Source organism: Fictibacillus enclensis (assembly GCF_001457035.1).
Taxonomy (GTDB): Bacteria; Bacillota; Bacilli; order Bacillales; family Fictibacillaceae; genus Fictibacillus_C; species Fictibacillus_C enclensis.
Map to the genome: position 1 here is coordinate 1 of NZ_KQ758618.1, position 115,343 is coordinate 115,343.

General features: G+C 44.1%; 98 protein-coding genes, 1 rRNA gene, 2 pseudogenes and 1 riboswitch (1 of these 102 running past the window's edge). Of the genes and pseudogenes, 79 read left to right on the plus strand and 22 right to left on the minus strand.

What is annotated here, in order from left to right; translation table 11 throughout:
- Positions 1-126: 126 nt before the first annotated feature.
- From rrf to AS030_RS10510, 5 genes and pseudogenes are all read left to right on the plus strand, one after another.
- Positions 127-242: ribosomal RNA gene (gene rrf, locus AS030_RS10490) — 5S ribosomal RNA — on the plus strand.
- A 57-nt stretch (positions 243-299) separates the two neighbouring features.
- A pseudogene (locus AS030_RS23015) lies at positions 300-554 on the plus strand (alcohol dehydrogenase catalytic domain-containing protein); the annotation flags it as partial.
- A gap of 305 nt (positions 555-859) precedes the next feature.
- Positions 860-1,216 carry a LysR substrate-binding domain-containing protein gene (locus AS030_RS10500; RefSeq protein WP_276203861.1) on the plus strand — a complete coding sequence of 119 codons (357 nt, stop codon included), beginning with the start codon at positions 860-862 and terminating at the stop codon, positions 1,214-1,216.
- Between the two features lie 75 nt (positions 1,217-1,291).
- The gene (locus tag AS030_RS10505; protein ID WP_061971726.1) at positions 1,292-2,950 is read left to right on the plus strand and encodes a ribulokinase; all 1,659 of its coding nucleotides are present in this window, start codon (positions 1,292-1,294) and stop codon (positions 2,948-2,950) included.
- Positions 2,951-3,073: 123 nt separating this feature from the next.
- Positions 3,074-3,844 carry an SDR family NAD(P)-dependent oxidoreductase gene (locus AS030_RS10510; RefSeq protein ID WP_061971728.1) on the plus strand — a complete coding sequence of 257 codons (771 nt, stop codon included), beginning with the start codon at positions 3,074-3,076 and terminating at the stop codon, positions 3,842-3,844.
- 46 nt (positions 3,845-3,890) lie between these two features.
- On the opposite strand, the gene AS030_RS10515 is transcribed toward AS030_RS10510, so the two are convergent.
- Entirely contained in the window at positions 3,891-4,664 is a 774-nt protein-coding gene (locus AS030_RS10515) for a DeoR/GlpR family DNA-binding transcription regulator (RefSeq protein WP_061972874.1), read from the minus strand.
- Positions 4,665-5,056: 392 nt separating this feature from the next.
- Here AS030_RS10515 and AS030_RS10520 point away from each other — a divergent pair, with 392 nt between their 5' ends.
- The 7 genes from AS030_RS10520 to AS030_RS10550 all read left to right on the plus strand — a co-directional run bounded on the left by AS030_RS10520 (position 5,057) and on the right by AS030_RS10550 (position 12,399).
- The gene (locus tag AS030_RS10520) at positions 5,057-6,115 is read left to right on the plus strand and encodes an MDR/zinc-dependent alcohol dehydrogenase-like family protein (protein ID WP_061971730.1); all 1,059 of its coding nucleotides are present in this window, start codon (positions 5,057-5,059) and stop codon (positions 6,113-6,115) included.
- A gap of 63 nt (positions 6,116-6,178) precedes the next feature.
- Positions 6,179-7,453, plus strand: a complete 1,275-nt coding sequence (locus AS030_RS10525) for an MFS transporter (RefSeq protein ID WP_240482314.1) — start codon at positions 6,179-6,181, stop codon at positions 7,451-7,453.
- Positions 7,454-7,492: 39 nt separating this feature from the next.
- A complete protein-coding gene (gene rpiB / locus AS030_RS10530) occupies positions 7,493-7,975 on the plus strand; it encodes a ribose 5-phosphate isomerase B (RefSeq protein WP_061971733.1) in 483 nt (160 codons plus the stop codon).
- Entirely contained in the window at positions 7,956-8,960 is a 1,005-nt protein-coding gene (locus AS030_RS10535; protein WP_061971735.1) for a dihydroxyacetone kinase subunit DhaK, read from the plus strand. The genes rpiB and AS030_RS10535 overlap by 20 nt, the downstream gene beginning before the upstream one ends.
- Positions 8,961-8,972: 12 nt before the next feature.
- The gene (gene dhaL, locus AS030_RS10540; RefSeq protein ID WP_061971737.1) at positions 8,973-9,623 is read left to right on the plus strand and encodes a dihydroxyacetone kinase subunit DhaL; all 651 of its coding nucleotides are present in this window, start codon (positions 8,973-8,975) and stop codon (positions 9,621-9,623) included.
- Positions 9,624-9,713: 90 nt separating this feature from the next.
- Positions 9,714-10,679, plus strand: a complete 966-nt coding sequence (glpX, locus tag AS030_RS10545) for a class II fructose-bisphosphatase (RefSeq protein ID WP_061971739.1) — start codon at positions 9,714-9,716, stop codon at positions 10,677-10,679.
- 295 nt (positions 10,680-10,974) lie between these two features.
- Positions 10,975-12,399, plus strand: a complete 1,425-nt coding sequence (locus AS030_RS10550; RefSeq protein ID WP_061971741.1) for an amino acid permease — start codon at positions 10,975-10,977, stop codon at positions 12,397-12,399.
- 41 nt (positions 12,400-12,440) lie between these two features.
- Here the strand turns inward: AS030_RS10550 and AS030_RS10555 are convergent, their stop codons facing one another.
- Positions 12,441-14,207, minus strand: coding sequence for an ABC transporter substrate-binding protein (locus tag AS030_RS10555; protein ID WP_061971743.1), 1,767 nt, complete (start codon positions 14,205-14,207; stop codon positions 12,441-12,443).
- A gap of 114 nt (positions 14,208-14,321) precedes the next feature.
- On the opposite strand from AS030_RS10555, the gene AS030_RS10560 reads away from it, so the two are divergent.
- The 3 genes from AS030_RS10560 (at position 14,322) to AS030_RS10570 (ending at position 16,417) form a co-directional block, all read left to right on the plus strand.
- Entirely contained in the window at positions 14,322-15,590 is a 1,269-nt protein-coding gene (locus tag AS030_RS10560; protein ID WP_061971745.1) for an MDR family MFS transporter, read from the plus strand.
- 76 nt (positions 15,591-15,666) lie between these two features.
- On the plus strand, positions 15,667-16,083 hold the full coding sequence (locus tag AS030_RS10565; protein WP_061971747.1) for a MarR family winged helix-turn-helix transcriptional regulator: 417 nt from the start codon (positions 15,667-15,669) through the stop codon (positions 16,081-16,083).
- Positions 16,067-16,417 carry a DUF3147 family protein gene (locus AS030_RS10570; protein WP_061971749.1) on the plus strand — a complete coding sequence of 117 codons (351 nt, stop codon included), beginning with the start codon at positions 16,067-16,069 and terminating at the stop codon, positions 16,415-16,417. Before AS030_RS10565 ends, AS030_RS10570 begins: the two co-directional genes overlap by 17 nt.
- A 1-nt stretch (position 16,418) precedes the next feature.
- Here the strand turns inward: AS030_RS10570 and AS030_RS10575 are convergent, their stop codons facing one another.
- A complete protein-coding gene (locus AS030_RS10575) occupies positions 16,419-17,021 on the minus strand; it encodes a flavin reductase family protein (protein WP_061971751.1) in 603 nt (200 codons plus the stop codon).
- A gap of 93 nt (positions 17,022-17,114) precedes the next feature.
- Between AS030_RS10575 and AS030_RS10580 the strand changes: the two genes are divergently transcribed.
- The 4 genes from AS030_RS10580 (at position 17,115) to AS030_RS10595 (ending at position 20,495) form a co-directional block, all read left to right on the plus strand.
- Positions 17,115-17,813 carry an ArsR/SmtB family transcription factor gene (locus AS030_RS10580; protein ID WP_276203854.1) on the plus strand — a complete coding sequence of 233 codons (699 nt, stop codon included), beginning with the start codon at positions 17,115-17,117 and terminating at the stop codon, positions 17,811-17,813.
- A 1-nt stretch (position 17,814) separates the two neighbouring features.
- Positions 17,815-18,198 carry an MmcQ/YjbR family DNA-binding protein gene (locus AS030_RS10585; RefSeq protein ID WP_061971753.1) on the plus strand — a complete coding sequence of 128 codons (384 nt, stop codon included), beginning with the start codon at positions 17,815-17,817 and terminating at the stop codon, positions 18,196-18,198.
- Between the two features lie 22 nt (positions 18,199-18,220).
- Entirely contained in the window at positions 18,221-19,591 is a 1,371-nt protein-coding gene (locus AS030_RS10590; RefSeq protein ID WP_061971755.1) for a dipeptidase, read from the plus strand.
- Between the two features lie 550 nt (positions 19,592-20,141).
- Positions 20,142-20,495, plus strand: coding sequence for an avidin-fold protein (locus AS030_RS10595; protein ID WP_061971757.1), 354 nt, complete (start codon positions 20,142-20,144; stop codon positions 20,493-20,495).
- Positions 20,496-21,037: 542 nt separating this feature from the next.
- Here AS030_RS10595 and AS030_RS10600 read toward each other — a convergent pair.
- Positions 21,038-21,238, minus strand: coding sequence for a hypothetical protein (locus tag AS030_RS10600; protein WP_061971759.1), 201 nt, complete (start codon positions 21,236-21,238; stop codon positions 21,038-21,040).
- Positions 21,239-21,513: 275 nt separating this feature from the next.
- On the opposite strand from AS030_RS10600, the gene AS030_RS23580 reads away from it, so the two are divergent.
- From AS030_RS23580 to AS030_RS10610, 3 genes are all read left to right on the plus strand, one after another.
- Entirely contained in the window at positions 21,514-21,672 is a 159-nt protein-coding gene (locus tag AS030_RS23580) for a hypothetical protein (RefSeq protein WP_156412567.1), read from the plus strand.
- Positions 21,663-21,842, plus strand: a complete 180-nt coding sequence (locus tag AS030_RS10605) for a peptidoglycan-binding domain-containing protein (RefSeq protein ID WP_061971761.1) — start codon at positions 21,663-21,665, stop codon at positions 21,840-21,842. The genes AS030_RS23580 and AS030_RS10605 overlap by 10 nt, the downstream gene beginning before the upstream one ends.
- 130 nt (positions 21,843-21,972) lie before the next feature.
- Positions 21,973-23,175 carry an FtsW/RodA/SpoVE family cell cycle protein gene (locus tag AS030_RS10610; RefSeq protein ID WP_074440542.1) on the plus strand — a complete coding sequence of 401 codons (1,203 nt, stop codon included), beginning with the start codon at positions 21,973-21,975 and terminating at the stop codon, positions 23,173-23,175.
- A gap of 42 nt (positions 23,176-23,217) precedes the next feature.
- On the opposite strand, the gene AS030_RS10615 is transcribed toward AS030_RS10610, so the two are convergent.
- Positions 23,218-23,742, minus strand: coding sequence for a DUF2179 domain-containing protein (locus tag AS030_RS10615; RefSeq protein WP_061971763.1), 525 nt, complete (start codon positions 23,740-23,742; stop codon positions 23,218-23,220).
- Between the two features lie 248 nt (positions 23,743-23,990).
- Between AS030_RS10615 and AS030_RS10620 the strand changes: the two genes are divergently transcribed.
- The 3 genes from AS030_RS10620 (at position 23,991) to AS030_RS24280 (ending at position 25,704) form a co-directional block, all read left to right on the plus strand.
- Positions 23,991-24,479 (plus strand): VanZ family protein, encoded by a 489-nt coding sequence (locus AS030_RS10620; RefSeq protein ID WP_061971765.1) that lies wholly within the window; start codon positions 23,991-23,993, stop codon positions 24,477-24,479.
- A 66-nt stretch (positions 24,480-24,545) separates the two neighbouring features.
- The gene (locus AS030_RS10625; RefSeq protein WP_061971767.1) at positions 24,546-25,343 is read left to right on the plus strand and encodes an SGNH/GDSL hydrolase family protein; all 798 of its coding nucleotides are present in this window, start codon (positions 24,546-24,548) and stop codon (positions 25,341-25,343) included.
- A gap of 229 nt (positions 25,344-25,572) precedes the next feature.
- On the plus strand, positions 25,573-25,704 hold the full coding sequence (locus AS030_RS24280; protein ID WP_240482315.1) for a DUF3789 domain-containing protein: 132 nt from the start codon (positions 25,573-25,575) through the stop codon (positions 25,702-25,704).
- Positions 25,705-25,732: 28 nt separating this feature from the next.
- Here AS030_RS24280 and AS030_RS10630 read toward each other — a convergent pair whose 3' ends face one another.
- Positions 25,733-26,164 carry a hypothetical protein gene (locus AS030_RS10630; protein WP_061971769.1) on the minus strand — a complete coding sequence of 144 codons (432 nt, stop codon included), beginning with the start codon at positions 26,162-26,164 and terminating at the stop codon, positions 25,733-25,735.
- A 66-nt stretch (positions 26,165-26,230) separates the two neighbouring features.
- Entirely contained in the window at positions 26,231-26,944 is a 714-nt protein-coding gene (locus AS030_RS10635; protein WP_240482316.1) for a L,D-transpeptidase family protein, read from the minus strand.
- A 281-nt stretch (positions 26,945-27,225) separates the two neighbouring features.
- Between AS030_RS10635 and AS030_RS10640 the strand changes: the two genes are divergently transcribed.
- A complete protein-coding gene (locus AS030_RS10640) occupies positions 27,226-28,845 on the plus strand; it encodes a M14 family metallopeptidase (protein ID WP_061971771.1) in 1,620 nt (539 codons plus the stop codon).
- A 127-nt stretch (positions 28,846-28,972) separates the two neighbouring features.
- On the opposite strand, the gene AS030_RS10645 is transcribed toward AS030_RS10640, so the two are convergent.
- Entirely contained in the window at positions 28,973-32,857 is a 3,885-nt protein-coding gene (locus AS030_RS10645; RefSeq protein ID WP_061971773.1) for a bifunctional 2',3'-cyclic-nucleotide 2'-phosphodiesterase/3'-nucleotidase, read from the minus strand.
- A 208-nt stretch (positions 32,858-33,065) separates the two neighbouring features.
- Here AS030_RS10645 and AS030_RS10650 point away from each other — a divergent pair, with 208 nt between their 5' ends.
- Positions 33,066-33,410, plus strand: coding sequence for a YkgJ family cysteine cluster protein (locus tag AS030_RS10650; protein WP_061971775.1), 345 nt, complete (start codon positions 33,066-33,068; stop codon positions 33,408-33,410).
- A gap of 150 nt (positions 33,411-33,560) precedes the next feature.
- On the opposite strand, the gene AS030_RS10655 is transcribed toward AS030_RS10650, so the two are convergent.
- Positions 33,561-34,526 (minus strand): D-2-hydroxyacid dehydrogenase, encoded by a 966-nt coding sequence (locus AS030_RS10655; protein WP_061971777.1) that lies wholly within the window; start codon positions 34,524-34,526, stop codon positions 33,561-33,563.
- Between the two features lie 117 nt (positions 34,527-34,643).
- Here AS030_RS10655 and AS030_RS10660 point away from each other — a divergent pair, with 117 nt between their 5' ends.
- From AS030_RS10660 to AS030_RS10670, 3 genes are all read left to right on the plus strand, one after another.
- Positions 34,644-35,624: a quinone oxidoreductase family protein gene (locus AS030_RS10660; RefSeq protein ID WP_061971779.1), complete on the plus strand. Its 981-nt coding sequence runs from the start codon at positions 34,644-34,646 to the stop codon at positions 35,622-35,624.
- Positions 35,625-35,786: 162 nt separating this feature from the next.
- A complete protein-coding gene (locus AS030_RS10665; protein ID WP_082635789.1) occupies positions 35,787-37,118 on the plus strand; it encodes a TIGR00366 family protein in 1,332 nt (443 codons plus the stop codon).
- A gap of 23 nt (positions 37,119-37,141) precedes the next feature.
- The gene (locus AS030_RS10670; RefSeq protein ID WP_061971784.1) at positions 37,142-37,915 is read left to right on the plus strand and encodes a putative protein N(5)-glutamine methyltransferase; all 774 of its coding nucleotides are present in this window, start codon (positions 37,142-37,144) and stop codon (positions 37,913-37,915) included.
- A 52-nt stretch (positions 37,916-37,967) separates the two neighbouring features.
- Here the strand turns inward: AS030_RS10670 and AS030_RS10675 are convergent, their stop codons facing one another.
- A complete protein-coding gene (locus tag AS030_RS10675) occupies positions 37,968-38,738 on the minus strand; it encodes a thermonuclease family protein (protein WP_240482317.1) in 771 nt (256 codons plus the stop codon).
- A gap of 116 nt (positions 38,739-38,854) precedes the next feature.
- On the minus strand, positions 38,855-39,664 hold the full coding sequence (locus AS030_RS10680) for an alpha/beta hydrolase family protein (protein WP_061971786.1): 810 nt from the start codon (positions 39,662-39,664) through the stop codon (positions 38,855-38,857).
- Between the two features lie 126 nt (positions 39,665-39,790).
- Positions 39,791-39,897: riboswitch (SAM riboswitch) on the minus strand.
- Positions 39,898-40,239: 342 nt separating this feature from the next.
- Here AS030_RS10680 and AS030_RS24675 point away from each other — a divergent pair.
- The 6 genes and pseudogenes from AS030_RS24675 to ltaS form a co-directional block, all read left to right on the plus strand.
- A pseudogene (locus AS030_RS24675) lies at positions 40,240-40,464 on the plus strand (bile acid:sodium symporter family protein); the annotation flags it as partial.
- Positions 40,465-40,525: 61 nt separating this feature from the next.
- Entirely contained in the window at positions 40,526-41,083 is a 558-nt protein-coding gene (locus AS030_RS24680) for a bile acid:sodium symporter family protein (RefSeq protein WP_338082320.1), read from the plus strand.
- A 346-nt stretch (positions 41,084-41,429) separates the two neighbouring features.
- Positions 41,430-41,711, plus strand: a complete 282-nt coding sequence (locus AS030_RS24555; protein ID WP_241840611.1) for a CDP-glycerol glycerophosphotransferase family protein — start codon at positions 41,430-41,432, stop codon at positions 41,709-41,711.
- A gap of 243 nt (positions 41,712-41,954) precedes the next feature.
- Positions 41,955-42,626: a response regulator transcription factor gene (locus tag AS030_RS10695; RefSeq protein ID WP_061971790.1), complete on the plus strand. Its 672-nt coding sequence runs from the start codon at positions 41,955-41,957 to the stop codon at positions 42,624-42,626.
- Positions 42,616-43,977 carry a sensor histidine kinase gene (locus AS030_RS10700; RefSeq protein ID WP_061971792.1) on the plus strand — a complete coding sequence of 454 codons (1,362 nt, stop codon included), beginning with the start codon at positions 42,616-42,618 and terminating at the stop codon, positions 43,975-43,977. The genes AS030_RS10695 and AS030_RS10700 overlap by 11 nt, the downstream gene beginning before the upstream one ends.
- Positions 43,978-44,177: 200 nt before the next feature.
- Positions 44,178-46,190: a lipoteichoic acid synthase gene (ltaS, locus tag AS030_RS10705; protein ID WP_061971794.1), complete on the plus strand. Its 2,013-nt coding sequence runs from the start codon at positions 44,178-44,180 to the stop codon at positions 46,188-46,190.
- A 40-nt stretch (positions 46,191-46,230) separates the two neighbouring features.
- On the opposite strand, the gene AS030_RS10710 is transcribed toward ltaS, so the two are convergent.
- Positions 46,231-47,262, minus strand: a complete 1,032-nt coding sequence (locus tag AS030_RS10710; protein ID WP_061971796.1) for an acyltransferase family protein — start codon at positions 47,260-47,262, stop codon at positions 46,231-46,233.
- A 161-nt stretch (positions 47,263-47,423) separates the two neighbouring features.
- Entirely contained in the window at positions 47,424-47,879 is a 456-nt protein-coding gene (locus AS030_RS10715; RefSeq protein ID WP_082635792.1) for an effector binding domain-containing protein, read from the minus strand.
- Between the two features lie 244 nt (positions 47,880-48,123).
- Between AS030_RS10715 and AS030_RS10720 the strand changes: the two genes are divergently transcribed.
- Entirely contained in the window at positions 48,124-48,966 is an 843-nt protein-coding gene (locus tag AS030_RS10720) for an alpha/beta fold hydrolase (RefSeq protein WP_061971800.1), read from the plus strand.
- Positions 48,967-48,973: 7 nt separating this feature from the next.
- On the plus strand, positions 48,974-49,636 hold the full coding sequence (locus AS030_RS10725) for a DUF975 family protein (RefSeq protein ID WP_061971803.1): 663 nt from the start codon (positions 48,974-48,976) through the stop codon (positions 49,634-49,636).
- A 58-nt stretch (positions 49,637-49,694) separates the two neighbouring features.
- On the opposite strand, the gene AS030_RS10730 is transcribed toward AS030_RS10725, so the two are convergent.
- Positions 49,695-49,991, minus strand: a complete 297-nt coding sequence (locus tag AS030_RS10730; protein ID WP_061971805.1) for a hypothetical protein — start codon at positions 49,989-49,991, stop codon at positions 49,695-49,697.
- Between the two features lie 186 nt (positions 49,992-50,177).
- Between AS030_RS10730 and AS030_RS10735 the strand changes: the two genes are divergently transcribed.
- The 4 genes from AS030_RS10735 (at position 50,178) to wecB (ending at position 58,658) form a co-directional block, all read left to right on the plus strand.
- Positions 50,178-51,803, plus strand: a complete 1,626-nt coding sequence (locus AS030_RS10735) for a S8 family peptidase (protein ID WP_061971807.1) — start codon at positions 50,178-50,180, stop codon at positions 51,801-51,803.
- A gap of 210 nt (positions 51,804-52,013) precedes the next feature.
- Entirely contained in the window at positions 52,014-55,526 is a 3,513-nt protein-coding gene (locus tag AS030_RS10740) for a S8 family serine peptidase (RefSeq protein ID WP_061971809.1), read from the plus strand.
- Between the two features lie 295 nt (positions 55,527-55,821).
- Positions 55,822-57,270, plus strand: coding sequence for a C40 family peptidase (locus tag AS030_RS10745; protein ID WP_061971811.1), 1,449 nt, complete (start codon positions 55,822-55,824; stop codon positions 57,268-57,270).
- 242 nt (positions 57,271-57,512) lie between these two features.
- Positions 57,513-58,658, plus strand: a complete 1,146-nt coding sequence (gene wecB, locus AS030_RS10750) for a non-hydrolyzing UDP-N-acetylglucosamine 2-epimerase (protein WP_061971814.1) — start codon at positions 57,513-57,515, stop codon at positions 58,656-58,658.
- 47 nt (positions 58,659-58,705) lie between these two features.
- Here wecB and AS030_RS10755 read toward each other — a convergent pair whose 3' ends face one another.
- Positions 58,706-59,788 carry an acyltransferase family protein gene (locus AS030_RS10755; protein WP_061971816.1) on the minus strand — a complete coding sequence of 361 codons (1,083 nt, stop codon included), beginning with the start codon at positions 59,786-59,788 and terminating at the stop codon, positions 58,706-58,708.
- A gap of 406 nt (positions 59,789-60,194) precedes the next feature.
- On the opposite strand from AS030_RS10755, the gene AS030_RS10760 reads away from it, so the two are divergent.
- The 5 genes from AS030_RS10760 to AS030_RS10780 all read left to right on the plus strand — a co-directional run bounded on the left by AS030_RS10760 (position 60,195) and on the right by AS030_RS10780 (position 66,700).
- The gene (locus AS030_RS10760) at positions 60,195-60,908 is read left to right on the plus strand and encodes an IspD/TarI family cytidylyltransferase (RefSeq protein ID WP_061971818.1); all 714 of its coding nucleotides are present in this window, start codon (positions 60,195-60,197) and stop codon (positions 60,906-60,908) included.
- Positions 60,905-61,930: a ribitol-5-phosphate dehydrogenase gene (locus AS030_RS10765; protein WP_061971820.1), complete on the plus strand. Its 1,026-nt coding sequence runs from the start codon at positions 60,905-60,907 to the stop codon at positions 61,928-61,930. The genes AS030_RS10760 and AS030_RS10765 overlap by 4 nt, the downstream gene beginning before the upstream one ends.
- A 47-nt stretch (positions 61,931-61,977) precedes the next feature.
- Positions 61,978-63,141 (plus strand): CDP-glycerol glycerophosphotransferase family protein, encoded by a 1,164-nt coding sequence (locus tag AS030_RS10770; RefSeq protein ID WP_061971822.1) that lies wholly within the window; start codon positions 61,978-61,980, stop codon positions 63,139-63,141.
- Positions 63,142-63,196: 55 nt separating this feature from the next.
- The gene (locus AS030_RS10775; RefSeq protein ID WP_240482319.1) at positions 63,197-65,083 is read left to right on the plus strand and encodes a CDP-glycerol glycerophosphotransferase family protein; all 1,887 of its coding nucleotides are present in this window, start codon (positions 63,197-63,199) and stop codon (positions 65,081-65,083) included.
- Between the two features lie 114 nt (positions 65,084-65,197).
- A complete protein-coding gene (locus AS030_RS10780; RefSeq protein ID WP_141687069.1) occupies positions 65,198-66,700 on the plus strand; it encodes a glycosyltransferase in 1,503 nt (500 codons plus the stop codon).
- Positions 66,701-66,766: 66 nt separating this feature from the next.
- Here AS030_RS10780 and AS030_RS10785 read toward each other — a convergent pair whose 3' ends face one another.
- Complete coding sequence (locus AS030_RS10785) at positions 66,767-67,810, minus strand: glycosyltransferase family 4 protein (RefSeq protein WP_061971825.1); 1,044 nt, start codon at positions 67,808-67,810, stop codon at positions 66,767-66,769.
- 172 nt (positions 67,811-67,982) lie between these two features.
- A complete protein-coding gene (locus AS030_RS10790) occupies positions 67,983-68,741 on the minus strand; it encodes a WecB/TagA/CpsF family glycosyltransferase (protein WP_061971827.1) in 759 nt (252 codons plus the stop codon).
- Between the two features lie 400 nt (positions 68,742-69,141).
- Here AS030_RS10790 and tagD point away from each other — a divergent pair, with 400 nt between their 5' ends.
- From tagD to AS030_RS10820, 6 genes are all read left to right on the plus strand, one after another.
- On the plus strand, positions 69,142-69,540 hold the full coding sequence (tagD, locus tag AS030_RS10795) for a glycerol-3-phosphate cytidylyltransferase (RefSeq protein ID WP_061971829.1): 399 nt from the start codon (positions 69,142-69,144) through the stop codon (positions 69,538-69,540).
- A complete protein-coding gene (locus AS030_RS10800) occupies positions 69,533-70,732 on the plus strand; it encodes a CDP-glycerol glycerophosphotransferase family protein (RefSeq protein WP_061971831.1) in 1,200 nt (399 codons plus the stop codon). Before tagD ends, AS030_RS10800 begins: the two co-directional genes overlap by 8 nt.
- A 145-nt stretch (positions 70,733-70,877) precedes the next feature.
- Positions 70,878-73,028: a CDP-glycerol glycerophosphotransferase family protein gene (locus AS030_RS10805; RefSeq protein ID WP_240482321.1), complete on the plus strand. Its 2,151-nt coding sequence runs from the start codon at positions 70,878-70,880 to the stop codon at positions 73,026-73,028.
- A 30-nt stretch (positions 73,029-73,058) separates the two neighbouring features.
- Positions 73,059-73,883, plus strand: coding sequence for an ABC transporter permease (locus tag AS030_RS10810; protein ID WP_061971835.1), 825 nt, complete (start codon positions 73,059-73,061; stop codon positions 73,881-73,883).
- Between the two features lie 19 nt (positions 73,884-73,902).
- Positions 73,903-74,736: a teichoic acids export ABC transporter ATP-binding subunit TagH gene (gene tagH, locus AS030_RS10815; protein ID WP_061971837.1), complete on the plus strand. Its 834-nt coding sequence runs from the start codon at positions 73,903-73,905 to the stop codon at positions 74,734-74,736.
- Between the two features lie 128 nt (positions 74,737-74,864).
- Positions 74,865-78,215: a CDP-glycerol glycerophosphotransferase family protein gene (locus AS030_RS10820; RefSeq protein ID WP_061971839.1), complete on the plus strand. Its 3,351-nt coding sequence runs from the start codon at positions 74,865-74,867 to the stop codon at positions 78,213-78,215.
- Between the two features lie 47 nt (positions 78,216-78,262).
- Here AS030_RS10820 and AS030_RS10825 read toward each other — a convergent pair whose 3' ends face one another.
- Positions 78,263-79,615 (minus strand): polysaccharide pyruvyl transferase family protein, encoded by a 1,353-nt coding sequence (locus tag AS030_RS10825; protein ID WP_061972888.1) that lies wholly within the window; start codon positions 79,613-79,615, stop codon positions 78,263-78,265.
- Between the two features lie 239 nt (positions 79,616-79,854).
- Positions 79,855-80,880: an LCP family protein gene (locus tag AS030_RS10830; protein ID WP_061971841.1), complete on the minus strand. Its 1,026-nt coding sequence runs from the start codon at positions 80,878-80,880 to the stop codon at positions 79,855-79,857.
- A 424-nt stretch (positions 80,881-81,304) separates the two neighbouring features.
- On the opposite strand from AS030_RS10830, the gene AS030_RS10835 reads away from it, so the two are divergent.
- The 13 genes from AS030_RS10835 to AS030_RS10895 all read left to right on the plus strand — a co-directional run bounded on the left by AS030_RS10835 (position 81,305) and on the right by AS030_RS10895 (position 100,042).
- Positions 81,305-82,582 carry a glycosyltransferase gene (locus AS030_RS10835; RefSeq protein WP_061971843.1) on the plus strand — a complete coding sequence of 426 codons (1,278 nt, stop codon included), beginning with the start codon at positions 81,305-81,307 and terminating at the stop codon, positions 82,580-82,582.
- Between the two features lies 1 nt (position 82,583).
- Positions 82,584-83,912, plus strand: coding sequence for a flippase (locus AS030_RS10840; protein WP_162264549.1), 1,329 nt, complete (start codon positions 82,584-82,586; stop codon positions 83,910-83,912).
- Between the two features lie 15 nt (positions 83,913-83,927).
- On the plus strand, positions 83,928-84,851 hold the full coding sequence (locus tag AS030_RS10845) for an NAD-dependent epimerase/dehydratase family protein (protein WP_061971847.1): 924 nt from the start codon (positions 83,928-83,930) through the stop codon (positions 84,849-84,851).
- A gap of 289 nt (positions 84,852-85,140) precedes the next feature.
- Positions 85,141-86,175 (plus strand): Gfo/Idh/MocA family protein, encoded by a 1,035-nt coding sequence (locus tag AS030_RS10850; RefSeq protein WP_061971849.1) that lies wholly within the window; start codon positions 85,141-85,143, stop codon positions 86,173-86,175.
- On the plus strand, positions 86,175-87,515 hold the full coding sequence (locus AS030_RS10855) for a nucleotide sugar dehydrogenase (protein WP_061971851.1): 1,341 nt from the start codon (positions 86,175-86,177) through the stop codon (positions 87,513-87,515). The genes AS030_RS10850 and AS030_RS10855 overlap by 1 nt, the downstream gene beginning before the upstream one ends.
- Before the next feature lie 144 nt (positions 87,516-87,659).
- Positions 87,660-88,883 carry a glycosyltransferase family 4 protein gene (locus AS030_RS10860; RefSeq protein WP_061971853.1) on the plus strand — a complete coding sequence of 408 codons (1,224 nt, stop codon included), beginning with the start codon at positions 87,660-87,662 and terminating at the stop codon, positions 88,881-88,883.
- Positions 88,816-90,072, plus strand: coding sequence for a glycosyltransferase family 4 protein (locus tag AS030_RS10865; protein WP_061971856.1), 1,257 nt, complete (start codon positions 88,816-88,818; stop codon positions 90,070-90,072). Before AS030_RS10860 ends, AS030_RS10865 begins: the two co-directional genes overlap by 68 nt.
- Positions 90,073-90,102: 30 nt before the next feature.
- Positions 90,103-91,251 carry a DegT/DnrJ/EryC1/StrS family aminotransferase gene (locus tag AS030_RS10870; RefSeq protein WP_061971858.1) on the plus strand — a complete coding sequence of 383 codons (1,149 nt, stop codon included), beginning with the start codon at positions 90,103-90,105 and terminating at the stop codon, positions 91,249-91,251.
- A gap of 22 nt (positions 91,252-91,273) precedes the next feature.
- A complete protein-coding gene (locus tag AS030_RS10875) occupies positions 91,274-91,993 on the plus strand; it encodes an acyltransferase (protein WP_061971860.1) in 720 nt (239 codons plus the stop codon).
- A gap of 73 nt (positions 91,994-92,066) precedes the next feature.
- Positions 92,067-93,554, plus strand: coding sequence for an O-antigen ligase family protein (locus tag AS030_RS10880; RefSeq protein ID WP_061971862.1), 1,488 nt, complete (start codon positions 92,067-92,069; stop codon positions 93,552-93,554).
- 12 nt (positions 93,555-93,566) lie between these two features.
- Entirely contained in the window at positions 93,567-94,235 is a 669-nt protein-coding gene (locus AS030_RS10885; protein WP_061971864.1) for a hypothetical protein, read from the plus strand.
- Positions 94,236-94,460: 225 nt separating this feature from the next.
- A complete protein-coding gene (locus tag AS030_RS10890; RefSeq protein ID WP_061971866.1) occupies positions 94,461-95,543 on the plus strand; it encodes a glycosyltransferase family 4 protein in 1,083 nt (360 codons plus the stop codon).
- A 305-nt stretch (positions 95,544-95,848) separates the two neighbouring features.
- Positions 95,849-100,042: a GH92 family glycosyl hydrolase gene (locus tag AS030_RS10895; protein ID WP_074440543.1), complete on the plus strand. Its 4,194-nt coding sequence runs from the start codon at positions 95,849-95,851 to the stop codon at positions 100,040-100,042.
- 40 nt (positions 100,043-100,082) lie between these two features.
- Here the strand turns inward: AS030_RS10895 and AS030_RS10900 are convergent, their stop codons facing one another.
- Complete coding sequence (locus tag AS030_RS10900; RefSeq protein ID WP_061971868.1) at positions 100,083-101,156, minus strand: LCP family protein; 1,074 nt, start codon at positions 101,154-101,156, stop codon at positions 100,083-100,085.
- A gap of 104 nt (positions 101,157-101,260) precedes the next feature.
- Positions 101,261-101,896 (minus strand): YigZ family protein, encoded by a 636-nt coding sequence (locus AS030_RS10905; protein WP_061971869.1) that lies wholly within the window; start codon positions 101,894-101,896, stop codon positions 101,261-101,263.
- A 335-nt stretch (positions 101,897-102,231) separates the two neighbouring features.
- Between AS030_RS10905 and AS030_RS10910 the strand changes: the two genes are divergently transcribed.
- Both AS030_RS10910 and AS030_RS10915 read left to right on the plus strand, forming a co-directional pair.
- Complete coding sequence (locus AS030_RS10910) at positions 102,232-103,392, plus strand: sensor histidine kinase (RefSeq protein WP_061971871.1); 1,161 nt, start codon at positions 102,232-102,234, stop codon at positions 103,390-103,392.
- On the plus strand, positions 103,389-104,129 hold the full coding sequence (locus AS030_RS10915) for a response regulator (RefSeq protein ID WP_061971875.1): 741 nt from the start codon (positions 103,389-103,391) through the stop codon (positions 104,127-104,129). Before AS030_RS10910 ends, AS030_RS10915 begins: the two co-directional genes overlap by 4 nt.
- Positions 104,130-104,299: 170 nt before the next feature.
- Here AS030_RS10915 and AS030_RS10920 read toward each other — a convergent pair whose 3' ends face one another.
- Positions 104,300-106,093, minus strand: coding sequence for an ATP-binding protein (locus AS030_RS10920; protein ID WP_061971877.1), 1,794 nt, complete (start codon positions 106,091-106,093; stop codon positions 104,300-104,302).
- 192 nt (positions 106,094-106,285) lie between these two features.
- On the opposite strand from AS030_RS10920, the gene AS030_RS10925 reads away from it, so the two are divergent.
- The 11 genes from AS030_RS10925 to fliW form a co-directional block, all read left to right on the plus strand.
- On the plus strand, positions 106,286-107,257 hold the full coding sequence (locus tag AS030_RS10925; protein WP_061971879.1) for an ROK family protein: 972 nt from the start codon (positions 106,286-106,288) through the stop codon (positions 107,255-107,257).
- 125 nt (positions 107,258-107,382) lie between these two features.
- The gene (locus AS030_RS10930) at positions 107,383-108,231 is read left to right on the plus strand and encodes a DegV family protein (protein WP_061971881.1); all 849 of its coding nucleotides are present in this window, start codon (positions 107,383-107,385) and stop codon (positions 108,229-108,231) included.
- Between the two features lie 54 nt (positions 108,232-108,285).
- Complete coding sequence (locus tag AS030_RS10935; RefSeq protein WP_061971883.1) at positions 108,286-109,785, plus strand: ATP-dependent helicase ComFA; 1,500 nt, start codon at positions 108,286-108,288, stop codon at positions 109,783-109,785.
- On the plus strand, positions 109,782-110,495 hold the full coding sequence (locus AS030_RS10940; protein ID WP_061971885.1) for a ComF family protein: 714 nt from the start codon (positions 109,782-109,784) through the stop codon (positions 110,493-110,495). The genes AS030_RS10935 and AS030_RS10940 overlap by 4 nt, the downstream gene beginning before the upstream one ends.
- Positions 110,496-110,648: 153 nt before the next feature.
- The gene (locus AS030_RS10945) at positions 110,649-111,035 is read left to right on the plus strand and encodes a TIGR03826 family flagellar region protein (RefSeq protein WP_061971887.1); all 387 of its coding nucleotides are present in this window, start codon (positions 110,649-110,651) and stop codon (positions 111,033-111,035) included.
- A gap of 103 nt (positions 111,036-111,138) precedes the next feature.
- Entirely contained in the window at positions 111,139-111,402 is a 264-nt protein-coding gene (gene flgM / locus AS030_RS10950) for a flagellar biosynthesis anti-sigma factor FlgM (protein ID WP_061971889.1), read from the plus strand.
- A gap of 9 nt (positions 111,403-111,411) precedes the next feature.
- The gene (gene flgN, locus AS030_RS10955; RefSeq protein WP_061971891.1) at positions 111,412-111,867 is read left to right on the plus strand and encodes a flagellar export chaperone FlgN; all 456 of its coding nucleotides are present in this window, start codon (positions 111,412-111,414) and stop codon (positions 111,865-111,867) included.
- Between the two features lie 15 nt (positions 111,868-111,882).
- A complete protein-coding gene (gene flgK, locus AS030_RS10960; RefSeq protein WP_061971893.1) occupies positions 111,883-113,340 on the plus strand; it encodes a flagellar hook-associated protein FlgK in 1,458 nt (485 codons plus the stop codon).
- An 11-nt stretch (positions 113,341-113,351) separates the two neighbouring features.
- Positions 113,352-114,266, plus strand: a complete 915-nt coding sequence (gene flgL / locus AS030_RS10965) for a flagellar hook-associated protein FlgL (RefSeq protein ID WP_061971895.1) — start codon at positions 113,352-113,354, stop codon at positions 114,264-114,266.
- Positions 114,267-114,315: 49 nt separating this feature from the next.
- Complete coding sequence (locus AS030_RS10970) at positions 114,316-114,891, plus strand: DUF6470 family protein (RefSeq protein WP_061971897.1); 576 nt, start codon at positions 114,316-114,318, stop codon at positions 114,889-114,891.
- Between the two features lie 13 nt (positions 114,892-114,904).
- Positions 114,905-115,343 carry the 5' portion of a flagellar assembly protein FliW gene (fliW, locus tag AS030_RS10975; protein ID WP_061971898.1) on the plus strand. The gene runs 5 nt beyond the window's last position, so 439 of the gene's 444 nt are visible here — the first part of the coding sequence; the start codon lies at positions 114,905-114,907; the stop codon falls past the right edge of the window.

Below are 115,343 nucleotides of genomic sequence, written 5' to 3' on the forward strand. Positions count from 1 at the left end.
TTTGTCAGCGACAAGAGATTCGAGGAAGCAAAACGACGACTCTCCGGAGTGTACTTTACCGTACATGAGGAAGAGGAGGAGTGAAGCTGACGAAGAAAATCGCCGTTGATCACAAATCGATAGATGTCTGGTGGCAATAGCGAAGAGGTCACACCCGTTCCCATACCGAACACGGAAGTTAAGCTCTTTTGCGCCGATGGTAGTTGGGGGCTTCCCCCTGTTAGAGTAGGACGTTGCCGGGCAAATGAAAGCACTGCTGAGAAATTAGCGGTGCTTTTTTGTTTTGTGAGATCGACAAAGTTCGTTGCGGTGATGGTGTTACAAAAGTAAAAGTAGATGATCCGGTAGTAGTGGAGCCGATACTTAGATGTGGAGAATGTGACGCCTGTAAGCTAGGGAAATATAACCTTTGTGATTTATTAGTTTTCATGGTTTGTCCGGGGGCGGCGGAGGTTTCTCAGAGTATACAATGGTTGATGAGAACATGGTCCATAAAATGCCCGAGGGGTCTTTCCTATGAACAGGGAGCACTGGTTGAGCCTGCAGCAGTTGCGGAGACCATTCCTCGTTATTTGCAACTTAATCAGTTACACCAATTAAGGGAGCTAGTTGAAGGCAATGTTCAGGAAAGAGCGGTAATCGAAGTATTATTTTCCACCGGAATCCGTATGGGGGAATTTGCTGCGATGAAAAAAGAAATTCATATTCCAAATGGGAAACGTAAAAAAGGGCGAATCGTATTGTTTACACGAGAATGTGAAGAACATTTGAAGGCATATTTACACTGGGCAAAAGTCCTGGGAACGCTGCTTTAAAATAAGTTTCAATTCACCAATTTTCACGGCAAGCTGAACATGATCTGGCGGGGAAGGAATCTGTTTCTTTTTCTGACCTTGATGAAGAAATATGGATTGTAAGGGAACAAGGATCTGGAACCCGTGAGGTGACGGAGCAAATGTTTGCAGACCATAAGCTCATTCCGGAAACCATAATGGAGTTTGGAAGCACACAGATCATTAAGGAATCCGTTGAGGCAGGACTCGGAATATCTTTTCTCTCGACATCGGCAATCCGCAAGGAGCTGGAATTAGTAAGGCTGAAGGTCTTTGATATTCCAGGTTTTCCCATACGACGCCCCTTCACGCTGGTCACGCAGGATACCGCGTTTCGGACAAAGGCTATGGTGGTATTTTTTAAAGCGATAAAAGCAAATTGAGGTTGTTTCTTTGCGTTGATCAAAAATATAGTAGTATTCTACAAAAGAGAAAATGGATCAGAGGGGGAAGCTGTTATGGGTAAAAAATACGTGATTGGCGTTGACTATGGAACCGAGTCAGGCCGTGTATTACTTGTTGAAGTCAGTTCGGGAAAAGAAGTAGCCACAAATGTGACCGCTTACAAACATGGTGTGATGGACGAAACCTTGCCAGGAGGAACACCACTTGATGCGGACTGGGCGCTGCAGCATCCCGGAGATTATCTGGATGTGCTCTCCGAGTCCGTGCCTGCCGTTCTTGAAAAGGCAGATGTGTCTTCAGATGATGTCATTGGTTTAGGAATTGATTTTACCGCATCTACCATTCTGCCACTCGACCGTAAAAGAGAGGCGCTTTGTTTTCAGGAAAAATGGGAGAATGAGCCGCACAGCTATGTAAAGCTGTGGAAGCACCATGCGGCACAGCCGGAAGCGGATGATTTTACGGAAGTGGCTGAAGAAAGAGGAGAAACCTTTCTCAAACGGTATGGCGGGAAGATATCATCGGAGTGGATGTTTCCGAAGATATTGCAGATTCTGCGGGAGGCACCTAAAGTGTTTGAGGAAGCGGATCTGTTTATGGAAGCGTGCGACTGGCTGACAAGCAGACTGACCGGGAGTTTGCACCGAAGCAGCAACACCACCGGATACAAAGCATTCTGGAACAAAAAAGAAGGCTATCCTTCATCTGAATTTTTCACTGCGGTGGACTCCCGTCTTGAAGATATTTTGGAAACGAAGATGCGCGGAGACGTGCTTTCCATTGGTGAAAAAGCAGGCGAACTGACCGGAGAAATGGCTCAAGTGTTGGGACTGAAACCAGGTATAGCTATAGCGGTAGGGATTATTGATGCTCATGCAGGTGTCCCTGCAGCGGGCGCTGTCCGGCCGGGACAGATGGTTATGGCAATGGGCACCTCCACCTGCCACATGTTGATCACAGACAAAGATCAACCGATCACAGGAGTCTGCGGAAGTGTGGAGGATGGCATCATTCCCGGATACATCAGCTTTGAGACAGGACAAGTTGCCGTCGGTGATTCATTTGCGTGGTATGTGGATCAGGCTGTTCCCGGTTATGTAAAAAAAGAGGCGGAGAAAGCGGGACTGAATGTGCATCAGCTGCTTGAAAGAAAAGCGGCTGCATATCAACCGGGACAGACCGGGCTGATCGCGCTGGATTGGTGGAACGGAAACCGCTCGGTATTGGTCGACTCCCAGTTATCAGGAGCAATCATCGGGTTAACCCTGGCCACCAAACCCGAAGAAATCTACAGGGCGTTGATCGAGTCCACCGCCTTTGGCACCAAAAAGATTATTGAAAGCTTTGTTCATGGCGGAGTGGCGGTGGATGAAATCTTTGCGGTAGGGGGCCTGCCTGAACGAAACCGCCTTTTGATGCAAATTTATGCAGATGTGACCAACCGCGAAATCAAGGTCGCTGACTCCAGCCAGACGACAGCACTTGGTGCTGCCATGTACGGGGCCGTAGCGGCCGGAAGCAAGGCAGGGGGCTATGATTCCATTTTTGATGCGGCCCAACATATGGCTCGCGTGAAGGAAGAGACATACAAGCCGATTCCTGAACATGTGAAGATTTACGAGGAATTATACAGTTACTATCTGGAGGTTCATAATTTTTTCGGACAGGAAAAAAAGTCGCTGATGCATGGGTTAAAGAAATTGAAGAAGTAAGTGTAGGCATCCTGTTTTATCGCAGGATGTTTTTGTTTTAAACGAAATAAAACAAAAATAAAATTGACAAAGTGAAAACAAATGATAGAATTCTACATAACTTTTATTTTGAGGAGGATATGTATGGACTATCAGCAGCTTTTTAGCTTGAAGGGGAAGACAACTCTTGTCACTGGGGGAGGACGAGGACTTGGAAAAGCAATGGCCGATGCCCTGGCCCAGGCGGGTTCGAACGTTGTCATCGCGGATATGGATCGTGACACGGCGAAGCAGAGTGCTGAAGAGCTTACCGCTCATGGGGTGAAAACACTTGGACTTCAATTGGACGTCACGCAGGAGGAAGAAGTAAAAGGCTGTATTGATGAAATTGTAAGCGGTTTCGGTAAGATTGATATTCTCGTCAATAACGCCGGCATTTGTCAGAAGATCACGGTTGAAGAGCAGAGTCTGGAAGATTGGAAGAAAACGATGGATGTAAACGTGAATGGGGTTTTCCTTTTATCCAAATATGTGGGAAAAGTGATGAAGGATCAGGGTGGCGGCTCTGTCATTAATATGGCTTCCATGTCAAGCTTCATTGCCAACACCGAAGCGCAATGTGCGTACAATGCATCAAAAGCGGCTGTAGCCATGATGACCAAGTGTCTGGCATCTGAATGGGCACCTTATAACATCAGGGTTAATGCCATTGCCCCTGGATATATGAAAACGGAAATGACAAAACCCATTTTTGCTCCTGGCGGTGAACTGGCACACGTCCTGGACTTGGTGCCGATGAAACGGCTCGGTGAACCTCATGAACTCGGCGGATTGGCCATCTATCTGGCATCCGATGCTTCCACATTTGCCACCGGTTCTACCTTTCTTGTGGATGGCGGATATACCATCTGGTAAAAAACGAAAAAAGCAGCTCACTAATCATTAGTGCGGCTGCTTTTCTTTATTCCGTTTCAATCGTAATCAGTTCCACTCCATGTTCCGCCAAAACGGGTTTTTGGCTGTTTGCCTCAATGCTGTCCGTAATGATGATGTCGATATCGTCGAGAGAGGCAAAGGACGCAATCGAGTTTTTGAAAAATTTGGAGTGGTCGAGCAGAGCTACAACTTTTTTGCTTGCCTTCACCATGGCTTTTTTCAGTTCAACTTCGTATACGCTAAAATCGGTCAACCCGGACTCGAGTGAAAAGCCGTTGGCCGACGTAAACAGAAGGTCGATGTTGATCTGGTTCAAAATGTTTACGCCAAGGGTTCCTTCTAAAGAGTGAGAGCCTCGTTTTACAATGCCGCCGAGTAAAATTACAGTGATGTCCGGGTGCTCGTTCAGTTCAAGAGCGGTATTGATGCCACTGGTTACAACGATCAGGCGGATGGGCTTATCTTTCAGGATTCGGGCCAGCTCAAGAGCGGTAGAACTTGCATCAAGCATGATACATTGTCCGTTTTCCAGCATGGCTGCTGCTTCCTTGGCGATGGCGGATTTTTCGATTTTGTTTTTCTTTTCACGGATGGAGAAGCTTGTTTCATTATCGGAAGAATCGGCGAGCACCGCACCTCCATGTGTGCGCTTGAGCAATCCCTCTTCTTCCATTTTTGTTAAATCGGTACGCAGGGTCGCTTCCGATACTTGAATTTCCTTAGCGAGTTCTTTAATGGATACTCGCTGGCTTTCATTCAATCTATTAAGAATGACTCTCCGGCGTTCAGGTACAAACATTTTTCCCACTAAGATCACCTACAAATCAATTAGTAAAATTCATTTTTGTAATCGTTTTACTTTTATTATTCTATTACACCATCTTTCATAAACATTGTAAATCAATAATAAAACAAAACAAAGTGAAAATAAATTATAAAATAATCAAAAATTAATTGACTATTTAAACAAATGGTGATTATAATAGACCCAATACACCGCAATATCGAAAACAAACGATAGAAAAAGAAAAAATACAATAACAAAAAAGAGGAGGAAAGGGATTTATTCTAAGAGAAATGAAAGCGTTATCTATAAAGGGGCTTTTAAAAATCTATTTAAGGGAGAGATTGTCATGAATATGAAAACCGTAGCGGATCAAGAAGCAAAGAATACAAGTATTCCTAAAAACCATGAAGGCTGTAGTCGCTTATTCACCGGGAGATTACCGCTTTGAAACGGTTCCGGTTCCCGAGGTTGGGGAAGGTGAAATCCTGGTAAAAGTCGAAGCTTGCGGGATTTGCGCAGGAGACTTGAAAGCATTTGACGGGGCACCAAGCTTCTGGGGTGATGAAAAGCAGCCGGCTTATATTAAAGCGCCTATGATTCCGGGTCATGAATTTATCGGCCATGTGGTGGAGCTTGGCGAAGGAGTTACCGAATTTGAAGTAGGGGAACGCGTCATTTCAGAACAAATCGTTCCTTGCTGGGGTTGCCGCTTCTGTAACCGAGGACAATACTGGATGTGCGAGAAGCATGATTTATACGGCTTTCAGAATAATGTAAACGGTGCCATGGCGGAATACATGAAATTCACGAAGGAAGCGATTAACTACAAGGTGCCTGATGAACTTCCGATCGAAAAAGCCATTCTGATTGAACCGTATGCATGTTCCTTCCACGCTGTACAGCGTGCACAGATTCAGCTCGGTGATGTCGTCGTGCTGGCGGGTGCCGGTACACTCGGGCTTGGTATGATTGGCGCAATCAAGAAGTCAGGACCAGGAAAATTGATTGTTCTGGATCTTTTTGAAGAGAGGCTGGAGCTGGCTAAAAAGTTTGGAGCGGACATGGTACTCAATCCGGCTAAGGATGATGTGAATGCAATTGTAAAAGAACTGACCGACGGCTATGGCTGTGACATTTATATTGAGGCCACAGGAGCACAAAAATCGGTAGAACAAGGGTTAACGATGATCCGCAAGCTCGGCCGTTTTGTGGAGTTCAGCGTATTCAAGGAGCCTGTGACGGTAGACTGGAGCATCATCAGCGACCGGAAAGAGCTTGATGTGCTTGGATCCCACCTAGGACCATACTGCTATGAACATGTCATTACAGGCATTTCCAATGGAGATTTACCAACAGAAGGTGTTGTCACCCACACGCTTCCTTTGGAGGATTTTGAGGAAGGATTCCAGTTGGTGAAAAACGGAGCAAAATCTCTGAAAGTTGTGCTTAACCCAAATCTGTAACCATCGGGCGGCTGTAGAAGAGGCAGCCGCTTCTTTATAAAAATGAGCAGGGGAGGAAACAAAATGGACGGGCTATTAGGTAAATTGGGCATGGACCGGAAAATGGCTTTAGGTTATTTCGGCGTATTGATTTTTATGATGGGAGACGGCCTTGAACTGGGATGGCTATCTTCTTACTTTACAGATCATGGGTTATCCGTGCAGCAGTCCGCGCTGGTCTTTAGTGTATATGGCTTTGCGGTAGCGGTAGCGGCCTGGCTTTCCGGGGTTCTTGCGGAAGTGCTCGGTCCGAGAAAAGCGATGATGCTTGGGCTTTCCCTGTTTGTAGCCGGAACACTGGTTTTCCTTACGTTCGGAATCACCAGTATGAACCTGGCCATCATTCTACCAACCTATGCATTACGGGGGCTCGGCTATCCGCTTTTCGCCTATTCGTTCCTCGTATGGGTAACGTACTATGCGCCATCCGATAAGCTTGGAACAGCGGTGGGCTGGTTCTGGTTCGCATTCAGCGGCGGATTGAACGTCCTTGGAGCCTACTATTCTAGCTTTGCGCTTCCGGTTTTGGGAGAAATGAAAACCCTTTGGAGTGCACTCATCTTCGTTCTGCTTGGTGCGACTGTTGCGATTTTCCTGAACAAGGACAAAAACCACAGCAAGAAATTTGAAAATAAAAGTGAAGCCATCAAGTATCTTTTAAAAGGCGTAACCATTGCTTTTGAAAATCCGAAAATCGGTATGGGCGGAATCGTTCGAACCATCAACACATCAGCAGCTTATGGATTTGTGGTCTTTATGCCTGCATTCATGATGGACTTGGGCTTTACGCGTTCCGAATGGCTGCAGATCTATGGTTCACTGTGGACGAGCAACATCATTTTTAACCTGATATTCGGTATTGTAGGTGACAAGCTGGGCTGGAGAAACACGGTCATGTGGTTTGGCGGTGTGGGATGCGCCGTTTTCACAGCAGCATTCTATTATGTTCCGCTGGCGGCTGGTCCGAACTATTTTGTAGCTACCGCCGTTGCCGCATGCTATGGCGCTTGTCTTGCCGGCTTCGTTCCATTATCCGCACTCATTCCGTCACTTGCTCCGGAAAACCGCGGCGCAGCGATGTCCATCCTTAATCTTGGTGCAGGATTGAGTACCTTTGTAGGACCTGCAATTGTTGGGGCCTTTATCGGATTGGTGGATACAGTGGGTGTGATCTGGATTTACACAGGCCTTTATTTGATCAGTGCCGTGCTGATGAAATTTGTCACCCTTTCCAAGAAAGAAGCAGAAGAAGCGGAAAGAGTCTCCCAGGAGGAATTTCAAAACGTACAAAAAGCGTAGTATTGATACATCAAAAATAGAGAGAAAGGGAGTTGCATAATGAGGATAGGATTGGGTTCTGACCATAATGCCTTTGATATGAAAGAAAGCGTAAAAAGCTATATAAAAGAATTGGGGCACGAAGTCATTGATTATGGCTGCCATTCATGCTCTGAGGTGGATTATCCGGAAGTGGCTTTTGAAGTCGGCCAGGACATTATGAAGAACAAGCTGGACCGTGGAATTTTATGCTGTGGCACCGGGATTGGTGTAGCCATCGCTGCAGGAAAAGTACCCGGCATCCGGGCAGCCCTTTGCCATGATACGTATTCAGCAGAACGGGCACAGTTAAGCAACAACGCCCAGATTTTAACGATGGGAGCAAAAGTCATCGGTGTCGAAGTCGCCAAACAGGTGGTGAAAATGTATCTTGGATCTCACTTCTCCGGGGGCAATTCTGGAAGAAAGGTACAGCAGATCACAGACAAGGAGCAAGAGTTTTTAAAAGGGGAGAATGCACCGCATGAAAAAACTTATAAATAATCCAAACCGAGTCGTTGAAGAAATGATTGAAGGCTATGCTAAAGCTCACCCGCATCATGTCCGGGTACTGGAGGAAAACGGACGCTCGATTGTAACCGCCAAGGAAACAAAAGAAGGAAAGGTCGGTGTTTTAATCGGGGGTGGATCCGGACACGAACCAGCTTTTATGGGCTATGTCGGTACCGGGATGGCAGACGGTGTTGCGGTTGGAAATATTTTCGCTTCACCACCGCCGGATCCGATTCTTGAAGCAACAAAGGCGATTGATAAAGGAGCGGGCGTCATCTACGTATATGGAAATTACGCAGGAGACCTCATGAACTTTGGCATGGCGGCTGAACTGGCTGAGCTTGAAGCGGACATCCAGGTCGGAAAAGTCATTGTAACGGATGACGTTGCTTCAGCTCCGAAAGAAGAAAAGGAAAAGCGCCGCGGCATTGCCGGAGAATTTTTTGTCACAAAGGTGGCAGGAGCCGCCTCTGAAAAGGGATACAGTCTGGAAGAAGTGGTTCGGGCAGCCAATAAGGCAAATGATCATACCCGTACGATGGGAGTCGGACTTTCACCCTGTTCACTTCCGCAAACGGGAAAACCGAGCTTTGAATTGGAAGAAAACGAGATGGAAATCGGCCTGGGGCATCATGGCGAACCAGGAGTGGAAAAGGGAGATCTCCAGCCTGCAGACCAGGTGGCGGATCGCCTCGTTCAGGATATTCTGGCTGATATGCCAATCGGCGAAGGAGAAAAAGTCGCTGTTCTTGTAAACGGCTTAGGATCGACCACCAAAATGGAACTTTATATTGTTTACCGAAGAGTTGAACTAATCTTAAACGAAAAGGGCATCACCATACATCGTTCTTTTGTGGGTGATTACAGTACTTCACTTGAAATGGGTGGATGTTCCGTTACCTTGATTAAGCTTGATGATGAACTAACAGAATTTGTAGATGCAGCGGCGGATTGTCCGATGTATGTTCAACGATAAGGAGGAGATCACATGTCTTTTTCAGCAAAAGAATTAAAAGCCTTTTTACAGAGTGTGGTTGAAACGATTGAGGAAAATAAAGACTACTTGTCCGAGCTCGACCGTAAGCTTGGTGATGGTGACCATGGTGTGACCATGTCCATAGGCTGGCAGGCCGTTCAGGAAAAATTGGATAATGAATGGAAAGATGAAAATGATTGCGGAAAAATCAGCATCTCCGCTGGCCGTACCTTCCTGAGTGCGGTCGGATCAACGGTAGGTCCTCTTTATGCAACAGGGTTTCTGCGTGGAGGAAAGGAAGTCCAGGGAAAAAGTGAACTTACCGGAGAAGATCTTAACAACTTCTGGACCGCTTTTATAGAAGGTATCAAGGAAAGAGGACAGGCGGAAGTGGGAGATAAAACGATGATCGACACGCTGCAGCCTGCACTGGATACGCTAAAACAGGAATATGCGCGTTCCGGCATTTTTGCAGAGGCGTTTTCAAAAGCGGTAGCATCTGGAAAGGAAGGCATGGAATCGACGAAAGATCTTTTATCGAAAAAAGGAAGGTCCAGCCGTTTGGGAGAGCGTTCACTCGGCAATCAGGACCCTGGCGCCACTTCTTCGTACCTTATTTTAAAAGCATTTGAATCGGTAATGACATCCGTCCAGACGGCTTAATACGTAAAAAGCATGAGGGCAGCTGAACTGAAAAACCGTCAGGAGGCCGCCCTCTTTTTCTATGTCCATAAAAAGGTGGGGAAGGATAGCATGAGCATGAAATTGGATAATAAAGAGGATATTCAGCAATTGGCGATGGATTTTCTCGCGGTTGCACAGGAAGCTGCCATCGCCTCGTATCCCTGGGTCGGCAAAGGAAAGAAAAATGAAGCGGACGGCGCGGGAACTGAAGCCATGCGTACAAGAATGGGATCTATTGCGATGGACGGGACCGTTGTGATTGGCGAAGGAGAATTGGACGAGGCACCGATGCTGTACATCGGTGAACGTGTGGGAACAGGCAGTGGCCCTAAGGTAGACATCGCGGTCGATCCGGTGGAAGGAACAACCTTAATGTCAAAAGGACAGGATAATGCTTTGACGGTGATTGCCGTTGCCGAAAAAGAGCATTTGCTTCATGCGCCGGATATGTATATGAGAAAAATAGCAGTTGGTCCGAAAGCGAAAGGAAAGATAGATATTGAGGCACCATTAACGGAGAATATTCGCTCGGTCGCTCGTTCCCTTGGAAAAGACGTCAGTGAGGTTACGGTCATGATTCAAGACCGGAGCCGTCATCAATCCCTGATCCAAGAGGTGTTTGAGGCAGGAGCTAAGGTAAAACTCTTTTCGGACGGTGACGTTACAGGGGCAATCGCCACTGGAATTGAGGACATTGGTGTCGATCTGCTTGTAGGTACAGGCGGGGCGCCAGAGGGTGTCATCGCTGCAACTGCTCTGCGAAGTCTTGGTGGAGATTTTCAGGCTCAGCTCGTTTGCCAGAATGAGGAGGAGTTCAATCGCTGTGTTGGAATGGGGTTGAGCGATCCAGATTGTATTTTACGGATGGATGATCTGGTGAGAAGTGACCGGTGTTTTTTTGTCGCGACAGGCATCACAGATGGCATCCTGCTGAACGGTGTTCGTAAAAAGGCAGATGGCTCTATGCTGACGCATTCATTCATCACCATCGGAGGACGAAGAAATAACTTTCAGTTTGTTGAAACCCGCCACTAGGGATGTGGCGGGTTGTTTTTTTGTGGTGGTGTGGGGATGAAAGGCGGGCAATTGCTCGGAAAAGTGGGAAAGTCGCCCGGAAATTCGACAAAGTTGGCTTCAATAAATGAATTTACCGAGTACGGGTAAAGGAAAGAAGACCGTGTATTATCTTCAATATGATTGACGTATCTTTAGTTATCTGATATTCTACCATGGTAAAGTAATAAATTATCAAAAATGGTTTCTCAAGAGGCGCGGTGGTGAAAAACCTTGCGTTTTTTTGCGTTCTCATATATACGGAAGGAAATGTTTAATGGATACAACGAAAAAATGGGGATTTTGGCTGTTGGCCGCCTTCGTTATCGGAAATATGGTTGGATCGGGGATTTTTATGCTGCCGAGCACCCTGGCCCAGACTGCAAGTCCGCTGGGAGTAACGATTGCATGGCTTGTTACGGGCTTTTGCGTCATGATGATCGCTCTAATCTTCAGCAAACTGTCGATCCGTCGTCCCGATTTAACAGCGGGTCCGCAAAGCTACGCGAAAGCTTTGTTTCAATCAGAAAAGGCTGGAAACATAGCCAGCTTCAGCATGGTATGGGGCTATTGGGTTGCCAACTGGATCAGTAATGTGGCAATGGTAACAAGCTTCGCCGGCTACCTTTCCACGTTTTTGCCGATCATGAAAGCAGGGAACACGGTTTTCTCCATCGGTTCACAGAAAATTTCTCTGGGACATCTGATTACATTTGTGGTTTGTACGGTTTTACTTTGGGGCATTCACCTTATTTTAGTAAGCAGTATGAATGGAGCCGGAAAGTTGAACTTTATTGCGACAGCATCCAAGGTCGCCGGATTTGCGCTCTTTATTGTCGCAGCTGTTTTTGCGTTTCAATCCTCAAATTTTGGTCAGTTTTACACGCCGGTCACTGACAATGCCGGTGCTTCACACGGATTGTTCAGCCAGGTCCAAATGGCCGCGATTTCCACGCTCTGGGCGTTTATCGGGATCGAATCGGCGGTTGTTTTGTCCGGCCGTGCCAAGTCCCAGCGGGATGTAAGCCGTGCAACAATCTTTGGGCTCATCGTGGCTCTTGTGATCTATATGGCGATCACACTTCTCATGATGGGTATTTTGCCGCAAGATGTGCTGAAGGCATCAGACAAACCGTTCGTTGATGCTCTTTCCGCCTTGATTGGAAGCGCAGGTGCAAACTTCATGGCACTGCTCGCGCTTGTTTCCTTGTTCGGTGCAACGATCGGATGGATCCTAATGAGTTCTGAAGTTCCCTTTCAGGCAGCGAGAAAAGGGGTGTTTCCTTCCTATTTTGCAAAAGTTAATAGAAAAGGGAGCCCTGTCCGTTCCTTGACTGTAACGAATGCCATGTCACAACTATTAATTTTTTCAACCATCTCAGGAACCATCAGTCAGGCCTATACGTTCTTAACAACTGCCGCTACGCTCGCCTATTTGATTCCATATCTTGTTTCAGCGGCGTTCTTCCTCAAGCTTACACTCAAAGGGGAAGCATTGGAGGGCATGAAAGTCAGCCGGTGGAAGGATGGATTAATTGCCATTATTGCTCTTGTCTATTCCATCTGGATCATCAAAACCGGGACCGCAGACTTGAGAACATTTGGCCTTGGCCTTGGCTTGTTCCTTGCCGGTTTTATCATTTATCCCTTCATTAAACCACGCCAGAAGAAGACGGTTTCTTCTGTTTCGGCTGAACACTAAATGGATTACAAAAGACCAACCAGGCGAGGTTGGTCTTTTTTTCATTTTGTTTTGCTAATCTCAGGCTTCACCCACAGCTTTCTGAAATCGGTCCAGCCGAAGTCGTTCAGCCGGACACCCTTCAGCAAAGCAGGATAGTTCCATTCTTTTGCGATATGATACAGGTGAAGAAGTATCTTTTGTTCATAAAAATACGTTTCAATGCTGTCAATGATCTCTTCCCGTTTTTCATAGTCCCCTTCTTGTAAAAACTCCCCCAAGTAGCGATCAAGCACCTCGGTTTGCTGCTGAGTTAAGAGGGACCGCATGCTTCGTTCCCCTTTCAAAAAGGAAAGAAAGCCATATTGGGCATCCCGTTCGAGCACTTCCCCCTTGGAGATCATTTCTCCATCATGCTGCTCGGTATCCAAGAGCGAATAGGGGGACAGATTAAGGTGAATTCCAACCTCGCGAAACCGATTTTGAATCCACTCCGCCTCTCGAAGTCCTTCACTCGTGTAATCCAAATACTTAAACGTAAGCACTTCTCCATTGTATGAGCTTTTCTTCAATATCGAACGGGCGCGCGCGATTGAGGAGGGGGGAAATGATGATCGCTCACTGCGTTCTGGCCAGAAGCTGCTGGCCGGACACCCCCGGCGTCCGCCGAGTTCAGAAATGAGCTGGTTGGGGTCAATCAGCTCAGCAATTGCCTGGCGGAAATAAAGGTCATGATGCGGTCCTTCCCTTTGGAAGTTAAAGACGAGGTAGCGAGAGCCCGTATTGTTTACTTTCATATGCCGGTTCTTGGTTGTTCCACTTCCAGGCAGTTCATAATCGATAATCCGGTCAGGATTAAGTTCCACAAACCAAAGCTCAACACGATCTAGGAGCGGCCGGCCATTAAAATGGTTATCAAAGGCTTCAAGTACAAATACGCGATCGTTATATTCGGTCACATTAAATGGGCCTGTTCCAATCAGTTCTCTCCCTGTCATGATAGGGACGTCTTGAGGAAGGATGGCCGCGTTGAAGGAACTGAGATAATGAAGAAAGAACGCATTTGGCCGTTTTAATCTCATCTTAATTCCGTATTCATGAAAAGCTTCAATCGATTGAAGCTCGGAAAAAAGGTGGCGAAACGGTGATTGAACATCCGGGTCCTTTAATCGTTCCAGTGAGTATTTGACATCCTGTGAGTTGAGGTTTCTGCCATGGTGAAACCTCACGCTTTTTCGCAAGAAGAACGTCCACTCCGTATATTCTGAATTTACTTCCCAGTGATGGGCAAGGTGAGGTTCGAAAGTTTCGGTGACCGAATTGTAGTTGATCAGTGTATCAAAGATCTGACGGACAAAGTGGGCTTCGGCTGCTGTGTAGGAAAAGGCAGGATCCAGGGCAGCGAGAGGCCGCCTCATCGGGATTTTAAGCAAATCCACGGAACTGGATACGGTTTGCTTCACCTGAAGGCCAAAGTTGTTCTGCATTTGCATCTGCAGTTTTTGAGCGAGATATTCCGGCATAAGGGGACGTTTAATAAACTCCGCTGCTTCTGCAATCTGGTTTTTTGCGAGAAGTTTTGAAAAATAAGCTGCTGCGGCTTCCTCCAGATCGTAATGAAAATGCACCTTGGATCGGTTGCCCCGTCCTTTACCTGGAACCCAAGTGAGCCATCTTTCTTCGCCCATCCGTTTTAACAGCAGATTCACGTTTCGTTTTGTGCAATAAAACAAGGATCCCAGCTGGCTGACAGTGACTTCTGCGGGTTGATCATCTTTATGCTCGGGGTGCTGAAGATGAAGGGTAATGTAGTAATCGAGGATTTCCATGCTGGCTCCCTCCCTAAAAGGTGAAATTCTTTTTTGAATTTTACACTTTTTCTGGGCCTTTTACTAGAGGAAAATAAACAGCAGATAAAGGGATTGGTAAAAGGAGGGAAATGCATGTTTAAGAATTTGCATCCGAATATTAAAATCAGAATCATTACTTCGTTTATGGCCCGAGTGGTAGGGACGATGATCTTTCCGTTCATGGCGATCTACCTCTCGGATAAGCTTGGCCAGGCGCTTGCAGGAATTATCCTGCTGATCAATGTGTTCGTCTCGATCCTGGTAGGGTTTTACGGCGGATATGTGTCGGACCGGGCAGGACGGAAAAATGTGATGGTGATTGGACAGCTGTTCACTGTCATTGCCTTTTTGTTTATGACAGTGGCCAATTCACCATGGTTTGATTCCGCTTGGGTTACCTCGTTTATGATGCTCATCCAAAGTATCAGCTCCGGGTTGATGAACCCGGCAGCTGAAGCGATGCTGATTGACGTAAGTACAAAGGAAAATCGAAAATTGATGTACAGCATCAATTATTGGGCAGTGAACCTGTCGATCGCGCTCGGTTCCATTGTCGGCGGTGTTCTGTTCAAGTCCCACCGTTTCGAACTGTTTATCGCTATCACGGCGGTAAGCATCATCACACTATATCTTGTTGCTTATGTAATGAAGGAGTCTTTCACCCAGACAGTTACTGTCACTGAAAAAATCAATGTATTTAAGGACATGGCAGCAAATTATCAAACAGTCATGAAGGATCGATTGTTTTTATGGTTCTGTATCGCTTCAACCCTGATCGTAGGTATTGAGTTCCAAATGGGTAATTATATCTCTGTCCGGCTGGAAGAAGAGTTTGTATCACACAGTGTATCGCTGGGCGATATGTTCACGTATCACCTTGACGGGTTACGAATGATCAGCTGGCTTCGGACATTCAACACCGTGCTCGTCGTTTCAGGTACCATATTAGTTACCAGATGGATGCGAAAGTATTCTGACCATAAAGTGATCTATACAGGATTTTGGATGTACACCGCAGGCTATGCGGTACTTGGATACAGCAACTCTGCCATCCTGCTGGTGGTTTGCATTTTCATCGCAACCATCGGTGAACTCATGTATGTGCCGGTTAAACAATCGATTATGGCTGATATCGTGAATGATGATGCGCGGAGCTCGTATATGGCGGTACAGGGACTAACCTTCCAGGTGGCGAAAATTCTTGGTGCAGCCGGAATCACGATCGGTTCTTTTGTTCCCTCATGGGGAATGGCGCTTGCCTATCTTGTATCTGGCATGCTCGGAATCTACTGCTTTACTAAAGTCACAGGACCATTGAACAAGGGAATAAAAAATGCAGCCAAAAAAGCAGCTGCTATCTAAAAAAGAGGGGCTATAAAGCGCCTCTTTCTTGCAAGATTTTATATCGTATTGTACGATATAAAATGAGGTGAACAAAATGAATGTTGAGTTTTTAAATAAATGCTGGACGGATTTGTATTATTTTCTCCATTACAGACACGAGGAAAAATTGACCCACCAGAACGTGCGCTGCATGCAGGCGGTTAAAAAGAAGACAAAAGCTTCCGTCGCCGATCTTGCAGAAGTGCTTGGGGTTACACACCACTCTGCCTCTGAGCATGTAAAGCGGCTGATGGAAAAAGGATATCTCCAAAAGGAACGATCACCCGAAGATAAAAGAACGGTATATGTAAAACTGACAGAAGCGGGGGAAGAAGTACTCAAACGAAACTCTGAATTAGATGAACAAAAACTGAAAAAAGTACTGGATCGCTTAAGCAAGGAGGAACAGCAGAGTGTAATGGCTGTTTTTCAGAAACTGAGAGAGGAGGCCAGGAATGTATACGATCGTTAAAATTACCGTTTCCGCTCTCGTCATTGGTGTCATTACGGCATTAGCCAAACATTCACCCCGTTTTGGAGGAATCCTTGCCGCCTTGCCGCTTGTCAGCCTGCTCAGTCTTTTTTGGCTCTACACACAGGGCGAGCGGGGTGACCACTTAAGCCAGTTTTTATATGGCGTGCTTTATGGACTGCCGAGCACTATTGTTTTAATTTTTATTGTAGCCCTTTCTTTAAAGCATTCGCTCCCGTTTTTATTATCAGTTGTACTTGGTGTCGGTGGCTGGGGATTGTGCCTGCTCCTGCAAAAATTCCTTCTATCGGGTGTTCTGTTAAACTTCCGCTAGGTTATGTTTCTGAACGATACGTTTTGCCAAGCTCTTCTGCAAGGCCATAGTAGTGCCGGAAATTATAGATTAATGGATTCCATTTGGCAGGATCGACATGGTTTTCTCCTTTTACTATGTTTGAATGGGCATGAACATGAACGGATTCCGTCTCTACGACAGCAAAGAATGGTGAATATTCCGGGATACGAATATGCATTACTTTAGCTTCAATCTGCAAGGGACATTCCGGAATTCGATCAGGTTTAACGCTGATGGATGAAAACGATGAGAAGCCAGCAACCGCAAATTTGTCTTTTTTGTAGGTAAACCCTAAGTTCTGTTTAAAGTCTGGGACTGGATCAGTTCCCGTATAAGGAGCTAGCATCTCGACTTGCTTCCAGAGCGAAGCATCAGGAATGTTTAACACACATTCAGGAGTGCGTTTCAGATTTTCAAAGGCTTTTCCGCCAAGTCCAATTCCTAAAACAATACTATTTCCAAGCGCCCATGACGATGAGATCGGGCTGATATTGGTGGTGTGGTCTTCATTTAAGGTGGTAAGGAGGATGACCGGTGTACCGTAGTAGAGGATTTTTGGTGTAATTGTTTGGATATTTTTCATAGGTTCTGCCCCTTTTCTTTATTTGTATTTATTGTAGTGCAGGAATTTTTCGATGTTCATCGAAGTATGGATGCAAAAGGAGGAGATGATCAATTGGCACAATCCAATGTGGCGGAAATCGCATCGATCGTAAGTGAATCGTCGCGTGCTGCCATGCTGACCGTCTTGATGGATGGAAGGTTTCATACAGCCAGTGAACTAGCGCATAGGGCAGGTATAAAACCACAGACCGCCAGCTTTCACCTGTCTAAAATGCAAGAGGCTGGTGTGATTGCACTAGAAAAGCAAGGGCGGCACCGTTATTACGGTATCCTTAATGAAGAGGTCGCAAAGGTGATGGAATCACTGCTTTTTATAGCGCCGCCTGTAAAAATAAAATCGTTAAAACAGTCCTCTCAGGATAAGGCAATTCGCTATGCGAGAACGTGCTATGACCACCTTGCTGGAAATGTTGGCGTTCAGCTGACAGATGCGTTGCTTAAAGCTGGATTTCTTGAAGAAGAAAAAGAGAATTTCATGGTACCGGAAGAAGGTGTTCGTTTTTTTGGTGAAATGGGTATTGAGCTCGAAAGGATAAGAAAGAAGCGCCGATCCTTCTCTTACCGGTGCCTGGATTGGAGTGAACGGCGCCATCATCTGGCTGGATCATTAGGAAATGCTCTGTTGGAACGGCTTTTGGAGCTCGGGTGGATGCAGCGGGTTCCACAGAGTCGAGCGGTGAAAATTACGGAAGCTGGGATAACAGGATTGAAGACAACATTTGGAATAGATCTTTCATTGGAGGAAAAATAAAATGTCTGTCCATAAAAAGGTTCAATCAGAATCAGGACTGAGAATGCTCGAAAACGTTCGTGAAATCTGTACTCTATTTCCAGAAACAGTGGAGCACATCGATGGCTTTGGTCATACTTCGTTCAGGGTGAGGGAAAAACCTTTTATCATTATGGGAGAGAACGAACACGGAACCTCCCTGGCGATAAAGACACTGCCTGAAACACAGGAAATCCTTTTGCAGGAGGAGCGGTTCTTCAGGCCGGCCTATATTGGTCATCATGGCTGGACCTCGATTTACAATTCGGAAGAAATAAATTGGGAAGAAATTAGAGGTCTTATCTATGAAGCTTATTGCCGAACAGCACCCAAACGGCTGATCAAAATGATACAGGAAGACCATTAATAAAGGAAAGGAAGTACATAACATGAATCAAAAAATAGAAGATTACCTGGTGAACAACAGAGATACCCATTTGAGCCAATTAAAAGATTTTTTGGCGATCCCGAGTATTTCCACCCTGCCCGAACATAAAGCTGACATTGAAAAAGCGGCAGAATGGATGGCCGAGTCCTTAAAGAGATTGGAAATGGATAACGTTAAAGTCTATGAAACGAAAGGGCACCCGGTCGTCTATGGAGATTGGATGAAAGCGGAAGGCAAGCCAACTGTGCTGATTTATGGCCATTATGATGTACAGCCGGTAGATCCTGTGGAACTCTGGAACAGCCCCCCTTTTTCTGCGGAAATTCGTGATGAAAAGATTTATGCCCGTGGAGCGAGTGACGACAAAGGACAGACCTTTATGCATTTGAAAGCACTGGAGGCTATTCTTAAAACGACAGGCACATTGCCGCTTAACTTCAAGTTCTGTATTGAAGGAGAAGAAGAAATGGGAAGCCCGAATCTTCCTGCGTTTGCAGAAGCACATAAAGATCTGTTGGAGGCTGACCTTGTGGTTGTCTCTGATACAGGAATGATTGAAAAAGGAAAACCATCGATCACTTACGGGCTAAGGGGCTTATGCGGACTTCAAATCGATGTCAGGGGACCGAAAGGCGACATCCATTCCGGACTTTATGGCGGGGGAGTACAAAATCCAATACATGCCCTTGTGCAAATTGTGGATTCCTTCCGCAGCGAGGACGGTCACATTCTTGTGAATGGCTTTTATGACGATGTTTTAGCAGCTACCGAACAGGAGAAAGAGGAATTTGCCTCACTGGCGTTTAATGAGGAGGGTGTAAAACAGGAACTTGGGGTCAATGAACTGGCTGGAGAGAAAGGATATTCCTACCTTGAGCAGACCTGGACACGGCCGACTCTTGAAGTGAATGGCATCTATGGCGGATATCAAGGCGGCGGTCTGAAAACCGTATTGCCTTCCTCTGCACATGCAAAGATCTCGTGCCGCCTGGTGCCCAATCAGGATCCTTCAAAAATAGTGGAGCTGCTCAAGCAGCATATCATTCAACACCTTCCTGCCGGTGTGGACGTGGAATTAACACCATTTGACCAGGGCTATCCTTTTTTAACACCGATTGATCATCCTTATGTCCAAGCCGCCGGAGCTGCTTATGAACAAGTGTATGATGTCAAAACAACCTATATCAGAAGTGGAGGTTCCATTCCAATTGTAGCGACTTTTACACAACTGTTTAATTTGCCGGTTGTCTTAATGGGGTTCGGCCTGCCGAGTGAAAATTTCCATGCACCAAATGAGCATTTTCATTTAGAGAACTTTGATAAGGGTCTGCGTGTGCTGTGCCATTATTGGAACGATCTAGCCAAAATGTAATAATAAATTCCGATTGCCCTTGTTGTTTAGACAGCAAGGGTTTTTTGTGCTGTTCATGTACAAGCAGGGGAGTGAAAACTGAATAGATTAGTAGCAGGAGGTGACAGTTGTGATGAAAAAGGGATGTAATTGTTCAGGGCGTAAGCCTCAAGATAATCGTAAGCCCATTAACAAAATCAAATTTGGACAACAGAAAGGAAGCTGCAATGGCTGCTCAAGATCCAACAAGCCGGTGCAGTTCTTGTAAAAGTGCCACAAAAACATGATGTCGATTATTTTCCGGGAAATATGCTGGCTTATGTCGTTTATTTCTATGGAATGGCGGATACACATAAGTACAGGCGATAAGAAAATAGAAGTAGACAATAACTGCACGATAATCTGACAAGGATTTTTCTAGAAGTGTCATAATCTAAGCATAAGAGGTTTATCAATAAAATTTACGGTTAGAAAATGTAACGGATTTCTATTTTTTTTAGCCATAATTCCGTATAGTTGCATAAAAATAAGTACTACAAGCCTGTGAATAAAAGGAGAGGCGTGTAAACCAATGGCTACCTATCACAATAAAAAGTTTGTGTCTGTGCCGGTACACAATGCGGATTCACCTATTTTTTTCACCTGCATTCAGGAAGGGTTGATTGTACGTGCCACTTATACAGGGGAGGAAATCCAATGCGGCAGGTTTGTTGGTATGGTAAACCAGCACGGAGAACTGCATTTTACGTACCATCACGTGAATACTAAAAATGAACTGCGGAGCGGTGAAGGCAGACTGTTTCCTGAACGTCTTTCAGATGGCTCCTTGAAATTATCAGGAAGCTGGCAGGGAATGAATGGCTGGACCATGGAAAGTATGCTATGTTATTCCCAAACCGCAAGAAAACTGAAAACAAGTGTTTAAGGTCCCACGGTGCTTTTGCACCGTTTTCTTTTGTTTGTCGAAACCAACTGGGAATGCATAGTATCTTTATACGAGGCATTGTACATATATCAAGGAGGGAGCAGATTGAGAAGAAGACAATTCGACTTTTGTTCATAATCGTGGTGCTTCTGTTGTTTTCCGGTTGCTCAAACGGAAAATAAGCCAAAATCAAGACCATAGATTAAAGAGTGTGGCGCAGAGGAAGAGATTAATGAGTACTGGTTTAATGGAAAAGACAGAGCGTTGAAAAACTTTTACTTTAACGGAATTTACTTAACGCTGCTTTTTCCCAATGCAAAGGGCTGCAGCCTTCAGGTAAATGAATCTCGTCTTTCTCTTTCCCGAGATAAATGGTGTCTGTTCTGTCCAGGCATTTTCCCCAGGGTGAAAAAAGTTGGGACAAGAAAGCTGTGTCACATTTCATACATACAAATAAATCGAAAATAAAAGAAATGGCGGTTCTTTATAAACAATACTTAAAGAAAACGAAGAGAAAGCCTTCTAAGGCCTTCTCTTCGTTTTTATCTGAAGATATCGTACGACACAGTACCGCTTTTAATTGTGAGTGATTTTAATTTTTGGTTGGCTTCCGGATTGGCCTTCAGTTCGGTCATAAACTTGTCATACGCTTCCTGCACAGAGGAGACAGTGTATACTGCCCGTTGACGTTTGTTCTCGGTTGCAGCCTCTACCAGAAAGAGTTCAAAGGTATCTTTGTTCAACAATCGCACCCCCATAATGTTATGGTTATAACATTCTTCAACTCTTTACAGACTCCTGCATGTTACGAAAAAGTAAAGTTTCTATTTAAAAAGGAATTAGTGGGTATTTTTTTACTGTTTTGTTATTAATAGATTTCGCTGTCCTGCTGTTAGGTAACTGGTAGGTGAAACACTATTTTAAGATAAAAAATGGGAGGTCGATGAATTGAATTTGAAGAAAACCTTTGTTTGCTTAACGGCAGCTGGAACTTTGGCGATGCAGGGAGTGGTGCCCCTTGGCGCGCATGCTGAAAGCTCGCACAAATAAGAAGTTGTTCGCCCGTTCCGCACTTACCATTGATGGCATCGTTGGCAAGAAAACATGGACCGTGCTGTGGATCTCTTTCCGTATCCGGGCCATCTCATCAAATAAGGAGATAAAGGTGTGGGTGTGAAACGAATCCAGGCCCGACTGAGCGAAGCAAACATAGATGTTTCGATTGACGGCATGTTTGGTTCAAAAACAAAAATGGCAGTGGAAAAGTTCCAAAAGAAGTTTGGTCTGCAGATGGATGGCGTTGTAGGACCTGAAACATGGAATATCCTCTTTAAATTATGCAGATAATATTTAAAGATAGTAAGGTAAAAGACAGCGCCGAACGCTGTCTTTTTTTGTTTCATACAAAAGATTTTGTCGCAAACTTTTACACCCTTGTGGTTCCAATATATAGTAGAATATAATCGGGTGATAGATTATGCTAAAAAAACTATTAAGAAATGTAGATTACAGTTTGGTTATTGCCACGATTGGACTTGGTGTATTCGGCCTAGTCATGATCTACAGCAGCAGTTATTGGATAGCTTTTCATTATGATCTTGAAGCGGACTATTTTTTTAAACGTCAGTTGATTTTTATACTCGCGGGTATGCTCGTATTTTGCTTTGCATTAATTTTTCCTTATAAAGCCTATATGAAGCTGACCAAACCGCTGATTCTGGTAACCACCTCTTTGCTGGTTCTGGTGTTCTTACTAGGAAAAGTGGTAAATAATGCTCAGTCTTGGATCAGCCTTGGCGGTTTCAACCTGCAGCCGGCTGAAGTGGCCAAATTGGCCATTATTATTTATCTGTCTTCTGCTCTTGCAAAAAAACAGTCGTATATCTCCGACTTTAACCGGGCAGTTGCGCCACCGTTGGTTGTAGTCGCTTTCATTGCTTGCCTTATTCTCATGCAGCCAGATTTTGGGTCCATGCTGATTCTGGTTTCAATCGCCGCATGCATCCTGATTTGTGCAAAATTGCGTTTTCGGCATCTGCTGTTTCTTTCCTTATCTTCCATCCTCTTAATGACGGTATTCTTTATGTTTGTTGCGAGTGATGAACAAATCTCCCGTTTTAAAGGAGCATATGCGCCTTTTGAGCATCAGAAAGAAGGATATCAGCTGATCAATTCGTATGTCGCCATTTCTGCGGGTGGGATGGATGGCGTTGGCCTTGGCAATGGGATAACGAAATATGGGTATTTGCCAGAGGGGCAAACGGATTTTATTATCGCAAATGTCTCCGAAGAGTTTGGGTTTGCAGGTGTACTGGTTGCCCTCACCGGTTTATTTTATCTTGTGATCAGAGGGTTTATTATTGGCTTAAGAAGCAAGGATACGTTCGGCCGCCTTCTTGCCTTTGGGATTTCAAGCATGATTGGTGTACAATCCTTCATAAATTTAGGAGCGGCTACAGGACTTTTGCCGGTAACCGGTGTTCCGCTGCCTTTCTTGAGTTATGGAGGATCTTCGCTTCTTGTTTTGATGTTTTCGATGGGCGTTCTGACCAATGTATCTGGTTTTGTGAACATGAAAAGTAAGTCAGCAGACGAACAGCCTGTTCCTGATGCCAAGCCGGTCAACTATTCCTCTGCAAGCACAGTTGTTTCCTTTCAAAAAAAGAAACCGGCTCACTAAAAAGAGACACCACCTGTCCCATTGGCAGGCTGTGTCTCTTTTTTATCTTTGCTTCTTTTTCATGCTTTTTGTTAAATATCCGCCTTTAAAGCTTCGAATCTCAAAGGAGACAAGAAAGGCTTTTGGCGCCAGTTCATTAACAATTTGCAGAAGTTCCTTCTCCCTGCTGCGCTTCGAAAGTACGTCAATCCGGAACCGGGCATTGTCTTCTCGCCCTTCGCCTTGATACACCGTTACACCAAACCCTTCTGCACGAAGCCGGTTTACCAGTTTCTCAGAACGATCCAGCAAATTTATTTGATGGGTTACATAACCGATGGCTAATTTATTTTCCAGCACACCGCCAAGCATAAGGCCAGCTCCAAAGCCGATCGCATAAGCGATAATGTTCCAAATGTTCGACATATCTTGAAACACGATACCGAGTGAGAGTACATTGATCGCTGCTTCTACTACTCCAATTACACTGGCCTTTCGCGTTTCTCCTTTAACAAGAAGTATGGTCCGGAGAGTCACGATGGGGAGAAGGGATAACTGCATCAGAAAGATAATTAACGGCTGCCACATATGGGGATCCTCCTTCTATCGTTGATTTATCGTGACAGTGTAACACAGCCTCGTATATATTCCTATTCGGGAGTCTGTGTTTTTAATTTCTCGTCTATTTGCCACGCATTTGTGTTTATATTTAACCTTAATGATGAGCAGCAAAACGCTATATCAAAATGAAAGCGATTCCAACATAAAAATAATACAAAGTACCTTGCGTTAATAGTAGAATTGAAAAAGAATTCTATAGAAAGTCTGGTGTTTGGATGAAACGGTTCATATGGTATTGGCTGCCAGTCCTGCTTGTCGCTGGCGGAATCTTTTATTCGTCAGCCACTCCTTATAAACAACAGGATATGAGGCCGACCCTCTCTCAATTTTTGAATCATGAAAAGATAGCCAGTATTTTTTCTTCGGTATCTTTTCAGTATGCGGGCAGCGAAGTAAGTATAGAAGCGTTGGGAGCTGCTGGATTTGTAGAGTTTTTTATCCGCAAATGTGCTCATTTCTCTGTGTATTTCTTGCTTGGATTTCTGCTATTCAGGGTTCTCCGTTTTTATTTCTCAAAAGGAAAAACGGCATTGTTTTCCTTTGTTCTAACTGTCGCCTATGCCGCGTCTGATGAAATTCATCAGCATTTCACTTCTGGGCGTTCTCCACACGTGGAAGATGTGATGATTGATGCTGGCGGGGGAACGGTGGGCATTCTTATTGCTTTCCTGTTATACAGACGGTATTTCAGAAGTAACCCATAATAAGGGTTCATGATCAGCCGCCATCAGCCGATACTATCAGTGAGAAAAAGAAGGCGGTGGCTTGTTATGAAAAAGAAAAAAGTATTATATGTTTTGATTTTTATTATTTGCCTGGGAAGTCTCGGGTACGGAAATATCCAATACAAACTGAAGCTGGAAGATAAAGCAGAGGCTGCGAAAAAGGATCTGGAGGATCAACGCGCAGCCAGTAAGGAAAGGAAAGAGAGTAGCACAATGCCTGGTGTCAGTGCACTGACCAAGAATCTTCCGGAAAATGCTCAAGAGGTCATTGCGGAAAGATGGAAGGCTGCAGAAACCGTGAAGGTGGGAGCGATCGGCTCAGAAACCACCTCGGGGGAAGATAGCTGGGGTACACTTTTTCAGCAGAAACTGCAAGCGGCGTATGGCAAAGAACACATAGAGTTTTTATCAAAAGGGTTTAAAAATGAATGGTCCATTACGGTCATTAAAGATAAAAAGTATCAGCCGTTGCTGGACCAACGTCTGGATGTGCTGTTGATTGAGCCTTTCTTGCTCAATGACAACGGAAAAATTAACATAAGGGATACCCTGGCAAGTCTGGATATCCTGCTGGCTGATGTAAAAAGAGCAAATCCTGAAACCGTTGTTTTACTTCAGCCGCCCAATCCGATTTATAAGCCCCGCTTTTATCTTGATCAGGTGAACCAGCTAAAGCGATATGCAAATGAAAAGGGAATGGCATATATCGATCACTGGTCTGCCTGGCCGGATCAGGAATCAGAAGAGCTGAAGATGTATGTGAATACAGAGAATCATCAGCCAACAAAAAAGGGTGAGCAGTTGTGGGCTGACGATTTGGCCGACCTGTTTACAGGAAAGTAAAAAAACTCCCGGGAATGAACGGTTTACTGTTGCTGACAGTTCACTATAAGGCCGGGAGTTTTTTGCGGGATTTGCTTTTTCTTGTCGTGATTTTCAGTGAACGGTCCCATAGGCTTCGACAGCTTATTAATGGGAGATGTTCTATGATAAAAGGGTATAGCTTGGCCAATCAACCCTAAAGTTTCCTTTTGAGGACGAAAACTTTAGAAAAGATGGTATTGGAGGGTCAATGATGCTCATGTTTATCGCTGGATGCTTTGTCGGATCCATCCTGACTGTCTTTATCATGAGTCTGTTGTTTGTATCCAAACGTTCAGATGAAATGAGCGATAGACAGCACAGGAACAAAGAAGAAAAATAAAAGGGTGTACTGCACCTTTTTATTATCACTATTGGGACTGCCTTTTCTTAATCTCTTTTAGAGCCACCAATTTCAGGGCTTTCATTTCTTTGGCGGACAGCTTCGCCTCTAATGTTGCTTCCATTTCACGTCTTTCATCTTGGGAGACGCCATCCAGTGCTTTATTTTTCATCTCTTTTAACTGATCCAGACCTACCTTGTTAATCACCGTTTTCATCGCTTTCTCCTTGGTGTGAAACGGGAGGTCCTTTTCCTCTGCAAGCGAATCAAGATCTTTGCCATCTTCCACGTATTGTTCAATGGCGGGATCATCCATCAATTTGTCGATATCCTTGTTGTCCACGATTTGTGTTGAAACTTCATTCACCAGCTTGTTGGCTCCGTAGGTTACAAGAGCTTTATAGCCGAAGTATCCAATGCCGCCAATTAACAGAACAAACACAAGTACCCACTTCATCATAGAAATTGCCCCCAGGCTTTTTGTCTTATATAGATACCAGGTTTTTTATAGCTTCCTGACGGTTTATCAGTACATTTCCTTCATCTGCTTTTCAGTCCCCTGGATAAATACCGGTTTTTTTGAGGGATCCATCCATCGAAGCAGCTGTAGCACGTTTTCTTTGGAAGTAGCCGTACAGCCTGCTGTTGGTTTGTCGGAGGCTCTCCATACATGAAAGAAAATGGCGCTTCCGTCACCTTTGACGATAGGATCCATATTGTATTCAATAACGGCACCATAATGGTACAGAGGCTCCAGCTGCATTCTCTCAAATGACTTCCATCGTTTGTTAGGGTCTCCTTTGTAAACGATCCATTTGTTATAATCCTTGGACGTTACATCGTCCACCCAATAGTCGTACTGATCGGTTTTCGTGTACTTGAGGGTGATTCCTGAAGGCTTTTTGACGGTTCCAAAGCTTCGCCCAATATCATAGATACCGGCAGGAGATTTGCCATCACCTTCTTTTTTGGCAGGGCTGATTCCATTTTTGCCGATTACGGCCGGCATGGAATATTTCTTGACCCATTTTTTCTTCACATATTCATACGCTGTAATTTTGCCTGTAAATTCATCTGCTTTATCTGCTGTAACAAAAACGATTTGTTTGGCTTTCTTTTCTTTATAAACCTTATTGAGCAGTTTCTTTTGGTGAGAGGGTATGGAACTGGCATAAGCGGGTGTAAACACACTAAACAACAAGATACCTAAAACGAGAAAACTGAGAACTTTTTTCATCATTCATTCCTTTCTTAAACTGTTTTTCTTTTATTATACAATTTCTTCTATATCAGGAAAGCTCGTGCTCTGTTTTTAAGCAAAAGAACCTAGTAATCTTACAGAAAATGTGTATTTTTTACTAGGCGGAAGAGTAGAGTGAAACAGGGGGCATGCGTCATTTAATCAAACCCGTGACCTTTATTTAACAAAAAGATACGCAAATATTCTTATGTTCTGAAAGAAGGTTATACACGTATAATTAGAGAGTTAGGGAGAAATGACGAATCTTAGGGGGGAAAAGCATGAAAAAAACGATATGGTCTCTAGTACTGGCTGTTGTTGTCAGTTTGTCTGCATTCAGCTTTACACCGTCTGCATCGGCAGCCAGTTATGTTGACCCTATTCAGACGTATACATACTCGGAGATGACTACCGATATGAAGCAATTGGCAAAAGCGTATCCGGATCTGGTCCAGTATCGTGCGCTTGGCACAACCAAATATGGAAGGACGGTCTGGGCAATTAAACTCGGAAAAGGGGATGCCACCGTCTTCTATAATGCTTCTCATCATGCCAGGGAATGGATTACAACGAACATTGCGATGGAAATGGTAGATGCCTACGCGGATGCGTATAAGAAAAACACCACCTATCAGGGCTATAATGTTCGCAGTCTATTAAATGATGTGTCGATCTGGATCGTACCGATGGTGAATCCTGACGGAGTCACTCTTCAGCAGTCAGGTCTTAAAGAGTTTCCAAAATCGGCCCACAGCGGGTTGATTAAAATGAACAAGGGCAGCACCAATTTCAAAAGATGGAAAGCCAATGCGCAAGGCATTGACTTGAACCGCCAATATCCAGCAGGCTGGAATGAGATTCCACGAAGCGAAGCACCTAGTCCTTCTTATCAAATGTACAAAGGAACAAAACCGCTCGAAGCACCGGAAGTGAAGCTGCTCTATAATTTCACCTCCTATGTGGATCCTGAAGTCACCATTTCTTATCATACATCAGGGCGTATTCTGTATTGGCACTACCTGAATAAAAAGGAAAATTATAACCGCGATTATGCGATGGCGAAAACCTTTTCGTCCATGACAGGCTATCCTTTGGTAAAACCGAATGACAGCAAGAAGGGAGGGGGCTATAAGGATTGGTTCATTACCCAATATGGACGACCGGCCTTTACCCCTGAGCTGAGCTATCATGTCGGCGCAACCAATCCTCCGGTTTCGGTCATTAATGAAGAATGGAAGCGCAACCGTAAAGCCGCATTGTTTGTGGCTAATGAAGGGAAAAAGCTGTGGGAAAAGAAGTTTACAAAAACAAGCAAAGTTATAACAACTTTTGCGCCGTTTAATCTTTACGATCGCCCGGGTTCAGCTTACAAAACGAGTACAAAGCTTAAAGCACAAAAGCTGACCGTCATCGGAACGAAAGGGAACTATTTTAGAATCAATACGAAGGATTACGGCAAAAAGTGGATCCTAAAGGACAATTATGTATCAGGAACCGTGAACGATTTCCATACAAAGCCAAAGAACTTCCTGGTAAAGGAGAGTACACCGCTCTACTATTCGCCGATATCAACCAAGAAATCCACAAGCAACCTTTATCCGGGTGAAGTAAAAGCCATCAAGTCATACGGCAGCTACTACGCGGTAAAGACGAAATTTAGTTATGATTTATGGATTAAAAAGGACAGCAAAATTACTGAATTTAATCCGGCAGCGGTCAATCAGAAAATTGTTCTGAAACCGGACGCCACACCGCTGTATTTGTTGCCGCTTGATTCCAAGAAAACCGATACGAACCTTACACCTCAGACCGTAACCGCAACGAAAAAGTGGAACAACTGGTTCTATGTCGAAGGCAAGGACAAAGACAAGATGGCTGTGAAAGGCTGGATCAAACAATAATAAATAACAAAAAAAGGCTGCCGTTTGGCAGTCTTTTTCAATTCAAAAAGCATCTGAAAACATACCCCTGGCCACTAAGGAAAACACTAAAAAAAGTCCACGGGAATTGTGGACTTTCTTTTATTGCTTATGGTTTTGCTACATCAACAATGCGGTCTTCATCTTTTGGATCTACCGTTTTTAGTTTTGCGACATAGTCTCGAAGGTTTTCCCAGTCAGAAAAACCAAGATCGGTTACACGGCCATCTTCATACGCCTTTTTGAACACCTGATAGTTGTCGCCGCCTTTGGCTGTAAAAGCATTGGTTGCTACAACATAGTCCTTTGATGGATCAAGAGCAGTAAATTGACCAGGCGATTCTTCTACTTCGGCAGATATGATACGCTCTCCGGCTGGCTTTGAGCTGTCAAACTTAACTTTCATACCAGACATGTGCAGGAACGCACCACTTTCATTTGGTACTTGGTCTACACTGTGCTCAAGCGCCTGCAGGATTTCTGCTCCGGTCAGATTTATCGTAGCCAGTGTGTTGCCGAAAGGAAGAGTGGTCAGCACTTCGCCAAGGGTAATGTCACCTGCATTGATTTCAGAGCGGATTCCGCCTCCATTTTGGAGGGCAATGACGGTTTTTGAATTAAACTGCTTAGCTTTATCAAGCATTGCGTCTGTAATCAGGTTGCCAAGCGGTGTCTCGTTGCTGCGGACGCTTGGACCGCCAGTCGATGAACGGGGATTTTCCAATGCTTTAACCGCCGTTGCACCCGTTGATGTATTCTTTAGATCATCAATTTTTGAAGAATACTTTTTCAGAAGATCTGCCGCCGCAGGGTCTTCCTGCTGGTCAGCCACTTTAATTAGTTTGCCATCTTCCTTTACTACTTTTCCGTTCTCGTCGAAATCAACGTCAAGTGTACCTAGGAAGTCGCTGTATTGGTAGGCTTGAACGATAACGGTTGGATCTTTGTCTTTTCCGTTTTCGTCTGCAGATACCACTACAGGCTGATCAAGCTCGGTATGGCTGTGTCCGCCAACAATAACATCAATGCCATCGACCTGTTTGGCAAGCTCTAGGTCATTATCATACGCAGGATTATCGTCATACCCGATGTGGGTTACAGCAACGATTTTGTTAATGCCGCGGTCTTCGAATGATTTTACCGCTTTTTCTGCTTCATCTTTATAGTTTTTGAATACTACCGCTTCAGGGCTGGAGATATCCTTTGTTTCTTCAGTCGTTAATCCGAATATCCCCACTTTTTCTCCATCCACTTCTTTTACAATGCCGGTGTAGATATTTCCGTTCTTTGGAGAAGAGGAAATATCATTGGATTGCAGTCCGTCAAACAGGCTGTCTTTTGAAAAATCAACATTTGCACTGACGAACGGGAAGTTGGCCTTTTGGATAAAGTCGGATAATGCTTTGTGGCCATCCGGACTTGCGCCCAGATCAAATTCATGGTTGCCGAATGTCATCACATCATATTTTGCGAGATTCATAAAATCAAGGTCTGCTAGTCCCTTGAATTCGTTAAAGTAAAGGGTCCCGGAAAACACGTCTCCCGCATCAATCAGCAAAGAGCTTGGCTTTTGGGCACGCACATTTTTGATAGCTGTAATGCGTTTTGCCACATTATCAAGATGAGCGTGTGTATCATTTGTATGCATGAGGGATAAGGTAAAGTCTTCTGGCGCGCTGCCTTTCAGGTCATACTTGTAGATTCCGAAGCCTTTATCATCCGTTTTTCCTGTGTAGGAGATTTTGCTTTCAGGTGTTAAGTATTGTGCACCATTTGGTGAAGAAGTGAAGGTGACCTCAGCATCTCCCTGGATGGGTACGATGGACCAGTTGTTATCGGCTGTTGGAGTGATTTCCTTCTGGTCCGTGATATAGTCCATCAGGATCTGACGGTTTTCATCTGCGGAATCCACGACATATTCGGCACCTTTGATGCCCGGGAAGTTTCCGCCGCCAGAGGCACGGTAATTATTGGTGACAACGATAAAGTCCTGATCCGGATCAATCGGCTGTCCGTTGTATTCAAGGTTATTAATACGGTTGGAATCCGAAACCTTTGCGCCTTTGACATCATAGCGGGCAGGCTTTGTTACATCGATTTGATAGGTTACACCATCAATAACATCAAAGTTGTATACAGGGAAGTTGTCATTTAACAGCTTTTGTTCCCCTGATTTCATCGGATCAATGGTATTGAATTTCCCAGCGGACATCTCAAGCCATTCTTTTACATCTGATCCTTTGATCTTTATGGCTTTTAATGTGTTGTCATACAAATACAGATCTGCTGCACTGCGGATGGTCAGGTCACCTTTTTTGATTTCTGTGTATTCGTCGACGCCATTACGTCCTGCTTTAAATGGAGCGCCAACAGATAGAACCGGTAAATCTTTGTATTGCGGTTTGTTGGTTTTGATATAGTTTTCTACGTACCATTTTTGGGCATTGGTGACGACCTGAACGGATGGGTCATCCTTCACCAGCGCAAAGTAGCTGTAAATATCGTCGGTTGTTTTGCCGATCGGTGTATTCACATACTTAATGGTTGCATCAACGTCTTTTTTGACAGCATTCACGATTTTAGCATCTTCTGGTGCTTTGTAGCCGGTCGCTTTATCGTAGATGGCCTTTGTGGAGGATTGCGTGTTGTAAACCTTCCACTTGTTTTTTACTTTTTGAAGGTTGAGGTCAATGATCCCCAGGTTGCTTCCGCCGTAACCAGCTTGAACAGCCGGTACACCATTGATGGTTCCTTTTGCATTGTCGACACCAGGAAGAACGTTTCCTTGTGCGTCTTTAAACAATGGATCGAGCGACTTTTCGTCCGCTGCAGGGAACACTTTATGTGTATGTGAGAAGGTAATAGCGTCAATTTCCTTCACTTTGCTCAGTGAGTAGATGACATCTTCCTGGTTCTTGGTATCTCCATTGAACCCTGAGTGCGTCATGGCGATAATGATATCGGCACCCTCTCTTTTCATTTGCGGAACAAAGCGTTTTGCAGTTTCAATGATTCCCCGTGTCATTACTTTTCCTTCAAGATTGTTTTTGTCCCAATCCATGATTTGCGGTGTTACAAGACCGAGGTAACCGATTTTTAGCGTGCTTTTCTTGCCGTTCTGGTCAACTACTTTTTTCTTTACAATTTTATAGGGCGTGAATTTGTTCTTATTGTTGTAAGGGTTGTCATCTTTGTCAAGTTTAAAGACGTTGGCGTTAATGTAAGGGAAGTTGGCGCCTTTAATCGCATTCTGCAAGTAGTCCAATCCATAGTTGAATTCGTGGTTTCCGAATGTAGCCATGTCATAGCCCATCTGATTCATCGCTTTATAGACGGGGTGGATCTCGCCTTTTTTAAGAGGATCGATTTTGGCTTTATATGTTCCAAGCGGTGTTCCCTGAATCAAGTCCCCATTGTCTACGAGGACACTGTTTTTTACTTCTTTGCGTGCTTGCTTTACAAGTGTGGCTGTCTTGGAAATTCCAAGAACATCGGAAGGTGCAGCTTTATAATAATCATAGGCTACAAGATTTGTATGAATATCGGTAGTTTCCATGATACGAAGATTGGTAGGTGATGTGGAAACTGGTGTTGCGAGGTTCTTGCCAAAATTGCTGGTATCGCCGTTGTAATTCTTTACGACAGAAACCTGGACCCAGTAGGATGGATTTTTGGAATTGAAGTGTGCTGAAAACTCGGAGCTTTTCTTGATGTCGGTTTTAACCGCTCTTTGTGATACGGTTTTTTTACCCTTCATCAGCTGGAAAACAACTGCTTCTTTGCCAGGGTTCCCTTTTTGAGGAGTAACGGTGACAGAAACATTTGTGCCCTTGGAGAAATCCACATATGGAGCGGATATTTTAAATGGTTCTTTTGGCGCAGATTTCTTGGCAGGTTTTGCTGCCGCAAACGTTGGGTTAGCCAATTGAGAGGAAACTAGTCCAATGGCGAGAGATGAGGCCAGTAACTTCTTGAAAGTTCCAGTAAATGACATAGATTCACAGCCTTTCCTTATTTTGCACTGCTCAAATAATATATCACGAAAGTCCCAGAAGTTTGTAGAGTTTTTTGAATTATTTTAGGCGCTGGGACAAAAGGATAGAGGCAGATGGAGGAAGGATTATGGCGCTCTATGTAGAAATTTCTTTTGCTGGCGGCTGATCGATGTTTCAGCTGTTCTATATAGAAGGAGGAATAAAAGGATGAGCGTCCTTCCATGCCAAGGCTGCAAGGGATTATGCTGCGGTCCAGTAGCGGTAACTGAAACAGAGTTGAAAAAAATCAGAAAGAAAGTAAAAAGCATGCCTCGTAAACTACGGAATGAACTTGAGCAACAGACGCGCTTTTTCGGAACGTGCATCTTTTATGACATGGAAAAAGACCGGTGCGGAATATATTCAGCCCGGCCGGAGGTCTGTCAAAAATTTGGCTACCATAAAGAGTTGGTCTGCTTCAAAAACCCGGGACTGGCAGTTGATGGCCAGCCTCTTGAACACAAAACGATCGGGGTTTTGTCGGTGGATTATACATGGAACGATTTTAAGTAAAGCTTCTTGCGTAATTTTAAAAGTAGTTGTTTTCCCTTCCAGGCTGCTCGCTTTTTTCATTTTCGAAGATCTCGCACCTTTCACTACAACAACTTATCAATGAAGGTGCAGGAAAATTGCTCCCAAGCAACAGTCATTTTGTAAGGGCTATTAATATCCTTTATTATAATCCACGGCATTAATGGAAAGGGATTTATCGTCGAGATAGTCTTTCAGATTGGGAATAAAAATATCCTCGATGACGCGCTGGTCGTAATACTCGGTAGACCCTGCTGTGTGGGGAGTGATAATGACATTCTCCATATTCCAAAGAGGACTGTTGTTGTCAAGCGGTTCTTTTTCAAACACATCAAGACCCGCTCCGGCGATTTCTCCGGTATTCAGTGCCTGGATCAAATCCTCTTCCACTACAATGTCACCGCGTCCGATATTGATGAAGAAAGCGGTGTTTTTCATGTGCTGAAATTCTTTTTTGCCCAGCATGCGGTTCGTTTCCTTGGTTAATGGAAGGGTCACAACCACATAGTCACATTCAGGAAGCAGATCGTGCAGCTCTTCAGATGTATACATTCTGTCAATATATTGCTCAGGTTTTCCCGAATGGCGCATACCAAGCACCTTCATTCCAAAGGCTTTGGCAATTTTGGCTGTTTCACGTCCGATGGCACCTGTTCCGAGAATGCCCAGGGTTTTGCCATGGATTTCAAGCTTCAGGTTGGAATGGTCCCATGTTTTGGATTGCTGGTTGCGCACGTATGTATGTATTTTTCTCGTGAGGCCGAGCATGAGCGCAAAAATGGTTTCGGAAATAGGGAAAGCATGGACGCCGTTGGCGCTGGTCAGTTGAATATTCTCGGAGGAAAGGCGGTCGAGCGGAAGATTGTTGACCCCGGCACTCCAGGTTTGTACCCATTTTAAGGGCGCATTTTCACGATCTAGCGTGTATTCTTCCATTCCTTTTTTCCAGCCGGCAATGATCTCTGCATCAGGAGCTTCCTTTTGCCAAATCTCCTTGTCCTTGCCTGTCACAATGGTCCAATCGGGAATGATTTTCTGTACCTTTTCCACATAAGAATCGTCAATATTTTGAGCAATGAGCAATTTACGTGCTGTCATCTTATCCCATCCTGTCTGTGTGTTTTTGTCCAGTTTACCAGAAGGTGAGAAATTTTTGTGTAAACATGCTCTTGGGCTAAAGTGTTCTGTTACGATAAGAAAAAAGGAGGAAGTCACTTGAAGGCGATTATAGTAAAAAAGTTTGGAAGTTCAGAAAACATGACATGGTCGGAAACAGCTGTCCCTCAGATTGGTTCCGATCAGGTATTAATCAAAGTAAAAACTACTTCTGTCAATTATGCCGATATTAAAGCAAGGGTAGGGACAAAAGGGAAGGGGAATCTTCCATTTATTCCAGGACTGGAGGCAGCAGGGATTGTGGAGAAGGTTGGTCCTGATGTGCTGAACATCCATGAAGGCCAGAGGGTGCTTGCTTTTCCTCATGATGGTTCCTACGCGGAATATATGAGAGCAGACGCTCAATTGACATTTCCCATCCCGGACAATATGACATTTGAGACGGCAGGCTCCTGCGGAATTGTTTCCTTTCTTTCGTATCACCTTCTGGCTAATCTTGCAAAAATGATAAAAGGGGAAACGGTTCTCATTCATTCTGCAGCCGGAGGTGTAGGCACTACGGCCATACAGACAGCCCTTGCCCTTGGAGCAGGAATGGTGATTGGGACGGTAGGAAATGAACAGAAAATGCAAATTGCAAAGGACGCCGGTGCTCATTATGTTGTTAATTATGAAAAAGAAAATATCTCTCAGCTTGTAAACGAGCTCACAAATGGAAAAGGGGCCGATATTGTTCTTGATTCAGTAGGAGGAAAATTAACGGATCAGAGCTTTGACTGCCTGGCCAAGTACGGAAAGCTTGTGGTATTTGGAAATTCGTGCGGAGAGTACGGCACCATTCCAGCCGGCAGGCTGCATTCGAGCTGCCGTTCGGTTTTGGGCTTCAGCCTTGGAACCACAAGAAAAGAGCGGCCTGAAGTCCTGCAGAAAATGGCTCCTCATGTGTTTCAATTACTGGAAGCGGGCCAGCTGAAAATCAACATCGGAAAGAAATTTCGTCTAGATGAGGCAGCGGCAGCCCATGACTGGGTGGAAAGCAGGAAAAGCACTGGTAAAGTTCTGCTAATGGTAAATGAATAAATCAACATGTTCTGTAAGACCTTCTGTTTGTGAGACTCGATAATTTTTTACAAGATTTACGTTAAACAGACAGGATTTTCAGGTTTGTAAACGGAATAGTTAACGAGTGCATCTATTCACAGACTTAAACAGCCTGTTCAGGCAGAAAGGACGTGCGAAATTATGAAAGCGCTCTCTAACTTTTTTACCGCTCTCGTTCAACGGTTCTTACCGGATCCTTTTGTGTTTGCATTAATCCTTACAATCGTTCTTTTTCTCTCAGGAGTAATTTTCACCCATCATAGCCCTATTGATATGGTAGAGTTCTGGGGATCTGGATTCTGGAACCTCCTTGCCTTTGCCATGCAAATGAGCCTTGTCCTTGTTACCGGACATGCACTTGCGAGCTCCCCGCTTATTAAAAAGTGGATGGTCAAACTTGCTGGAGTAGCGAAAACTCCGGTACAGGGTGTGATTCTTGTTGTTGTAGGCTCCGGAATCGCCTGTTTCATCAACTGGGGTTTTGGATTGATTGTAGGGGCGTTGTTTGCAAAGGAAGTGGCCAAGCGTATACCGGGATCCGACTACCGGTTTCTGATTGCTTGTGCCTATATCGGGTTTCTTACCTGGCATGGAGGATTATCGGGGTCTGTTCCCCTTGTGGCTGCGACGCCGGGAAATCCAATGGAAAAAACGGCAGGACTGATTCCGCTCACTCATACCATTTTTACGAGCTATAATTTGTTTATTACTCTTGCGCTGCTTATCGTTCTGCCGATTATGGCCAAGATGATGATGCCAACAGGAAAAGATGTGATCGGGATTGATCCGAAGTTGTTAACAGAAGATGAGGTTTCTGCGGCTATCGCCACTGCTCCTGTTGATACGAAAAAAACATTTGCGGTTTCCATGGAAAACAGTCGGCTGCTGAGCTTGGTCATCTCGGTTCTCGGATATTCTTATATTGTTTATTACATAGTTCAAAACGGATTTAAAATCGATATAAATACTGTTAATTTACTGTTTTTCACGACCGGTCTCCTGCTGCATGGTACACCGCTTTCCTACATGAATGCTGTTTCCAATGCGGCAAAAGGTACCGCAGGCATTTTGATTCAATTTCCGTTTTATGCGGGTATTCAAGGGATGATGGAGCTTTCTGGACTGGGCGGAATGATTACCAATGCGTTTATTTCTATTTCCAATCCTTCAACCTTTCCGTTCTTTGCTTTTCTAAGCTCAGGATTTGTAAACTTTTTCGTTCCGTCAGGCGGCGGACATTGGGTGGTACAAGGTCCATTCATCATGCCTGCGGCCAAGGAGCTTGGCGTTGACTCTGGCGTTGCTGCCATGGCGATTGCCTACGGTGAAGCCTGGATGAACATGGCTCAGCCGTTTTGGGCGCTGCCCGCACTGGCGATCGCAGGGCTCGGGGCGAGGGACATTATGGGCTATTGTGTGACCACGCTCCTGGTTTCTGGTGTTATCTTTGCGGTAGGTTTGTCGTTCTTTTAGTCATTTGCAAAGGGGGACTGCTGATGGAAGTTACTGCTTTTGACGGGATTGCTGCTCGGCTGAGGGCTGCCGGCTGTGTTTACGCGGAAGAAGAAGCACGGCTGTTGCTCTCTGCTGCAGTGTCTCCCGAAGAACTGGACAGAATGACAGAAAAGCGAGCAGAGGGAGTGCCTCTTGAGCATGTAATGGGTCATGCGGATTTTTGCGGATTTCGGATTGAGTTAGATTCTCATGTATTTGTTCCCCGCCGGCGTACCGAGTTTCTCGTACATCAGGCTGCGGAGATAATAAGGGCGGGAGATGCTGTGGTGGATCTTTGCTGCGGCTCAGGAGCGGTAGGGGCCGTACTTGCCGAGCTTAAGCCTGGGATCAGGCTTTACGCAACTGACATTGATCCTGCAGCTGTAATATGCGCGCGCCGGAATGTTAGCAAGGCGGACGGAAAGGTTTTTGAAGGGGACTTATATGAGCCGCTGCCAAAAGTCTTGCTTGGAAGCGTGAATGTTCTTGTGGTAAACGCCCCTTACGTTCCTACGAATGCAGTGTCATCTCTTCCGGCAGAAGCGCGTATGTATGAAGACCGGATAGCGCTGGATGGCGGCTTGGACGGACATGATATCCAGCGGAGGGCAGCGATTGAAGCAGGATCCTGGCTCGCACCTGGAGGAAGTCTGCTCATGGAAACAAGCTCCCGCCAATCAGCAGAAACATGGCGGATTTTTCAGGAGCAGGGCCTGAGTTCAACAGTGGTCTGTTCCTCAGAGCTCCAAGCAACGGTGGTTATTGGCACCAAGTAAAAAAGCCGGATCAGCGCGTTTTAGTTGATCCCGGCTTTTCCCGTCTGGCGTCTTATCTTTTTGCTTTTCGGTAACCGGCTTTTTGGGCTTCTGCCTCTGAGCAAAACATGACCTCGGCTTTTGTTACATCATAAGATTGGCCGCCGGGAACATGGTAGATCATCGACTGCTTATTTCCTTTAATGTTGCATTTTCCTTTGGGTTTCTCATTTGAAGGGGGATTGGCAGGCTGTTTGTTTTCATTAGAAGATGGGCTCTTGGAATTTTCATGAAAACCGTCCTTCTGGGCATAGTTCTCGATGGACCAGATGCCAACCCCTTTTTGCTGGGCTTTTTCCTGTGTGGCGCGGAACTGGTCTACATATTTTGTATTGGGCGGATACACATAAGCGACCCGGGCCAGTCCTTTTTCCAAAAGCAGCTGGTTAAAGTTTTGTTTGCCAATCCATATGTAAGCAAGCAGTCTCCCATACTTGTCACGTTCGGAAATATCCAGCTCAACGCCTACTTTTTTACCGGTTAACTGTGTTTTTGTAAATTTTGAGCTCTCCGGACCGAATGGCTGAACACCAAGCCTTGGGTGTTTCGTTTCGGGAGTATCCACTAGCAGCATACGGACACGTTCTGTTTTTCCATTCTTGAATTTAACATCGAGTGTATCTCCATCTACTACATATGTGACAGTTGCGGGTGTGCCTTTAATCGAAGCGCTCTGCCTATCGGGACTGCTGCTCTCCTGAACCGGTGAGCATGCGGCAGCCAACACAGCCAGTAAACATACCATTGCTATACTGAGCAGCTTTTTAAGGGGATTTTTTTCCACGATCTTCTTTCTCTCCTCTATCTATGTATTCCCGATGATTTGTAAAATCACAAAAGCTATTATACTACGTTATTTACTCACAGAGTGTTTTTCAATAAAAAAAGCATCATGATCGATTAGATCGTGATGCGGTCTGTGGCTGACTGGCGGTTAAGCCAGTTCAATGTTTGGGCAAGAAGTTCATTAAAATGATGGATAGAAGAAAAGGTATGATTCGCTCCTTTAATGAGCTTCAATTCACTAGTTCCATGAATTCTATGGGAGCAGCTGTGATAGAACTGGGTGCAGTATACGCTTGGAATGTCTTTATCCTCTGTTCCATGGAGAAGTAAAATGTCACCTGTAAACTGTGCCAGCTCCTTCATGGGATGGTAGGATTGAAGGGAATGGAGAAAATCAGCTTTTAATGAATATCCCAGATGATCAACATACCCTTTTGTCGTTAAACTTTGGCATTTATCCTTTCCAATAATATTCACGATATCATCGTAGGGATTTCCTACCGAAGCCCAGAGAATCAGGTCTTTTACCCTCGGATCGACTGCCGCAGTCTGAACCGCCACGGCTCCTCCCAAACTATGGCCAAGGAGAATGATCTCCCTGGAATCGACGCAGGGCAGCTTTGAGGCATAATCAATAGCAGCCTGTGTCTGACTGATTAAATCTTGAAATGTATTTTCTCCATAGCTGCCTTCGCTTTCTCCACAGCCGGCATAGTCAAAACGCAAAACGACAAACTCACTCGCGGAAAGCTGCTGGGCCGTTTTAACAAAGAGGCGGTCCACACCGATTCGGTTGCTTGTAAAACCATGGCAGATGATGACAATCGGCAATTTGGCCTGGAGAATTCCTAAAGTGTGCCGGGGATAATGAACGGTGGCAGTTAACTTGCAATCCTTCCATAGAAACCAACCTTGCTTTTCCATATGAACAACTCCTCAATTCTTTATAATCAACTAATCTTATCTTTTTAGTAGGAATTAAAGTTAAATAAAAACCCCTTCTTATAGAAACATAAGAAGGAGTTGAATGAACGAATTACGTCAACACATTTCTTATCTTTCAAGCCAGCAGCTTGTTGAAGTTGGCACAGTGCTCATAGGGGAGTCTGTTGCCGAGGCTTCACAGGGTCAATTCCCTCCGCCTCTCTGGATAAGAAGTATATCATTTTAATTTAATGTATGATATTTTTAATAGTTTGTCAATTGTATAAGATAAGTTGATTATAGAATATGAATCAATTCAAAAAAGGTATCAAAAATAATGCATTTGTCCCTGCCTTTTCTTCTGAGTTTGTTGGCATTAAATCTTATATATTGTAAAATAATAACATAGTAAATTATTAGAATGATTAGGAAGAAGGTTAAGCGTGTTAGAAAAGATCAATCATCAGCTAGAGCGATTCATGCCACTCATTACCCCGGTCAGTGTACTCTTGGGCATGCTTTTGACACATGAGCTAAAAAACTTTCTGTTTCTCGTTCCGTGGATTTTTGCGTTTATGACATTTTCGGGCAGCCTTGGCTCAAATTTTACCCATTTGCGCAATACGTTGTCTCGTCCTGTCCCCATTTTTATTGGGTTGGCCATTCTGCACGTTTTTATGCCCTTGTGGGCCTGGGCAGTGGGACACATAGCGTTTCCCACGGATCCTTACACCATTACTGGACTGGTGCTTGCTATGGTCATTCCATGCGGAATCACGAGCAGCATGTGGGTTTCTATTTATAAAGGAAACAGCACCCTTGCTTTATCCATCATATTAATTGATACATTGTTATCGCCTCTTGTGGTTCCCATACAGTCTTTCTCTCTTTGTCGGAGAGTCTGTAGCCATCAAGGTATGGCCAATGGTCAAGGACCTGCTGATCATGATTGTCATTCCTTCCATTGTGGGTATGATTCTAAATCACAAGACGAAGGGAAACATCAAATTGACGTTAGGAAAACGGATAGCCCCTATATCGAAAATTTGTATGGCAGTTGTAGTCGCGATTAATGCATCGGTGGCAGCTCCTTATCTGAAGCATGCGGATAAAAAACTGGTGTGGATTGGAATCATTGTCTTTTTCATTGCAGCCAGCGGATATTTAGTGTCTTTTTTAGTCAGTATTTTGCTGAAATATGATAATGAAACAATGGTTTCTATGGTTTTCTGCGGTGGAATGAGAAACATCAGTGCGGGTTCAGTTATTGCCCTCACTTATTTTTCCCCTTTGACAGCCGTACCTGTCGTGATCGGGATGCTGTTTCAGCAGATCCTTGCATCGGTCTATGGTTTTGTTTTGTCTAAACATTTTGGAAGACAGATCCAGCATCATAACAATGAAAGCACATCGGCATAAAAAAAGGAGTCCCTAAGGCTCCTTTTTTGTCATTATTTTTCCTTTTTAACGGATAGGATGAAACGTACCAGCAGTGTTTCAAGCTGCTCATCCTTGATCTTTTTTCTGTTGAAATGCTGGTGAATGTGTTTTTTTAGCACTTCATTACTCATCACCATTCTCCTTTCTTCTTTGTTTTACTGTGGTTTTCTTGTTTTTTTTAGTCAATCCCTGCCTGCTGTCGAAAGAAGGGGTAATATGTCTTATTCAATATATGTACGAAATTTGAATTTTTGTGATTATATTACCATTGTTGCTTGTTTATATTTCCGGATTTGAGGAGGTTGAAACCTTTTTAAAGAAAAAAGTGATAAAGGATTTTTATGCCTATTTAATCCCAAGATATTTTATTTTTTTCTACGATCTGGAAAAGTATCGGGATACACTCAGAGGGTTTTATATTAATTTGGAAGAGGAAGTTCCAGGTCCGCTTTTAAGGGACAGTGAAGATGTGATTCGCACGATTGAAAATATTGATGAAGTGATGGAACAGTATAAAGGCAACTATGAATGTTTTTATGAAAAATTTTGCGGATGGGAAAAAGGAAATGCAACCAAACAGGTTGTAGAGCACGTGTTTAAATCGTAGATGATTGATGCCGGTGATGATCACCGGCTTTTGTTGATGGAGTTTACAGGAACGTATGTTCGTTTTATAATTTGATTATGTCACCTAACGTGGTTTTTGTCTACCATTTTTTTTAAAACTGTTGAAAATTGAAGAACGATAAAACACGGAAATATGTGAATTCGTCAGGATTTTCGTTCTTCCGGGCAGTAAATATGCTATCATCAATTGTTGAAATGATAAAAGAAGAGGAGCCTGCTTTTCATGAACATTCTTGTTGCTGAAGACGATATCCATCTTGGAAAGTTAATTGTCCATATGCTCAAAAAAAATGACTATCATGTGGAGTGGGTGACCAATGGTGAGGATGCCTATGAGGCAGCTCTTGCCCGTGAGTTTGATATTCTGATTCTTGACTGGATGATGCCGGGACAAAATGGCCTGGACGTGTGCCGGCGATTGAGAAACGGGGGCTGCTCCCAGGCGATTTTAATGCTTACCGCAAAAGATGCGGTACAGGATCGGATCAATGGCCTGGATGCAGGTGCGGATGATTATTTGGTCAAGCCGTTCGAAATTGATGAACTTTTGGCCAGGCTTCGTGCACTTTCCAGAAGAAACTTTGCTCCCATTGTTGAAGAAAAGGTTGTGATCTTTGATATTGTTTTGAATCGGACCAGTTATAAAGTGAACTCCTCCAAGCGGGAAATTCAACTGACACCAAGAGAATTTCAGTTGTTTGATCTGCTTGTCCGCAATAAAGGGCAAGTTCTTCCACGGGAAACCATTTTGGACAGGGTATGGGGAATTGATGCCGATGTTTCTGCTAAAACGGTGGATGCTACAGTAAAATTGCTTCGTAAAAAGTTGGTAAAGCTGACGAAAAAGGAAGTCATTGAAAGTGTCCGCGGGGTGGGATATCGTCTTGAAAATTAATTTCATCGCCCGCTGGAACCCCTTAAGAAATTTGAATTTAATCAGCCGGACACAATGGCGGCTGACCATGATTTATACGGGAATTCTTATGCTGTTTTTGATCTTGTTTATGGTGATTGTATATTTTTTGATGTACGGTGTAATCGTCAACAGCCAGGAGACCCAGTTGAAGAAACTTGTGGATCAGGAAGTTACGGTCATCAAGGAAAAACTGATAAAGGGGAAAAAACCCTCCATTCAGAATTTTGTCATGCTGTCGGATGAACAGTTTTTCTATTATGTGGTCGATGCGAAAGGGAAGCTTTTGACGGGGGATGAGCTCTATCACAAGCTCCGTCCGAAGCTTTACCGAAAGCTTGAAGGATGGAACCCGGATCCGAATGAGATTAAATACGAGAAATTGAATGTCACTTATTATGTGCCTTGGGAAGAAAGCCCGAACAACCGGCACATCGACTTGATGATGGCTGGAAGAAAAATTTACAAGGGCAATGAGTTTATAGGTATTTTATATGTAGGTAAAAGTATTTCCAACCGGGTGGAATTGTTTGACCGTCTTTTAAATATTTTTGCTGTCCTACTTTTTGTTTTTGCTTTTGTTGCCTTTTTTACCAGCTATTTTATGTCCCGAAGAGCGATGTCTCCCATTTCTCGCTCCTATACGAAACAGCGCCAGTTTGCCGCAGATGCCTCTCACGAGCTCAGAACGCCTTTGAGTGTGTTGCTTTCTTCCATCAATGCACTGGAAATGGAAAAGAAATTAAACGAAGATGAATTTTCACATTCTGTTCTTTCCAATATGAAATATGAAGTAAAGCGCATGATTAAGCTTGTCGGGGATTTGCTTACGCTTGCCCGCTCGGATGCGGAAAATACCGAATTGGTAAAAGAGGTATTTGATTTTCAAGAGCTGTCGGAAAAGGTCATAAAATCCATTGAAACCCTTGCCGCCGAAAAGCGTATAACATTAAAGATGAATGTGCAGAACCGGCTGTTTGTGTACGGAAACAGGGAACGGCTGGATCAGCTGCTTTATATCCTGCTTGAAAACGCCATAAAGTATTCTCCGGAGGGAGCGGAAGTCCAACTGGATTCGAAAATGGAACGTAAAGAAAAATTAAAATTTCTTGTTATTTCGGTTGAAGATGAGGGAATAGGGATACAGCCGGAAGAACGCGCTCATATTTTCGAACGGTTTTACAGAACAGAAAAATCCCGCTCAAAACAATTCGGGGGCCACGGGCTGGGGCTTGCGATCGCCAAATGGATTGTCGATTCTCACGGCGGATGGATCCATGTTAGGAGCAAGCAAGGCAAAGGAAGCGTTTTTACAATTAAAATTCCGCAATAATAAGCGAAAAGGACGGGTAAACGAGCCTTTTTTAAGAAAAAATAAACAAAAATAAAATTAAATCTTCGCTTTTCATCATATTTTCACTTTTGCTATTTATAATAAAATAGACTAAAATTTACAGGTGCGATTATTCACAGCTGCAACAAACGATCTAAGAAGACCTACAGTTTATAGAGGTACTAGAAGAGGTGAAAGAATTGAAGGGTATTTTAAAAGCTGGCCAAAATGTTGTTCAGAAGCATATTGGTTTTTTCCTTTTAGCTGTTATTCTTTTTTGGCTAAAAACGTATACAGGCTATCTCGTTGAATTCAATCTTGGTATAGAAAATAAAATGCAGAAATTTTTGCTGCTGATCAATCCGATCAGTTCAGCCATTTTCTTTTTCGGATTAGCGCTGTTTGCAAAGGGCAGGAGAGCGTATATATGGACCATTGTACTTAATTTCTTCCTATCCTTTGTTTTATATGCAAATATTGTGTATTACCGTTTCTTTAATGATTTTATTACGATGCCCACGCTTACCCAAACGAAAAACTTTGGGGACCTTGGCGGCAGCATCTGGGAACTGCTTAAGCCGTATGATCCGCTTTATTTTATTGACACGATCATTTTGGCTGTACTGCTGTTCGCAAAGTTTATCAAACCGGAACCTGTACGCATGGCCCGCCGCAAGGTTCAAGTGGTCCTGGTATCGGCGATTGCATTGCTAGTCATTAATATCGGACTTGCAGAAACAGATCGTCCTCAGCTGCTGACAAGAACGTTTGACCGCAACTACCTGGTTAAATATTTGGGAACATACAATTATGTCCTTTATGATGCAATCCAGAGCATGCGTATTTCAGCTCAGAAAGCATCTGCGGATTCCAGTGATATGGGAGACGTACTGAATTATAAAGATGCGAACTATGCTAAGCCAAATCCGAAATACTTTGCGAAAGCAAAAGGCATGAACGTGATTTATATCCATCTGGAGTCATTCCAGAATTTCCTGATCAACTATAAATTAAACGGCCAGGAAGTTACACCGTATCTAAATTCATTTACAAAAGATAAGAATACATTGTACTTTGATAACTTTTTCCACCAAACCGGACAAGGTAAAACATCAGATGCAGAATTTATGCTTGAAAACTCCATTTATGGACTTCCGCAAGGCTCTGTATTTACGACAAATGGAAATAACACATTCCAGGCTGCGCCTGCGATTTTAGGACAAAAAGGATATACATCTGCGGTATTCCACGGGAATTACAAAACATTCTGGAACCGGGACGAGACATATAAATCATTTGGCTATGATAAGTTTTTTGATGCCAGCCATTATGATATGAATGATGAAGATGTAGTCAACTATGGACTTAAGGATAAACCATTCTTTAATGAATCGATTCCATTGCTAAAAACATTGAAGCAGCCGTTTTATACCAAGTTCATTACATTGTCCAACCACTTCCCGTATCCAATCGATGAAAAAGAAGCATCCATTGGACCTGATAATACAGGAGACGGGTCTGTTGACCGCTACTTCCAGACCGCGCGTTATCTGGATGAGGGTGTAAAGAGCTTTATTGACCAGCTAAAAGCTTCCGGTCTTTATGATAACTCTGTGATTGTCATGTATGGTGACCATTATGGTATTTCTGAAAACCATAACGAAGCTATGGCGAAAGTATTAAACAAAGAAGAAATGACGCCATATGACAATGCCCAGCTGCAGCGTGTGCCGTTAATGATTCATGTCCCAGGCATGAAGGGCGGGGTGCAGCATCAATATGGCGGACAAATTGACCTTCTTCCAACATTGCTTCACCTTCTCGGAATCGATACAAAAGAGTATGTTCAGTTTGGTACCGACTTAATGTCCAAACAGCATCAGCAGGTTGTTCCTTTCCGTAACGGAAGCTTTGTGAGTCCGAAGGTTACGGCCATTAACGGCAAATACTTTGACAGTAAAACGGGAGAACCCGTGAAAAAAGATAAAGAAATTCAGAAAGAACAGGAATTTACTGAAAATGCGCTTTCGCTGTCTGACAAAGTGGTGTATGGTGACTTGCTTCGATTCTACACACCGCGTGACTTTAAGCCAGTAGATCGTTCGAAGTATGACTACAATAACCGTGACCAGGGCAGCAGCAAAGCGAAATCAGAAGATCAGCCAAAGCAGGAAGATACATCTGCAGCGGAACAAAAACAAGAACAGCAATAACTGGAAAAAGCATTGCCTTTGTGGCAATGCTTTTTTTGTTTTATGCGGTTTTGGGAAGCGGTGCGGACACGGCTTTTCTTTTTCGCCGGATATTGCCGACAAGATAGGCCCCTCCTGGAAACAATGAAACCAGTTTAATAAGGCCCATGGAAAGAATAAGAGTAAGGAAAAAGAGTGAAAATACCTGAAGATAGGTTTGTTCGAATAGTTGAGCCGTATAGGAAGCGAGGTACCGCTGCACTTGCCAATGAACGAGGTAAATGCCAAAGGAATAGTTGCTTATAAGATTAATGATTCGGCTTCCTGGCAAACGCTGTCCCCAGGCGAGAATAAACAGGCTGACAGCCACCGTTAACGGAAACAAGTCAAGGCGTTTGGAGCCTACTCCTGTATATCCCGCTTTGAAAAAAATATAAACAAGAGCCAGGCTTAACCCTACCCCGGCAATGGTCAGGTACCGGTATTGTTGGAGCTTTACTGCCACTGTTTTATAATGCTTGCCAATGGCGTAGGCCACGGCAAAATAAGCAAACCAGGCGGTAAAAGGCACCTTTAAATACGACAGATTTTCTTTGATGCTACGATGTGATCCTTCCATGAATTGGAAGTGGAGGCTCATCACAATCAAACTGACAGGCAGCAGCCAGGAGACCGGAATCTTATACTTCGTCACCAAATAATGCAGGGCGTAAAACTGAAAAATTATAAGGACAAAATATCCTTCGTAATTTCCGAGAAGGTTCTTTTGAATCATCAATCCGATATCAACAGCTGGATTCAGGTGATAGCTCACAAGGGCGTCGATCACTGCAAATGCTAGAAACGGAGCGAGTATCCATTTCAGCCGTTTTTTCCAGAAATTTTTTGGAAGCTCATCCGGGTACCGGTTCGCCAGAATAATCTCGGATAAGATGACAAAGGTAGGGGTGGCATAGCATAACGCCACACGAAGAACGCTGTATGCTCCTGACGCCGGATAACCTCCAACCGAGACCGCAGTTTGGGAGGTGCTGTGCAGGAAAACGATGCTCAGACAGGCGATGGTTCGTAAAAGGTTCCATTCTTTAATCACGGGTTTCTCCCCCTTTTCACTAAAACAGGTCATCATCACCATACCAATGAAGAGGATGAGGGAGCAACGGATTCTGCCAATCTTAACAATGCTTTAAAGAATGTTTATAAAACCTTTACAGAAAAGACGGCAGTCCGTTATGGACATGCCGTTTTTTCCTGTTATTTAATGGGGATGAGAATATCCATCTGCATGGAATCCGGGTTTGCGCTTCGTTCATCATACCATTCAATTTCCAGGCCACCGGCATGTTCGTAGCCCGAAGACGGAAACCATTCTTTAAAGACAAACCGCCAGGTCGCCTGGATGCTGTTGGAAAACTCATCATCCGGAACACTCGGGGTGGTGAACACCGCAAACTTGGTTTCGGGAATATGCTTTAGAACCAAACCGGAAGGAGCATTTTCTGCTGTCGTTACTTCTGAACAAATGAAGTAACTGAAGGTTCCGTTATCCGGGTTGAAATTTGTGCAAATGCCAAGCTCCACGGATGGGTGTTTTTTGTTGGGAATTGCTTTTCTCATTTGCGGATCCCTGAGATAATCCTGCCAGAATACAGGGATGTCTTTTAAGTTTCTCCCGTCCTCGCTGGTTGTTTTCAGCTCGTAGCCAAGTATGCAAGGTCAATGGTTTCTCCAAATGTTCTTCAATATAATCAATCGTGTCCTGTATACATTTGCCATAATCCATCATGACTGCCCCCTCATCTCTATCTTAAAAGATGCTAACGAACAATTCTTAACGTTTTTTGCTATTGTTTCGTTATTCGCGATTGAAAGATTAAACGCCTTTTCTTCCAGCTTAATGGTAATATAAGAGTGTTGAGTGAAAATGAACGTTAGAAAAGGCAGGCGAGGTTGTATGTTTTGTCACCTGGGAGATATTCAAGTTCATTATGAAAGATACGGTAAAGGGAAGCCGGTCGTTATGATTCACGGTTTTACTCCTGACTACCGTTTGATGGAAGGCTGCATGGAGCCGGTATTTGCAGGCAGAGAAGGCTATGAACGGATTTATCTGGATTTGCCGGGAATGGGCCGTACAAAAGGTGAAGAATGGATCAAAGGGACCGATGGTATGCTTGATGCTGTGCTGCGCTTTATTGATGCCATACTTCCGGAACAGTCGTTTTTGCTTGCTGGAGAATCGTATGGTGGCTACCTCGCAAGGGGAATAGTGGCCAGAATCGGTGAAAGGGTGGATGGCCTGTTGACCATATGCTCACCCATTTATGCGGAGCACGAGCAACGGATTCTGCCTGAGCATACGGTTTTGAAAAGAGATGACGAACTGATCGCATCTCTTTCAGAGGAAGAAGCGGTGGAGTTTACTTCTATCGCGGTTGTGCAGGATCAATATACGTTAGAGCGGATGAGAAAGGAGATTACTCCTGGAATTAAGATGGCTGATTCTGCGTTTTTGGAAAAAATTCAGCAAAATTATGCTTTTTCTTTTCCCATTGATCTTACAGAGCCCTTCGTAAAGCCTGCACTATTCTTAACCGGGCGACAGGATGCAGTTGTAGGGTATAAAGATCATTGGGAGATTCTCGACCAATTTCCCAGAGCCTCGTTTGTCGTATTGGACAGAGCGGGGCACAACCTGCAGATTGAACAGCACGCCGTGTTTAACGCACTCGTCGACGACTGGCTAAGCAGGGCAGATGAAGCAGTAAATGATAGTCATAGAAAAACAGAAAGGTGAATGATGCATGAGAATTAGAGAGATAAAAAAGGAAGCATGGGTTGCGCTGAAAAATAAATGGGGGCTTGCGGTCCTGCTAACGATTCTTTTGGGGATTTTCACATTCGTTATTCCAGACTTGTTCAGTGCGTATGCAAGTGGCGGATTGTCCAATTATTATTTAGGTGATACCTATGAAGGTGATATTACCTCCCTCATTGTGGGACTCATTCTTTATCCTGCGGTGATCGGCTATAACTGGGTGTTTCTCAGTCTCATCCGGAGAGAACCGCAAGGCGTTAAAAGCATGTTCCATCCTTTTGCAGTCATCGGAACCTATTTAAAACTGATCGGAACGACAATTCTTATTTGGCTGTTTACCGCACTGTGGACCATGCTTCTAATCGTGCCTGGCATCATTAAAGGGCTTGCCTATTCACAGACGTATTATGTGCTAAAGGACAATCCGGATCTGCCAATTTTACATGCGATTACGGAAAGCCGCCGGCTGATGGACGGCTATAAATGGAAGTTCTTCCTTCTTCAGCTCAGCTTTATTGGCTGGATCATATTGGCGATCCTTACTTTGGGACTTGGATTCCTCTGGCTGACACCATACATGACGGCATCTTCTGCCGAGTTCTATAATGAAATCCGCCAGGCCAAAGCGGATGACGGATTGAATCAATAACATATAAAGGGCATTCTGCTATCTGCAGAATGCCTTTTTAAATGAATAAAATCCTTACTTATTCCTCCAATAATAAAAATTCTCCAGTTTCCAAATGGGATCCGTAATGTTCTGCTTCTTCATGGGAAACTCCGAGAAAAATCAGCCGTTCTTTTCCGGAAAGATTCTGTGAAAAAGAGGAGTTGTCGGATTGGTCCAAAAAATGCTGGATGATTTGTTCATTATCTTGTTTTTCTTCAATCGTTTCATAGGGGCCAACCACGATAAAGGTTCCGTTTTCGTGTTCGTCTTTAATATCATTTCGCTGCTCAACCGCTTCCTGCTCGGTTTTGTAAACACCAACTACCTTCAACATTTTTCTTTCCCCTCCCAGCTGTTATTTAAATAATGAAAATAACTTTCCAATCAATACCCGATTTGTGTCTATTTGTAACATAATGTCTCATAGATTACTTCCAATATTTTTTAAAAATTTCATTTTACTAGAAAAGAAAAGTGATATAATAATCCAATAAAACCAGACAGAAATGGGAGAAAAAGCATGAATACATTAAAACGTTCGCTTGTGGTTTTAACGGCAGGAATCATGGGTGCTGGCCTGTTTGGCACCTCTGTTTATGCAAAGGACAACGGACTTTCGCAACGGAATACATATTTTAGTACACAAACGATTAATCCGCCCAAAGCAGCTATCGATTTAGCCAGGATAAACAAGAGAGAACTGATTGTAAAAATAATAAAATCAGAAAAATTCAACCCTGCTTCCTATGGGCTGGTATCTGTCACCGAACCTGACATCTTAAAGGAAGAAGGTATACAGGTCTTTGCTGTCCCGGCTCAACGGGATTATGAAACCATACTTGCCAAGGTGCAGAAAGACACTGCTGTTGATTATGCAGAACCCAACTATCTTGCTCAAAAAACAGCCGTTTCAGGGGAACCTAACGATCGGCTGTACAGCCAGCAGTGGGCGCTGAAAAAGATTCACTGGACAAAAAATCTGGGCAACCCGACTGCCGGACAAAAACCGGTCATCGTGGCAGTTTTGGATACCGGAGTAGATGCGGATCATCCGGACCTAAAAGGCAAGGTATTAAAAGGCAAGGACTTTGTGAACCATTTTAAAACAGCTGACGATACAGTGGGGCATGGAACCGAAGTGTCCGGCATTATTGCAGCTGCGGTTGACAACAAGAGAGGCATCAGCGGCATCAATAACAATGTCATGATTCTCCCTGTCCGTGTGGGCGGCAAGGTCAGCTTCCCGAGCTCAAGCATTGTGGCAGGCCTTCATTACGCAATAGACCACGGTGCAAAAGTGATTAACATGAGCTTTGGAGGAGGAGAGCCAAGCCAGGCCCAGTACGATGCCATTCTGGAGGCTGTGAGCAAAGGGATTACGCTGGTTGCGGCTTCAGGGAACGAACATCCGGTGTATGGTGTCAATTATCCTGCGGCGTATCCACAGGTGATCAGCGTCGGTGCTACACGGTATAACGATGTGATTGCCCCATTTTCAAGCCGCGGACCGCGGCTTGATCTGACAGCACCAGGGATGGAAATAATGACAACAAAGAAGGACGGCAAGTATGGCAGCAAGGATGTGTCGGGGACCTCGTTTTCAGCACCTATGGTATCAGGTGTAGCTTCACTTTTATTAAGCAAGAATCCTTCTTTGAAGCCTCAGCAAATCGAGTATATGCTTGAGAAATCGGCGTTTACGCCAGACCGTTATAAAAATGCGGGTGGTCTTTCTGATCTGTATGGCTATGGACGAGTGGAGGCTGCGAACGCTTTGCAGGTTAAAATGCCGTCAACAGCAGGTGATGCGGCCGATAGGCCATCAAAGGCAAAGGTAGTCAGTCTTGGAAAATCTTATACCGATGGTTTTAATCTACCGTTCGACGGGGACATGTTCAAATTCAAGTTAGCTAAAGACCGAAATGTGAGAATTGAAGTATCTGCCGTTAAAGGAATGGATCCAGTCATTGCTGTAAACCGCATGGATAAGAACGGACGCCTTACCTATGAAAAAATCCAGGATAAGAATGGGATTGGCAAAGGAGAAGTGTGGTCTGCCAAGCTTAAATCAGGCACCAGCTATATAACGGTATACGAAGCAAACAATCATTGGTCCACAAAATCATATACTATGAAGCTTAAATAAGTGGATGACACACGAAGAGACTTTCCTTAAAAGGAGAGTCTTTTTTGTTTGTTTAAAAATAGTTTCGTATTTTTTGTAAAAAAAAGAGGTATTTACTAATTTTTGTCAAATAAAAAAGAATGCTTTTGAAAAGCGGGGTGGAAGGAAAAGAGAACCATTTGGAAGGACAGTGAAAAAGTAGAATTTATACTGAATTTTGGAGGAGCACAGATGAAAAATTGGAAAAAACAAATTACTGCGGTAGGTTTGTCTGCCAGTTTGCTGGTGACAGGCTATTCTGCTGTGCACGCGGAAGTCAAAGCACCATCCGCGGGGAAAACATCAAGTGTACCGGCTGCACTTGAAAATGTTAAAAAAGCAAACAAAAAGGATAATCATAAGCCGCTGTTCAGTGATGATACACTGGTCATCAAGTACACCAAGCCACTGACGGCAAACGATCATAAAAAAGCCGGAGGAAGGGTAATCCGCTCATACAGCCAGTACAATATGACGGTTGTAAAAGTGATCAATAAAAATAAATTTGATCAAGCTATGCAAGCTTATCAAAAAATGGGGAAAGTCACCGGTGTTTCTCCAAGTGTGCTGTCCAAAACACTTTCCACCCCGGATCCCAAGGTAATTAAGCAATACAGCCTATCCCTTCTGCAAATTGAAAAGGCGCAAAAGCTTGCCGGCAAAAACGCGGTGAAAGTGGCTGTCATTGACCAGGGTGTAGACCGAAACCACCCCGAACTTAAAGGGCAGGTCGTCAAAAGCGTAAATGTGGATGACCCAATGAACCAGGCGCTGCCTGATTTTCATGGCACACATGTCAGTGGAATTATCGCAGCGAAAAAAGGAAATGGGATTGGCGGATATGGTGTCAATCCAAGCGCGAAAATTTTGTCCTACGACGTGTTTGACCGTGGGGGCGGAGCCTACGATTATTCAATTGCAGATGCCATCCTGCGCGCTGTGAAGGATGGAGCCAAAGTGATCAACATGAGCCTTGGCGGCTATGCGTCTTCTCCGCTGATTGAAGAAGCGGTAAAAACGGCAGTAAAGGCAAACGTAACAATCGTAGCGGCAGCCGGTAATGAGGAAACAGATGAACTTTCCTACCCTGCAGCATATGAAGGAGTTATCAGCGTCGGCTCCACGAATGCCAAAAACAAGCTTTCCTGGTACTCCAATTATGGTCCGTCTGTGGACATTGTAGCGCCTGGGGAAAATGTCTATGCTCCTCTGTATGATTATGAAAAGAAATCAACCTTTGAAACCATGAGCGGAACCAGTATGGCAACTCCTGTAGTGGCGGGAACGGCTTCCCTCATTCTCTCAAAATATCCAACATTGAAACCGGCACAGGTAGAGTATATTTTGGAACATACCACCAAGGATTTAGGTGCAAAAGGATTTGACTCAAAATATGCACACGGACTTGTTCAGCCATTGGCAGCAATGAAATTCAATGTAAAGAAAATACCTGCAAGTGTAAAACGGCCGCAAACCGAGCGTGAAGTACTTCAAGCTGCCTCATCCATATCTCCAAAAATCAACATGGAGTATGCAAAAGAAGGCAAGATCACCAAAGCTTCTGAAGAAAGATGGGTAAAGTTTGAAGTGCAGAAGGGTGAATATATTCAAACGTTCCTTACAGGATCCAAAAACTACGATCTGAAGTACAAAATCCATCTGTACGGCACAGACAGCAGGACGATGGTGGATGTTGACAAGCTGAAGAAAAACGGCACAGAAGGAAAGCTTTTTAAAGCGCCATTCAGCGGAACACTGGCCATCGGGGTAAGTGATGTGAATGGAAACTATGATGATTCCAAAGCAGCCACCTCTCGTTATTCTCTGAAAATCAAGCGGCTCCAAGACCTTCCGAAGGACAAGAATACGATGGAAAAACCATCTAACATGTCAAAGTTTCCGTATCGTGCCCACGGGACGTTTACCGGAGAAAATGACGATGAGGATTTCTACACCTTTAAGGTAGACAAGCCGCAGGTTGTCAAAGTAAAAACAAGCGGTGTACCAGGTGTGAACAGCATGCTGAAGGTTTACGCCGAGGATCCTTATAGAGATGAGGATCCGGAAGAAGGAATGCTCAGTGATGAGGAATCTGAAGAGCAACAGATGGAGCCCATGTTCTATCAGAATGCCAATGGCTATGGAAAAGGAGAGACGATTGTATTTGAAGCGGTACCTGGCGTGAATTACATGGTGAGCACAACCAACCAGGCAGAGATTATGGATGGTATGTTTGACTTTTTCATGGATGAATCCATGCTGGAAGCAGATGCTCCTGAACCTTCTGCTATTCCATACACTATTGCAGTAGAGAACAAGGAAATTGGCCCGGATGAGGACGGTCTGCCATATACCGATGAAGATGAATCACCTGAAGGAGAACTGGCAGCCAAGAAAATTAACGTGAAAGAATATGCGTCACTCAAACAGAAAGAACGTAAAATATCGCACGCGCAAAGCGTTGTAGTGATTATGGATGACGAAGAAGACGAGGATATGATCGAGGTCCAGGATATCGTGGACAATGCGCTGCCATACTCCCTTGGAACGAAAAAAACAGGTGGTCTTCAGCAGCAAATTGACGAAGACTGGTTTGCATTCACGCCAAAGCAGGACAGCATCTATAGTTTCACCTTAGGAACTGGGGAAAAGTATAGCTTTGAGGTGTATCAACTGATCAAGGAAAAGGATGAAAATGGTGATTCAACTCTTGAACTTGGATATGTGGCCGAAAATATGGACTGGTGGACCGGTGAGTTGAAGGACCATGTAATTGCTGACTTTAAGAAAGGGAAAAAATATTTTATCCGTGTCAGCAACGATTACACAACAGATTCTATGCTGTATGATCCATATCAATTCAGCTCCAAGCTTCTGGTAGCCAATCCAAATGATAAGAATGAGCCCAATGATGATCTCAACCATGTCAAAGATCTTAAAAACAACAAAGCGACTGGAATGTTCTCGGCGACTGGAGATATCGATGCTTTCTACTTCAAGGCAAAAGAGACAGGAATCTCCAACGTGTCCCTGACGAAGGGAACAGCAACAAAAGCGTTGAAAGCGAAGTATCCAAGTGAGCTGCTGCAGGATTATTATGGGTTGGTTTTATTGGTCGATGATAAAAACGGCAACCGCAAACTGGATGATTTCGAAGCAGATACTGCCCGCGAGGTATATAAAGGGATTTATGGCTCGGAAACAAGAGGATCGTTCCAAACGAGAAAGGGCAAGGGATATTTCTTGATCGGAATGGGCTTTTTCGATAACACACCGGAGCTTTCCTTCATTCCGTATACCCTGCAAGTGCAATCGGCAATGAAGAAGGATGAAGATGCCCAATCAGTCATCAAAGGAAACAAACCGTCCAAACCGCTGTCACTGAAAAAAATAAACAGCAAATCCTATAGTGGAACTGGTTATTTCAATGTGGTCAGTCAAAGTGGGGGAGATGCCGACTGGTACAAATGGACGCTCAGCAAAAAATCAAACGTGAAGCTGACACTCGATACCTCACTGGACATTGATGGTGTGATTACGGTTTACAAGAATGGCAAGCAAGTGGCAAAAAGCGACTATTACGGCAGCGGAGACGCTGAAGTCCTTTATGCCACACTGGGCAAAGGAACATACCACATTAAAGTTAAAGACCTTAATGTCAATGCCTCTGTTCATGCTTATAAGCTGAAAGCGGAAATCCGCTAATCGTTAGCACTGAAAATTAGTAAAGGCCGGGTACCCAAAAGGTATCCGGCCTTTGCTTTTTTAGGTTCTCTGGATTAAAAAAGAAAAGTGACTAAAGATACAAATGATTATGCCGCTACATAAAAAGCGAGGACTCCAGTCCCGTTTTTATTCATGATAGAGGAATTTAGCTGAGGAACCCCCAACTTTCTTCCTAAATATACAAAAAATTTAAAATTTACTTGTGTTCGGACGTTTAATTCCGATATATTTAGAAGTATATGGCACTTATGGTCGAATAAGGAGGAATATACATTTGAAAAAGGGTAACGCAAATGCGGTCAAAACTCTGGTCATTTCCTCGGCATGCGCGGGGGCTATTCTTTTGCTTCCATCAAAAGGTGAGGCTGCATTAGGAGATCAAGTGTTGAAAAACGGAATGAAGAATCCTGATGTCAAAGAACTGCAGCGGGAACTTATGAAGCAAGGTTATTTAAAGTCCAAGTACATTACCGGTTACTATGGACCACTTACCACCAATGCTGTCAAAGAGTTTCAACGAAAACATCAACTTGTGATTGATGGTGTGACAGGGAAGATGACGGTAAAGGCAATCACTAAAAAAACAGCAGCTCAGGCTCCCAAAAAGGCGGCAGGCTATACCACCCTGAAACAAGGCTCACAGGGGTATGAGGTAGACCGGCTGCAAAAACGTCTGAGGGAAATTAAGTTTTTTACCTACTCCAAAATCACTGGCTATTACGGAAGAATTACGGCAGAAGCAGTCAAGTCGTATCAGCGGTCAAACCACCTTTCCGTAACGGGGATCGCAGATGATAAAACGCAAAAAGCCATTTTTTCATCCGCTTCGCCTGCACCTGTTAAAACGCCGGCACCAGCCGTACCTGACGGGCTGCAAAAGAATGACAGAGGTCAAAAGGTTTATGAACTTCAGTCCAGTTTAAAGGCGCTGGGATATTACAGGTACAACCTGGACAGCATTTATGGCAGAATTACAGAAGCAGGGGTAAAATCATTTCAGCGCACCTACAAGCTCCCGGTTACAGGAGTTGCGGACAGCAGAACAATGGAAAAACTTAAGGAGGTAGCCGGAAAAAAGAATGAAAAGCCTGGCAGCACCACACCAGTTGTACAGGGTTTAAAACTTCATTCCACCGGCCAGGAGGTTTATCAGCTTCAATCCAACTTAAAGGTACTTGGCTTTTATACATATAAAGTGGATTCGATCTTCGGAAAGATCACAGAAGCCGGCGTGAAGTCATTCCAAAAGGCAAATGCACTTTCCGCGACCGGAATGGCAGACAGCAAGACCATCGAAAAAATCAAGGCAGAAGTGAAACAGAAGGGGATTGAACCAGCTAAACCGCAAACACCTGCAAAAGCGTTTAATGTAATTAACCTTGTGGGAGACGCAGCAGAGCTTGTCGGGACACCCTATACTTGGGGCGGCAATACGGTTTCCGAAGGTTTTGATTGCAGCGGATTTTTGGTGTATCTATTCAAAAAGCAAAATATCCAGCTTCCGAGGACCGTCGCTTCCATATGGAATGTGGGGAAAGTCGTAAGCAGCCCAAAAGTAGGGGATATTGTCTTTTTTGAAACGTACAAAAAAGGCCCTTCCCATGCAGGGATTTATATTGGCAACAACCGCTTCGTACACAGCGGATCATCCGGTGTGACCGTAAGTGATTTGGGGCTATCGTACTGGAGCAGCCGTTATCTTGGATCCAAGCAGCTCTATTAGAAAATGAGAACAGGCAAACAAAAAGAACGTCCATCCCGAAGGATGGACGTTCTTTTTTGGGGTTAGGGGTTAGGTGGTGGCTTATATTAAGAAAATACCCGCCTCTTCATGAAGCTAAACATGAAATTGTAAATATTTTTTCTGATTCTTGTAGCAGGATTGACGGGAAGATAAAATAAAGGTAGCATGATACACTAATGAATCAAGGTATAGACTGCCGTGAATGAGCGAGGTAATACATGATGAAAAAGAAAATTAAAGTCATGACGATCTTCGGAACCCGTCCGGAAGCTGTGAAAATGGCTCCTCTCGTCATGGAATTAAAAAAGTATCCTGAAGAAATCGAACCAGTCGTAACAGTAACGGCCCAGCATCGCCAAATGCTTGATGCGGTACTGGACACCTTCAGCATTATACCCGACTATGATTTAAATATTATGCAAGACCGGCAAACATTAAGCCAGATTACGATTAAAGCCCTGGCAGGCCTCGAAGGAATCCTTACCGAAGTGAAGCCCGACCTTGTGCTTGTCCATGGTGATACAACGACGACGTTTGCGGCGAGTCTGGCTGCTTATTACCAGCAAATCGAAGTTGGCCATGTTGAAGCGGGGCTTCGTACGTGGAACAAATACTCTCCATTTCCTGAAGAGTTAAACCGCCAGCTGACAGGGGTAATGTCAGATTTGCATTTTTCGCCAACCGGTACGGCTGCAAAGAACCTGTTGGAGGAGAACAAAACCGGGGACACTATTTTTATTACGGGAAATACAGCTATTGATGCTTTAAAAACGACGATTCAAGAGGTTTATACTCATGAAGTGCTGGAGAAAGTCGGGAAAGACCGGATGATTCTCGTTACCGCTCACCGGCGCGAAAACCTGGGGGAGCCAATGAAGAATATTTTTAAAGCAATCAAAAGGCTTGTAGAAAATTATGAAGATGTACAGGTTGTTTACCCAGTCCATTTAAATCCTGCGGTAAGGGAACTTGCAGCTGAAATCCTGGGGAACGACCCGAGAATTCATTTGATTGATCCGCTTGGGGTCATCGATTTTCATAATTTTGCTTCCCGGGCTTATCTTATTTTGACTGACAGCGGCGGGGTGCAAGAGGAAGCTCCTTCGCTCGGAGTCCCGGTACTGGTGCTCCGGAACAATACGGAACGGCCGGAGGGGATTGCGGCAGGTACGTTAAGACTCGTTGGAACGGAAGAAGAAAACATTTACACTATCACGAGTGAACTTCTTACCAACGGCCAGGCATATGAAGAAATGGCGAGAGCCTCCAATCCTTATGGTGATGGCCAGGCCTCCCGGCGGATTGTTGAAGCCATACTGTATCATTACGGACTCAGAACTGAACGCCCAGATGCTTTTCGCGCATAAGCGCATACTAAAAAGGATGCCAGCAAACCATGCTGGCATCCTTTTTTTTAGGAAACAAATTCTTTATTTTTTAACGATGACGGCTGAGGCTTCTGTTCATTTCTTAACAGCCAATCCATTTTCGGCTCAACCAGTGGTTTAAATAGACCAATAATGAATTTTCTGGTGATGAGCCAACAAGTGAAGAGGGCAAATAGAGCAGCGACCGCAATCAGCGCTACAGGATGTTCAGCAACTTGATCAGGAAGCAAGCCTCGATACACCCGAACAATGGATGAATGAATCAAGTAAATAAAAATCGAATAGATCCCTAATTTATTGAACAGAACAAGCTGCTTATCTTGAGAAGTTAAAAGCATAATGGCGATGGATAGAACGGTAACCCCGCCGTAAATGGCAATCTGAATGAGAGCGCCTTTCACAAATGACCATTCAAAATGGCTGTATGAATCCCTCATGAACGTAATGGCAGTATCCCAATTATGGTTGGTGAAAATGACCATAAATCCAAGAAAGCCGATAAGGACAGCGGCTGAAACCCATTTTCCTGGCATCTTCCACGTTTTGGAGTGTGCAGCCAAAGCTTTTAAGACATTTTTTTCAGCCAATAAATAGCCGATCAAGAAATATGGATAGAAATTAACAAGTTTTCTCAACGAAAACCAAGTGGTCACATCATTTACGTAACTGACCCAAATTGCAAGTGCGATAGCTGTAATCAGTGGAAATCGTAATTTGGTCACATAAGGAGTAATCATGCCCCAGACAATAATTCCCAACAAAAACCACATGGTCCAGTAAGGCTGAAGCAAATCGAGGACCCTGCTGTCCGAGTGAAGAGTAATCATCTCCTGGTCATTAATTAATTTTGAGAGCACCCCGTTGATCAACTGCCAGATTAAAAAGACGGCAAAAAGCTGGACGGTTCGCTTAAATTTGTTCGGCCGGTAGAAATAGCCGCTTATGATGATAAATAAAGGCATATGAAATGTATAAATAGCGTTGTACAAGTACAAAGGAATGGTATTTCCATCCCAGTCTCTGTATATTTCGATTGAATGTCCGAATACGACCATGAATATCAACAGACCTTTTATGTTATCAAACCATGGTATGCGTTTGCTGGCCATAATTTCCCCCTTCCCCTGTTTACCAAAACGCGAGCATTATACTGTTATTTATTCTAACGAAAGCTGATAAGATGCGTCAACTGCGTGCATGAATTTACCAGCCACACTGTTAGTAACCTTTTTCTGTGCAGTTGAAACCTTTATCTCCACATTTTTCGTCAAAAAGATCTATTTGTTGTCGAGGTATTATGACCTATTACAAATTTTTGACAATAATTGTCTATTGATTGTCAAGAACATAGGTTGGTGTTATATTTTAATTTAGACATTTAGACATTTTGACATCAATCAACAAGATGTGATAAATAACGTCAAAAAATATACTGGATTTCGAATATGTAGGTAAGGGTACTTTAAATAGAGAAAGAAATCAGAGGGTGCATTACTGAAAAAGGAGCTGACAGTTGTGATCTATGCAGAGATTCTTGCGGGCGGAAAAGGAACCCGTATGGGGAATATCAACATGCCCAAGCAATTTTTAACATTGAACAATAAACCGATCATTATTCATACCATTGAGAAGTTTATTCTAAACGACCGGTTTGATAAAATTTTGGTGGTTTCACCTAAAGAGTGGATAATTCATACAAAAGACATCATCAAAAAATATATAGCTGGTGATGACCGCATTGTTGTGGTTGAAGGCGGAAAGGACCGAAATGATTCCATTATGAGCGGAATTAACTATATTGAGAAATCATTCGGCCTTAATGATGATGATGTGATCGTTACACATGATTCGGTTCGTCCGTTTCTGACTCACCGGATTATTGAAGAAAACATTGATTCCGCTTTGGAATACAGAGCTGTTGATACAGTGATTGAAGCGATTGATACCATTATTGAATCCACAGACGGAGAAATCATCTCCAATATTCCTGTACGAAGCTCAATGTATCAAGGACAAACACCGCAAAGTTTTAATATTAAAATGCTTGTGGACCATTATCATTCCCTAAGTGATGAACAAAAAAACATCCTGACTGATGCCTGCAAAATTTGTGCGCTCAAAGGGGAGAATGTGAAGTTGGTTAAGGGCGAAGTGTTCAACATCAAAGTAACTACACCGTATGATCTTAAAGTGGCAAATGCCATTATCCAGGAGAGCATCGGCCGATGATTAATCAAGTATATCGGTTAGTTTCTCCCCGCCAATTTGAAGTGACATACAATGATGAGTCTCTTCAAACGGATTATGTGGTCGTTCGCCCTACACACTTATCCATTTGCGCTGCGGATCAGCGGTATTACACAGGCACCCGCGGAAAACAGACCATGGCCAAAAAATTACCGATGGCTTTGATTCACGAAGGGATCGGCAAGGTCGTGTATGATGCAAAAGGGGAATTCAAAACAGGAACTCCGGTTGTTATGGTTCCCAATATACCGACTGAAGAAGATGACATTATTGCAGAAAACTATTTAAGATCCAGTAAGTTTCGTTCCAGCGGTTATGACGGTTTTATGCAGGACTATGTTTTTCTTAAAAGAGACAGGCTGGTGCAGCTTCCGGAAGACATGAGCCCTCATGTGGCTGCTTTTATCGAGTTGATTACCATTACCATGCACGCGCTCGTACGTTTTGAACAGAAGGCACACAGCAGAAGGGATACGTTTGGCGTATGGGGAGACGGCAACCTTGGATTTATTTCGGCTCTCATTCTCAAAAAGCGTTACCCGAACAGCAAGATCTATTTGTTTGGAAAAACCAAATATAAGATGGAACACTTTTCCTTTATTGATGAAGCGTATAATATTGACGAAATTCCTGAGGATGTCCGTATTGACCATGCATTTGAATGTGCAGGCGGCAAAGGGAGCCAGGACGCGATTAATCAAATCATTGACTACATCCATCCGGAAGGTTCCATTGCGATCCTCGGAGTTTCCGAATATCCTGTAGAAATCAATACCCGTATGATCCTGGAAAAAGGGTTGACTGTTATTGGAAGCAGCCGAAGCGGCAAAGCCGACTTTGTCAACACCGTTGAATTTATGAAAGAGATTCCGGAAGTCGTGGAGTACCTCGAGTTGCTGGTTGGTTCAGTGCACGAAGTACGTACGATTCAGGATATCATCGATGCGTTTGAGAAGGATTTGACAACATCTTGGGGAAAAACAATTATGGAGTGGAAAATCTAATTGAATATCTTTCCCTGCCATAAAAAAATGAAAGGGGAGGATGGAAAATGTCATTCTTGAAATTGCTGCCCACCATAGCAGTCAAGCAATTTATCCGTGTGATCTTCTTCCTCTGTTCCGTCCTCTTTCCATTAAAAATGAACAAGGTTACCTTTGCGTCTTATCGATCCGATAAGCTTACGGGTAATCTTGCTTACGTTTATAAAGAGATTCAACGAACCAGGAAGCAGCAATATGATACGTTTTTCTTATTAAAGAAGTTCGATTTCTCATTTGCAGGGAAACTGGATTACGTGTTGCACATGATTAAGGCCAGCTATCATCTGGCGACTTCCAAATATTTTTTTATTGATGACTATTACTTTCCGGTTTATTGCATCAAGCCAAGAAAAGGATCGGAAATCATACAGTTATGGCATGCGGCCGGTGCGTTTAAAAAGTTTGGTTACAGTACGATTGACAACTCGTTTGGCCCGAGCCGAAAGTATTTGGAGCATGTGAAGATCCATTCGAACTATTCAAAGGTGGCCGTCAGCTCATCAGAGGTTATTCCATATTATGCGGAAGCGTTTGATATGGAAGAAGAGAAAATCAAGCCATGGGGCGTGCCGAGAACGGATTACTTCTTCATGAAAGATAAGCATGCGAAGGTGAAGAACCGTTTTTATGAAAAATACCCGCAGCTGAAGAACAAGAAATTGCTCCTTTATGCGCCGACCTTTCGGGGAAAGAGCCATTACCAGGATCAATTTGAATGCCCGATCCATTTTGGAGCAATGCAAAAGGTACTGGGAGACGAGTATGCCCTGCTTGTGCATTTGCATCCGTATATTACAACCCCGGTGACGATTGAGCCTTCTGTCGAGCAATTTGTATTTGAAATCAAACAGGACTTTACCATCAATGAATTAATGATTATTTCAGATCTCCTGATTACAGATTATTCGTCCGTTATCTTTGAATACAGCCTGCTGGGGCGTCCAATCGCATTTTTTGCAACGGATTTGGAAGAATATAAATCTGAACGAAACTTTTATTATGTTTACCAGTCTTTTATCCCTGGCCCGTTTTTTAATGAAACCGTGGCGCTTGGGAATTGGATTAAGCAGGGTGAGTATGATTATCAAAAAATCAATGCCTTCAGAGATCGATTCTTTGACTATGCGGATGGCAAAGCCGCTGAACGCTTAGTAAACGCGATTATGAAATAAAAGCATTCATTCGATTTGATACGGCAGAAATGAGGAATAGATTGGAGTTCAGTAAATGATTACGAGGGTTAAAAGAAAACTGAGAAGGATGCTGGGCAGAAATAATAACCAGCAGCAGCAACTTCCTGACCAGGATTTAATAATTAATGACAAGCACGTTATCATAAAAAAAGACAAGTTGGAACCCACCCTTCCTCTCATAAAGGAAATGGCAGGTGTCAGAGATAATTTAGTGCCCAGACGGAAGATTACCCATCTATCCTTTACGGGGCCAGTAATGAAAATCAAAGGTTATTATTACTTGGATAATATTCCTATTCACGAAGATGATTATGTAAAAAAAAGATTGATACTGGTCAATAAGAAGAACCTGCCGGACATCCATATTCCATTGCAGGATATAAAAATTGACGCATTGCACATGAATGAAACGATCAGTGAGGATTATAAATGGGCTGGCTTTCAGGGGGAAATTAATTTTTCCCGCATTGAGCTGGGGAACAAGCCGCTGATTGATTCCGAATATACGTTTTATATCGAAATCGAAATGAATGTCCCTGGACAAGATTTGGTAAGGAAAAGGTATCCGCTTGGAAATATCGAGTCCTTTTTACCGAATGGTTTTTATTCTGCAAAAATGGAGTACTTCTCTGCAAGAAGACACTTGAAATACAACCTTTTGGCCACGTATGACCGGGAAGTAAAAACACTGAAATTGGTTTCGTCCAAATTGAAGGATTTTGATCCGGCAGAGCTTGATATGGATGAAGCGATCAGAAGAACGCCATTTTACCGATTCTTTTATTCCAAAGTGTTCAAGCAAATTTATAACTTTTGCTGCCTCTTCCCGATCAAGGAGAAAAAGGTGTTGTTTGCCTCTGACAGCCGTGAAGATATGAGCGGGAATTTTCAGTTTGTGTATGAAGAAATGCTGAAGCGAGATCTCGATTTTGATTATCATTTCATGCTGAAAAAAGGTGTAGGGGTCAAGAAGAGCTACACTGAACTGATCAGGCTTGCGTATGATATGGCAACATCCAAATTTATTGTCCTGGATGATTTTTATCCGCTCGTCTATCCGCTGAAAATCAGGGATAAGGCTGAGCTTGTTCAGCTCTGGCATGCGGTTGGGGCATTTAAGACGTTTGGATTCAGCCGTTTGGGAAGACCGGGTGGACCGTCTCCGAAGTCATTAAACCACCGAAATTACACAAAAGCCATCGTGAGCTCCCATAATATTGGTAAGTATTATGCTGAAGGCTTCGGTATTTCAGATGAGTATGTTGTACCTACCGGAATACCGAGAACTGATGTTTTCTTTGATGAAGCTTACCAAAAAGAAGTGAAAGATCGATTATACGAGGAATTTCCATTCTTAAGGGACAAAAAGGTCATTACCTTTGCGCCTACCTTCAGGGGCAACGGTCAGCAATCTGCACATTATAATATGGAAATGCTAAATCTTGACAAGATTTATGAAGAACTGAAAGACGAGTATGTCTTCTTATTCAAAGTTCACCCTTTTGTTAAAAATGATTTTAGCATTCCTTATCAATACAGCGAATTTTTCTATGACTTCTCGTCTTACCGGGAAATCAATGATCTGCTATTTGTAACGGATATTCTGATTACGGATTATTCTTCCGTTTGCTTTGAGTACGCGCTGTTAAACAAACCGATGATTTTCTTTGCGTATGATGTAGAGGAATACATTCAAAAAAGGGATTTCTATTTTGATTACCATTCTTTCATCCCTGGCCCGCTTGTCAAAACAACAGACCAGCTGGTTTCTACCATCAAAAGGGAAGATTTTAAAATGGAAAAGGTACAGCCGTTTGTAAACTACTTCTTTGATGATATTGACGGGAAGGCGAGTGAACGGGTGGTTGACCGTATTTTCCTCGGAATAGGGGAAGAGAACGAAGAAGAACTTCAATCATAAATTTTAAGGATGAATGAGAATCCCTCTCTTTCATCCTTTTTTTACATTTAGGATTGATTGAAGAGCGGAACGGGAAATGGACAAGAAATATCCGTACAGAAAGGTCTGTCAGACATGAAGAAAAAGGTATATATGGTCATAGGCAACATTGATATTGATAAGGGAGGAATCACAAGGGTGATGCTGAACCGCTCCTGGCTTCTGTGTGAGAGGGGATACAGTGTTACCCTTCTAACATTGAATTTCAAGAAGAACTACCCAGAGGTGGAAGCAGCCCTAAAGGGAGTGGGGCGGCTGCATCCCGACGTAGAAATCCTGAACATCCATGATTTTTACAAAATGAAAAATACGTCAGGCTATAAAGAAGAAGCCATTTCAGAGTCTGAAGAAGATTATGTGGTTCATCGTGGTAAGCGTCATGAACGCTATTTTAAAAATGGAGTATTAATCAAAGATGAAAAACGTGATGCCAATGGAGAACTGAAGTATATAGATTATTATAATGAAAACCGATTAAGGTCGAGGAGAGAAGATTTTTACAGGGGCCAATTGTATAGAACAACTCATTATCACCCGTCAACACAAAAGGCAACAGTGAAAAATTATTGCACGGAGCACGGTTTTTGTTATTTAAGCCGCTGGTATAACGGAGAAACAGGTGAGCTTGAGAAACTCTTTCTATTTAATGCCCAGGACCGAAGCTGTAAGATGTATACATCCAATGAGGATTTTCACGTCAGCTGGCTGAATGAAATGTGCAAACAGTCGGAAGAGAAACCTTATGTCATTTGCGACGGGCCTGGCAGCGCAGCCAAAGTTTTGGATATCGATAAAGACCGGGCTTACCGGATTCTTGCAGTGCATACCAATCATTTTTCATTTCCCCATAAGAAGGGCAGTGACATTAAAAAGAATCACAAAGAACTGTTGGACCGTTTCAAGGAGGCAGACGCTCTTGTGCTGCTAACTGAAGAACAGAAGCGGGACATTGCGGAGCAATACGGAGATCCGGGGAACATTTATGTTATTCCCCACTTTGTTACACCCATGGAGGATACGTCTTCTGTTCGAAAGGACCCTCACTTGATTTCGATGGTGTCCAGGCTGCATGAAGAAAAAGGGCTGGATGAGGCGATCAGAAGCTTTAAACAGGTGGTTGGCCAATTCCCGGAAACCCGGCTTGAAATACATGGGTCGGGACCGGCAGAGGAAGAACTGGCGGAACTGATTGCCGAATTGGATTTACAGCAGCATGTCCAGTTAAAAGGGTACTGCGATCAAGTGGGACATGTCTTCAAACAATCCCTTTTTACGGTGCTTACCTCCAAATATGAGGGGCTCAGCCTTGTGATTATGGAATCGATGGCGAACTACACTCCCGTGATCAGTTACAACATTAAATATGGCCCTTCTGATCTCATTGACCACGGCGTTGATGGATATCTCGTCCAAAACCGCAGTCAGGATGAATTGGCCCACTATATGCTTGAGCTGCTAAAGAACCCGGAGAAAGCCAAGACAATGGGGGAGGAAGGGTATAAAAAGGCAAAAGCAAGATGGAATGAAGAGCTTCATTTCCAGCACTGGGAAACACTGTTTGAAAAAATCAGCCATTAAAAAAGCTTTCAGACCTGAACGTTGTCTGAAAGCCGAACAAGCTGCATAGAGGGATGCAGCTTGTTTTTATTTTTGCGGTCGTTTGATCGCGTTTAAAACGGGTTTGTAATTTTGGCTGACCAGTCCTATGCTCTCCACCACCAGTTCGATTCCGATGGTCAGAAGCGCCAGTATAATCATGGATCCCCAAAGCGTGGAGGTGGAAAAAATGATGGCAGCCAGTCCGAAAACCGAGCTCATGGCATAAATAATAAGAACGGTTTTTTGGTGTGAGAACCCAAATCGAAGTAAACAATGATGAAGATGTGATTTATCTGCCAATGAGATGGGCTGTTTATGAACGATCCGGCGAATGATAGCAAAAATCGTATCGGAAATGGGAACCCCCAAAATGATAACCGGAACAACCAAGGAAAACATGGTTACATTTTTAAATCCGAGAAGGGAAACGACGGCGATAATAAAGCCCAGGAAGAGGGCACCTGTGTCTCCCATAAAAATCTTCGCCGGATAAAAATTATGAAAGAGAAAGCCGAGCGTGCTGAATAACGTTACAGACGCAATCATCAGGACAAATGCATCACCCATGATCATCGCCATGATCGAGATGGTAATCAATACAATGGAGGAAACACCTGCAGCGAGCCCGTCCAATCCATCAATCAAGTTGATGGAGTTCGTGATGGCCAAAATCCAAATCACCGTGACAGGGACGCTCAGCCATTCCAGTTCAAGCCTTCCATTAAAGGGAAGGTTAATAAAATTTACTTGAATATCCCCCATGAAAACAATGACTAATGCGGCAGCGATTTGTCCCAGGAGCTTAAGTTTTGGAGAAAGCTCGAATTTATCATCCAGGAAGCCTGTCAGTATAATCACTGATGCCCCAAGTACAATGGGCCAAACGGTTTTATTCGGTGGGTGAGCGATCAGGATGCCGAGAATGAAGCTGATAAAGATGGCCAGTCCGCCAAGACGGGCCATCACTGTCGCATGAACCTTCCGCTCAGATGGCCGGTCAACGGCTCCCACCGCAAGTGCCAATTTTTTAATTAATGGAGTTAGACTAAAAGAGGCAAGAAAACATATAAGCAATGTCAAAATTAACATTTGGTACACCTCATATCAAACCATATTCATTACGAAAAGGATTGTCGATTCATTTGATTATTTGTTGAAGATTATCTCTTTATGGATTATATCATAATCATTAAAAATAAACGTATAAAAACTACAAATTTTGTAAATGCTGTTAAGATCGGACAACAAAAAAACAAGCCCCCTACATGAAGGGCTTATCAGCTGGTGTAATATTTTTCTGAAGCTTTTGCTGTAGAATTTTAAACGCAAATTGCGGCAGCGCCATTTGGCGTTTCCAGCGGGAAGGCTGTCTAACCAGGCGATAAAACCATTCCAGGTTCATCTTCTGCCAGATTTCCGGTGCCCGTTTTGCCTCACCGGCAATAACATCGAATGTACCGCCAACACCGATAAAGATCCCATGGTCAAACGATGGCATGCTCTTTGAAATCCATTGTTCCTGGCGGGGAGCACCCAATGCCACAAGTATAATATCGGGCTTTGTGCTTTCCACCGTCTTCATGATCTGATCATCAGCCAAGTCGAAATAACCATGATGATAGCCGGCAATCTTCACATTTGGAAAATCGCTTTTAATTCGGTCGGCTGCCTTTTCCACTACGCGGTCCTTGCCGCCAAGCAAGTAGACGCTGAGCCCCTTTTTATTCGCAAGCTTCAACAGTCTCATGGTGACATCAAATCCCGGTACCCGTTCAGGAAGGGGAACTCCGAGAAGACCTGCCGATTTTACAATTCCAATGCCATCGGCTGTCACATAATCTGCTCCCTGAATAATATTCATCAACGTCTCATTTTTGCGGGCATCCATGACAATTTCGGGGTTCGCAGTGACAACAAATGTCTTTTCACGATTCTCGATGTGGGAACCCAGCGTGTGGACGAATTGTTTTACGGTTGTATTTATAAAGTTTATTCCTAGTATATTTACTGTATTTTTCATAACACCAGATCCTCACTTTTTCATACGTGTAAGTATGTAGGCTCTTAAACTACCTTGCTATCAACCTATTAGAATAGGTCCATTTCCATAAAAAGAAGGAAATGTAAAAACTTCATTAAGAGCTTGTAAAAAAAACTTAAAGATTATATTATGAGTAAGGGTACCAAAATGCAAGTATTTTTACGAATTATTATATCATGAATGAGCTGCTTTTGTAAAAGTATGATTAATTTTTTGTAAATACACCTTGTATTTTGTCCATGAAGTAAGGCTTTATTGTTGCGGAGGCTCTCGAAAAAACTTTACGTGAAATTTACCTTTATTTCATAGATTTAAAACATGGGCCGAATTCGTCGGACTGGAAATTTTTTTCATTCTAATTAGTAGGAGTGTGAAGGCCATGAGAAAAGTATTGACTTATGGGACATTTGACTTGCTTCATTGGGGACACATCAATTTGCTGAAACGGGCAAAAGATTTGGGAGACTATCTGATTGTGGGCCTTTCCGGAGATGAATTTAACGCAATTAAAAATAAAAAATCATACCACAGCTTTGACAATCGAAAAATGATTTTGGAGTCCATTCGCTATGTGGACGAAGTGATTGAGGAGAAAAGCTGGGATCAAAAAGTAAGAGACGTAGTGGATCACAATGTGGACATCTTTGTTATGGGAGACGATTGGGAAGGGAAATTTGATTTCTTGAAGGATTATTGCGAAGTAATCTACTTGCCGCGTACGATCGGAATCTCTACTTCCCAGATTAAAAAGGATTTATTTTCGGTGAACAATGGTTAAGGAAATCGCTATCTGGCTGTATTTATTTTATTTCAAGCTTCAGTTTGGTTTTTTCAAACTCTTTCCTCTCAGGAAAGATAAAGTGACCTTTGTTGTTTCGTTTGGAGACAATTCGGTTTTTCTTTATGAAGAATTGAAAAAGATGCAGCCGGATAGCTCTATTGTTTTTTTGGCTAAAAAAAATGCAATACCTAAATTGAATCCTTATAAATCAGATGCAAAACTTATTACATTTGATAATTCAATAATAAGTATAGCTAGATCGGCCTATCACCTGGCCACTGCCAAAGTGGTGCTTGTGGATAATTATTTTGGTTTCCTTTCAGCAATTAAATTTAAGGATGAGGCAGAATGCATTCAACTTTGGCATGCTGCGGGCGCTATTAAAACATTCGGATTGAAAGATGAGTCCATCACCTATAGAAGCCGGCAGGCTCGTAAGCGATTTTTAAATGTTTACAAAAACTTTCACAAAGTTGTTGTTGGATCTGATACGATGGCTGATATATTTAAGGAAGCCTTCCAACTTTCATCCTCAAACTTTTTACGGACCGGTGTACCTAGAACCGATCTTTTTTTTGATGAAAAACAAATACGCGGCATTAAAGAAAAATTATATCGAGAAAACAACGCGTTAAAAGGAAAAAAAGTGATTTTGTATGCACCCACCTATCGTGATCATCTTTTAAATCGATTTAAACTGCCGCTTGATCTTGATCTGATGTATCGTGAATTAGGCGATGATCATGTTTTATTAATAAGAAGCCACCCTGTACTCGCGCATAAGATGGATATAGAATCACGTTATCCAGGATTTGTCTACGATTATTCCTCCAGATGGGACGTCAACGAGATTTTATTGATTACAGATATTTTAATTAGTGATTATTCTTCCATTCCATATGAATTTTCACTTTTAAATCGGCCGATGATTTTTTATCCATATGATCTTGAGGAGTATTGTAAATCCAGGGGGCTATGGGATAATTACGAAAATTTGGTCCCGGGACCAATCGTTTTTGACAGTTATGAATTGATAAAAGTAATTAAAGAAAAGGGTTATGACATGAATAAAGTTCAGCAATTTTCGGCTAAGTGGAACCAATATCACTCCGGACACTCGAGCCGGTTATTGGCTGAATATATTCTTGATGCAGAAAGAGAGAGAAACGTAAATGCAGGCGGAAGTTAACATACAGATCCAAGACGGTTTTGCACCAACGAAAAAAAGAAAGTGCATCCTTCATACTATCGAATTCAATGAAAATGTTGCTATTATAAAATATCTTTTAAAGAACAGTTCAGTCTTTCAGGAACCATTAGAAGGACATCTTTTAATGGTTGAACGTAACACGGGTCTTGAATGGGAGGTCCCGTTCACCGTTTTAGAAGCAAATGAACAGTATTATGTCTTTGAATCCCAGTTAGATCAATTAGAAATTGGAAAAGGTCTTGTTTGGGATGTATATCTGATAATTCATGCAAAACAGGCGGTGTCTCCTGACGAACAGCAGCATGAAAATGCCAGCTCTGAAGATGACATTGATGAAGGTGAAACTGCTGAAGAAGAAACTTCAACAGAGACTGATAATGATAGTGTAATCGAAAATGATAGCGAAGAAGAACCAGAATCGGAAGAGACGTTTGAAGAATATGGAATTATTGAAAAGAAATACCGTATGAGAACGAAACACGCATTTCTGGAACTCGGTGCTGTTGTGCACCCTGAGACCAAACAGGCTATAACACCATATACGACGAATAAAGGCAACCTTTCCTTCAAAGTCCATGACCGCGGTACGTTGATCAAAGTTGAGAGTGCAGACCTTGATAAGAGAGGAAATGTAACTATAGAGGGCTTTTATTTTTCTCCGTTCTCCGATGAAAATGAAGCATTGGAAAAAGCATTGGTTATTAGGGGCCCCGAAGGATTTGAAGAACTTGCGATCCCCTTTGTGACTCTAACCCGCAAAGACCTTAATCCCTACTATCAGGAGCAGCAGCCTTATGTGGCGATGGGTTTTAAGGCACTGATTCCTGTGAAAGAATTCTGCAATATGGATGAAAATTCGACCTTCCGTTTATATTTTAAATGGAAGGATGAGGAAGAGGCGGCCTCTGATCAAGAAGATCGGGCATATCCGCTTCAATTGCTTTCCTTTAAACGAAGAATTAATAAGTCCATTATCATCAATATGTATGAAGGAAAAAAGAAGGTCTCTCTCATTACCCGTAAAAAAACGAGATCGCTTGTTATTAAGGTGGTTAAGTACAGCCTTTTACAAGAACTGAAGAAAAAGGTAAGGCGCACAATTACGAAGGTAAAGCAGCATAAAAAGACGAAAAAAGCATATATGGTGGCCTTCAAAATGGCAGGCTATCTGCCGGTTAAGAAAAATTTAGTAATGTTTGAAAGTTTTCTTGGTAAACAGTACAGTTGTAATCCGCGTGCGATCTACGAATACTTAAAAGAGAACCGTCCGGATCTGGAACTGGTTTGGAGTGTTGATGGAAGAAGCATCAGCAAGTTTGAAAATGCAGGCATTCCTTATGCCAAACGTTTTTCAATCAAATGGCTGTTTAAAATGGCGCGCGCACGTTACTGGGTAACAAACAGCCGAATGCCGCTATGGATTCCAAAGGCGAAACACACGGTTTATTTCCAAACGTGGCATGGAACACCGCTTAAACGTCTGGCAGCTGATATGGATGAGGTCCATATGCCAGGAACAAATACCAAAAAATACAAAGCCAACTTTCATAAAGAATCAAGCAAATGGGACTATCTTTTATCCCCAAATGCTTACTCAACCGAAATTTTTCGGCGTGCGTTTAATTTTCAAAAAGAAGTGGTGGAAGTGGGATATCCCAGGAACGATGTACTCTACACGAAGAACAATCCAGATGATATTAAAGACTTAAAAGAGAAACTTCAACTTCCACAGGATAAAAAAGTCATTCTTTATGCACCTACATGGCGTGATGATCAATTCTACGGTAAAGGGCGCTATAAATTCGACCTCGAGCTTGATCTCTTGCAGCTAAAGGATAAATTTGGTGAAGATTATGTTATAGTGTTAAGGATGCATTATCTGGTGGCGGAGAACTTTGATTTGTCGCCATATGAAGGGTTTGTTTTTGATTTCTCTTACCATGGAGACATAAATGAGTTGTATCTCGTATCAGATATCATGATGACTGACTATTCTTCTGTGTTTTTCGATTATGCAAACCTTAAGCGTCCGATGCTTTTCTTTGTATATGATATTGATTCTTATCGTGATAAATTAAGGGGCTTCTATTTTGATTTTGAAACGTACGCACCAGGACCTTTAGTGAAGACAACAGATGAGGTTATTTCAGCCATAGAGAAAATTGAGTCTGATGGATATGAGATTCAATCAGAGATCTTTGATGACTTTTATGAACGATTTTGCTATTTGGAAAGTGGACAATCTTCTCACAAAGCCGTTCAAAAAGTATTCTAAACCAATCTCTTTGGGAGAGGATTACTAAACATGATTTCAGCTTTTAAAGTACTAAAAGAACAAATTAACAGCTTTTACCTCATGATTCGTTTATCGATGTATGAGCTTAAAATAAAGAATAACAACAACTATTTGGGAATGCTTTGGGAGGTCATTAATCCCGCTATCCAAGTTGCAGTTTACTGGATGGTGTTTGGGATGGGAATCCGGCAAGGAAAAAGTGTAGGAACTGCCGGTCAGGAAGTTCCCTTCCTGCAATGGCTTGTAGCCGGGATTATCGTGTGGTTCTTTATCAGTCCGGCCATATTAAACGGCTCCAAATCGATTTATACAAGAATAAAAATTATCGCCAAGATGAATTTTCCGTTGAGCGTCATTCCGAGCTATGTGATCTTTTCCATCTTCTATCCGAATGTGATGCTGCTCGCAGTGATTGCCGTCATCTTTCAGTTCACAGATCACGGAAAGATCTCGCTGTATTATCTGCAGCTTCCCTATTATATGGTGGCTGCCATAGCGCTTGTATTTTCCCTTTCCCTGATCACGTCAACCCTTTCAACGATCGTGCGTGACGTCCAGATGTTTGTGCAATCGATCATGCGGATGCTGTTTTACATTACGCCGATTTTGTGGGTTCCGAAAGGTGACAAACTGCCTGAATTCATTAAACTGATTATAAAAGGGAACCCTTTTAATTATATTGTTGAAGGATACCGCGACGCTCTGTTAAGCAGGGCATGGTTTTTTGAACATTGGGAACACACGCTGTATTTCTGGGGCTTTGTTCTGGTTCTGTTCATAATAGGTTCCGCACTCCATGTGAAGTTAAGAAACCGATTCGTGGATTACTTGTAAGAATACAGGAGAGATGGACATGAGTAACCAAACCGTTATTGTGCGCGATGTCACAAAAAAATATAAAATGTATAAAAAGCCAGCTGAAAAGCTGCTTGATATTATTTTGCCGAATGGCTACGGCGAGGACTTTTATGCGATTCAAAATATCAGCTTTGAAGCGAAACAGGGCGATGTTATCGGGATTGTCGGTGTGAACGGATCAGGAAAGTCAACCTTGTCCAACCTCATATCCGGAATTATTCCGCCAACAACCGGAACGATTGAATTAAATGGAGAAGTCTCCCTGATCGCCATTGCCTCAGGATTGAACAACGAGCTAACCGGACGGGAAAACATTGAGCTGAAATGCCTGATGCTTGGCTTCAGCAAGCAGGAGATCAAACGCCTTGAACCGGAAATCATCGAGTTTGCTGAGATTGGAAAGTTCATTGATCAGCCCGTTAAGAAATATTCAAGCGGAATGAAGTCGCGTCTTGGATTTGCCATTTCGGTAACAGTGGATCCTGATATCCTCGTTATTGACGAAGCATTGTCTGTAGGAGACCAAACCTTCGCTGATAAATGTTTGGATAAAATGAACGAATTCAAAGAGCGTGGCAAGACTATTTTCTTTATCAGCCATTCCATGGGCCAGGTGAAAAAGTTCTGTGAAAAAATTCTTTGGCTGGAATACGGTGAAGTTCGTGCCTATGGGCCAATGAAAGAGATCCTTCCGAAGTATCAAGAATTTCTGAAGGAATACAAAGCCATGTCGAAGGAAGAAAAGAAACGCTTCAAACAACAAGTGCAGCTCAAACAGAGCGGCCAGAACAAGCCTGGAGACAAGTTGCAAGCTTCATCTGCAAAGTAATCGTCCGGGATGTAGAGAACGGGTGCTGCGTTCATAAAACGTCAGGCACCCTTTTTCTAATAGATTGTAAGTATGCGCTTACATACGTCTGAGATCCAATGAGATATGACATGAGGGAGAATGGAAGAATGAAAAACCGAACCGGTATTTTAAATCGAATCATACATATGCTGCGGCCGGAAAAAAAGGTCCGCAAAAGAAAGACATTTAAGCAATGGTTGATGATCATGCAAACCGGGGAGAAGGTGGCCATTGAAGGATATTTAGATTCCCATGTCCGGGTCAGGGAGCTTCTGTTTTTATCCCGCAATACCGGTGAGCTGATCAAGGTAGCTGAAATAGAACCATCCCCCCGTTTTTCGTTTGAAGTCCGGGTGAGTGACATTGATTCCCTTTTTCCTGGTGAAGAACGAGCAAACTTTGATCTGTACCTTGGAATACAGCGCCCTGCTGAAGAGGTAAAGGAAGACTTACTGGAAGGGAAGCAGGACCTGGCTGTCTTTTATCCCCGTGCAGATGGCGGACAGGATATTTGCTATCCAATCCGCCTTGGCCGCTTTGCTGAAATGGACTATAAGGAATTTGTCCCCTACCAAACCGAAGAAGGTTTAAGTTCATATCTTTATGTTACAAAAAAAGGGAATGTTTCCTTTGTGACCCGGGGAATGGTGAACATAAAGCCGAAAGTGCAGATCGATGAGATGTACTTTCGAAAAGACAAGCTTTCCTTTAATGGAAAACTTTTTACAAGGGATGCTGGAATCAATAACATTCAACTGCTGTTAAAAGGCCGTGATACCAACGTGGAAAAACGGCTTCCTGCTGAAATCGAAAAGATGCATGAAGAAACACGGCTGAAGTTTGGAATGCACCGCTACAGATATGGAGTGAATGTGGATTTCGAGCCGTTGTTTAACGACCCGATGTACAGCCAGGATATTTATGATTTCTTCTTTGAACTGAGCTTTGGATTTCCTCACCCACCTGTTCTGGTCAGGATTGGCCGGCCAAGATTTCAGGTGAAGTATTTTTTGAGGGACGGCTATGCCAGAGCAGGGGAAAGCACGTATGCCCTCGCGCCTTACTTTACCTTTAAAGGTTTTAACCTTTCCCTTCAAGTGGATGAATTCGAGGAAAGCACTTACCGGTATCTTAGAAAAATTAAGCGCTGGGCATGGCTTCTAAGGCCATTTTACAAAAAACGAAACATATGGCTGGTGGGAGAACGTCCCTATAAGGCACAGGACACTGGATACCACTTTTTTAACTACGTACGAAAACAGCATCCCGAGAAGAATGTGTATTATGTGATTGAGCAGGATTCACCGGAAATAAGAAACGTAGAAGAGCTGGGGAATATTCTTTACTTTAAATCAAAGGAACACATTTTTCATACCTTCATGGCACAAAAGGTAATTGGTTCTCATCACCCGGATTATTTGTATCCGCTACGGACCAAACAGTATAAAAAAGCGATAAAAGCGACAAAGATCTTTTTGCAGCATGGAGTCATGGGAACCAAAAATATGGTGGCCAACTATGGGAAACGGGCGCCAGGCTTTGATACAGACTTATTTTTGGTCAGCTCCGACTTTGAAAAAAATATGATTGTTCATGATTTTGGCTACGACCCTGACGAAGTAGCCATTACCGGGCTTTCGAGGTTTGACAGTCTGCTGGCAGACGATGTTGAGAAAAAGCGCCAATTGTTGATTATTCCAACCTGGAGAGACTGGATTATAACCGATGAAGTGTTCATTGAAAGTGAGTATTTTGAGCGCTATCGGGAGCTGATCAATCATCCGATGCTGCACGAATTAGCGGATTCGCTGAATTTTGAAATCGTATTTTGCCTGCATCCGAACATGCAGAAGTTTACATCCTTTTTTGCCGATTCTCCTGTACGAATCATCAGCCAGGGAGAAGTGGATGTTCAGCTGCTGCTGAAGGAAAGCGCCATGATGATTACCGATTATTCATCGGTCGGATTCGATTTCAGCTTCCTTCATAAACCGATTCTCTATTATCAGTTTGACCAAAACCGTTTTATTGGAAAACGTCCGTCTCACCTTGATCTGGAAAATGATTTGCCGGGAAGAATCGTACTTGATGCAGAGGAGATTCTTACAGAGGTGAAAAAATACGCAAAAAATCACTTTGCTGCAGAAGAACAATACATCAGACGATCCTATAAATTTTTAAAGTACAGGGACCTGCATCATAATGACCGGATTTATGAGGCAGTCTCGGAATTTCCTGCGAAAAAGCATTGGATCCGTTCTATTCAGGATGATGAACTCATTCAGGCGTTTTTGCGGCGGTATCGCAAAAGCAAATACTATTTTCCATCCATGCGTGTCTTTTATAAAGTGGCACAGCGTATCCTTCCGGTTGATGAAAACCTGATTGTTTTCGAGAGCGGTGTGGGTAAGCAGTATGCCGACAGCCCTCGCGCCATTTATGAGGAAATCCTCAGACGCGGGCTGAATTATAAAAAGGTTTGGATCTACAACAAAAAGGGTGCGTTCATGGACCCGGATACGAAAGTCGTTAAACGACTTAGTCCCAGCTATTATTATTATCTTGCAAAAGCACGGTACTGGGTAAACAATCAGAACTTCCCGACCTATCTTGGGAAACGGAAACAAACGACCTATATCCAAACCTGGCACGGAACACCACTTAAGAGGATGCTCTTTGATATTGAGCAGGTGGAGGGCCGGGACGAAGGATATGTCGAGCGTGTGCATAAAGCAACCAAGACGTGGGACTATCTTATTTCTCCGAGTCCTTATGCCAGTCAGGCATTCAGAAGTGCATTTCGCTATAAAGGCGAGATGCTCGAGATCGGCTATCCCCGTAACGACATTTTTTACAGGGAGGACCGAAGCCAACTGACAGACAGCATCCGCCAGCGGTTGAGCATCCCGGAGGATAAAAAGGTGATTCTGTATGCACCGACCTTCCGGGACAATCAAACGTCGAAAAACAACAAGTTCACCTTTGAACTGCAATTCGATTTTGAACAAATGCAGCGGGAACTGGGAGATGACTATGTGCTTTTGCTTCGTATGCATGTGGTTGTCAGCAACAAGGTGTCCATTCCTGAAGAATACAAGAGCTTCGTATACAATGTTTCAAGCTATCCGGATATCCAGGATCTGTATCTGGTGACAGACATATTGATCACCGACTATTCTTCGGTCATGTTTGACTTCGCGAATATGAAGCGGCCGATTCTCTTCTTTACGTATGATTTTGAGATGTACCGTGATCAATTGCGGGGCTTCTACATGGATTTTGAAAAAGAAGCACCCGGGCCGCTGCTGAGAACCTCAGACGAAGTGACGCAGTCCATTAAAAATATTGAGCGTATTAAGCATGACTACAGTGAGCGATATACGGCTTTTCATGAGAAATACTGCAGCCTCGAAGACGGTGGCGCAGCTGGTCGGATCGTTGACCGTTTCTTTGCTTAAAGTAAAAAAAACGCCCCTAAAGCCAATCGGCTTTAGGGGCGTTTTTGTTATTTTACGATATCGGCGACTTTTAAGGCCAGTTTTACACTTTTTCGATTTAGTGTTCCGCGTTGCTTTTTAATGATTTTATCTTTTTCACTGATTTTGGCATTTAGTTTTTTCTTGGTTTGCTCAGCTTTGGCTTCTTCTTTGGCATTTACTTTAGGGTAATAGCTTTCCCACCGCTGAACCATTTCCTCTTTTGTGCAGCCTGTAATGGTGCCAATTGGAGGACGAACCTTAGACTGATCCATTTTGTCATCAAGCGGTACTGAAGAAGGAGTAAGGGTTTCTTTATAAATATGATCAAGATTGTTTTTGTTTAAGAAATCAATATAATGATCAAAGTTTTTGCCCTGATTTTTGGTGACCGATTGGAAATCAAGTGTTTCGACCAGGTCCATGATATTGGTTTGATCGGTAATTTCGTTGGCCATAATATGAGTAAGGTTGTGGTACTCTGCCAACTCTCTCATGCGGGCATCTTTTGGAATGAGGATGCTAGGTGTACCTGCCAGAACAGCAGCAATATTTCCATGCAGCCGGGCACCAAAGCTTAAGTCTGCCTGTTTAAGGAAATCAAACCATCCTGTAGCATTGAGAGGATAACGGACACGGTCCTCAAGATACAATGGGTGGGACATGCGGTTCGGATAGCTGTCCTTTGCGTTGGATACAGAAGGGGCGCCTACATAGGTCATCACCATTTCTTTCATCCATTGCGGAATAAAGTAATGATTTGGAAATTGGTTCATGCTTCTGTCAATAAAATCGAGCACATTCTTAGGTGAAAGGCGTGAAGAGTTGACGCTTACCATGGAATTTGGTGTAATATTTGTTTCACGTATTTTCAGCTCCCGGCCGTACGCATACATGGAAGGACAGCCAATAACTGTGTGATCGGTTCCTTCCCGGAAGCCGAGTCTTGAAAGATAGTCAGAAGTAATTTGGCCGCGCAGACCCAGAATGGATGACTTTTCCAATACCGCACTAACAAAGGCTTTTACATCTTCATCAAAAGAGAAGCCTTCATTGAGTTTTGGTTCAAATGGCGCGCGGAGGCCTACACCAATCACTACCACTGGAATCTTAAGTTTCTTGATCAATTTCGTATATTTGCGCAATGACGGAACAAAGTCCTCCCGAAACGCATCTGCCAAAGGAATAATGTACGCATCGTATTTTTCGTTGATCTCATCGGCATACTTGGGATTAAAATCATAATGGTCTGGTGTTATAGTAGTCCCCTCTGTCATTAGGGTTCGGAACACACTGTATTGATACACCAAGTTACCTACGTTTCCGCCGATCGAATTGTTGACAATAATCTGCGTTGGTTCGTAATTGTCATACGGCGCCATGCCGGCGCGAATTATGATATTTTTACTCAATTTCTAAATCCCCCTGTTTTCTATCGTTATTTTAGAATAAATTTATATCCATCTTACTTATACCCGTTCTCTACCATCTTAAAATCTTAGTGGATTAGTCGAAAAATGTCAATTGATCTCTATTTTGAAAAATAGGGGTAATAATCCAGTTATTTCAATAAACGGAAAAAGAAAAAGCTGGCCATGATTGGCCAGCTTACTTGAGCGTCTTAATTTGTAGTGCTGTCTGTGCTGCTGTTTGTATCTGTATCTGTTGTTCCTGTTCCTGAGTAGTCCAGATGTTCTTTCAATTTGTTTGAAACATCGAGTACTGATTGCTCGTCTAAGGAATAATAATAGATATTATTGATCCTTGCATCGCTGCCTTCCAGGCTCAACGATTCAATATTGTTTATTGATTTTGCGTATTTAAGGAGTGCAATCATGTTACCCAGCGTAAAGTTGGTGGACATGTTGTCTCCGACGTTTTCAATCAGCTGACCATACTTTGGAATGGACTTAATTTGTGTGGATTCTTTAATGATGGCTTCCACGATTTGTTTTTGCCTGTCGCCCCGCATGATGTCAGAGTCTGCATGCCGGGTACGGGCATAAGCAAGCGCTTCTTCAGGATTTAAGCGTTGCTTGCCGGGTTCAATGGTAATGGCTTTCGGCCGGTCCTGGCTATCCTGCTCGACAATTTTCTTTTTCACATCCACATCCACGCCGCCAAGCGTGTCTACAATTTGCAAGAAAGCATCGAAGTTAACACGTACATAGTAGTCTACTGGAAGGTTAAACAAGTGTTCCACAGTATCAACAGTCAGGTCGATGCCGCCATAGGCATGGGCATGTGTGATTTTATCTTTGTTGATCCGGCCAGGTATCTGAACGTAAGAGTCACGCGGGATGCTGACCATTTTTACTGATTTCTGTTCCCGATTGAAGGTGGCTAAGATCAGGGCATCTGTACGGTTGCCTTCAAATCCCTTTTTACCCTTCCGGTGTTTACTGTCATCAATACCTGCAATCAGAACAGAAAAGTTATCCTTGCCTGGATCAATAGCATTGAGACGAAGATTCGATTTTTCTCCCCGTGAAAGCGTCTCTTGCGCTTTTGATGAAGCATTCGCTAATTTATAGGTTAAATAAGATCCGAAACCGACTGTTCCTAAAAGGATAAGAATCAGTGGAAAGACGATAAATTTAATGCGTCTTTTTTTCTGCTTCTTTTTCCGCATTTGTTGACGGTCCATCTATTAAATTCTCCTTTTTGTCTCTTCTTTTATCTATATGAGTTAATATTTTGGTTCGTTTTTACTGCTGGAACAACAGAGTATCTTCTCGTCCTTGTCGAATACCCTCGACATAAGGAACGTAAATTTATGGAAGCATACAATAAAGATACCTTTAAAGTTGTGTAAATTCAATAAAAAAATTATAAAGAATATTACATTTTAATGAAGAATAAGGGAGCTGTAAAGCCTTATTCCGCATTATTTTACAAAAGTTTCATAATAAATTTAAGGTGCGTTAACAATCAACCCCTATCATAAGAACTCAGGCCGCTTTATGGAAAGTTAAGGTTTCACAAAAGAAAATGGCCTTCGAAAGATTAAGTGAACGGCCTTATACGGGCCAGTTTTGGAAAGAATGAAAAGAGCAGCAAGGATACCAAGGATGGTGAACACATTGCAAAACGTGAAGGAAACAGCAAGAAAGCACATGATTCTTATAACCAACCGTTATCCCTATCTGCCCGGGGAGCAGTTCTTGGAAACTGAAATGAAGTATATGGTGAACCTATTTGAAAAAATAGATATTGCTTCAGTCAATGGCAGTGGTGAAAAGCGTATGGTACCTGATCCTATTCAGCTGCATTCCATACCGGGAAGACCGGGAGGCACAAAAAAGTATATTCATACCTTTTACAGTGTAACCGCCGACCCCCAGGGACGCCGCTGGCTTTCAGCGGAGCTACCGAAGGCCAGGGCTTTTGGAAGCAAAGGATTGATGCAGCTGGCCAATTGGCTCAGTCACGCTCTCAGGATCCGTGACGAAATAAAGAAAAAATGGCTCGATGATCCCGGCTTTGCCATAAATGATGCCGTGTTTTATTCCTACTGGCTGACGCCGGCCGCAGTGGCGCTGGCCATGCTGAAGGAAACCTATCCGGAACTTCTCGCCGTCTCACGGGCTCACGGCGGGGATGTATATGATTACAGGCATTCACCTCCTTATCTTCCATTTCAGGAAAGAGTGATTAACGCGTTAAATTCCGTGAGCATGATTTCCGAGGATGGGAAACGATTTTTGGAAGGCAAGTATTCCGGTGCAGGAGCGAATCTTCTTGTTCACCGTTTGGGTACAGAAAAACCAGGATTTACGTCTTCTCCATCCACCGATGGGATCTTGCGGATTGTAACCTGTTCGTATGTGAAGCCTGTGAAACGACTGGACCTGCTTGTAGATGCTTTAAAGCAGACAACCATTCCGATCCATTGGACCCATATAGGGGATGGGGAGGATCGTGAAAAGCTGGAAAGAAAAGCAAAGGAAGAGCTGGATGGCCGGATTGCCATTGATTTCAAGGGGCACTGGACCCAGCAGCAAATCTTTGAATTTTACCGAACCAGCCCCGTGGACCTTTTTGTTAATGTCAGTGCGAGTGAAGGAATACCGGTGACCATTATGGAAGCATTCAGTACAGGAATACCTGTCATTGCGACGGATGTTGGCGGAGTGAGGGAGCTGGTCGATGAGAGCAACGGCTTCTTGATTCCATCTGATGTCTCTGCAGAGGAACTTGCGGGTTATATCGAGAAATTTGCAGCTTTGCCCGTTGAGCAAAAACAAACCTATCGTGAGCATGCATATGGTAAATGGGAACAGGAATACAATGCTCAAAAGAATTACCACAGCTTTTTAATGAGTGTAAAGAATGGGAGCGGTTCTTGATATGAGCGACGACAACCGAAGCTTTGTCAGAAACAGTTTCTTAACGTTTTCCAGACAGGTGACCAATATCGTAATCGGCATTCTCCTGCTGGTAGTGCTTGCCCGGATTCTGGGACCTGCGGGGCAGGGGAAATACTCGCTGATCACCCTTCTTCCTACGGTATTGCTCACCTTTTTGACCCTGGGCATCAACACCTCCACCATTTATTACATCAGTAAAGGGGAGGTTAAGCTAAATACTGTCTATAACAACAATATTATCATCGGCACATTGCTGAGCCTTGTCAGCATAGGGCTTGGAGCGGTCGTCATCTTCTTTTTTTCCGAAAAGTTCTTTAATGAGACACCGCATGTTCTCTTGTACTTGTGCCTGCTTGCCCTGCCATTCATGTTTTTGCGTGAATATTTTCAGACGGTCTTTCAGGGATTGCAGGATTTTAAGCTGTTCAATACCGCGATGGTGGTGAACCAGCTTGGCATATTGGCCTTTGTTGCTGTATTTGTGCTGATCTTCAGACTTGGTCTGGAAGGAGCAATCCTGGCGTTTATTGCAGGGAACTTGATTAACGTTGTTTATATGGTCTATCAGCTGAAAAAAAGGCATAAATTGCGCTTTGATTTTCGGGGATTCTCATGGGAGTACCTCCGAAAATCCGTTAAATATGGATTGAAGGCGCATATCAGTAACTTTGCGAGTTTTCTGAACTACCGCATTGTTATCTTTCTTATCGGTTTCTTCATGGTGGATTCGGCAGTGGGGATTTATGTCACCGCGATGAATATCGGGGAAAGACTTGCTATTTTTGCAGCATCGGTGTCAAATGTCCTTTACCCTAAAATTGCCGCCATCGAAACCGAAGAAGAACGAAACCATCTGACCTCGCTGGTGTCACGGAATATTTTAGCGATTACGTTTGTGATTGCATTGGCCGGTACACTCATCGCAAAGGATCTGATCGTCACATTGTTTGGCGAGCAATATGAAAATAGTGCAAATTTGCTGCGGATCATCTTGCCGGGTGTAGCGTTGCTTTCGGTTGAAAAGATATTGTCCAACGACATCGCGGGTAGAGGAAAGCCGGAGTTAAACATGTATCTGTCCATTTTTAATGTGCTGTTTAATTTGCTGCTGAACGTTGTCCTTATACCGAAGTATGGTCTTAACGGTGCAGCGCTTTCGGCGACCATTACCTATTTTGTCAGTTTTGTGGTCAAGATTTTTCTCTACAAGAAAGTCACGAACGAACCATATCACCGCTTTTTGCTCGTAAAGAAAAGCGATTTGCGGCTCTATAAGAATGTCATTCGCAAACTAAAACTCAGGTATTAGCAGGGGGAACAGCGCATGAATGTATTGATAACAGGCGGTGCCGGTTTTGTAGGCACTTTTACGAAAAAGGCATTGAAAAATGAAGGGTACAACCCGATTCTGCTGGATAATTTTCTGACAGGCAGCACATCCAATGTCCAAATGGATGATGTGATCATTGAAGGCGATATTTTGGATTCCTCACTAAATGAGGTGCTTGAACCTTACGGGATTGATGCCATCATCCATCTGGCTGCCCAGACCAGTGTGCCGTCTTCTGTAGTCGATCCGGTGAACGACTTGCAATTGAACATTGAGGGAACGGTCCGGATTCTGGAATTGGCCCGTTCGCTTTCAGTAAAGAAGTTTGTCTTTGCCTCCACAGCAGCGGTTTATGGAAACAATGAACAAGTGCCGCTCAAAGAAAGTGAACATCTAATGCCAACCGCTCCGTATGGCGTCTCCAAGGCTTCCTGCGAGATGTATGTTTCGGCTTTTTGTGAGGCGAATGGTATTGGCTATTCCATTCTTCGCTATTCCAATATTTATGGCCCGAAGCAAACAAAGGACGGGGAAGGCGGAGTCATTAAAATCTTTTTGGATAAACTGCTCAACGGGGAGCAAGTGTCCATTTTTGGAGACGGAGGACAGACCCGAGACTTTATTTTTGTAGAAGACATTGCACGTGCCAATTGTGCTGCATTGCGGGTGGAAAACGGGATTTACAATGTAAGCTCCAATGAGGAAATTACCGTGAATGAGCTGTACCGGATTATGGCGAGGGAGATGGGCAGTCCGCTTGAGCCGGTTTATGGCGAGCCGCGTGAAGGGGATATTTACCGCAGTTGTCTGGACAATCAAGTGTTCATGGGCATTTCCGGCTGGAAACCCGAAATATCGCTGACCGAAGGGATTCGGGAAACGGTCAGACAAATGCAACGCGCCGAGAATTTAACATAATTGAATACAAGGCAAGAATATATATATAGCACTCTTCTTTTTTAGGAGGGTGCTTTTTCATATGCAATTCGAGATAAGAGTACCGATTAATTTCTGTTTATTAAGAATATGTAAATCCCGAATCGCAGACAGCGTAAGCCTTTGAAGAAAAAGGCCGTAAAAACGGCGCGTTTTTGTAAATCGGCTTAACAATCTCTTAACCGAGAATTTACCTGAATTTGCTTGGAAATACTATAAAATGAACGAAGAAATCTAGTGAAAAGCAAGCCAGAATGAAGGAGTTTTGTCGATGCTTAATTTTGCAATTGTAGGATGCGGTCATATAGCGAAAAAACATGCAGAAGCCATTGAACGGGCAGAAGGAGCAGCACTTATCGCTGTCTGCGACACCATCCCGGAAAATATGGAATTCTACAGAGATACGTATAATGCCAGAACATACACGAATTATACGGAAATGCTGGGCAACAAGGATATAGATGTCATCAACATTTGCACACCAAGCGGCTTTCACGCGTCATTGGTCGTTCAGGGAGCAGAAGCGAAAAAACATATTGTCGTAGAAAAGCCCATTGCTCTTTTATTGAACGATACAAATGCAATGATTGAAGCGTGTGAACAGAATGGCGTAAAACTTGCAGTCGTTCATCCGAACCGGTTCCGTCCGGCAATGAAGAAGCTGAAGGAAGTAATCGAGAGCGGGAAGCTTGGCAAAATCAGCCACGTGAACGCTACTGTCCGGTGGAATAGAAACCAGGCTTACTATGACCAGGCTCCCTGGAGAGGAACAAAAGGGCTGGACGGCGGTGTTCTAATGAACCAGGCGATTCATAACCTGGATTTAATGCTCTGGATGATGGGTGATGTTCATGAGGTATTCAGCATGAGCGCAACCCGCATTCGTGACATAGAAGCAGAAGATGTGTGCACCGGTCTCGTCAGGTTTACGAGCGGGGCACTGGGTGTGATCGAAACAGCCACCACCATTTATCCAAAAAACTTTGAAGAATCCCTCGCCATCTTCGGCGAAAAGGGAAGCATCAAAATTGGCGGACCAACCGCAGTCAACGTGGAACACTGGGTGGTCGAAGGAACAACTGAACTAGAAACAGAGGAACTTATGAAATCCATTAAGGCAGACCCATTTGGAAAGCCGGGCCATCAATGCATCATCGAGGATATGGTCGAAGCGGTTCAAGAGAACCGTGAACCCATTGTAACGGGTGAGGACGGCAAGAAAGCACTGGAGCTGGTCCTCGCATTGTATGAATCATCCGAAAGCAATCAGCCGGTAAAAATGCAACCTCAGGAGGTTTTAAACTAATGGAAACCCTACAGCGAACACAACGGGATGTAACACAGCAATTGCTGAACAAGATTCAAACAAAAGAAGCAGTCATCGGAGTGGTTGGACTTGGCTATGTGGGACTTCCACTCGCTGTTGAAAAAGCGAAGGCAGGGTATAAGGTCATTGGTTTTGATGTCCAGGAAAGCCGCGTTGACATGGTGAACGACGGCATTAATTATATTGGAGACGTTGTGGATGAGGAACTGGCAATGCTCACTTCCACGAAGCAGATCCGGGCGACCACCGACTATTCACTGATCGCAGAAGTGGATGCAGTTGCTATCTGCGTTCCAACACCGCTTGATATTTATCGCCAGCCTGATACATCCTATGTAGAAAGCTCAGGCAAAGAAATTGCGAAGTTCCTCCACGAAGGCATGCTCATTGTGCTTGAGAGCACAACCTATCCGGGTACAACGGAGGAATTGCTTCGCCCGATTCTTGAGTCTTCCGGATTTACGTGCGGAAAAGAATTTCATCTCGCTTATTCTCCGGAACGGGTGGATCCGGGCAATAAAGTGTTTAATACAAAAAACACACCAAAAGTTGTCGGCGGTGTAACCCCGGCTTGTACTAAAGTTGCTTCCGCTCTTTACCGGGCAGTGCTGGAAGGCGAAGTTCATGAAGTAAGCAGCCCTTCTGTTGCCGAAATGGAAAAAATTCTTGAGAACACCTTCCGAAATATCAATATCGGCCTGGCAAACGAAATGGCCATCCTGTGCGACAAAATGAACATCAACGTATGGGAAGTGATTGATGCAGCGAAAACAAAGCCATACGGTTTCATGGCCTTTTATCCGGGACCAGGACTTGGCGGACACTGCATTCCAATCGATCCATTCTACCTTACCTGGAAGGCGCGTGAGTACAACTATCATACCCGCCTGATCGAAACTGCTGGAGAAATCAACAACAGCATGGCCGACTTTGTACTCGAGCGAAGCATGAAGATTCTCAATCAGGAAAAGAAAGCCATGAATGGTGCCAACATTGTCATCCTCGGGGTTGCCTACAAAAAGGATATTGAGGATATGAGGGAATCACCGGTTATTCCGATTCTTGAAAAGCTTGATACAGCGGGCGCCCGGTTTACGGTAGTTGATCCTCACGTCAAAACCTTCCGCTACATGGGAGGCATTGTCGAAACACACGAGCTGTCCAAAGAGGTGCTGGAGAATGCCGATCTTGTTCTCCTGACAACCGACCACAGCGCATTTGATTATGAACTCATCGCTGAACACAGCCCGGTGCTGTTTGATACAAGAAACGCGATGAAAGAACTCTCTTCCAAAGTAAAATCGTACCACCTGCTATAAAAATACTTTAGGAACATTTGCGTAAAGAACCTACTCCTAAGTGAAACAAGGTTACGAAAACAGTCACAAAAGAAAAAACCAGGCCCATCCGGTCTGGTTTTCCATACCAATGGTAAACTCACAAACTGAAGGTAGTGAACCACCGTGAAAATCTGTCATTTAACTTCTGTTCATCCCGCAGATGATATCCGTATTTTTGTAAAAGAATGCCGGTCGCTTGCGCTTGCGGGACACGATGTATATTTAGTAGCTCCCAATACCGAAAATAAAATCATAGATAATGTAAAAGTAGTTGGCATAACGTCAGCCTCAGGCAACCGTTATAAGCGTATGGTGGATGCGGCAAAATCAGTTTACAGAGCGGCCATTGAGATTGATGCAGAGGTGTATCACTTTCATGATCCCGAGCTCATGGTCATTGGCCTTCTTCTGAAAAGAAAAGGCAAAAAGGTAATCTACGACGTTCATGAAGATGTACCGGAACAGGTATTGTCCAAGCAGTGGATTCCAAAGCCGCTCAGAAAAAATATCTCGGTATCGGTCAGAAGGATGGAAAAATTCGCAGCAGCTAAATTTGATGCCGTCGTAACCGCAACACCTACCATTACCAAACGCTTCAAAACCTATAATGCGAATACGGTGACGGTTCACAACTTTCCGATCTTGCAAGAACTGATAGAAAACTCGCCTAGGGCAGACCGTAACAGAAGAAAAGATAACAGCTTTCTGTATATTGGCGGAATTACTGAGCTTCGCGGGATAAAGGAAATGGTGCTTGCCATTGAATTCCTCAATGGCCGGGGAGATGAAGGAAAATTGGTTCTGGCTGGGAAGTTTGCTCCTCCAGCTTTGGAACAAGAAATGAAGCAGAAGGATGGATGGCAGCATGTTGACCATAAAGGATGGCTTGGAAGAAGCGAGGTAAAAGACGTTCTTTCCCAATCCACCGCAGGCCTAGTTTTGATTCGGCCTGAGCCGCGCTACATGGTGTCGTATCCGATTAAATTGTTTGAATACATGGCTGCCGGTATTCCGTCCATCGCTTCCAACTTTCCGTTATGGGAGGATTTCGTCATCGGCAACAAATGCGGATTATGTGTGGATCCGCTGGATGCTGAGGCAATAGCCAATGCGATGAAATGGCTGATGGATCATCCGGAGGAAGCAAGGCAGATGGGCGAGAACGGAAGAAAAGCGGTCATCGAGAAATACAACTGGGAAAAAGAAAGCCAGGAACTGGTTGCGTTATATGAGAGGCTGGCAGGAGCCGGCAACAGGTCTTTAATATGGAGTGAGTCAGATGAAGGTATGGATTTTAAATCACGTAGCGTTAAAACCGTCGGAAACAGGAATAACCAGACACTATGACATTGCTCATGAACTGGTAAAAAAAGACCATAAAATCAGGATTTTCGCAAGCAGCTTTCTGGCTTACCGGTTTGTGTGGAGAAACAAGCACAAGAAAAATTACAAAGAAAATGTGAATGGCGTCATTTTTGAGTGGCTGTGGACTCTTCCTTACCAAGGGAACGGAGTTATGCGGATTTTGAACATGATCTCGTTCTTCTTCATGGCCCTGTGGAGAGGGATGATGAAGAAGGAACGGCCTGACGCCATTGTGGGATCCTCGGTTCACTTGTTTGCCTGCCTGGCTGCCTATTATTTAAGCCGGTGGAAAAAAGCTTCTTACATTGTAGAGATCAGAGATTTATGGCCAAGAACCTTAATTGAGCTCGGATCCATGTCAAAATACCATCCAGCTGTTCTCATGTTCGGAGCGATTGAAAAGTTCGTATATAAACGAGCAGATCAAATCATCGTCACACTGCCGGGAGCCGCAGAATATATCAAGGAAATGGGTGTGGACGAGAGCATCATCCATGTGATTCCAAATGGCATCAATATGGATCGTATGGAAGAAAAGGAAGGCAATAGCTCTCTTCGCGAAGAAATTGAGAGTATTAAAGAAAAGCACGGGCAGGTCGCCATGTATGTGGGTTCCCATGGGGTGGCGAACTCCCTGGAAACCGTCGTAAAGAGCGCGAAGTTCATTCCGACAGACCAGGCAGCTTTTGTACTTGTGGGAGACGGGCCGGAAAAAGACAAGTTGAAGAAGCTGGCAAGTGAATATCCGCATGTCTACTTTTTTGATGGCATTCCTAAAAAGGAAGTCATGCCAACGCTTGACCTTGCGGATGTTCTTCTGGTTTCCATGCTGGACACCACACTCTATAAATACGGGATTTCCCTTAATAAGCTGAACGACTACCTTTTGGTCGGAAAGCCGATCCTTTTTGCAGGCAATGTATCCAATGATATCGTAGCCGAAGCAAAAGCGGGGGTAACTGTACCTCCCGAAAAGCCGGGAGCGTTTGCTGACGGGCTGGTTGAACTGCTTCACCTGAGTGGGGAAGAAAAATCGGAAATTGCCCGCAGCAGCTACCGGTATGTGAACGACAAACATAACATCACAAAGCTGGCAGACCGTTTCCTGGATATTTGCGCTTATCGCGAACGTAAAGCGGAAACTCCGTCGTACCAGTTTTCAAGAAACTAAGCCAATACTACAAAGAAAGAGGGATCATGAATGAAAGTGCCAATGCTTGATTTATCAGAGCAATATCAGTCATTGAAAGAGGAGATTTTTGCAAGCCTGGAGGAAATCATGTCAGGGTCTCGTTTCATCCTAGGGGACAATGTAAAAAAACTGGAGCAGGATGTTGCGGATTTCAGCTCTGCAAAATACGGAGTCGGGGTAGCGAACGGAAGTGATGCCCTTCATATCTCCCTGCTTGGATGCGGAGTGAAAGCAGGGGATGAAGTCATCGTACCCGCTTTCACCTTTTTTGCCACTGCAGGAGCAGTAGCAAGAGCTGGTGCAGTACCTGTATTCGTGGACATCGATCCAAAAACGTACAATATTGATCCGGCGAAAATCGAAGCAGCAGTTACTGAAAAAACGAAGGCCATCATACCAGTACACTTGTACGGACAGATGGCGGACATGGGACCAATCGCTGAAATCGCCAAAAAGCATAACCTGGCGATCATTGAAGATGCAGCACAAGCCATCGGTTCCAAATACAAAGGAAAAAATGTTGGAGAACTTGGCACGACGGCAACTTACAGCTTTTTCCCAACAAAGAATCTGGGAGGCTATGGAGACGGTGGCATGATCATAACAAATGATGACGACATTGCTGAAACCATGCGTGTGATTCGTGTCCACGGCAGCAAACCGAAATACTATCATCATATTTTAGGCTACAACAGCCGTCTGGATGAACTTCAAGCCGGCATTTTGAATGTGAAGTTTCCTCATTTAAATACATGGAGCGAAGCACGCCGCGAAAAAGCCGCAGTATATACTGAATTGCTGAACGAAAAGCTTGGGGATCTGGTTGTAACGCCTTTTGTGGAAGAACACAACTACCATGTTTTCCACCAATATACGATTCAGGTGCCTGACCGCAGCGGTTTGCAGGAATTTTTGAAAGAGAAGGGCATCGGTTCGATGATTTATTATCCAAAGCCGCTTCACCTTCAGCCTGTATTCAGTGAGCTTGGTTACAAGGAAGGCGACCTGCCTGAAACCGAAAAAGCAGCCGAAACCGTATTGTCTCTTCCTATGTTTCCGGAATTGAAAAGAGAGCAGCAGGAGTATGTGGTCGAACAGATCGCAGCTTATTTCAGCAACCATCCTGCCAAAGCAAAAAAAGAAACATCTTACGCATAATAAAGGCCTAGGTGAAAAAGAGGTGAATCCATTGACAGTGTGCCAGGGAAGAAACGTTGTAATCGGAGAACATGTACAGCTCGGGGAGAATGTGATGATCGGGCATAACGTCGTCATTTATGACGGAGTTACAATCGGCGATAACTGCATCATCCAGGACAATGCCGTGATCGGCAAACAGCCGGCACGTGCAAAGAATTCGGCTTTGCCGGAGTTAAAAACCTTGCCGCCTGCACAAATCGGTTCAGGTGTAACGATTGGAACCAATTCTATCATTTATGCCAGTGCGGAACTTGGGGATGATGTTTTTGTTGCTGATCTCGCAACCGTGCGCGAGCGGGTAACGGTGGGTGAAAAAACGATTATAGGGCGCGGAGCCGCCGTTGAAAATGACTGTGTGATCGGTGTGAAATGCAAGATTGAAACCAATGCCTACATTACGGCTTATTCGGAATTGGAAGATCTGGTTTTTATCGCCCCGGCGGTCGTTACGACCAATGATAACTATATGGCCCGTTCAAAGGAACGTTTTAAGCATTTTAAAGGGGTTACCGTGAAAAAAGGAGGAAGAATTGGGGCCAACTCAACCATTCTTCCTGGGAAGGTAATCGGACAGGAAGCAGCAGTTGCTGCCGGGAGCCTCGTGACCAAAGATGTGGAAAGCGAAAACCTGGTAGCCGGACATCCGGCCAGGAAGTTCCGGTCGGTACCTGAAGATCAGCTGCTCAAAAACCAAGTGTAACCTTCTGCAGTGTTTTCCTCAACCACAGCCAGGAACACACAACTTTGGAGGAAGGCGAGGAGAGGGGAAATAAATGCCGGATTTGCGTAATATTCTTGAATCAAAAATAACTCAAGTCATCCTTGCGCTTCTGTTTGCGGTGTTTGCAGGCAACTGGCTGCTGGGCAAAGTACCTGTCCAGTCACCGGTTCTGCTTTCAGGCGCGCTTGTGGGCTACATCATACTCATTGCCGTTTTTCTTGCAGCCAGACCGGTCATCCAGGAGATTCCTTTTACAACACTGCTGCTTTATCTCCTGGTTTTCACTTCCTTTCTGGGAGCCGGAATTCTCAGCATCCCGGCCGGCCCGGTCACCATGTTTCCGTACAGGATGCTGTATATGGTCATGGTGCCTGTTTTCCTTTACCTCGCTCTCTTTCAAAAGGAAGGACTGCAATGGGACAAGGTGAAAATCAAGCCGGCTTTGTATTTTCACTTGTTTTGGGTGCTGTATGCCCTGTTTTCATTAAGTTGGACACGCTCTTTTTCCATGGGGGCCGTTGATCTGATCTTTCTCGTCATTGGTATTTCCCTTATCTTTTTCATGGTATTTCTCCTGAATAAAGAAGAGGAATATATACATGTGTACTGGATCTGGCTCGTGATGTTTGCCGTACTGACGGTTATCGGGCTCTGGAACCATATAACACACAACCATCTCGCCATCTCAAGAATCAATCAGGTGGCAGAGTATCAAAAGGGAATTCCGACATCTGTGTTTGTGAACGAAAACGATTTTGCCAGTTTTCTCTCTGTCAGTTTTTTTCTGACCCTGGCCTTTGTGCACCGCACAAAATCATGGCAGTTGAAAGCAGCAGGCGGAGCGGTGATGCTTGTTTCTCTTTATGTACTTGTTTACACGTCATCCCGGGCAAATTTTATTGCCATCCCACTGGGGCTGTTCTTCTGGTTTGTTTTTTTAACGAACCGGAACGTCAAAAAAGTTCTGATCCTGCTTGGGGCAGCGGGGGGAGCTGCTTTGGCCATGGTGTACCCGTCCAAGCTTATGGCTGCTGTTTCAAAAGTAGAAGGCATGCTGGTGTCCCTCTTGACCACCAATGCTCCGGAAGCAGAAATCACCTCGGTGGATATCCGGTCCAACCTGATCAAAAACGGATGGTTATTTTTTGAGAAAAGCTTTGGATTTGGAATTGGTTCAGGAAACGCCAAATACTATCTGATGCATTTTGCCGAATACCCGACAAAGGGAATCATAAACGTCCATAACTGGTGGATGGAAATCCTGGTCAATTACGGCGCCTTGATTTTTATTGGGTATGTGCTTTTGTATTTGTGGGTCGTCCTGCAGCTTTTCCGCATTTTTAGACAATCTCATACCCGCTATGAAAAAATGATCAGTGAAGGGCTTCTTGGCGGCATGATCGCTTTTTCGCTTTCCTGCATCAGCCCAAGCTCACAAATATCATTAAACTATCTTTGGCTTCTCTTCGCATTCTCCTTGAGTTTCATTAATTACTGGAGAGTGAAACAAAATGAGGAGTCATATCGACCAATGAAGTAAGGGAGTAAGTGTATGGACAAGGAAATGAAAGAAATTACAGAAAGCATCTGGCACCGATTTAAAAAGTTCTTTATTTTATTGCTGCTGATACCGATATTAACCACTGTGATTGCTTATTTTTTAGCGTCCAGGGAACCCGGCACTTCCCAGGCCGATGCCAAAATAAAACTGGGATCTGCAGAAAATTCAACGCTGAATACCCCAGACAGTGCGAAAGAGTATCTTTTGAGTAATGAGTTTCTTCGGTCGGTCAAGGGCTTGAGCAAGGATGAGGAAAAGGAGCTGAAAGAAAAGCTTCAGGTGGTGCCTGAAACCGACACCATCATTACTCTGAGCTTGAGTGATGAGAATAAAAACAAAGCAAAAACCCAGTTGAAGTCTGTTGTAAAAGCCTTTATGAACGAGAGCGGCAATCAGTCTGAAAAATGGAGAACAACCCTTGATCATCAGATTAAAAAGGTGGAGGGAACCGAGGTTTCAGGCGAAGGCACCATCAAAAAAGAAGAATATCTGTTTGATCTCAAAACAAGAATGCTAAAAATAAAAGATCCGAAACTGCTTGAAAAAGTAGATACAACAGACACGAATGCCAATCCGAAACGAAAAGCTATACTAGGTCTCCTGGTGGGATTAATTCTCAGTGCTTCACTGCTCCTGCTTCCAGAAATTTTTAAAAAGTAGCGTTAATTCTCTCATTTGGTGGAATAAAGAAGAGATGGCTAAACGAAAAAGCCAGGGATGAAGCAGGACTCAAAACTGTAAGCATAGTTTTACTTTTGTTTATGGCCGTTTCGAGATATAATTTCTGAAGAGATGAATGCGAATTTTCATGGGGCGTTGTTGGGCAACATAAGCAGGGTGGAACTTGCTTAAAATCCATTGAAGAGTTAAAAAAAGAGGGATAACATGAATGTTCAATTGATCATTGCTGCGGTGGTGTCATTCGCAGTGGTCGCAATCGCCATGCCGTTCATTATCAAACTGGCGATTCGGCTGGGTGTGACGGACAAACCAAATCAACGAAAAGTTCACGATAAAATAATGCCCCGCTGGGGAGGAGTTGGGATCTTCCTCGGAGTGGTAGTTGGATATTTTGTCTCGGGCCTGTATGAAATGCAGCTAACCGGGATCATTGTTGGCGCTGTTCTTATTGTCATGATTGGCATGATTGACGATAAATTTGAGTTAAGCGCTCGAGTGAAGCTGGTCGGCCAGATTTTTGCCGCCCTTCTGGTTGCCTCTACCGGGTTAACCATTGAATTAATAACCATACCTTTTGTTGGTACATTTCATTTAGGTCCATGGGCATACATCACAACGATTTTCTGGATCATTGCCATCACCAATGCCATCAATCTGATCGATGGGCTGGATGGCCTTGCAGGAGGCGTGTCCATCATTGTAATGATCACCATTGCGATCATGGCCGGATTAAACGGAAACATGATGATCCTTACATTGGCATTGATCATCGCTGCTTCAACGGCAGGTTTCCTGATGTACAACTTCAGCCCGGCTAAAATATTCATGGGGGATGCAGGTTCTCTGTTTCTCGGCTACTCCATTTCCATTCTATCCTTGCTGGGATTGTACAAAAGCGTCACGCTTTTCAGTTTTGTCGTACCTATTATCATACTTGGTGTTCCGGTGTTTGATACATCCTTTGCCATTATCCGAAGAATGGCAAACAAAACGCCGATTTCCGCTCCGGATAAAGGACATCTGCATCATCGTCTGATGAACCTGGGATGGTCGCACCGAAAAACCGTGCTGGTTATCTATGCACTCAGCATCATTTTCAGCGTAGCCGCCGTAGTTTTTGAATCCAGTACGTTATGGGGCTCTGTGGTGATTGTTATCGGTTTGCTGCTCATGCTCGAAGTAATTGCCGAAATCATCGGTCTCGTGCATCATAAATACCGCCCGGTGCTGTACCTGTACAAGAAATTTATCGGAACCATGCAGGTAAACAGTCCGGATAAAGACTAACAGCAAAATAACCTACGAAAGTGCCAGGCCATTACAAGAGCCTGGCATTTTTATGTTTTGATGACTTGCTTTGGAGAAATTTTAAAAGGCCGAGGAAAGCGAGCATCCTGAAATGGAGACCAACTCCTCCCCTGCCTTAAAATAATGAAGAAAATCCTAAAATAATACAGATATTTGGTCCCTTTTCAGGAAGAGTTTATTCTTATACTATATGTAAACGCTTTCAGTAATATGAAGTATTTTTATTTCAGGAGGTGAGTGATCCCGCGTTTTATAAGTGTCACTATTAAAAAGGAGGACCAGGTATGATTCAGTTGAAAAGAAAGGCGGTTGCGCATGCGCTTCTTTCCTCTGCTATTGCGGTCGGCATGCTGAATGCACCAGGGCTTGCACGGGTACACGCTGAACCGGAGACAAAGGCAGTGAAAGATTTTTTTACCTCATTTGAAAATGATCAACAAAAACCAACATGGGAAAATACGGTGGAGACCGATCCAAACGGCAACAAAATGTCATCGGGGATTGACGGAAATATTCAGTATGACGGCATTCAAGGGGACATTACGAACAAAGTAGAGGAGGTACGGGTCAGTGCGGAAAACCCACCGAACGAAATCGGGGAAAAACTGATTGACAGGGATGTCAATACAAAATGGCTGGCTTTTGAACCGACAGGCTGGCTTCAGTTCAAGCTGTCCGGGCCGGAGACGGTGGTAAAGTATGCTGTTACATCGGCCAACGATTATGAGGGCCGGGATCCGAAAGCATGGGAGCTAAAGGGTTCTAATGATGGCAAGAACTGGACCGTGCTCGACACACGAAGTGATGAGGCTTTCCCCAAGCGATTTGAACGCAAACTCTACACGTTCGACAATGACACTCCTTATTTGTATTACAGGCTTAACATCACAAAAAATTCGGGAGACGGCCTGACTCAGGTGGCTGAAATAGCCCTCTCCAACGGCATTGACGTTCCTGAGCCGCCAGCAGCCGATATGAAGTCCGAGGCAAGCAGCGGGCCGCTGACGTCCTATACGGCGAAAACAAAAGCCGGCTGGACCGGGACAAAGGCCTTTACCTATTCAGGCACACATCTTGAAAAGGGCCGTGCCTATTCATACAACAAAGTTTTTGATGTAAATATCAAAGTCAATTCAAAAACGCAACTCTCTTATCTCATTCATCCGGAATTTACAGACAGCGACCAGAACGATTACTCCAGTTCCTACGCCTCGGTGGATCTCGCATTCGCCGATGGTACCTACCTCCATGAACTGGGTGCGGTGGATCAGCACGGCATCCCGGTAACTCCAGAAGAGCAAGGAAAATCAAAAACCCTTTATGTGAATCAATGGAACTATAAGTATTCCAACATCGGTGCCGTTGCGGCCGGCAAAACGATTAAACGTATTTTGGTTGCCTATGACAACCCCAAAGGGCCGGGAATATTCCGGGGAACGGTGGATGATATCAAGATCACCGGGAATCCTGTGCAAAAGAGCTACAACAATCTGACCGATTACGTCAACATTTTGCGCGGAACACAGTCCAACAGCACGTTTTCACGAGGCAACAACTTTCCGGCCATTGCCGTTCCGCATGGCTTCAATTTCTGGACACCGGCTACGGACGCCGGATCCACGAGCTGGCTATACAGCTATAACCAAAGCAATAACGAAAACAACCAGCCGGAAATTCAGGCATTCTCCTTAAGCCATGAACCAAGCCCATGGATGGGAGACCGGCAGACGTTTCAGGTGATGCCGTCCGCTTCAGAAGCTGAAAAGCCGGATGCCGACAGAAAGGCAAGAGCCCTTCCGTTCAAGCATGAAAATGAAACCGCAAAGCCCCACTATTACAGTGTGAAGTTTGATAATGGGATAAAGGCAGAAATTGCGCCAACCGACCATGCGGCCATGCAGCGTTATACGTTTAAGGGAGACACCTCCAGCCTTATTTTAGACAATGTAAACAATAATGGAGGCATCTCAATCAACAAAGAAAAAGGTGAAGTAACCGGCTATTCGGATGTGAAAAGCGGATTGTCCGCCGGCGCTTCCCGCATGTACATCTATGCCACGTTTGACCAGCCGATCACAAACAGCGGCAAGCTGACAGGAGAAGGCAGGGATAATGTAACAGCATACGTCAGGTTCGATACGAAAGACCAGAAAGCAGTCACCATGAAAATTGCGACCTCCCTGATTTCCATAGCCCAGGCCAAGAAAAACCTGGAACAGGAGATTCAGTCGGACGATACTTTCCAGTCCATAAAGGAAAAAGCTCAGCAAAAGTGGGAAAAGCTGTTGAGTAAAATTGAGGTGGAGGGTGCCAGTGAAGACCAGCATGTGACGTTGTATTCCAACATGTACCGGCTGTTCTTGTATCCGAACTCCGGCTTTGAAAACACAGGCACAAAGGACAACCCGCACTATCAATATGCAAGTCCGTTTTCACCGCCTGCTGGCAGCAGCACTCCTGAGGCAACCGGAGCAAAGATTGTGGACGGTAAAACGTACGTGAACAATGGTTTTTGGGATACGTACCGCACGGCATGGCCGGCCTATTCACTCTTCACTCCGAACATGGCCGGGGAGATGATCGACGGATTTGTACAGCAATACCGCGACGGTGGCTGGGTATCCAGATGGTCCTCTCCCGGCTATGCAAACTTGATGGTCGGCACCAGCTCGGATGTGGCATTTGCCGATGCCTATTTAAAAGGTGTTCACAACTTTGATGTGAAGAGCTTCTATCAATCCGCCATCAAAAACGCTTCCGTTGTCAGCCCGAACGCAGGAACCGGAAGAAAGGGTATATCACAGTCTATTTTTGATGGTTATACCAATACATCGACTGGTGAGGGACTATCTTGGTCATTGGACGGCTATATCAACGATTATGGCATCGCAAACCTGGCCAAGGCACTCGGCAAGGAAGCGGGCGAGAATGCTTCGGATCATGCCCAATATAAAGCCGATGCAAACTACTACATGAACCGGGCACAAAATTATGTTCACCTCTTTAACCCTGACACCGGATTTTTTATGGGAAGAAAGGCAAATGGAGAGTGGCGCACGTCTGCGCAAGACTTTGATGCCCGTGATTGGGGCGGAGATTATACGGAAACGAATGCGTGGAACATGGCCTTTCATGCTCCGCAGGACGGACAGGGTCTGGCCAATCTGTATGGAGGCAAAAACGGGCTCGCAGACAAACTGGACGAGTTCTTCAGTACCCCGGAAACCGCACTGCATGCCGGAGCTTATGGCGGCGTCATCCACGAGATGAGAGAGGCGCGGGATGTTCGAATGGGCATGTACGGCCACAGCAACCAGCCAGCACATCACATTACGTATATGTACAATTATGCCGGACAGCCTTGGAAAACGCAGGAGAAGGTCCGTGAGGTGCTTGAGCGGCTGTACATCGGAAGCGAAATCGGTCAAGGATATGCCGGGGACGAAGACAATGGTGAAATGTCGGCCTGGCAAATCTTCAGTGCACTCGGTTTTTATCCTTTAAAGATGGGCAGCCCGGAATACGCGATTGGCGCACCGCTATACAAGAAAGCAACCGTTCATCTGGAAAATGGCAAGAGAATAGTGATCAACGCGCCAAAGAACAGCAAGAAAAATAAATATATCCAGGGATTAAAAATCAACGGAAAAAGCTACAGCAAAACCTACCTGCTCCATTCTGACCTTGCAGATGGCGCACGTTTGGATTTTGATATGGGACCAAAGCCTTCTTCATGGGGAACCGGCAAAAAGGATGCTCCTGCTTCTATTACACCGTCTTCCACTGATGGATCAAGACTTGCTCCGCATCCAATGAGTGACTTGACCGACCATAGCGGCGGGAAGGCGAGCGATGGGGATGCTGGTACACTGGATGCTCTGTTCGATAATACGTCATCAACGAGAACAACGCTGAATGGTGAAAACCCAATCGTTCAATACAACTTTAATGAGGCAAAAAGGGTACAAATGTACACCTTGACGTCAGGAACGGATGGAAGTGACAGCGACCCGGCAAACTGGATGCTCAAAGGTTCCGCTGACGGCAAACACTGGACAATACTGGATCAGAGGACAAATGAGAAGTTTTCATGGCGGCTTCAGACGAAAGTTTACTCCATTAAGCATCCTGGTAAGTACAACTATTACAAACTGGAATTCGCGGAAAGCACAAGCACCAAATTAGCAGAGGTTGAACTGCTTGGAAGAGACCTTGCAGGTGATATTCATCAATTGGAAACCTCTTTACGAACGTTTGCGCAGGCCGGGGAACTAAAGAATCCTTTGAAAAATGACCTGATTAAGAATGTAAAGGTGGCTAAGGTTTTTGAAGAGAAAGGACAGTATACGAATGCTGCAGCGTATATGAAAAAAGCAATTAAACAAATCAACGCAGCAGCAGTGGGAAAAGAGATTACCAGAAAGGCAAAAAAATCATTGGCAGCCGATGTACACGCTTTGCTGAATTCCCTACAATAACGAAAAGCACCCGCCGGGCCGGCGGGTGCTTTTTGTCTTATTAATTGGAATCTTGTCCAAGCTCACTGCTGTCACCATTGCTGTTCGATGAAGCAGCTCCTTTTCCTTTGTAGTTCAGGATTTCCTTGATTCGTTCGCTGGCTTTCTGGACAGTGGCTGGATCTGGTTCAAAGAAATACTGACCATTGATGTATTCATCCTGTCCGCCAATTTTGATTTGTTCGAGTTTTTTATTCTGGATGCTGCTGTAGAAGTTTCTCATACCGAACAATTCTTTAAGCGAAATATTGGTTTGAACATTACTTCCGACGGACTGCAGCAGATTATCTGCGCGCGAAATGGATTTGATCGAGAGGGCCTTATGGGCAACAGCTTCCATTGCTTGCCGCTGGCGGTCCTGACGTCCAAAGTCACCGCGCTTATCTTGTTTACGCATTTGAACGTAGGTTAATGCTTCATCACCATTCAGATGCATTTTTCCTTTATGGAAGTAAAGCTTCTTGCCTTTCAGATTTTTCTGATCAAAGTCAAACGGCACATTGACATCTATGCCGCCAACAGAGTCCACCACTTCTTTGAATCCCTGGAAGTTGGTACGAACGTAGTAGTCAATCGGCACATCAAGGAAATTTTCAACAGCATCTATGGTTGCCTGTTCCTTATGGCCTTTCTTACCGTACGCATACGCGTGTGTAATTTTGCTTTTGCGGCCAATTACTGGCAGATATGTGCGGGAATCCCGCGGGATACTTGTGATGGCTACTTCTTTCGTATCCGGGTTAACGGTGAGCACCATCAATGCATCAGTGTGCCCCGGTGAACCCTTGTAACTCTCTACGCCCATTAAGAGGATATTAACAGGGTCTTTACCCATAGCGACTTTATCCATGCGAAGATCGGATTTATTGCCATTAGCCAGGCCTTTGTAGCTTTCATCAGCTGTTGTTTTCACTTTATAGGCCAAATAACCGGCGTATGCCACGCCGCCAAGCATTAAGAATACCAAAAGAACGAGCATCAGGCGGAGTAGACGGCGGAATGGACGGCGCTTCCGTTTCCTGACTTTCCTTCTGACAAGCCGTGTCGGCTGCCTTTCTTCGTTATAATAACTCATGTTTTATTCCTCACTTTAACGGGAAAATTCCCTGATTAGTCTGTCAACAATTTTGCCCTACAGTCCATAGTCTTCGACATAATCTGAGTTAATTGGGGATAGTTTTACAGAATTTTTTCTTCTAGATATTCCAGAGAGCCGTCTTCTATTGTAGCATTTGCATTTGTAAGGTTTATTACGTATTCTTTAAAGATTTGTATGTTTTCTGCGGCCACATACGTTACGATTTCGACTTGTTCCAGATAGTTAATTTCTTTAATCAGGTAGGGGGAGGACCGCAATTCATTTTCGACTTTTCCGAGAAGAGTGTAATCAATTTTTATATGAACCATTTGCATCAGTTTGCGTTCAACGACACCGATGGCGTTCAGTCCTTCACTCACGCTTTTTCCGTATGCACGGATGAGCCCGCCTGCTCCCAGTTTAATTCCGCCAAAATAGCGGGTAACCACAACAACGACATCTTTTAATCGGCGTTTTTTTAGTACTTCGAGCATTGGAACACCAGCTGTTCCGCTCGGTTCTCCATCATCATTTGCCTTCTGAATTTGGTCGTGCTCCCCAATCAGATAGGCTGAACAGTTATGGTTGGCACTGTGATGCCTTTTTTTGATGGATTGGATAAACTCGTTGGCTTCTTCTTCTGTAGCTGCACGGGCGATATGGGCAATAAATCGGGAACGCTCAATCACAATCTCGTGTTCTCCGGTTTCTTTCACGGTAAGATAGTTGGATAACATAATTAGGGTGCTCCTTATTTATGAATTTAATAATCAGTTTCTATAATGAAATAAAATAGCCATTGGGCAAGTCATGAAAATTTAACGTGGAAATTCTCTTGAAAAGCTACAAATACAAGGGATTTAGTGCTATCCTTCATTATAAGGCGGGATAGTCTTTCCTACAAATTTCTTTGAATAATAGACATAAAATTCCTTTTTGAGCCGAAGATTATATGGAATAAATGTTTTTATTTGGATTTGTGGTAAGAAAGTCCCGAGTGTAAATTAGGTAAGATGGTTCTCGAACTAAAGTCTGTTCTTCTTTATCGTTTTAATTGGAGGATATTTACAAGATGGCAGCTAAAACACAAATTGACCCAAAGCTTTTAGATGGCATTCTTACGGAAACCATCAATACCGTTAAAGTAAGCCAGACCCAAGTTTTTGATATCAGCGAAGAATCCAGACAAGAATTTTTACGGCTGGCCAAAGAGCTGGATGATGTAAAAGAAAAAGCGCTTGAGGCTATCGACCGGTCGGATCTGCTGGAAGAGAAATCAAAAATCGCCAGATCAAAACTTGCGCAAGTCAGCAAGCATTTTGAAAAGTACAGCGAGGGCGACATCCGTGAGGCTTATGAAAGTGCAAACGCCATTCAGATAGAAATGTCGATCGCCCGCCAGACTGAGAAACAATTACGTGAAAAAAGAGATGATCTAGAAAGACGCTTAAACGGACTGAAGGAAACCGTGTCGAAGGCGGAATCGCTTGTCGGCCAGATTTCGGTTGTTCTGAATTACTTAAGCGGGGATCTTTTAAAAATTAATGAGCTTGTGGAAGATGCCAAACAGAAACAGGAGTTCGGTCTGCAGATCATTGAGGCACAAGAGGAAGAGCGCCGCCGCGTATCACGCGAGATTCATGACGGCCCTGCCCAACTGATGGCCAATGTGCTGATCCGTTCTGAACTGGTGGAAAAGGTGTTCAAGGAAAAAGGTACACAAGCAGCAGTCAGTGAAATCAGAGACTTACGCGAGATGGTCCGTGCCTCTCTAAGGGAAGTAAGGAGAATCATTTACGATCTCCGTCCAATGGCGCTTGATGACTTAGGACTCATCCCAACATTAAAAAAATACCTGCGCAACGTCCAGGAAAGTACGGGTATTGAAATCGAGCTTGTGTCAATGGGAAATGAACGAAGATTTCATACGAAGATGGAAATTGCGTTATTTCGGTTAATTCAGGAAGCTGTCCAGAATTCATGCAAGCACGCTGATCCGAAAAACATTTCGGTAAAAATAGAATTCACAGACCGCAAAGTATCTTTATTTATAAAAGATGACGGAAAAGGTTTTGATGCCCAAGGGCAGCAAAAAACCAATTCGTTTGGATTAATTGGCATGAGAGAACGCGTGGAACTCCTGGAGGGAACGCTCAGGATTCAATCACGCTTAAATTATGGAACCGGGGTTTATATTCAAATACCTATACGAGATCGGGAGGGTTCAGAATGAGAAGTCTAGATGTTTATGAGTCCAGTGCAGAGGCACCGGAAAAAACAAGAATTGCTATTATTGATGATCATCGTTTGTTCAGAGAAGGTGTTAAACGCATCCTCGATATGGAAGACGAATTTTCTGTTGTCGCAGAAGGCGATGATGGTTCCGAAGCTGAGGATATCGTAAGCGAACATCATCCGGATGTCGTGCTGATGGATATTAACATGCCGAATATTAATGGTGTGGAAGCCACACGCCGTCTGGTTGAAAAAGCTCCCGAGACAAAAGTTATCATCCTTTCCATACATGACGATGAGACCTATGTGTCCCATGCGGTTCAAACTGGTGCATCAGGTTATCTGTTAAAGGAAATGGATGCAGACTCTCTTATCGAAGCCGTTAAGGTTGTAGCTGAAGGAGGAGCGTACCTTCATCCGAAGATTACGTATAACCTGCTTAATGAGTTCCGCCGCCTGTCAACAACCACAAAGACCAATAATGCAAACCCTAACACGATAGGGCTGCAGGAAGTGGAATACAGAAAGCCGTTGCACATCCTGACCCGCCGTGAATGTGAGGTTCTGCAATTGCTTGCTGACGGAAAGAGCAACCGCGGCATTGGAGAAGACCTGTTTATTTCCGAAAAAACAGTGAAGAACCATGTGAGCAATATTCTTCAAAAGATGAATGTAAATGACCGTACCCAAGCTGTTGTTGAAGCGATCAAAAGTGGCTGGGTGAAAGTAAAATAAAGGAAAAATATGATGAAAGCCGGGTACTTAAGTGAACCTGGCTTTTTTAGCTGTTTTCATATTCTTTGTTGCTCTTGGAAGTTGTTGATTTCCGCTTCAGGATGCTCGCTTTCCGTGAAGCCCCGAGAAAGATGTTCCTTATTTAAGCATTTTCTAGAAAAGAGCTTTTACTAGCTGATAAATGGCGTGTTGTCTGCTTTCATTGTCTCTTCAAGTCCGGGCAAGGAGATTTCTACGATTGTTCCTTCTCCCGGAATGCTTTTAAATCGCACACTTCCATTATGGTTTTCAATGATTTTTTTACTGACGAATAAACCGAGGCCTTTTCCGCTCTTTTTGGTGGTGTAAAACGGTTGGCCCAGCTGCTGCAGCTCGCCAGAAGACATTCCAATTCCTTCGTCCTTAATATAGATGAGCACATTTCCTGTATTACCTGCCGTTGCCGTTACAGTAACGTTACCTCCCTCGGGCATGGCTTCTATGGCATTTTTAAGCAGATTGACAAGCATTTTTTTGATTTGGTTCTTCTCGCCCCTGATCTCCCCACATTCAATGAGAAACTTGCTGTTTATTATGACATTAGTAAGATTTGCCTGACTGGTCAAAAGGGTTGTCACCTGCTTGATGAGGGGAACCACATTAATGGAGGCAGTGATGGTCATGTGTGGCTTGGCCAGTACCATAAACTCGTTGGTGATGAGATTAATGGACTCAATCTCGTCCAGCATAATATTTAAATAGTTCTTCATTTCAGGAGAAGAAGGCGCGTTCATCATGGTTTGGGTAAACCCTTTGAGTGTGGTCAGCGGATTGCGGATTTCATGGGCGACTCCTGCAGCCAGTTCTCCGACAACGGCTAATTTTTCTGATTCACGGATTCTTTGTTCGACCTGCCGTACGACCGTCAAATCTTTCATCGTTCCAACAATTCCCCGGATCTCGTTGTCCACATAATAAGGAATGTTGGTTACTTCTGCATCAAACACATTTCCATTCTTTTGCCTGATGCGGGTTTCAACCTGCAGGGACTCTCCGCCAAGTGTACGCTGAAACAGCGACTCCATCCGGGGGGCATTTGTGTTCGCTAAAAGAAATGTATACGCTTTTCCGATCAATTCTTCAGACGTAAATCCTGTAAGTTCCTCAAGGGAACGGTTCACCACAGTCAATGTACGGTCTTTGTTAATAATGTAAACGCCGTCAGGATTAAGTTCAATTAAGGAATGATTCTGCTGTTTGCTTTCTTTCAGCAGGGCAGACTTAAGCTTAAGCTGCTGGTCGCTCCATTTTCCCATCATATAAAGCAAGGAAATAAAGAGAGTGGCTACTGCGACAATCGCAGTAGCGATCAAGGTCAGACTTCCAAGGGATGGATCGTGGCTCATATGGTGAACATGCTGGGATTTCATGTACATGGCTTTTTCAGCTGTATAATGCAATCCTGCCATTGCAGCAGCCATCAGCACACTGCTGAAAAAATGGGATAAGAAGGAAGGGCGGCCCGTCTTAAAGTGGCGGTACATTGCCAGTCCTGAAAAGAGATACGCACATGCAGCGGCAAGAGAAAAGACAGATAGATCGTAGCGAATGGCCGCAGTGGGGAAAATGGCCATCATGCCGAAATAATGAAGTCCGATCATGCTTGTCCCCATAATCACTGCAGAAATGAACAGGTTCTTCTTTGCGAAATAAAAGGCCAGCCAAGCACCCCCGATCGCAAATATCATGCACAAAAGGAGATAAGACAGATCATGATGGACTTTCAGTGACATATTGATCGACATCATCCCAACAAAATGCATGCCCCATATTCCGATCCCCATGGTGATGGATGCACTGAGAAGCCAAAGTCGGCGGGAGGAATTGGTTTTACGGCTACTTCTTCGGGCAAAATCTAAAGCTACAAAGGAATAAATGACGGCTGTGATTACGGATAAGGCTGAGATGTATAGTTGATGCTCCATGGTAGGAAAGTCCCTCCTCCAAATGAATATATTTTACTATTTCTTACAGGTTCGATATTTTCCTTCCTTTTGTGACAAATTGCCACCTTTTTTTAATTTTCCGTTTAAGTTGGATGGCAGCATGATCAGTTTCTTAAACAGCGTATGCGGGTAAACTCTATGAAAAAATTAATAAAATGGGAGAGTGCATAAATGGGAGAAAAATATTATATCGGTGTGGACATTGGGGGAACAAATGTGGAAAGTGCCCTTTTTACACCGGATGGCATGATTCTTGCGGGCCGTGAATTTCACACACAGGAATTTGTGGAGTCGGGTGTCCTCGAGGAACTGGCCAAACAGACGAAAGAGATGGCAGAGGAAAAAAATATCCCATGGGAATCCATAGTGGCTGCAGGTATTGGAGCGCCGGGTGTAATCGATCCTGCTAAAGGAATCGTATTTAACGCACCCAATCTGAAATGGAAGGATTATAAATTGAAACAGGAAGCTGAGGCTTTATTCGGTGTTCCGGTTTATGTAGATAATGATGTGAATACAGGATTATTGGGAGAAGTCTATTACGGAGCTGCAAAAGGTAAGGAAAACGTTCTGCTGTTCATGATCGGAACAAGCATCGGGGCTGGCATGCTGGTGAACGGAGAAATTTACAGAGGTGCTCACTGGGCATCAGGTGAAGTAGGACATATGATCAGTGATCCCGAGGCAGCCTCTGGCGGATTTACCCCTATTAGAGAAGGCTATGGATTTTTGAGCAGCAAGATGGGAGGCGTCGCTATAGCCCATCATTACCGGGAAGCCAAACGGCTCAAGGGCGGTTCTTCGGAAGAACAGCTTAAAACTATTAGTACAACAGACGTTTTCAGGCTGGCGGATGAAGGGGATAAACTCGCCAAAGGCATCATCCGTGAGGGGATCGTTCATATGGGGATGGCCATTGTCAACGCAGCCGCTCTTCTCAATCCGCAAATCATCGTTCTGGGCGGAGGCGTCGCGTTATCGGGTAAGTCGTTTATCGGAAAGATCAGAAGCATGCTGGAAGAGTTTGTTCCATGTCCGACGGAGCTGGTGCTCGCAGGTTTGGAGGATCAGTCGGCGATTTACGGTGCACTGGCGCTTTGCCAGCTGATGCATAAGGAAGAAGTGAAAGCAGGAAAGGGTTAACGAGTCAGAGAAATTAAATAAAAACAAAGAAATGCGCCGTTTTGATGAAACCGGCGCCTGTTTCGTGTAAACTACTATCGTAGAAGAGAGGATGAAAAAAATCTCTGACAGGAAAGGAAATTACAATGAATAAGGTAGCTATTATTACAGACAGCACTGCCTACATACCAGAGCACGTCAGAAAAGAAAAAAACATTGTAATGATTCCGCTCAACGTTATTTTTGGCAATGAAACGTACAAAGAAGAAGTGGAACTCAAAAAAGATGGTTTTTATGAGATGGTTGGTAAGGGAGGAAATCTTCCGAAAACGTCACAGCCATCGATCGGTGAATTAGCGGATACGCTAGAAGCTTTATCCAAGGAATACGATGAAGCGGTCATGATTACGTTATCCAGCGGCATAAGCGGTACCTATCAAAGTGCACTCAGCTTGGCGGATATGGTTGAGAACATAAAGTTCTATGTGTTTGATTCCGAAATCAGCTGTGCCCCCCAAGCCCATTACGCTTATACAGCAGTAGATATGGCCAATGAAGGCGCGGACGGAGCGCAGATCATGGAGAAGCTGAACGAAATCAAATCGCAGGGAATTCCAGCTTACTTTGTAGTGAATGACCTGAACCATCTGCACCGGGGCGGACGTATGAACACAGCTCAGCTTTTGGTAGGGAACCTTCTTCAAATTAAGCCGGTCCTTCATTTTCAGGATAAAAAGATCGTTCCATTTGAAAAGATACGTACAAAGAAAAAAGCGATTGGCCGGATTCACCAGCTGATGGAGCAATCTGTCCGTCCCGATGAAAAGTTCCATGTCAGTGTCATCCATGCTCAGCGTGAGGAAGAAGCGAGAGAAATCGCCGGAGAAATTCAGGCAAAATACCCAAACGCCAGTGTAGCTGTCGATTATTTTGGTCCGGTTATCGGTACCCATCTCGGTGAAGGCTCGCTCGGCATTACGTGGATGAAAAACTAAATCATTATACGGAGGGATTTTTATGAAAATTCCTTATCAACAGGAGACTACGTCATGAGGTTTGTCTCCTTTTTTGTTGATGGAAAAACCAGAATAGCTCCTGAACCATTGGCACCGCTCGACCACCATCCTCCTCCCGCTTCCTTTTACAATCTACCCGATTTTGACCCACCCCCTTTGAACGAAGACTTCGCTTTTAACCCCACCCTTCAAGCAGAACTTGCCGGCAAACTCCTTCTATTGGATGAACTTTCTCCCTCTTTGGAAGAGATACAACAGCACTATAATAATGGCTATATTCAGTACAACAAAGGAATAGACGATGAACAGGGAAATTGGAAATGCAACCGGTGCGGGAACTGTGAACCCCATATGTTTGCCTCCTTTTCCTGTTATCGCTGCAAGGAACCGCAATGTGTGTACTGCCGAAACTGTATCATGATGGGCCGGGTCAGCCAGTGTACACCGCTCGTTGCCTGGTCCGGCCCTGATCTGAACTGGGAGAGCAGGAATAGCGAACTGGTGTGGGACGGTATGCTGTCACCTGCCCAGGAGAGGGCTACTAAGAAGCTGGTCGGGAAGATTGGTGTAAGAGACGAGCTGCTGATCTGGGCAGTGTGTGGAGCGGGAAAAACCGAGGTGCTTTTTCAAGGAATCGAAAAAGCGTTGAAGGATGGACAGCGGGTCTGTATCGCTACTCCAAGGACCGATGTGGTTCTTGAATTGATTCCCCGTTTAAGAAAAGTGTTTCCTGGTGTTACTTTGTCGGGTCTCTATGGAGGCAGTAAGGATAAAATGGACGGTGCCCAGCTTATCCTTTCAACGACGCATCAGTTGTTCCGTTTCCGCAAGGCGTTTGATTTGATCATTGTCGATGAGGTGGATGCCTTTCCTTTTTCCTATGATAAAACTCTGGCGCATGCCGTACAGCAAGCCAAAAGGGAAGAAGCACTGATGGTTTATTTAAGTGCTACACCTGACAGGAAAATGAAAAAACGGGGAGAACATGGTGAGCTTTCATCTGTAAAAATCCCGAAGCGGTATCACGGATTTCCGCTGCCTGTTCCCCGTTTTCTCTGGTGTGGCCATTGGAAAAAACTATTGAAAAAGAACAAGCTTCCTCAAAATGTGATGAGCTGGATTAGCCATCAGATAGAGAGGAACAGGCAAGGGTTTCTTTTTGTGCCTTCTGTCCGGACGTTGGAACAGATGGTAGCGATCTTGAAGAAAGTAAACCCTTTAATTGAAGGCGTCCATGCAGAGGACCCCGATCGAAAGGAAAAAGTAATGAGGTTTCGGAATGGCGAGACGCCAATTCTGGTAACGACCACGATATTGGAGCGCGGTGTCACAGTCCCATTTACTGATGTGGCAGTCCTTGGGGCCGAAGAAGAGATTTTCAGTGAAAGTGCGCTTGTTCAAATTGCCGGCCGTGCCGGCCGCAGCAAGGATGACCCTGCCGGAGAAGTGCTGTTTTTTCACTATGGCAAAACCAATGCCATGGTCCAGGCGAAACGGCATATCGAACAAATGAACAGGGAGGCGGGTCTGTGAATTTTTGTTTATACTGCCACAAAGCGTTTTATGAACCGGTGAGCTGGTCATTTATAGCCGGACTTTCGGAAGCGATGCTTTTCTGTGAAGAGTGCTCTTCATCCTTAGAGAGGATTAACGGGGAATACTGCGAAATTTGTGGAAGGTCGTTTATCTTATTTCCCGAGCAATATCGACAGAAACACTGCTGCACGGACTGCATTCGTTGGGAAGAAAGCAAGGAATGGAGCGGACTGTTGACGAAAAATCGCTCATTGTATGTCTACAATGACTTTTTAAAACAGATCATCAGCACGCTGAAATACAGAGGAGATGCGGAGCTCGCACAAGGGTTTAGGGCGCCATTTCGTAAGCTGTACAAAAAGGAATTCAGAGGAATGCTGATTGTTCCAATTCCATTGAGCGAGGAAAGGCATTATGAGAGAGGCTTTAACCAGGCCATGCTTCTGGCCGAGCTGCTGGGAGGCGAATTACTATTTCCTTTGGAACGGGTCATTCATGAAAAAAAGCAAAGCAAAAAGTCGAGAAAGGAACGGATGGATATCAAGGAGAACATCTTTCAAGCATCAAAGGAAGCGGAAAGAATCAGGGGACAGAGCGTTCTTCTGATCGATGATGTCTATACGACAGGTGCCACCATTCGCCAGGCGGCGAAAGTGATGTTGGAATCTGGGGCATGTGAGGTTTCGTCTATGACGGTGGGGAGATAGTGGCCCCAATGCCAAATAGGTGAAAAGTGCCGAGAAATCGGCACTTTTTTATTTATTGATCGCTTTGGCCGGAAGGAAGGGTGCGAACGAACTATGAAATTTCGATCTTAAACTCCGATATAACAGATAGAAGCTACAGAGGAGTGAACTTGAGTGAAAGAGTTAAAGAACTGCCCCAACTGCGGAAACCTGTTCGTTAAGCATCTCCGTCCGCTTTGTGACACCTGTTTCAGAAATGAAGAAGCGATGTTTGAAAAAGTAGCCTCCTATATCCGGAAAAAGGAGAATCGGCAGGCATCATTGCATGAAGTCCAGGAAAACACAGGTGTTCCTGAAGCGAAAATCACCTGGTTCATCCGGCAGGGGAGAATTCAGGTGGCGCATCTTCCGCATTTTTATTATGAGTGCGAGATGTGTGAACAGCCCATCCAGGAAGGACGGTTGTGCCAATCCTGCAAAAATGATATCAGAACAGAACTGGAAACCCGTCCAACGGAAAAAAATTATGAAAAACTAGGAAAGTCGTACCACATTAAGTGATCAATGCTTCCTATTTTTGCCCGAAAACTTCATCTCTCTCGTTTTAAGCCGATATAAAGAATAGTCAAGCAGAAGTTTTTATCCTGCAGAAGAGGTGTAACTTATGAAGATTAACAGCATAAATCACGTCAATATGAATCCATATACAAGGCAAAACCAGCCTTCCTCCATGAAAAATGAGGAAATGATGAACAAGAGTGATGAACTTCAAATCTCGACAGAAGCAAAGGAACTTCAATCCTCAGAGCAAATTTCACCCAGCAGGCAGGAAAAGCTTCAAGACATTAAAGACAGAATCGAGGCCGGTCAGTACCATGCTGATCCGATGAAAGTGGCCCGCAAATTTTATGAGTACTGGAAAAACTAGGAGGAAATCATGGCATCCGCACAAATGATTCCCATGCTGAAAAAATTGCTTTATGTCCATAAAGAATTAAACCATCTTGCTTCAGAAAAAACGGAAATCCTGAAAAAAGGGGACGTGGCTGCACTTGATGCTTTGTTTGAAAAAGAAAATGAGCATGTCAAAACGCTGAGGGCGCTTGAAGAAGAGCGAAACCAAATCAGCACACTTACGATGTCTGAGCTGATCGAGCAGGCAGCGCCAGCAGAAATACAACAGCTTCAAGACCTTCAGGAGCAGCTGAAGAAAGAATACCTGTTCTTAAAGCAGCAAAATCAATTGAATCAACAATTGCTGCACCAATCCCTGCAATTTGTGAACATGTCGATGAACATGTTGATTCCCGAGCCCGAGAAACTAACCTACAGTTCTTCCAAGGCTAACGGTTATGCAGGAAACAGTTTTACGTTATTCGATTCAAAAGCCTAGAACGGAGGAACATCCATGGTATCAACATTTAACGGACTTGAAACCGCCCGGCGGGGTATGACAGCTCAATCGTACGCCCTTCAAGTGACCGGACAGAATATTGCCAACGCCAATACAACGGGCTATACACGGCAGCGGGTCAACTTTAACCAGACTGAGCCTTACCCTGCTCCATCCCGAAACCGGCCGCAAATCCCCGGACAAATGGGAACCGGTGTCGAAGCCGGCTCCATCCAGCGTGTGAGGGAAGACTTTTTGGATGTACAGTTCAGGGGAGAGAATACAAAATCCGGCTACTGGGGAGCACGAAGCGACGCGCTCGAGAAAATGGAAGATATCATGAATGAGCCGAGCGACAACGGGTTGTCAAAGACACTGGACCAATTCTGGCAATCGCTTCAGGATCTTTCGGCAAACCCGGGAGATGACGGAGCACGCTCGGTTGTCCGCCAACGCGGTGTGGCCGTCGCAGAAACGTTCAACTATCTATCAAACTCACTTTTTTCCATTCGCGATGATATAAAAAGCCAGGTCGATGTTTCGGTCAATGAAGTGAATTCGATTGCTGAACAGATCAGTGGCATTAACCAGCAGATCAGTGAGATCGAACCCCACGGCTACCTGCCGAATGATCTGTATGACGAAAGAGACCGGCTCGTCGACCGTCTGTCTCAGCTGGTGAATATCAAAGTCACCAAGACTCCAAGCAGTGATACTTCATCCAAGCTTGCGGAAGGAAACTATACCATTGAATTATTGGATTCATCCGGAGCCTCATTAGGAAAGCTGGTGGACAGTAACACGGCCGTTCAAAAACTCGGAATCTCGGAAAGTGACGGCAGCATCGCCGGCTTTACTTTGGGTGGTACCCCGATAACTTCAACCATTGTAGGCGGAAAGCTGGAAGGAATGACGTCCGCTTATAACAACGATTACCCCGAGATGCTGAATCAGCTGGATCAATTGGCATTTGATTTTGCCGAGGAAATTAATGAGGTTCATCAAAGCGGCTGGAGCCTGAATGATATCAACAGCGGCACGCAAACCCAGCTTGATTTCTTTACGGTGGGCAGTGATGTAAAAGGGGCCGCCAAAGGGATTAAGGTTTCCACCTCTATTATGGATGATCTGAAAAATATCGCCGCGGCATCGACACAGGCGACAGGCGACGGTAATAACGCCCTGAATTTGGGCAATGTCATGGATACGATGCAATTAAAATCAAAATATGCCAGTGCAATCGGAAAGATGGCTGTTGATGCCGAGCAGGCGAACCGGATGAGTGTAAACGCCGATACGCTTGCGACTTCGGTTGACCAGCGCCGCCAGTCGGTGAGCGGGGTATCACTGGATGAAGAGATGACGAACATGATCCAATTTCAGCATGCCTATAACGCATCGGCCCGCATGATCACAATGGTCGATGAGATGCTCGATAAAATCATTAACGGCATGGGGGTTTCAGGAAGGTAGGTGACACATAAATGCGAGTAACACAAAGCATGCTGTCAGGAAACATGCTGCGCAACTTAAGCAGCAGCTATGAAAAGATGGGGCGATTGCAGGATCAGCTTTCCACAGGAAAGAAGATTACGAGGGCATCGCAGGATCCGGTTGTGGCCATGAAGGGGATGAGCTACCGCACGAACCTTACGCAGGTCGAGCAATACAAGCGAAACTTTTCTGAAGCCTACAACTGGGTGGAAAGCACGGATGCAGCTCTTGATAAAGCAACAAGCGCCCTGCAGCGGATTCGCGAGCTCACTGTTCAGGCATCCAATGGCACCTATGAGGAAAATCAAAAGGCTGCCATTGGTGAAGAAATTCAGCAGCTAAAGGAGCACCTTGCAACAATCGCCAACACACAGGTCTCCGGAAAGTACATTTTTAACGGAAATGAAACGTCGAAAGCTCCTGTTACTGTAACAGATGGAGAGGTAACACAGGTTTCCAGCAATACAGACGATGTGAAAATAGAGCTATCTAAAGGCATCCAACTCGGGGTAAACGTAAAGGGAACGGAAATCTTCACAACGAGTGATGAACCAGGGAAAGGGTTGTTCAGCGATTTGTCGGCGTTGGAAAAGGCACTGAACAACCAGGATACGCCGGACGGTTATTCCAAGGAGATCGGAAACTTTCTCGGATTGCTTGACGGGCATATCACCAAGGTGGTAGCAGAACGGGCAGAGCTCGGCGCGAAAAGCAACCGTTTGGAGCTGATGGAAGACCGGGTGGACGAGCAGGAAGTGATCGCAAGCCGTATTCTGTCCGACAACGAGGATGCCGACATCGAACGCGTCATTACGGATATGAAATCACAGGAAAGCGTGTATCGTGCTGCTCTTGGTGTAGGATCGCGCATTATTCAGCCGTCACTGCTGGACTTTTTACGCTAAAATGGAGCTATCTCTTGGATAGCTCTTTCTTGTTGAAGGAGGAGATTCAATGGCTATTCCACAGGTGTCGATGCAATCGACAAAAGGACAGATTTCTATCTCAACGACTCCACCGGTCCAGGAAATCCAGCAGCGGCCTGCTGATCTCAGTATTCAGCAGCCCAAAGCCGATCTTCGAATTGAAACGACCCCAGGAAAGCTGACGATTGACCAGTCGCAGGCGTGGGCAGATATGGACTTAAAACCGATTTCCAAGCGGATCGAGGAGTTTGCGCAACAAGGTTATAGCGATTGGCTGGAGGGCCTGGCGCGAATGGCAGAGCAGGGTGACCTGTTGATGAGGATAGAGAATGGCGGCATGCCCATTGCTGATCAGGCCATGGAAAACAGTGAAGACCCGAAGCTTGAATTCAATATCGGGTTTGTGCCCTCGCCTTTTAGTGTAAAAACAAACTATGAGCGAGCGAAAGTCAATATCGGCTGGCAGGTGAATAAGCCGGTGATAGAAGCGGCCATCAATCGTCCGCAGCACAGCTACAAGCCTGGGGAAGTCCACACGGAACTTAAGCAGTACCCAACATTAACGATTGAAGTGGAAGAACCAAAAATCAATCAATTAAAATAAAGTGGTGAAAAACATGAAGCTGAAAACAAAATTTCATGGAGAAATTGAAGTTGAAGAAAGTAATATGATCACGTTCGAACATGGCATTCCCGGATTTGAAGAGGAAGGGAAGTTTATTATTGTCCCGTTTGAGGATACGCCTTTTTCGATTTTACAATCGGTAAAAACAGCAGAACTTGCGTTTGTGACTGCCGATCCCTTTATGTATTTCGAAGACTATGACTTTACTCTTCCAGATGCAGTCGTGGAAGGTTTGGAAATCAAGGAACAGCAGGATGTGTTTGTTCAGGTAATTGTCACGCTCCGGGACGAATTGTCAAAGTCTACGGCCAACCTGCAGGCACCGGTTGTTATTAACAAAGTAAACAACCAGGGGAAACAGGTTGTGTTAAACGACCGTAACTATACGCCACGGCACCAACTATTTGCCGAAACAGCAGCAGAGCGGGGTG

Excerpts from the sequence above, each read along its gene's own strand:
- AS030_RS10880 (WP_061971862.1), top strand. The coding sequence starts at position 92,067 with ATGCCGGATTTGCGTAATATTCTTGAATCAAAAATAACTCAAGTCATC.
- AS030_RS10525 (WP_240482314.1), top strand. The coding sequence starts at position 6,179 with ATGGACGGGCTATTAGGTAAATTGGGCATGGACCGGAAAATGGCTTTA.
- AS030_RS10555 (WP_061971743.1), bottom strand. The coding sequence starts at position 14,207 with ATGGAAATCCTCGATTACTACATTACCCTTCATCTTCAGCACCCCGAG.
- AS030_RS10925 (WP_061971879.1), top strand. The coding sequence starts at position 106,286 with ATGGGAGAAAAATATTATATCGGTGTGGACATTGGGGGAACAAATGTG.
- AS030_RS10915 (WP_061971875.1), top strand. The coding sequence starts at position 103,389 with ATGAGAAGTCTAGATGTTTATGAGTCCAGTGCAGAGGCACCGGAAAAA.
- AS030_RS10820 (WP_061971839.1), top strand. The coding sequence starts at position 74,865 with ATGAAAAACCGAACCGGTATTTTAAATCGAATCATACATATGCTGCGG.
- AS030_RS10515 (WP_061972874.1), bottom strand. The coding sequence starts at position 4,664 with ATGTTTGTACCTGAACGCCGGAGAGTCATTCTTAATAGATTGAATGAA.
- AS030_RS10825 (WP_061972888.1), bottom strand. The coding sequence starts at position 79,615 with ATGGCGCCGTATGACAATTACGAACCAACGCAGATTATTGTCAACAAT.
- AS030_RS24280 (WP_240482315.1), top strand. The coding sequence starts at position 25,573 with ATGATGCTCATGTTTATCGCTGGATGCTTTGTCGGATCCATCCTGACT.
- AS030_RS10865 (WP_061971856.1), top strand. The coding sequence starts at position 88,816 with ATGAAGGTATGGATTTTAAATCACGTAGCGTTAAAACCGTCGGAAACA.
- AS030_RS10630 (WP_061971769.1), bottom strand. The coding sequence starts at position 26,164 with ATGATGAAGTGGGTACTTGTGTTTGTTCTGTTAATTGGCGGCATTGGA.
- AS030_RS10655 (WP_061971777.1), bottom strand. The coding sequence starts at position 34,526 with ATGACAGCACGTAAATTGCTCATTGCTCAAAATATTGACGATTCTTAT.
- AS030_RS10775 (WP_240482319.1), top strand. The coding sequence starts at position 63,197 with ATGATTACGAGGGTTAAAAGAAAACTGAGAAGGATGCTGGGCAGAAAT.
- AS030_RS10570 (WP_061971749.1), top strand. The coding sequence starts at position 16,067 with ATGTATACGATCGTTAAAATTACCGTTTCCGCTCTCGTCATTGGTGTC.
- AS030_RS10810 (WP_061971835.1), top strand. The coding sequence starts at position 73,059 with ATGATTTCAGCTTTTAAAGTACTAAAAGAACAAATTAACAGCTTTTAC.
- AS030_RS10695 (WP_061971790.1), top strand. The coding sequence starts at position 41,955 with ATGAACATTCTTGTTGCTGAAGACGATATCCATCTTGGAAAGTTAATT.
- AS030_RS10645 (WP_061971773.1), bottom strand. The coding sequence starts at position 32,857 with ATGTCATTTACTGGAACTTTCAAGAAGTTACTGGCCTCATCTCTCGCC.
- AS030_RS10520 (WP_061971730.1), top strand. The coding sequence starts at position 5,057 with ATGAAGGCTGTAGTCGCTTATTCACCGGGAGATTACCGCTTTGAAACG.
- dhaL (WP_061971737.1), top strand. The coding sequence starts at position 8,973 with ATGTCTTTTTCAGCAAAAGAATTAAAAGCCTTTTTACAGAGTGTGGTT.
- AS030_RS10505 (WP_061971726.1), top strand. The coding sequence starts at position 1,292 with ATGGGTAAAAAATACGTGATTGGCGTTGACTATGGAACCGAGTCAGGC.
- AS030_RS10595 (WP_061971757.1), top strand. The coding sequence starts at position 20,142 with ATGGCTACCTATCACAATAAAAAGTTTGTGTCTGTGCCGGTACACAAT.
- AS030_RS10800 (WP_061971831.1), top strand. The coding sequence starts at position 69,533 with ATGGTTAAGGAAATCGCTATCTGGCTGTATTTATTTTATTTCAAGCTT.
- glpX (WP_061971739.1), top strand. The coding sequence starts at position 9,714 with ATGAGCATGAAATTGGATAATAAAGAGGATATTCAGCAATTGGCGATG.
- AS030_RS10850 (WP_061971849.1), top strand. The coding sequence starts at position 85,141 with ATGCTTAATTTTGCAATTGTAGGATGCGGTCATATAGCGAAAAAACAT.
- AS030_RS10585 (WP_061971753.1), top strand. The coding sequence starts at position 17,815 with ATGTCTGTCCATAAAAAGGTTCAATCAGAATCAGGACTGAGAATGCTC.
- AS030_RS10720 (WP_061971800.1), top strand. The coding sequence starts at position 48,124 with ATGTTTTGTCACCTGGGAGATATTCAAGTTCATTATGAAAGATACGGT.
- AS030_RS10535 (WP_061971735.1), top strand. The coding sequence starts at position 7,956 with ATGAAAAAACTTATAAATAATCCAAACCGAGTCGTTGAAGAAATGATT.
- AS030_RS10920 (WP_061971877.1), bottom strand. The coding sequence starts at position 106,093 with ATGGAGCATCAACTATACATCTCAGCCTTATCCGTAATCACAGCCGTC.
- AS030_RS10670 (WP_061971784.1), top strand. The coding sequence starts at position 37,142 with ATGGAAGTTACTGCTTTTGACGGGATTGCTGCTCGGCTGAGGGCTGCC.
- AS030_RS10620 (WP_061971765.1), top strand. The coding sequence starts at position 23,991 with ATGAAACGGTTCATATGGTATTGGCTGCCAGTCCTGCTTGTCGCTGGC.
- AS030_RS10805 (WP_240482321.1), top strand. The coding sequence starts at position 70,878 with ATGGTTGAACGTAACACGGGTCTTGAATGGGAGGTCCCGTTCACCGTT.
- tagH (WP_061971837.1), top strand. The coding sequence starts at position 73,903 with ATGAGTAACCAAACCGTTATTGTGCGCGATGTCACAAAAAAATATAAA.
- AS030_RS10755 (WP_061971816.1), bottom strand. The coding sequence starts at position 59,788 with ATGGCCAGCAAACGCATACCATGGTTTGATAACATAAAAGGTCTGTTG.
- AS030_RS10910 (WP_061971871.1), top strand. The coding sequence starts at position 102,232 with ATGGCAGCTAAAACACAAATTGACCCAAAGCTTTTAGATGGCATTCTT.
- AS030_RS10835 (WP_061971843.1), top strand. The coding sequence starts at position 81,305 with ATGGTGAACACATTGCAAAACGTGAAGGAAACAGCAAGAAAGCACATG.
- AS030_RS10770 (WP_061971822.1), top strand. The coding sequence starts at position 61,978 with ATGTCATTCTTGAAATTGCTGCCCACCATAGCAGTCAAGCAATTTATC.
- wecB (WP_061971814.1), top strand. The coding sequence starts at position 57,513 with ATGAAAAAGAAAATTAAAGTCATGACGATCTTCGGAACCCGTCCGGAA.
- flgK (WP_061971893.1), top strand. The coding sequence starts at position 111,883 with ATGGTATCAACATTTAACGGACTTGAAACCGCCCGGCGGGGTATGACA.
- AS030_RS10575 (WP_061971751.1), bottom strand. The coding sequence starts at position 17,021 with ATGAAAAATATCCAAACAATTACACCAAAAATCCTCTACTACGGTACA.
- AS030_RS10790 (WP_061971827.1), bottom strand. The coding sequence starts at position 68,741 with ATGAAAAATACAGTAAATATACTAGGAATAAACTTTATAAATACAACC.
- AS030_RS10565 (WP_061971747.1), top strand. The coding sequence starts at position 15,667 with ATGAATGTTGAGTTTTTAAATAAATGCTGGACGGATTTGTATTATTTT.
- AS030_RS10780 (WP_141687069.1), top strand. The coding sequence starts at position 65,198 with ATGAAGAAAAAGGTATATATGGTCATAGGCAACATTGATATTGATAAG.
- AS030_RS10855 (WP_061971851.1), top strand. The coding sequence starts at position 86,175 with ATGGAAACCCTACAGCGAACACAACGGGATGTAACACAGCAATTGCTG.
- AS030_RS10615 (WP_061971763.1), bottom strand. The coding sequence starts at position 23,742 with ATGTGGCAGCCGTTAATTATCTTTCTGATGCAGTTATCCCTTCTCCCC.
- AS030_RS10725 (WP_061971803.1), top strand. The coding sequence starts at position 48,974 with ATGAGAATTAGAGAGATAAAAAAGGAAGCATGGGTTGCGCTGAAAAAT.
- AS030_RS10905 (WP_061971869.1), bottom strand. The coding sequence starts at position 101,896 with ATGTTATCCAACTATCTTACCGTGAAAGAAACCGGAGAACACGAGATT.
- AS030_RS10900 (WP_061971868.1), bottom strand. The coding sequence starts at position 101,156 with ATGAGTTATTATAACGAAGAAAGGCAGCCGACACGGCTTGTCAGAAGG.
- AS030_RS10665 (WP_082635789.1), top strand. The coding sequence starts at position 35,787 with ATGAAAGCGCTCTCTAACTTTTTTACCGCTCTCGTTCAACGGTTCTTA.
- flgN (WP_061971891.1), top strand. The coding sequence starts at position 111,412 with ATGGCATCCGCACAAATGATTCCCATGCTGAAAAAATTGCTTTATGTC.
- AS030_RS10625 (WP_061971767.1), top strand. The coding sequence starts at position 24,546 with ATGAAAAAGAAAAAAGTATTATATGTTTTGATTTTTATTATTTGCCTG.
- AS030_RS10970 (WP_061971897.1), top strand. The coding sequence starts at position 114,316 with ATGGCTATTCCACAGGTGTCGATGCAATCGACAAAAGGACAGATTTCT.
- AS030_RS10610 (WP_074440542.1), top strand. The coding sequence starts at position 21,973 with ATGCTAAAAAAACTATTAAGAAATGTAGATTACAGTTTGGTTATTGCC.
- tagD (WP_061971829.1), top strand. The coding sequence starts at position 69,142 with ATGAGAAAAGTATTGACTTATGGGACATTTGACTTGCTTCATTGGGGA.
- AS030_RS10845 (WP_061971847.1), top strand. The coding sequence starts at position 83,928 with ATGAATGTATTGATAACAGGCGGTGCCGGTTTTGTAGGCACTTTTACG.
- rpiB (WP_061971733.1), top strand. The coding sequence starts at position 7,493 with ATGAGGATAGGATTGGGTTCTGACCATAATGCCTTTGATATGAAAGAA.
- AS030_RS10560 (WP_061971745.1), top strand. The coding sequence starts at position 14,322 with ATGTTTAAGAATTTGCATCCGAATATTAAAATCAGAATCATTACTTCG.
- AS030_RS10830 (WP_061971841.1), bottom strand. The coding sequence starts at position 80,880 with ATGGACCGTCAACAAATGCGGAAAAAGAAGCAGAAAAAAAGACGCATT.
- AS030_RS10640 (WP_061971771.1), top strand. The coding sequence starts at position 27,226 with ATGAAAAAAACGATATGGTCTCTAGTACTGGCTGTTGTTGTCAGTTTG.
- flgM (WP_061971889.1), top strand. The coding sequence starts at position 111,139 with ATGAAGATTAACAGCATAAATCACGTCAATATGAATCCATATACAAGG.
- AS030_RS10510 (WP_061971728.1), top strand. The coding sequence starts at position 3,074 with ATGGACTATCAGCAGCTTTTTAGCTTGAAGGGGAAGACAACTCTTGTC.
- AS030_RS10895 (WP_074440543.1), top strand. The coding sequence starts at position 95,849 with ATGATTCAGTTGAAAAGAAAGGCGGTTGCGCATGCGCTTCTTTCCTCT.
- AS030_RS10730 (WP_061971805.1), bottom strand. The coding sequence starts at position 49,991 with ATGTTGAAGGTAGTTGGTGTTTACAAAACCGAGCAGGAAGCGGTTGAG.
- AS030_RS10735 (WP_061971807.1), top strand. The coding sequence starts at position 50,178 with ATGAATACATTAAAACGTTCGCTTGTGGTTTTAACGGCAGGAATCATG.
- AS030_RS10635 (WP_240482316.1), bottom strand. The coding sequence starts at position 26,944 with ATGATGAAAAAAGTTCTCAGTTTTCTCGTTTTAGGTATCTTGTTGTTT.
- AS030_RS10935 (WP_061971883.1), top strand. The coding sequence starts at position 108,286 with ATGAGGTTTGTCTCCTTTTTTGTTGATGGAAAAACCAGAATAGCTCCT.
- AS030_RS10870 (WP_061971858.1), top strand. The coding sequence starts at position 90,103 with ATGAAAGTGCCAATGCTTGATTTATCAGAGCAATATCAGTCATTGAAA.
- AS030_RS10740 (WP_061971809.1), top strand. The coding sequence starts at position 52,014 with ATGAAAAATTGGAAAAAACAAATTACTGCGGTAGGTTTGTCTGCCAGT.
- AS030_RS10680 (WP_061971786.1), bottom strand. The coding sequence starts at position 39,664 with ATGGAAAAGCAAGGTTGGTTTCTATGGAAGGATTGCAAGTTAACTGCC.
- flgL (WP_061971895.1), top strand. The coding sequence starts at position 113,352 with ATGCGAGTAACACAAAGCATGCTGTCAGGAAACATGCTGCGCAACTTA.
- AS030_RS10765 (WP_061971820.1), top strand. The coding sequence starts at position 60,905 with ATGATTAATCAAGTATATCGGTTAGTTTCTCCCCGCCAATTTGAAGTG.
- AS030_RS10550 (WP_061971741.1), top strand. The coding sequence starts at position 10,975 with ATGGATACAACGAAAAAATGGGGATTTTGGCTGTTGGCCGCCTTCGTT.
- AS030_RS10840 (WP_162264549.1), top strand. The coding sequence starts at position 82,584 with ATGAGCGACGACAACCGAAGCTTTGTCAGAAACAGTTTCTTAACGTTT.
- AS030_RS10590 (WP_061971755.1), top strand. The coding sequence starts at position 18,221 with ATGAATCAAAAAATAGAAGATTACCTGGTGAACAACAGAGATACCCAT.
- AS030_RS10885 (WP_061971864.1), top strand. The coding sequence starts at position 93,567 with ATGGACAAGGAAATGAAAGAAATTACAGAAAGCATCTGGCACCGATTT.
- AS030_RS10650 (WP_061971775.1), top strand. The coding sequence starts at position 33,066 with ATGAGCGTCCTTCCATGCCAAGGCTGCAAGGGATTATGCTGCGGTCCA.
- AS030_RS10890 (WP_061971866.1), top strand. The coding sequence starts at position 94,461 with ATGAATGTTCAATTGATCATTGCTGCGGTGGTGTCATTCGCAGTGGTC.
- AS030_RS10785 (WP_061971825.1), bottom strand. The coding sequence starts at position 67,810 with ATGTTAATTTTGACATTGCTTATATGTTTTCTTGCCTCTTTTAGTCTA.
- AS030_RS10930 (WP_061971881.1), top strand. The coding sequence starts at position 107,383 with ATGAATAAGGTAGCTATTATTACAGACAGCACTGCCTACATACCAGAG.